The organism is Mobiluncus porci (genome assembly GCF_009695935.1).
GTDB classification, from domain to species: domain Bacteria; phylum Actinomycetota; class Actinomycetes; order Actinomycetales; family Actinomycetaceae; genus Mobiluncus; species Mobiluncus porci.
The window spans coordinates 1-86942 of sequence record NZ_VUMY01000012.1 but is presented as its reverse complement, the minus strand read 5'-3'; the positions used below and the strand labels follow the sequence as shown (position 1 = coordinate 86942).

The window sequence follows — 86942 nt, the reverse complement described above, 5'->3', positions numbered from 1 at the left end:
TAAACCTGACGGGCGCGGCGCCGCGGCAAAGCCGCACCAGCGCCGCGTCACAGCGCGAAGCCGTTAAAAAACGTTCCAGTGGAACGTTTTAGGCGAAGCACCTTGAAAGCCGCGCCAGCGGCTTAAATTGTCGAAGGACTAATTGCCAAGGTGAACGTAAACCTGACGGGCGCGGCGCCGCGGCAAAGCCGCACCAGCGCCGCGTCACAGCGCGAAGCCGTTAAAAAACGTTCCAGTGGAACGTTTTAGGCGAAGCACCTTGAAAGCCGCGCCAGCGGCTTAAAATGTCGAAGGACTAATTGCCAAGGTGAACGTAAACCTGACGGGCGCGGCGCCGCGGCAAAGCCGCACCAGCGCCGCGTCACAGCGCGAAGCCGTTAAAAAACGTTCCAGTGGAACGTTTTAGGCGAAGCACCTTGAAAGCCGCGCCAGCGGCTTAAAATGTCGAAGGACTAATTGCCAAGGTGAACGTAAACCTGACGGGAAGCCGCCAAATCCGGGGCGGGTTCGAGGGCATCGATGCCGAGCCCGTCGCCGAGATTCGTGGTGAGAACCTGGGTGACATAGAGTTCTGGAGCCTCCACGAGTCGCGCCACCTCGGCGGTCAGAGGAAGAACAATCGTGGTCCCCGCGTTCACAACGTGGGTTTCCCCGCCAACTTTGAATTCCTTGGTTTCTTCCGTGAGATTTGTCACCAAGAGTTGGCGCTCGATTGCTGCCGGACCCAACACCACTCCCCCGCCAGGTTCCAAGGCGGGAAGCCAGGCGTGATCCCGCACGAATTTCCCTTGATCCGTAGCGGATTCACCGCCGTGACGATACACCACGGCTCCAGCCACAATCGGAGCGTTGGCCTTCACGATAACGGCATAGTTGCCGGCTTGTAAACCGCCCAAAGTAAAGTCGAAAACCGCTTGCGGATCCAAAGTGACCTCGGTTCCTCCCGGAAGCGGGAAACGACCGTTTTCATTGACAACCTCAATAGAGGCGCGGGTCGGTTCCTCCCCCGGATTGAGAATCCGCACCGCTCCCAGATCCGCATTCATCGCCACTCCTGGAATCACCTGGGTTTGCGCCATTGGGGCGGAAACATGTACCAGGGAAACGCCTCCGGCAGTGAGGCCCTGAAGACTGTGGGTCATCAGCGAAGCCGCTACGCCGGCGCCCGAGGAAGTGACGTGTACCACGAGGCTTTGCACGTCGGGAGCTTGGGATTCCAGGGGGATAGAAACCTGGTCTTTCGGGCTGACAGTAATCTTTTCACCCCGCGGGAACTCCAGTTTTCCGGTGTCTCCCCAAATCTCTACTTTGGCATCAACCGAGTTCGCGGAGGGATTCATCAACTGCAAGACGGTGGAATTTCCCGGAGTGGTCGAACCGCCCACTAGCCAGCTATCGAGCCCCGCGGTTTGGCAGGTCGCGGTCGCTAAGCCGCGGTAGTCTCCGGAGGAAACCGACTGTTCAATGTCAGCCGCCGCTAAAGCCACCTGTTTTTCCCAAGGGGCGGCTCGCAAAAACCCAGACACCGGCTTGGGGAGTTCCGCCTGGAGCATGGCGGATTTGGGGCGCAGCTCCACGTCCGCGTTCGGATCCTCGCTGGGGCTTGGAGTCGTCGCGGCCTCGGGTGAAGCCGCAACCTCAGGCGAGGCCGCAGCCTCGGGTGACTGAGTCGGGGCAGTCTTTTTTCCGGTAGATCCCAGTGGAGCATAGACCGCATCCACCGGAACTTTGCCGGTTCTCGCTAAAACTGTGGCCGTCACGGAGCCAGCAATTTGCGGAGGAGGAAGCGGATTCCCCGCCCCATCAACCGCCGCGGGATTAACTGTGGGTGGCACTTGCGGGCACGCCAAAGTCACTTCTCCAGCCGGAACCGGAACGGGCTCACCGTAGCTAAATCCCTTCTTCAAAGCCGGATGTTGCAGCGCATAAAACACTAAAGCCGCTGCTAGAGCCAGCACCACCAGGGTCGAGAGCAGCCAGCGCAGCCCGATCCCCACAGTCTCCAAGCTCGCCCGCCGAGAAGCCGGTCTCTCCTGAGGAGCCGGTCTCGAGGTCTGACTAGCGATTTCTTGGGCGCGTTTGGCAGAAAAGTTCGCGCGCTCCCGAGAGCTCTCCGCTGACTCCTTGCCTTCCCCACGACGTTTCCGAGACGATTTCACAAACTCACCTCCGAGACTCTCCGTAGCGGCAGTGCTGCTGCGAAAGCAATAAAGAGGAACCCCAGGAGAACCCCTCCCCAAAGTTGATGCGGCAGGTAGGCATGGGAAACTGTAAGCTCCCCCTCACCGGCGGGAAGTTTATAGAGACCATTCCACTGTCCGTTTTCCACCACTTCCAAGGGTTTTCCACCAACCCGAATCGTGAAACTGGGATCCAGCCGCTCCGAAATCGCCAAAAGCCTTCCCGCATCTCCTGCCGGGAGCTTGGCCCTCCCTGCGGGCGAGATATCCAAAGCGATGGCCCTGGCATCGCGAGTCGGCCAGTTGGGGCGACCCCCGCTCCATTTAGCCTCAGCCACCCGAAGAAGCCCTGCCGGAACCGCCTCATCCGCTAAACGCCACACGGTTCCCGCCTTCGTTTTGGTAACTCTTTCCAATCCCTCGGCCGAATCCAAAGCGTTAATGAGGCTGGTGGTGGAGCCGTCTTTGGTGTTTTCTACCACCACATAGTTCACGTTCAGGCTCGCCAGTTGTTCCGTGAGATCCGGCGTAGAACCGCCCAGAAGCGCCGCCACCGCGCGGGCCAGTGCCGCATCGGCCGCGTCCGGGGAGCGAGTTCCGGCAACATTTTGATAGTTCTTCATCTTCACCCACGGCGAGGCCTCATAGACCGTGTCGCGCCACCCCCGCCACAAAGTGGCATCCACGAGAGTGGACTGATTCGGGGCCGGACGCACGGAGAGATTCAAGCCACGCCACTGTTTCGTTCCGGCCTGTCCATTAGCAATCGTGGCGGGAAGCATTTCTTCGCTAAACGCACGGGTTTGCTGGAAACTACTTTTTGTGGGGGCCACAATCTCGCTGGCAATCCCCGGAGCCACTCCCACCACCGGAATCAAGACTGCTACCGCTAGCAAAGCGTGGAGGGTTTTCTCGCTCCAGCTCGCGATTTCGAAGGGGTTTTCTACCTGGAATCTTGTCAGGAACATCACCGCGGCCACGAGGAGGCTCGCGTGGTACACGGCGAGTCCCGGACCGGCCCAAGCCGTCACGGGGGTCCCTTGCGCGATAGCGACCGGGGTGACGGAGGACAACCATGCGATAGCGAGGCCCAGGAGAGCCACGAAACCGGCTAAGTGGGGGGCGGTTTGCCGACTGGGGAGCACGATACTCGCCAAGACCAAGAGGAGGGTAAGCGTGACGGGAAGGATGGCGAGCCATTGCCAGGCGGGAATATGTAGTGGAAGCTGCATGGTTCGCATGGCCAGGGGCCATCCGGTGAGGAGATCCCACCAGTTCGGGGGGGTTCCATTTTGGGGCACTCCCAGGGTTGAGATCCACAAGGGCCACTGGGTCGGATGCCCCAATGTTCGAATCAAATTGGGAAGCACCAGCCACAATGAGGGCGCCACAATGATGAGGGCGTGGCGGATAGTGAGGCGGGTTTTGCGGGACAAACCGGTCGAGTCGAAATTCGAAGCGTCACGGTGGGAATCCTCGTTTTCGGGAGCAGTCACGGCGAACCCTTTGATGAGTCCCAAAGCCAACAGCACCAGCAGTGGCACTATCAAAATTTGGTTCGCTGCGACGGCGATAAATCCGGTGAGAGCGGCGACACCGGTTTGAATAATCGGCGCGGAATGGATGGTGATTGTCACCGGCTCGTTCCCGTCCCCCAGTACGGTGCGGGTCTGGTCTTTTCCGCAAGCACGAGCCAGGGAACCAGCAAAGAGGGGAATCGTCCAGGCGAGAATCCACACCGGAACCTGACCTGCCCCGAGGCTAGCCAGAAGATTCGGGGAGAGCGCCCAAGACAGCGCCACGGTGGCTCGCAGGGGGCGTGAGGAGGTGAGGGCTCCGCTTGCCCACCAGGCTGTCAGCCATGCTAGTGGCAGGGTCAAGAATCCGAGAACGCTTAGGACCAGCGGGGCTTTGAGCCCAAGAGCGCCGGTCGCTTGGCTGAGAATCCCCAGGAGTAGCCCCAGGGGATCCGCGGCTAGGATCTGGGAACCATAACCGAGACCGGAGGGGAGCCAGCCGGAAACGAGGGTATGCCAAAAAGTCGAGCCCGCAGCGGGGAGACTCGGGATGGCTCCGCCCATGACTCCGGAGATGGCAAAACGAGCGGTCAGGACGGAAATACCGCCCAGAACCAGGGCTATAGACGAGGCCAAAGCCAAATCGAGGTTCTTCTCCGCCGCGTAGTTAATCCGCGCGGTGTGGTCCCTAATCAAGGGTTTACGTTGGTCTTTCGCGATTTTTCGCTGGGTAGCTTTCGCCTGCCAGATACGGGAACCTTTGATTTGGAGAGGTTTCAGCGTTCGCGTGGGAACCTTTTGATGACGCAAGCGCTTCCGGCGGGCCTTCCACACGGAAAGCGGTTGGAAAACGGTCACCAACGTCGCTTTGATTTCTGCCCCCGCAAGTTTGGGCTCTTTGGTGACGATACGCCACAATACGCGAATGGCTCCCAAGAGAATCACCACCGCTGGCAGTAAGATAAACTGCCACCACGGGGCTGCGACCATCCAGTTGTGCAACTGGGAAATGCGACGTGCCGCAAAGGAACGCTTTGGTTCTGGACGCAAGGCCTCCCGGGCGCCGACCGAGCCGCGCGTCGAACCGGCTCCGCCAGCCAGGCGGGAAGCTCGCGTGGGACGTCCCCCATCTGGGCCTCGAAGACCGTAATATCCGGCCAGTTTGTGGTAAACCACGGCTTTCGGCGCTACTTGGACGCGGTAGCCGGCGAGATGTACGCGCCGCGAAAATTCCAGGCCGTCACCGAAGGGTCCAAGAGCCGGATTGAATCCCTCTAGTTCGAGGTAAGTGTCCCAATCGAGAAGCATCGCCGCGGTTCCCACCCCGAGGACATCAGTGCGGTTGTCGTATTGCCCCTGGTCAATCTCCCCCGCGTCCATTTCCTGGAGTCGCCGACCGGTGCCGGTAGCGCGAATTCCCACTTCGAGGAGTTGCGCCGCTTTGTCCCAGACCCGCTGTTTGGCGCCCACCACCTTGGTGTTTTCACTAGCGGAATACACCTTTACTTGCTCTTCGAGGCAAGTCGGGGCGGGAGCCGAATCATCGTGGAGGAGCCACACTGCCGCTTCACTTTCGAGTCGGGGGAAGTCCGGGGATTGCCGCGCGATTTCCAGGGCCGCTCCGAGGTTGGAGGCTCCGGGGGCGGTAAGGACCTCGGTGCCTTGCCGATGCGCGACTCCAGACCGCGATACGTCAATGACGAAAACCTCTTTGGGACGCAAGGTTTGTCGTGATACCGCCAGCAAAGTGGCCGCCAGGTAGGGAGTTTCCCCGGAGGTGACGACGAGAGCGGTAACTGTTAGTGGCACAAGGTTAAGGTTAACGTTTTAGTTCGCGAGTTTCTTGGGTGGCTGGCTGAATTCGGGAGGTTTGAAACAAATCACAGCAATACACGGGGTTTTCGGTGGCGGCGCAGACGGGATTGGCAGCCTTAGGAGACCCGACGCTTGTAGCGACGCCGCTCTCTTTCGGAAAGCCCGCCCCAGATTCCGAAGCGTTCGTCATTTTGGAGGGCGTATTCCAAGCATTCCGCGCGAACCTCGCATTGGGCACAAACTGCCTTGGCTTCGCGGGTGGAGCCACCCTTTTCGGGAAAGAAGGCTTCCGGGTCTGTCTGGGCGCAAAGCGCTTGGGCTTGCCAGGCTAGGGGCCCGTTGAGGATATCCTCCAAAGTTGAGGGGGTATCGGCGTAATCCAGTGATCCCTCACCAAAAAGATTCCACATACCTTTACACCTCACTCTTGCCAACTTTTGCTGATTTGTTTTCGGAAAACCGTTATTCCAAAGTTACACGTTTGTGATTCCGGTTCACAAGCGGTTTGGGCGAAAGATTCTGCCTGAATACGGGGAAAACCGCTCAATTTCCCAGTTGAAACAAGTTTGTGATTTACCTCACAGTTACTCGACACGCCTATGGAACGTTTGCCACAAAACCCGTTTTAGGTCTATACGCCCCCTAAGGAAGGCAACGCTTCGAGCACACTTCCGGTTTCCACACCCTGTGGATAATATCTGTGGAAAACGTGTGACTGCGGGTGGAAAAACAAATCTCAAGTTCCGAGATTGGCACGTCACCAAAGCTAGACAGAGTTTCGTTGCTGCACTTAAGCGCCCTCAGCCTTCAGGGAGTTTTCCACATGTCCCAGGATTTCGGAGTCGGGAGCGCCGAGCAACCGCGCCTTGCGGACATACTCCGTGGCGAGTTCACCAACCGCGACCCCCGCAAGGCGAGCATTCGCTACCCCGAGAGCCACCACCGAACCGCGACCACGCCTAGACTCCACCAGCCCGCTTTCCGAGAGCATTGCGTAAGCCCTCATCACTGTGCCGGGAGCCACTTCGAGGTCAGCGGCCAGTTGACGCACGGTGGGAAGTTTCGTCCCGCCTTCCAGGGCTCCGGAAATGATTGCCGCCTCGATCTGGGCGCGCAGTTGCTCATAAGGAGGAGCCGTGTCCTCCGGGTCAATCTTCAGGGCGACACTCATGGTTTCTCCCCGTCGGTTGTGTCAGGTTTCACCTCGTCAGGCAGCGCCCCGAACTCGGCACTCAGAGGGACGAGGTAACGCGTAATCCCAACTGCCGCGAGACTCAATCCCAGGAAGATCGCCGCGCCATAAACGGCAATCAACCACACGAAGTTATCGGCATCATTTACGCAATCAGCACCGACGGCTTGCACACCCATTGCGCTCAGAATAACCAGGTTCATCCCGAGTCCCACCGCCAGCGAACTCACCGCCCCCTCGGTTGCTACCCGACGCAGCGCATCGTCAATTTCGACCAGCCGCGCATCCGATCCGTTGCGAGGACGCTTGGCAATAAACCAAGTGACGAACGCGTAAGCCAGCAAGAGGGCAAACAGCCCGACCATAGAGGGGAGGGTGTAATACCAGCCGGGGAACGGACTGGCGAGAGTCGTTGTGCCGTCGGCGCAAACGCCACTTATTGCGCGACCAACTCGGCCCTGGTCGTCCTCCACCCCTTGCACATTACCAATACTGAACAAAACGAGCAGGGCAGTCACGCTGGTGAAAGTTGCCAAGGCGTAATAGATCGGGAGATACCGCCGCAATTCGCGACTTTCCAGACTCGCCACCCCTGGAGTTCGTGCAGCTTTGTAGTATCTGACTTCGACATAGAAGATATAGAGAAGCATGCACAATCCCAAGCCATACGGTGCCACCACCAGCCCACGACCCAGATTGTCGAAATTGGATATCGCCCAGGCAAGAAATATAGCAACCAAGAGGTTCCAGAAGCGCGAGCGATAGATTTTACGACTAAACTCACCAAGTTCGGGATAGGCATCGGCGGCGGCCTTGAGCTCGCGACGGGGAACGCGGGTCGAAAACCAGATGGCAAACAGGGCCATCAGCAGGGGGAAAACTGCAAATACGGCAACTGTTAGTGAAAACATCGCAACCACTCCTTGTATCAATGCCTTGATACAAGGTTAGCGCGAGTGCTGTTCTTGTGTCAAGGCCTTGACACAAGAACGATAAGGCCGCCCGCCGAACTACGGAATATCGGATTGCATAATCACTCCCGTGCCGGAGGCATAGAGCGGCATCTTATCCGCCCGCACGAACACGGCCTGACCTGGAGTAAGGCGCATCTGAGACGTTTCGCTGTCACTTAAGAAGGCCTCGCCTTCGATGCAGAGCACGATGCGCCCGCCGTGTCCCGGGATGGGTTGCGGGTCTCCCAAGCGCGTCACCGAGAGTTCAAAGTCATCCACCGGCGCGTAAAAGACCTGGGTGGCATCAGTGACCCATTCCGGCGCGATACGAACCGGCGGAGCCGCCACATAATCCAGACAGTTCAACAACTCCTGGCAATCCACATGTTTCTCGGTGAGCCCTGCCCGCAACACGTTATCCGAGGAAGCCATAATCTCCACGCCTAGCCCCGAAATATAGGCGTGAATCCCACCCGGCGGGGTAAATAGCACCTCTCCGGGGCGCAAAGTCACCGGATTCAACATGGCGGCAACCACCGCACCAGCATCCCCCGGATACATCCTCGCGAGGCTCGTCACAATCCGGTCCACCCTTACTGACGGCGAGATTCCGGCTTGAAGGCGATCGCTCATGGCCGCGGCCGTGGCCTCAACTTGGGCGGGTGCGGGAGTGGTTTGGGGGCTCAACAAACGGTCAACTACTTGACGAATCCCCTCCGGAGAAGGCTTAGCCCGCAGCATCGACACAATCTGGATCGCCAGTTCCGTGTCCAAATCCGAAAAAATCTCCACAATCCGCCGCGGAGCTCGGAAACCGCCCAAGGCCTCGAATTTCGTCAAAGCATAAATAATTTCCGGCTTATAGTTCGGGTCTTTATACATCCGTTCCGGCGCGTCTAAAGGAATCCCCGCCAGTTCCTCGGCCTCAAACATCACCTGCGCCCGATCCCGATCCGGATGCACCTGCAACGACAAGGGGCGCTTGGGAGCGATGAGTTTCATCAAGTAGGGCAGCCGCGGCCCAAAACGCTCCACTACCGAGGCTCCCAGGGTTCCTTCCGGATCGGCTGCAATCCAATCCTCCAAAGAAATCGGATCCTCGGATTCATCGGAAACTAGCCGCGAAGGAGAAAGGTGGTGGGCCCCAAACCAGACTTCCGCTAAGGTTTCACCTTCATCGCCAATCCCGAAATGCTCTTGAATCGCGGTGTCAGACCCCCAAACATAGGGTTTTTTCACTCCACTAATCAGTTCCATGAGGCCTCCTTAAACTGTTGTTCAATTTTATCTACAACCTGCCTTTAATGACGAGGTTTAGCCAAATAATTTGGTAGTTTACCTAACTACGCCCCGCAAGGATTGGTATGGTGGTAGCCATGCGTGGAATTATTCTCGCCGGCGGTTCCGGCACTCGTTTGCATCCCATCACCCAAGGCACCTCGAAGCAGCTCGTGCCCGTCTATGACAAACCTATGGTTTACTATCCGCTCACGACGCTGATTCTCGCGGGAATCAGGGACATTCTCGTCATCACTACCCCGCATGATGCTCCGGCCTTCCACCGGCTCCTCGGCGACGGTTCCCAGTTCGGAATCAATCTCGAATACGTGGTTCAAGAGGTCCCCAACGGGCTCGCCCAGGCTTTTGTCTTGGGCGCGGACTTCATCGGTAGCGAAGATGCCGCGCTCGTGCTCGGCGACAATATCTTCTACGGCCCCGGCATGGGCGACCAGCTCCAGCGTTTCAAAGGCATCAACGGCGGCGCGGTCTTCGCCTATCACGTCCACAATCCGAAGGCCTACGGCGTGGTGGAATTCGACGAGAACTTCAAAGCGCTCTCGATTGAAGAAAAACCGGAACACCCGAAGTCGAATTATGCTGTGCCGGGGTTGTACTTCTACGACAACAACGTGGTGGAGATCGCGAAGAACCTCCAGCCGAGCGCCCGCGGAGAGTATGAAATCACCGACGTCAACCGCCACTACCTGGAAGCCGGAAAACTCCAGGTCGAGGTGCTGCCCCGCGGAACGGCCTGGCTTGATACCGGCACTTTCGATTCGCTCGCGGACGCGACGGCCTTCGTGAGGACCGTGGAGAAACGCCAAGACTTGAAGGTCGGCTGTCCCGAAGAAGCGGCCTGGCGTCGCGGTTTCCTGACCGACGAAGACCTAGCAAGGGTCGCCGAGCCACTCGTGAAATCCGGCTACGGGAACTATCTGTTGGGATTGTTGGAGCCATAATGAGCAAGTTGCGAATCGTCGGGGCGTACGCGGCCTTGCCGGCGGAGGTCCCCTCCCAAGAAGAATTCTATCGGGAACTCGGCCAAGACGGCTGGGACGGCCTCGAGATCCCCTATGTTTTTGGTCTCCACTCGGATTTGCCGTGGTTGGCAACGCAGCTTGCTGACAACGGCCTGACCCAAAACGTCGTCACCGCCATCGGCACGATGATGCAAACCTGCGCGAAAGACCCCGTTTTCGGCCTCGCCAGCACTGACGAAGCGGGACGGAAACGCGCCCTCGAGACTTACACCCAGGTGCTAGCGGAGATTAGTGCGCTGAACAAGTTCGCTGGCAAGCCCCTGGTGAGTTTCCTGGAACTGCATTCCGCGCCGGTAGGAGCAGCGGGCCAGGAGGCCTTTGCTGAAAGCCTCCGGACGCTCGTCCCCCAGATCCGCGCGGTCGGGATTACTCCGGTAATCGAGCATTGCGACGCCGCTAACGATAAGTTTCCCGGCGAAAAACGGTTCTTGCCCCTAGAAGCCGAAATGGCGGTGGCGCAGGAAGTGGGAGTGAAGATTTCCTTGAACTGGGGGCGTAGCGTTGTCGAGACTCACGACCCCGCCACTCCCGAAGCGCACGTCAAGTCCCTGGTTGACGCAGGTCTTCTCGGGGGGCTGATGTTCTCCGGCGCGGGCGAGGGGGAAACTCAATATGGCCCGAACTGGGGAGATGCCCACCTGCCGCTCGACGTAGACGAACCTTTGAGCTGGATGAGCGCCGACCGGGTTCGCTCCTGCTACCGCGCGACTCAAGGGGAGGCACTTTATGCCGGAGTCAAAGTCCAAGCCCCGAAAGCTGCCAGCGTGACTCGCCGCTTGGAAATGATTAACCACGTCCGGGCCGCGATGGAGAGTTAGCATTACGTTTCGGTTGCGAGGCTAGCCCGCGGCATTAATCCTCTGCAGCAAGGGCAGCGAAAGAATCCGCTTGTCGGCAGTGACGAAGGGGATTTGTTCAAGATAGGCTTGGGCGACCAGCATCCGGTCAAAGGGGTCGCGGTTGTCCCATTCCAAAGTCCCGGCAGTAATTCCGTGATCATCGGTCAAAGGTAGTATCGTCACATTAAATCGTTCCAGCCACGATTCCCAATCCACCGGGAATCCCGGAATTTCCATTTTTTTATAGTGGGTCTTCTGGGAAATTTCATAAGCAGAAATTGCGCTCACGAGGCGCTCGTTATCTGGATCTTCCATCAAAGTTCGTGCCGTGTGAGAGAGTTTATCTGGTTGAGTCATCATCCAAATAAATACATTAGTATCAAGCAGCATCCTCATTCCCACAATGCCAACTCCTCTTCCGGAAGCGGGTCATCGAAATCATCAGCGACCCAACCCTCGACACCGCCAAACTTAATGGGCTCTTTTTTCGGTGGTTTTACGAGAGAAGTAAGTGATACCGTCGGTTTCCCGTCACGGGCAATAATGACTTCCTCCCCGGCAACGGCTGCGGCGACGAGCTTGGAGAGGTTCGTTTTGGCCTCTTGCATATTCATCTGAATCATAATCCTAGTCTACCTAGCCAAGCCAACCTGGTCAATAGGTTTAGAAATAATCGGCGAGGACCTCCGGGGTGGCCACTTCCCAGCGTTCCTCCCAAGCGCCAATCGGCTCCACTCCGATGGCTCGCAACCTGTCATGCCCCAAAACCGAGAAAGCCGGACGGGGCGCGGGGCGCGGGAACTCCGCGGTTGTGACCGGCGCGACCATCTTGGGATCCTTACCCAAAGACCGCACAATCGCCTGGGTGAAACCGTGCCAGTTGGTCTTGCCCTCTGAGGTCCCGTGGTAAATCCCTACCGGTGCCTTCGCCTCAACCAGTCGCCAAACCAGGTCGGCCAAATCGCGGGTCCAAGTTGGCTGTCCGAACTGGTCGGCAACCACGGTGAGCCGGTCGTGTTCACCGGCAAGACGCGCCATGGTCTTCGGGAAACAGTTGCCTTTCGCTCCGTAGAGCCAAGCAGTGCGCACAATCAGGTAATCCTCGCCCAAAGCCCGCAACGCCCATTCACCGGCGAGCTTGGTGCGCCCGTAGGCTCCGGCGGGCGCAGGTAGGTCGTCTTCGGCGCAAGGAGTCGGCCGGTCGGCTGGTTCATCAAAGATGTAATCGGTAGAAATATGTACCAAGCGCGCCCCAATTTCGCGGCAAACTACCGCAAGGTATTCGACGGCAGTGGCATTGACGTTGAAGGCGGCCCGTTCGTCTTCTTCTGCGGCATCGACCGCGGTGTAGGCCGCGCAGTTCACCACCACATCGGCGTCTTTGACGCGCTCGCGCACCGAAGCCTCCACGGTCAAATCGATCTCCGGCCGGTCATAGGTGCGCACCTCCTCGCCTTTCTTCTCGAGCATCTCCACCAAATCCTGGCCGAGCATCCCGTTCGCACCCACTACTATCCAACGCATTGTGGTTTTCCTTTCCGTCCTAAACTTTGCCGTCCCTAAAGACTCACCGGCAAGAATCCATAACCTAATCTTACCCACGGTCTATACCGACGAAAACATTGCCTAGCAAAGGGACGGTAAGATGGAACCCGATGAGTGAAATTCCCCCACAGCCACTGGCACCGCTACCGAATCGGCCTCGTCTCGGCGTGGCAATGACGACACACAATGGTTCCCGTTTTGTGAAGGCTCAAATCCGATCCATTCTTTCCCAAGACCTACCGGTCGATGAGATTGTGATCGGGGATGATGATTCCACCGACAACACGGTGGAGAGTGTGCAGCAACTTGTTGACGCGCACAATGCCGCCACAGACCACCCCGTAACTCTCGTGTGGCGCAAACACCGTCCCGCTTTAGGGATTCGCGATAATTTTTCGGATGCTATCAGCGCCACCAGCGCTGACGTGGTGTTTCTTTCCGACCAAGACGATGAGTGGGCACCTCACAAGACCACCGTGCTCACCGCTGAGCTCGCCGACACAGAGCTCGTCCACACGGACGCGATTTTGATTGATGCCGAGGGTGCTCCCCTGGGGAGCCCCGAGAGACCCCGAACACTTCTTGAGACTCTGAAGGCCTCGACCTGGGAAATCACGAATCTGACGGAGGGAAATGCTTTTCCGGTCTTGCTGAAACGCAATCTCATCACCGGCGCGACCGTGGCGATGCGCGGGGATTTTGCCCGTGAAAATATGCCGGTACCAGCGGGATTGTTGCACGACGAGTGGCTAGCGATGATGGCGGCCCTTGAGGGGAGGCTGCGTCTGGCCGGTCCCGAAACGGCTGAACTAACCCGCTACCGTCAGCATGGTGGCAATGCGATCGGGGCGAAGCGCATCAGTCTGCGCGATCGTTTCGACCAGCTCACCTCCGGTTCCGGAGAGGATAACCTGCGGCGACTCACCCGCGCGAAGTCTCTGGCCACGTCCGCCCAGAAGCGGGGTCTGGGAACTCCGGCGGCGCGACGCGATCTCCTAGCCGCACTGCGTCACCAAGAGGCGCGCGGCGGTCTTCCTCCCCATCGTCTCGCCCGAATCCCCAAAATTGCGAAAGAAATCCTCAATGGACACTACTTCCGCTATTCTCGCGGCTGGCTCACTGTGATTCGCGATTTATTCGCCGCCTGACCTGCCAGCCACCCGCCCCAAGGCTAAACGCAACAACAACCCCGAGATTACGTATCCCAAGACGGAGGCCACTACAAACCCAGCGGTACCTCGGGCGAGGGCGTCACCTGGTGTCACCAAGAGGGCAACTACTGTTCCCGCGAGGGTCGCGCCCCACGTCAGGACGGAAGACAGATATCTTTCGAGAGACACGAAGACGGCAGCCTGCAGCAAGGCGGCACCCAAAACCACTGTTGACGCCAGAATCAACGCCACCAGCCAGCCCGGAGCTACGTAGGAAGATCCGAAGAGAAGCCGCACTGCCCAGGGGCCTAGAGCCCAACCCGCCACGGCGCTCACGATCGCCACGCCGAGGGTCGCCGCCAGCACCTTGCCGAGTAAACCAAATAGGGACCTAGCGCGCCCTGCTGCTAGAATACGCGTGGTTTCGGGGATGACCAGAGCCTGAACCGGTGCCAGTAATACGAGAGGAATGCGGCACAGGGTGACAACGGCGAAAAACACCGCGAGGCCTTGGGAAGACCCCACCATTACCGTGACGAGAGCGGGATAACCGGTCAGCAACGCTGCTAGCAGTCCGTTTGCGGCCCCGAGTAAAACCACCCGACCTGTGACCCGACCCCAGGACTCGCTGGAATTAGGTTCAAAAGGGCGCAGCCGTACTCGCCGCCAGGCTACTACCCAGCCATAGGAACCCGCAGCCGTGGCGAGGAGAGCCCACAGCGGACTGGGATCCGCAGCCCAGAGCACGAAAGGGAGCAGCCCCAGGAGGCGCCACACAGGTTCTGCCACCAATATTGCGGCATATATGCCCTCTTGACGCCTTCCCAAAGCCAGTCCTCTGACCGAGAATTGGGCAACAAATCCGAGATAGGCCAAGGCCATGATTCCGACGGTGGAGATCCGCTGTCCCCCCTGGCTACCGGCAGAGGCAAACAGGGCACTTCCCGCGGGGGTGAAGCCCATCACCATCAGCAACAGCCAAGACAAGCCGAGGGCAACCAAGGCCAGCTGCGCTACCGAAATGGGGGTGGCCTTTCCCTCGGCATCGGCACGGGTGGATTGCCGAGCGGTTTCCTGTTCCACCAAAGAAAGCGCGGAACCGCCGGCAAAAAGTACCCCCCAAAGCGCAATGAAAGCCGCGTTTTCATCCGGGGACAGCCAGCGCGCCACCCCGACCAGCAAAACGATACCCAGCAGGCTCGCCGTCACCAGCGCGACCCCGATAATGCCGAGGCGTCTCATTGGTCAATCCCATCGAAATCGCCACCGTCTCGGTAGGTTTTCTCCCCGCCCAAGATTCGGTCTTCTCGAAGTTTTCCGCGCCACGCTATTGCTAGACCGCGCAGCAAGCCTCCGCCGAAAACCACCCCGAAAGGCGCGGCGAGTAATCCCACCGCCTGGGCCTCACGCGAGTTTCCACCACAGGCTTTCACGACTGCACCGGCAGACAAAGAACCTAGGAAGACCGTCCCCAAAGTCGCAAAAGGCTTGCGCCACAAGCAATACGCCCCACCAATCACGCCAAGTGACAAACCGGCAAACATGGTTCCCAGTTTTCCCCTACCAGACGCCCCCAGATAGGAATCCACGAAGGTAGTTCCGCGATAGAAACACTGCTTAATCCACTTTTGGACTCCCTCTTTACCGAAATAATCGGCCCCCACCGCGGGGTCAAGGTGGATGCCGGGGTCCTCTGCGAGGGCACGCAACAGGCCGGTATCGTCTGAAACCAGCTTCGGGTTATCGAAACTCGAGGTGAATCCGTCCATCGCAGAGGCTAAAAGCGAACGCGGCGCGAAGAAAGCACCGGTGCCCTTGGGGAAACGGTCAAAGTTTTCCCCGTCAATCGTGACTGGTCTCGGGTTACGCCAGTAGTCACGCCACCACACCTTCACCAGACCGGACCAGAAGGCGGCAGCAAGGGAGGACACGTTGGCCAAACGGACATGTAGGTTCCAGACTTCCCCGCGTCCTTGGGCCACCCGCCGACGCAACTCCACTAAAGCCTTTGCGTCCAGGTTCACCCGCGCATCTAGCAGCAACACGTAATCGGTTTCGCTGGCCGCGAGCCCTCGCGCTCGCGCCACGAAACGTCCCGAATTCGCCTGCCGCAACAAGACGATCTCGCCGTCTGCCGCCATCCGGTCGAGGACCTGGGCGGAAGGCGCATTCGAGCCATCGTCCACGACGATGAGACGCGTCGCCAAGTTGGCACGTTGTCCTGCCTCGCGCAAGTGGCGAGCGGCATCCGAGACGTGTTCGCCTTCATTAAAGGCGGGCATCACCACATCGAGGCGATCGAAGTCAGTCACGGCACATTCTCCCCGCTACTTGCGTCGCTCTCGGGCGGAACAATCGAGTGTGCGGTAGTGAGGCGTTCTTCTGAGAGATGTTTTGCGAGCAGAAGAAAAGCTAGAATCGCCACGAGAAACCCGAGCGACCCCATCCCCCACAGCACCATCGGCGAGGGTCCGAAGGACCACCACCACTCGGTGCGGTTCATCACATAGTCCAGGACATCATCGCCGGTGATGTAGCGACGAATCGTGCGATGCAACGCAAAAGCATTAGCCAAAGCGAGAGCGAGCGCGATGACAGTCAAAGTGAGCAGGTTCATCCGCTCACGCCAGGGCTTTCTCCCCACGATGACGGTGAAGACGCACAGCGCCAACAGTGGAAGGAGATAGCGCGGTTGGTAGCGTAGCTCATCGTCGTTTTGGAGGAAAGTGATTACCACCGGAATTCCCAAAAGAGCTCCGAACCCGAGCACCAGAGCCACAATTTTACCGAGCCACATTTCCGCCAGTCCGAAAGCCGCCAACACCCCCAGCACAAAGAAAGAACCGAAGAAAGTAATGGTGTCGAGACGCACATCGAGCCATCCCGGCCCAAAGTTCACCCCCCAAAAGCCCAGAAAATACTCGGGGAGTTGCATGATGAGATACAGGGCATGTTTGAAAAATCCCATCTCGGCCACCACTTCACTGTCGGGATTCACATAGCCGACCGCCTGGTTCTGACCGGAGGTTGCCAAGACCACCAGGCCAAGAAGCGAGGCCACGGCGGGGAAAACCAACAGCCTCCACTGCTTCAAAACCGTGGGGGTGAGGGCCAAAATCACCAGGGAAGCCACCAGGATATAGAAGGAAGCATCCGCTCGGGAACTAAACGCTAAAACCGCCCCGATTCCGCCAAGAATGGCTAGCCCCAGGCGCCTCCGTCCCGAAGACCGCAATAGTCCGAAAAGAGCGAAGGCATACGCGCTTACCCCCGAAATCGCCCAAGAACTCGGGTTATTTGAAGCCAGAAGATAGACGCCCATCGGGACCCAAGCCGCCGCGACAGCCAACGCGAAAGGAAGACGCGAATCCCGCGGTGCCAGGAAAATCACCGCCCCCAAGAGGAGAAATCCCAATAAAGCATTCACTGTTCGCATCACGAGGATGCTTCCGGTCACATTGTCGGAGGCGAAAAGATGTTGGATTTGGTAGTAGCCAAAGGGATAATCACCCTGGTCAACGCGGTCAGTCCACGCGAGACCGCCGGCAGCATCCGCTTGGCCCACGCAGGCCGCGGAGGTTTCCGGCTGGCGGGCAGCACAGGTGGAGGAGGGTATGACCGCGGGAACTCGCACCTCAACTGCTCCCTTAGTCTCGCGCACCTCACAACCGCTGAGATCCAGGGGTCGAGGGCACCAAATGCTGGCTAGGTGATAGTCGTCATCAGGCGACCCGCCGATTGGCGAGGCCGCAGCCCAAGTCAGCGCGGTCACAATGGACCCAAATACGGCCAAAACACCTAGCAACACACGCCATTTTTTCCCAGTGCCCGCGCGTTGCGGGATGAGTGGGTCTCTATTTGAATCCATTACCGACCTCGCTCTAGAACCTCGGCAATGGCCGCGGCCGGATGGAATGTGTCAAGCTGGGAAGGACGTCGATAGTCCTCAAAGTGAGCCAAAAAATCATCCAAGGCTTTCACATCCATGCCGGTCAAGACGATATTCTCCCCCAAGCCGTCCCGCCGCTCGGTGTGGGTACGATGCACCGCCGTTGGCACTCCCAAGGCGGCGCATTCCTCTTGTAGGCCGCCCGAGTCCGTAATAACGAGGGTGGCGCCAACAAGGACACGGATGAATTCGAGGTAGCGCATTTTGTCGAAGGTAAAAATTGGGGATTCCTCGAGGGCCGTCATCAAGCCGTATTGTTCCAGCAGCGCCCGATCGGATTGCCCAATCATCATCACCACCGGCAGCTGCACACTCAAACGCATGACCCGCCGCACGATATCGGTGTAGGCCACGCGGTTTTGCACCAGCTCGAAACGGTGCAGGGTCACGAGGGCGTAGTCCCGCGGCAGGTCGGCACGTGCTACTGCTGGTGCGGAGGCAAAACGCAGCGCATCCACTACCGTGTTGGCGCCGGTGACAACGATTTGGGAGCGTTTATCCGCTCCTTCTCGGCGGAGATTCGCGGCTTCGACTGCGGTGGGGCAAAAGTTGTCAGTCGCGAGCCGCGCCACAAGACGGCGGTTGATTTCTTCGGGGAAAGGGCTCACGAGAGATCCCGAGCGCAGACCGGCCTCGATGTGACCGACCCGACAGCCGAGCATTCTTCCGGCAATAGCGCCAAAGACCGTGGTAAAAGTGTCGCCGTGCACCAGCACTACCCCGCGCGCTGCCCGAGCGCGGAATTCTCGGCGAAAATGCCACAGGGTTCGTGCCAAGTCGAAAAACCAGGGCAGAACCTGGCTCATCCGCGAGATGGTGCGCCGACTTGTTGAGGGCACAAAGTGAGCCAACGGCACCCGCAGGTCGAAGTCCTCTAGCACTTCCGTGACCCCGTCAACGTGCTGGTCAGTGGCCCACACTTGGAAATCCATTCCACGGCGACGCAGCTCGCGTATCACGGGGGCAATCTTGATGAATTCGGCGGTGGTTCCGGCAACAAAGGTAATCACGAGTCCCCCTTCGGACCTAGAGTTTTCGCGGCGTGTTCCAGTTCGGCGACCCGCGTCTCCAAGAGCGCCAGATTTTCGGCCAGCACCCGTTTTTCCTCGTCAACGCGGGACAGGTCAATCGAAAATTGCAGCGAAATCAGCAACAGAACCACACCGGAGAGGAAGAAGCCGAGGTTCAAGGGGACCACTACCCCGATGAGCCGCGCCGCCCAGGTGAGGGTGTCGGGAAAAAGCGAAACCACGAGGACCACCACCCCGATGAGGACCCAGACGATGGCATATTTTTCTTTCATCCGAGAGTTGCGCATCCCCAGGAGAATCATGGCGAAGACAAAGACGGAAAACACCACACCTAAGATATAAGTCCCGCTCATTTATCGTCCCTTTCGCCGGCTTAAGGCTATCAGCAAAGCGATTAGGGCCCGAATCAGGTAAATCGCCGAGGATAGCGGTCCGTGCGAGGCCTCCCCGCCCGCCCGCGGACGCATCACTACCGGCACTTGCGCTACTCGCAGGCCCGCCTTTGCTGCCAACACCAGTGCCTCCACCGTATCCCCGAGATACTCGGCGGGAAGATTGTGGGCAAAAAGCTCGATTCCCCGAATGTTTACGAGTTTGAAACCACTGGTGGCATCGGTCAGTTTCGTGTGACAGACCCGTGAGAGAATCACCGAAAGGAACCCCATGGCCCAACGCCTGGGGCCTCGCGCCCGATAGTCGCCTTTTCCGGCAAAACGCGCGCCGACCACCAAATCCGCTTGCGTGGCGGCGGCAAGCATCTCGGGGACAAAGGCCGGATCGTGTTGACCATCGGCATCAACCTGTAGAGCGTATTCATATCCGTGCGACAAGGCGTAACGGTAACCGGTTCGCATGGCACCACCAACCCCGAGATTCAGTGATAAGTCGACAAGCTCTACCTCGGGTGTGGACCGCACGATGTTCGCAGTTCCATCCGTGGATCCGTCAGAGACCACGACGATATCGGCATCCGGTAGCGCGCTTTGCACATCGTTCAAAACCGCCCCAATGGTGGCTTCTTCGTTCCAAGCCGGAATAATCACCAATAGCCGCGGCGACTTTCCCGCCACAGGGCGGGGCGGATTTGCATCGGTCTGGCTCATCGGAGGGGTCTAGTGTCCCTGGGCGGCGTACTTCTTCTCAGTCTCTTCCTTCGCCGGGCGCCACCAGGCCTCGTTAGCCTGATACCACTCGATAGTGTCCTTGAGGCCCTTGTCGAGGTCGGTGAACTTCGGGGCCCAGCCGGTTTCCTCCATCAACTTGGTGGGGTCAATAGCGTAGCGGCGATCATGACCGGGGCGATCCTTGACCCAATCGAAGTCGTCTTCGTCAAAGCCCATCATCCGGTTCAAGGCCCGCACGATTTCGAGGTTGTTTTTCTCGCCGTTGGCGCCGATTAGGTATGTTTCACCAAGGCGGCCTTTTTCGATAATGGCCCACACGGCCATGTTGTGGTCGAGCACGTGGATCCAGTCGCGCACGTTCAAGCCGTCGCCGTACAGGCGCGGGCGCACCCCGTCCATGCGGTTGGTGATCATGCGGGGAATGAACTTTTCGACGTGCTGGTAAGGGCCGTAATTGTTGGAACAGTTGGAAATGGTCGCCTCAATCTCGAAGGAACGCACCCAGGCGCGCACCAGCATGTCCGAGCCCGCCTTGGACGCCGAATAAGGCGAGGACGGCCAGTAAGGCGACTCCGGAGTGAACTTGCGCGGATCGTCAAGGTCGAGGTCGCCGTAAACCTCATCGGTGGAGATGTGGTGGAGGCGCACGTGGTGCTTGCGGCAAGCCTCCAAGGTGTTGAAGGTGCCGACCAAGTTGGAGTAAATAAACGGCGAGGGGTCAACAAGGGAATTATCGTTGTGGGACTCGGCCGCAAAGTTCACGACCAAATCGGCCTCGCCAACCAAAGCGTCCATCAAGTCGCGATCCTCGGTCGAACCAACCACCAACTTCACGCGGTCAAGCCCTTCGATGGACTTCGGGTTGCCCGCATAACCAATCTTGTCGATAACGGTTACCGTCGCATCGGGATAGTCCTCCACCGTCGTGTGGACAAAGTTTGCGCCAATAAAGCCGGCCCCGCCGGTCACCAAAACATGCATGTCTTTCCTTCTTTCGTCTGCTTTCAAAGCATCTTTACCGCTAAATTCTACCGCAGTTTCCCCGAGACTATTCCTTTCCGACCTCGCTAAAAGGCTCCGACTCAGAAGCTTGTGCTCGAGGAATCGCCGGACCGAGTAACACGCTGGCTGTAAAAGCGAGAAAAGCCCCCCCTGCCAAGACTATGTTGAAAACCGGACCGGGAGCCCCGTCCCACCACCAGGTTTGTTCGCCGGATTGGAAATCCATGCCCTGCCAGTAGCGGCGCACCACCGTCCCGAAAGCCGCCAGGTGTGCCCCACTGGCGGCAATGAGGATCACGACCCGATGCACCAAGGGCAAGTGTTCTCGCGCGGAAAAATCGAACAGCGCCACCCCCGCGAACAGGGCAATCAGAGGGAGGAGATAGCGCGGTTGAACCCACACACCGACCGTGGCTTTGGTGTAAAACAGCATCAACAGGGGCATCAGGAACCCCAGGACGGCGAGGAAGACGAGAACCAGGTTAGTTTTCCAGGTTGTCCCCAACAGCGCCAGGGTCATCATTGCCAGGAAAATCCCGAAGAATACCGCCGGTACAAGACGTGGAAGTTGAATCTCGAGCAAACCCAAGGGCCAGAGCCCGAAAACTCCCATCAGGTAGTCGGGGATGTTCAAGAAGTTTTCGAAAATAACCTTGCGCGGCTGCACTCCTGCGGGAGGATCACCCTGCAGGGAAGCCGCGAGGTTCCCGATAACCGGAGCCTGCATGACCCGACCAGTTACCACCAGGATAATGACCCCCACGAGGAGCAAACTGCCAAGACCCAGACCGATTTTGACGGCATTGCGAAGATCGGAACGTTTAAAATCAAAGTGAAGGAAGAGGGCTGCCACCACTGCTAGAGCCACAAAAACCAACGCATCCGTTCGAGAGCTGGCCCCCAGAATCGCAGCAAGACCAGCCATGGCCCACAGCCCCAGGCGGCGTTTCCCCGAAGACAGTAACGCACCGCGCACCGCGAAAAAAGCCATTAGTGGCGCGGGAATCGACCAGGCGCTAGGGTTGATGGAACTCAGGATAGAAAGCCCCAGTGGCACGGAAGTCACCAGGAAAGCCAGCCATAAATTCATTCTTTGCCGCGGGGCAAGTAGCCCGCCCAAGACCCCGAGCAGTCCAGAGATTAAAACCACGTTCAAGATTCGCGTACTCATCACGGTGAGTGTTAAATCGGGACTGGCATGAAGAGAGTGAAACAGAAAATACCCGTTGGGGTACACCCCGTTGTAGTTCCACCGCTTTGTGACGGTGGTTTCAGGGTTCGCAGCGGCTCCCTCGTCGTAGCATAAAGGCGCATCTGCCACGTTTTTCGCGTGACAATAGAACAATTCGGTGTCGGCATTCACGCGCACTTCCGTGTCGCTGACATGTTCACAGAGTCCCGGCCGATCTCCTTGCACGCAAAGGATGGTGTTGAGGTGGAAATCTGAGTCGGGGGCACCCCCGAGCGGCGCCGCCACCGCCCACGGAATCAGAGTCAGGACCAGCATCAGGGGCACGAGAAGCCACCACACCCACTGCGGCACTTTGGCTTGCTGCCGTGAAGCCGCCACGTTGCCCAGGTGCTCCGGCGCTTTCGACTCCAATATGGTTCCTTCCCCTCCTGTTCGGGTACCTCTTCATCATAGAGGAGCCACCCGAATTCAAGGAGCCTCCCGCGCGTAACCTCACTAAATGACAGTGAGGGCGGGGAATCCCCCGCCCTCACCCTAACCGGTCTACTGGCAATCGTTCACATGTGGGTCACGTGCCACAAAGGGCAACGAGCCCAGTCGCGGAGTTTGCCACGCGGAACACCGCACTCCGAAAGTTTGGGCGTTGCCGAGCTGACCGTCGGGGTTGTAGCCCCAGCAGCGGGCTCCACCATCGGATGTCACGGCGCAGGCATGAGCCCAGCCAACTGAAATATCCTTCACAGTAGTTCCGATCGAGCCGACGATGCCCAAGCGATCTGAAGACGCATCGTTAGTGCCGGCAGCCATCGGGCGTCCGACCTGACCCGCGTCGTTCAATCCCCAGCAGTACACCTGCGAGTTAGGGCCGATCGCGCAAGAGCTGTTGCGCCCTAAGTCGAAGCCCTGGATAGTTCCCCATCCCGCGGCGGCATAGGTATCTGCTCGGCGAGAAACCGGATATGACCCGCCGGTGGGAATCATCGCGTTTCCATCGATGTCCTCGAAGAACTGCTCGCGAGAGTTGTATCCCCAACAGGTCATGGTCGCGCCTGTCTTGGCGCAAGCATAGTAGGAGCCGGCTTCCAGGTCGGTCGCGCCGGAAACCGAGGTGACCTGGCGGGCCGTCTTGGAATCCGCGTAAGGAGCTCCGGCAAGCCAGCCATAGCCGTGGGTGGCGGTGCCTTCATCAACCCCGTAGCCCCAGTCGTGGCGCCAAGTGCCCCAACAGTACACGTTGCCCGCGGCGCTCAAAGCACAGCTAGTGGTTTCACCCGTCACCACCTTGGTAGCCGGCTCGTTCATGCCTTGCACCCGTACCGGTGTGGGGGCGGAGGTGTTGGAGCCGTCTCCAAGTTGCCCCCACTTGTTGTCTCCCCAGCAAAAGACGCTGCCGTTCGCTACCGCGCAGGTGTGTCCGGTACCGGTGGGAATCCAGTCGGCACGATCCTGGCGAATAGACCACGGTCCGTTGGTCTCACCAGCGGCACTGATAGAAGTCACCCCTTGCAGTCCAGGAACCATCGTGGGAGTTGTCCGGCTGAAAGTGTCGCCTACCCCGAGTTGACCGGTGACGTTGGAACCCCAGCAGTGGGCATGACCCGCAGCGTCGTAGGCGCAGGTGTGGGTAAGACCCGAACTGACCTCCACCACGTTGCCTAGCGACAGCATCACCGGCTGGTTCACATTCGCATTGTGGCCAGTGAAGTTGGTGTAATTTTCCGGTAGCGGATCCACTTTGAGATCGAAACCGTAGTTGGGCGAAGCCGTGCCATTGCCGACTTGACCGAAACGGTTCGAGCCCCAGCACCACACGTTGCCGGAGTCTGCCACCGCACAGGTGTGGTCGCCACCGGCAGAGATGGATCGCAGTTGCGTCGGCAATCCGTTTCCGGTAATCGCGGACTTGGCTGGTTGAGGAATTATCTGGTCTTGACCATTGGAAAGACGCTGTGCGTTTTGCAATGCGGCATCCGGAATCGCCCCGTTACCGCCGAGTGCCACCACTGCTGCGGGACGGACCGTCTTGAGGAAATCAGCAACCTCAGTGGGAATGACATCGTTGCGGGCGATGAGGAGCACCGGCCCATCGGTTAAACATCCGGAGGCCACCGCGTCAGCAAAAACATCCCCGCGAGCTAGGTAAACTTTCGTGGGGTTCGGATTCCACGATTTAGCGATTTCAACCGAAGTGCCGTAGCGGGTTTTTCCTTGCAACGCCGAATTAAGCGGGAAATTGGCTGCCTGGAACGGGTTGAAAACACCTGCCCCGCCCAAACGTACCGGATTGCCGCCCAAACGTTTGATTTCTGCCTGAACCAGACTCACATCGTTGCCGGCTTGTCGGGGAGCCAACAAAATCGCTGCTCCGGGAATGGTTCCAGCCGCAACCGCATCTGGAGAACCCTGACCGTCCCGACCAATCCCGTCAGCCAACACGACTTTCGCACCCCCGTAGGGGAACGCGTGTTTCGAGATTTCTACCGCGGTAGCAAATCGCGTCTGACCGGCTAAACGTCCGGTTTCTTTACCCTGAGCGGCCTCATTCAAAACCTGGTCGCTGACCGCATTTGTCCCGCCCAAAGCCATTACTTTTTGGGGAGCTAACTGCTTGATGGCCGCAAGAACCTCGGCGGGAACCGTCCCCGATTTGGGAACAAGCAGGGTGGGGCCATCTTGTAAAGTACCCGAGGCTAAAGCGTCTGCGAACACGTCCTGGCGAGCCAGGTACACCGTTTTTTGGGGGGGGCTGTGCGGCGCCGCACAGTCCGGCGATCTTCGCCGCCGTGTCCATGCGGCTCATTCCCGCAACGCGGCTTATGGTGGCACCTGCGGCCCAGGACGGAGCCACTAAAGTCAGAGTACAGGCTAACGCCCCCAGCACCGCAATCGAGCGTTTGAACAAATTCATAGGAACCTCCTTGGAAAGCTATGGACGGCTGATGAGCCATCTGTGCTATAGATTTTAGCTTTCCCAAAAGATTCTGGAGTCACTTTGGAGACCGAAAAACTCTGTCACGAGACGCAGTCATCAATTTTGGGATCCCGCGGAATATACTCCAACGTCCCTAAACGGGGAACTTGCCAAGCCGTGCAGCGAGCCCCAAAGGCTTGACCGTTGCCGAGCTGCCCATCGGGGTTGTAGCCCCAGCAACGCGCTCCCCCATCTGAAGTCACCACGCAGGTATGCGCCCAACCGACAGAAATATCTTTCACGGTGGTTCCGACTGAATCCACGATACCGATCCGCACCGAGGAGTCGTCAGTGTCAGCCGCAGTTTGCTTTCGTCCCACCTGTCCGGTGTCGTTCAGGCCCCAACAGTAGGCATGACGGTTCGGCCCCACCGCGCAGGAACTGTTGCGTCCCACGCTGAAAGCCTGGATGTTTTCCCATCCCTTCGCGATATAGGACGAGGCGTGACGATGCACCGGATAAGCCGGCCCTGTGGGATACATCGTGGCGGGGTTGATGTCTTCAAAAAACTGTTCTCGAGAGTTGTATCCCCAGCAAGACATATCCGTTCCACTGTGGGCACAAGCATAGTAGTCGCCGGCTTCCACGTCCGTGGCCCGCGCCACCGAGGTCACCAAGCGAGCCGTCAAGGAATCAGCGTAGGCGGCATCCTTGAGCCACGGGTAGCCCTGTTTCGCCACCTCGTTGTTGGTCGGAAGACCCCAGTCGTGGCGGAAAGTCCCCCAACAAAACACGTTACCGGTCACGGTCAACGCACAGGAAAAGGTCTCCCCTACCACAACTTTCGTAGCGGGCTTGTCTATCCCCTGAACCGGAACCGGAGTTAGCGAAGAAACCTTGGTGCCGTCGCCGAGTTGTCCCCATTTATTGTCTCCCCAGCAGAGCACGGATCCATCCGCTACGGCGCAGGTATGGCCGGTTCCGGTGGGAATCCAATCGGCCAGATCTTTCCGGATTGACCAAGGGCCATTTGTCTCCCCACCGGCAGCAACAGAAGTCACCTTGGTCAGGTTCGGAACCAGTGTCGGCACGATTCTAGAGAAGGTGTCTCCCACCCCCATCTGACCGCTGGCATTGGCTCCCCAGCAGAAGAGATAACCGTCAGTATTGAACGCACAATTGTGGCTCAATCCCGCTGAAACATCCACGACCTTATCGAGATTAGGAATCAGGTAGGGGGTCTTCACATTGCTGTTGTTTCCCGTGAAATGGTTGTAATTTTCCGGCAAAGGATCTTGGTTCAAGTCGTATCCGTAATTCGGCCACGCTTCACCGTTACCGATTTGACCAAAACGGTTCGAACCCCAACAGTAGACCCTTCCCCCATCAGACACCGCACAGGTATGGTCCCCGCCTGCGGAGATAGAACGCAACTGGAAATTCTGGCGGTTTCCGGTGGAACCGGGGATTTGGTCGGCCGGAACATACTGCTCTTGGCCATTCGCTAGCAAGGAAGCATTCGATAAAACCGATGGCGACACCGCCTTTTCCCCGCCCAAAGCCACAATAGACTGGGGTTTCGTCTGTTTTAAGTATTCGGCTACCGGTGCCGGCACCGCATTGGTGTGATCCACCAGGAGCACCGGACCGTCAGAGAAAGAACCCGCAGCTACGGCGTCAGCAAAAGTGTCTCCGCGGGCCAGATAGACTTTGTTCGGGTTCGAAAATGAGTGCTTGGCGATTTCCACAGCGGTAGCGTAGCGATCCGAGCCTTGTAAAACCGTCTGGGAAGTGAAGTTGCTTCTTTGAAAATGGTTGAAGGTCTTGTCCCCACCAAGTCGATAGACTGCGCCGGTGAGTCTCGAAATTTCCCCTTTTACGATCCGTGAGGTTTGACCGTCTTGCCGCGGGATGAGCAGGAAGGCGGTTTCGGGCATAGTTCCCGCCGCCACCGCATCCGGAGAACCCAGGTTGTTCGATCCGTAGCCGTCGGCAATGGCGATTCGCTCGGTTCCCTCCGGATAGGCCCGCTGCGTAATCGCCACCGCGGTTTCAAAACGGTTATTTCCTTGGAGACGACCGGTGATCCGCCCTTGGCCTGCAGCGTTCAACACCGCATCGGGAACCGCATTCTTCCCGCCCAAAGCCACCACCTCTACGGGATTGAGCCTCCCGATTTCGCTGGAAACCGAACTCGGGAGTGGCCCCTTTTTGGGAACCAGCAGGGTCGGCCCGTCGCTCAGGGACCCTGAAGCCAAGGCGTCAGCCAGGACATCTTGACGAGCCAAATATACGCTTTTGGCCCCAGCGGGGAAGGCTTCTTGAGAGATTTTCACCGCGGTTTCGACACGGTCTTTGCTCGCAATGCGGGAGGTCGTAATGTCTGTCCAAGCCGGAACGGAGAAAGCGGGCAAAGCCAGACAAGTCAAAGTGGCGACAGTGGTCAAGATGCGAATTTTCACGAAACGTACTCCCCCTAAGATTACTTTCAATGGTAATTTATCTGTGAAATTGCCAGAATCCAAAAGATTTTTCTAGGAAAACCGGTCTGAGTATCATTGATATACTAGCCTAGCCCAATTCCACATTACGAAAGGTGCAAGATGTCCCTAGGAGACTCCGAGTTTCACGACGTGCGTGAAGCGAATCTCCTTTCCAAACGCTGGAATCTGATTCGTGCTTTCGGAACCCGCGATTTGAAGGCTCGGTACAAGGGTTCTGTTTTGGGTTGGGCTTGGTCCCTGTTGGTTCCCCTGGCGACCCTGGGTATCTACACGGTGGTGTTCTCCATCATTTTCCGCGGCGCTCCCCCACCCATGGGCAACGGCCAAACGATTTTTGTCCTGTGGCTGTTTGCGGGACTAACCACCTGGACTTTCTTTTCTTCCTCGGTCAACGGGGGAATGGCAGCCCTCACCAGTTCTGGCGGGATGCTCCAAAAGGTGTATTTTCCCGCCTGCGCTCCCGTGATGGGGGCAGGTCTCGCGGTAGGAGTCCAGTCCCTAATCGAGATGGGGATTTTCGCGGTCGTAATGATTGTCCTGAGCAATGTCAGTTGGACTTGGCTGTTGGTGCCGGTGTGGATGGTGCTTTTCGTGACGTCTTGTCAGGCCTTTGCGGTGCTGGTGTCGGTGTTGAACATCTACTACCGCGACCTAGCTCATCTCATCGCAATTGCCCTGCAGCTGCTGTTTTACGCTACTCCGATTATCTATCCCCTCTCGATGGTGAATGCCTCCTGGAATGGGATCAGTCTGGCTTTCATTATCAAACTCAACCCACTGACCGAATTTATTGAGCTGTACCGGAACCTCGTGTATTCCCTGCATCCGGGAACCGCGGCCCAGTGGGGTGTTTCTCTTGGTACCACAGTGATTTTGGTGGCACTGGCTTGGTGGATTCTAAAACGTAAGGGACGCGATTTGGGGGAGAGAATTTGAGCGACATTGCGGTATCCGTTTCCCACGTCACCAAAGAATTTATTCTGCAAAAGGAGCGTCGGGATTCATTAAAGGAACGTCTCGTCAAGGGCCGCGCTCGAGGGGGCCACACCTTCCGCGCCCTGGATGATGTGTCTTTCGAGATTCCTCGCGGAACTACCTTCGGGCTTATCGGCCACAATGGTTCGGGTAAATCCACGATGCTGAAAATTTTGGCGGGGGTGTATCGTCCCACCGCGGGTGCAGTGAAGGTGAGCGGTAAAGTTTCTGCCCTCTTGGAGCTCGGAGCGGGTTTTCACGGGGATTTGACGGGTCGGGAAAATATTTACTTGAACGGCGCGATTCTCGGCATGACCCACAAAGAAATCGAGTATTCCATTGATGAAATCATCGATTTCGCCGACATCGGGGAATTTATTGATGAACCGGTCAAAGTCTATTCCTCCGGAATGTATGTCCGTTTGGGCTTCGCGGTGGCTGTAACTCTCGATCCGGAAATCCTGATTGTGGATGAGATTATCGCGGTCGGGGACGAAGAATTCCAGAGGAAATGTTTCGACCACCTGCATCGTCTCCGTAAAGAAGGCTGCACGATTGCCTTCGTGACCCACTCGCTGGGTTTAGCGAAAGACCTTTGTGACGAAGCCATTTGGCTCGATCACGGAAAAACTCAAATGTTGGGTAAAACCGGAGATGTGATTGACGGCTACTTGAACGCGGTAAACGCCCAGGAGGCCGATAAATCTAAGGCGAAGAAAGTCAAGAAACCCCGCACGGTTCTCCCTCCGGTTCCCCGCCAGGGTTCGGGGGAAGTCCGGATGACAGATATCCAGATTCTGGATGGTGAAGGAAACACCGCTCCTTTCGCGATTTTTGGACAACCGTTTACTTTGCGTCTGTGGGCTCACGCCGTGGAACGAGTGGAGAATGTCGAGGTGGGGTTGGCTTTCGTCCATGAGGCCGGTATGACCTTGGCGGGACCCAATTCGGGAATGGACGGCATCAAATACGATTTCGAAGCGGGGGATTCATTTGTGGACTTTCACTACCCTGCCCTCATGATCCAGCCCGGCATCTACGGGGTGTCCACTTCATTTATCGACTCCGGCCACACCTATGACTATTCCGACCGCGAATTCCAGTTCATTATTCGCGCCGACACTGCCATTCCTGACCCAGGTTTGGTGCGGATGGGCGGAGAATGGAGCCCGAAGCTAGATGAGCCCCTGGTGGGAAAGGATGCCGAAATAAATTGAGTGAGGAACTTGAGGCGCTAAGAGAAGAAAACCGGCTGCTTAGAGCCACCTTGGATCAAACCAAGTTGGATTTAGCGCGCGCCGGAAAACAGGTGGAGAACCTGCAAGCCGAGTTGGAACACCAACGCATGTACGCGGCTACCGCCATCGGTCAGGTGCAAGACATGCGGGCTTCTAAATCGTGGCAGATTACGGCTCCATTGCGCGCCTTGTCGCGAAAGAAATACAAAGCCACCGTCCGGAAACAAAATCCGGAACCACCCATTGTCGAGCGTTTCCGCGACCAGGTGACCTGCGAACGAGGGGACGAATCCGGACTCGAATCCGCTGCAAAGGTGGCCCTGGTAGCGTCTTGGAGTAGGGGCACCACCCAGTCCAAGTCTGTTTCGACCTATCTCCAGGAGCTTGACCGCGGGGGTTACGCCACGGTGCTGATCTCCACCTGTGAGGCTCCCGGAAAACTCGAATTTCCTCATGGTCTCCCCGCGCAAACCGTAGTGTTGCGTCGCCCCAACATTGGCTATGACTTCGGGTCTTGGGCACTGGCGTTGGATCGGTATCCGTTTGTTCGTCGCGCCGAACAGGTGTTGATCACGAATGACTCAATGATTGGTCCTTTCGAACCGCTGACCGACTTGTTGCGACTCACGGAAGAACCCGGCACAGACATCACCGCCGCCACTCTCTCCTACCAGGTCAGCGGACATTTCCAGTCTTTCTTTGTGTGTTTCCACCACGGCGTGCTCGAGGCCGAACCGTGGCAGCGCTTCTTTGACTCCATCCAGGAAAAGAAAGACAAGATGGACGTGGTGTACGCCTACGAGCTCGGGATGCACGCGGTGTGCGTCAAGAACGGTTACACCCACCGCGAGCTGTTCCTTCCCACCGATGTGAACGCGGGGGGCGACAATCCGACCTTGGCCTCTTGGGCTGCTCTAGTCAACAAAGGTTTCCCCTTTATTAAGCGCACCATCTACACCGACCCCTCCACCGCTCCCGGCGGAGAGTCCATTGGCGAGTTTGTGCGCTACCGTTACAACGAGAACTTGGAAGACTGGGTTTAAAGAAAGAAGACCAAAGTGCGCCTAAAAGTCCCCACCCCTGCCCGTGTTCGCCGTACCCTGGCTCGCTATCGCCAGGCGGCTCGGGTTCGAATCTACAACGCCATGGAAGATGGCAGGCTCAGCCAATTGTGGAACCAGAAGCACGCTCCGGTTGATTACCTGGATTGGGTGGCACGCGGGGCCGGTCGGCGTGCCTCGGGGCATCCCGATGCTTGGCGGGTGGATCCCCAGTTTGAGTTTGAGACCAACTGTCGGCTCGGGGTGGTCATGCACGTGTACTATCCGGATTTGGCAGCCGAGATTATTGAGCGCCTGCAGAACCTGCCGGTAGATTTCGACCTGTTCATTACCGACGCCTCCAAATCGGGTCTGACTCTGTCTCGAGACGAAATTTCGGCGAGTCTCCCACGGTTGCAGCACCTGGTGATAGTGCCGGTGGAGAACCACGGTCGCGATATTTACCCGCTGATCCAGCTCGTGAACTTCGGAGCGCTTGACCCCTATCAGCTCGTGTTAAAGGTGCACACCAAGAAGTCCGCGTGGCGCGAGGCGCATACGGAGCTCGAAGGTACCGGCGCAGAGTGGAAAGACGAGTTCTTGGATGCCCTGCTCGGGTCAGAAGACGAGGTCAAACGCATCATGTCCGCTTTCGGGTCAGACCCGTGGCTCGGTCTCGTCACGGCTCCGGGCAATATTGTCGGACCGGAGTTTTGGGGCGGAGATAAGGCCATCACCGCGGAGCTGTTGCGCCGCTTGGAGATTCGTTTGCATCCCTCTCGGCTGAAGTTTGCTGCCGGTTCAATGTATTGGGTTAGGGGATTCGTCTTGCAAGGCCTGCGGTCTCTCGGTCTTTCGGAGGATGATTTTGATCCGGAAGCCGGCCAGATTGATGCCACCACTGCTCACGCTATTGAGCGCGCCATCGGGATTCTCACTACCGAAGCGGGTCTGAAGCTGCGTGAAACTGACGGTTTGACCGAGGTGAAGGACTCCGCAGCCGAATTGTGGAGCCGTTACTCCCCCGCGATCGAGATCACTCCCAGCGTGCGTTTTGTGCCGTTCTATCTTCCCCAATTCCATCCCACTGCGGAAAACGACCGCTGGTGGGGAACCGGATTTACTGAATGGACAAATGTAACCGGAGCCAAGCCGGTTTACCAAGGCCACGATCAGCCTAAACTGCCGGCGGATTTCGGGTTCTATGACCTGCGGCTAGATGAAGTCCGCGCGGCCCAAGCGGAAATGGCCTCGAAACATGGGGTTAACGGGTTCATGTACTACTACTACTGGTTTGCCGGCAAGCGCTTGTTGAATCTTCCCATCGAAAAGCTTCACGCGAGCGACCCCGCGGACGTAAACATGCCATTTTGCCTCATGTGGGCCAACGAGAACTGGACCCGCAGTTGGGACGGGCGCAATAAGGACATTCTAATTGGGCAAGAATATGACAAGGTGCCCGCCGAGGAATTCATCGATGACGTTGCGGAGTTTATGAAAGATCCGCGCTATATGCGCGTGGACGGGCGCGCCATATTGGCGGTGTACCGTCCGGCTCAGATTCCGAATTTTCCTCGCGTTGTGGCTCACTGGCGGGCTCGTGCGCGAGAACTCGGCGTGGGAGAACTCTGGCTTTTGAGTGTAGATGTGGCTACCGAGTTTGACGGCTTAGGAGCCTCCGCTCGGGAACTCGGACTCGAAGGCAGTCTCGGTTTTCCGCCTCACAATCTTCCCTGGGAGGGCGCTCCCGCCGGTTCTGTCAAGATGCGCCGCAAGATGCGGGGTTCTGTCTTGTCCTATCCGGCCTTGGTCCGCGTGGCCACCGAGCGGCTGCGGCGGCTGCCTCGCGATTTAGCCCCCGGAGTCATGGTGAATTTCGACAATACGGCCCGTCGCCAGTGGAAACCCGACGTGTGGTACGGGGCGAATCCCTATTTGTTCCGCCGCTGGCTGGCGGCTGCGGCTCGCGCGGTTATGGATCGTCCGGTGGAAGAACGCCTCGTGTTCATCAATGCTTGGAATGAATGGGCTGAGGGCGCTATTTTGGAACCAACTCAGCGTTTCGGTCGCAGTTATCTCCAGGCGGTACGAGACGTGGCCTTCGGGTGAGTTGCCTGAAGAAACAACAGGTGGTGCTCTCACCAGGGATTATGCAATTAACCATTGAAAACACAGCCTTTAGTCGGTAAAGTCACGGTTAAGTGTTCATTTTCGAGCGTTTAACTGATTGAGGTGATCGCAATGGCGCGACCAAAATTTCTGAAACTGGGTGTGGGGCTGGTTCTCGTGGGGGCGCTTGGCTTAACGGGCTGCGCTTCCATGGCTAAAAGTGGAGCCAGCACCCCAACAAACACGACCGCCAAGAGCGCGGCACCGAATGACGACCCCTTTGGGGACAAGCAGTTCCGAGAGCTTGGCGACCCCACGCCGGCACCAACTTACGGATACCAGCTTGATGCCAATGTGCCCGACGGAGACTACGAAAAATTTCTGCTAGCAAATGTGTCTCCAACCAAACTCATCACCGAGGAGAACACCGCGGGGATTGACTGGGTGTGGAATCACCTGTTCCGCTATGACGGCAAACATAAGATTCTCGTTGCGGCTTATGTTAAAGACGGCAACGTGCTGGTTTACGATGGGGATTTGGACAGGCTCGGCAAGGATTTGGCGCGTCCCGATGCGGAGCAAATCGTTACAGAAGGTTTCGGATGTCAACAATACTACGAGTATCATCCGCAGTTGTGGATTTTGACCGATGACGGGGCGATTTACCAGCCACGTTGGCCACGTGACAGGTGCGACCACAATCTCCCCGGCTCGGTTGATTACCCCTTCGTGCCGCTGAACTTCGGTTGGGAGCAGTCCTCGAAGGCTGCGAATCCGGAAGGTAAGTAAGCACTACTTGTTAAGGCTAGCGATAAAATCCAGGGTCGCTTGGTAATCCGGAAGAAGCCCTTGTTCGCGGGCCTCGGCGAGGCTCGGGGCGGCGGTGTCTTTCTCGGACAAGATAACCTCGAGCGGGTTGCCTTTGAGGTCCTTATCGGGCCACTTGAGCGCGATCTCAGGGTCAACCGGACTCACGCCGTGTTCGCGCCCCGGGTTGTAACCCGCCGAACACAGATAAACCACTGTGGAGTTGTCCTCGAGAGCCACGAAGCAGTGCCCGAGCCCCTCGCTCAAATAAATCGCGCGGCGGTTCTCGCCTTCAAGCAACACCGAATCCCAAGCTCCAAAAGTCGGGGATCCAACGCGAATGTCCACCGCGAAATCCAAAACCGCACCGGAAGGACACATCACATATTTGGCTTGCGAAGGTGGCACGTCAGCAAAGTGAATCCCGCGCACGACCCCAGCTTTGGAGACGGAACAGTTGGCTTGCACGAGATTGAGGGGGTGGCCCACGACTTCCGCGAATTCCTCCAACTTGTACATTTCCATAAAAGCCCCCCGCTCATCAGGGAAAATCTTCGGGGTAATCTCCCAAGCGCCAGCAATTTTGAGTTCGCGGTATTCCATCATTGTTCCTTTCAAAAAGCTCTTGTCCCAAGTCTAGTTGCTTTGTCGCACTATGCTAAAAATCGCTCTGGTGGCGAAAAGATGTGAATGGTATCATTTAGCTATGGCTATGACACTTCGGCTCACTCCGGAACAAGATGCCACGCTTTCGCGTCTTTCGCGCGAGCGCGGCGTCTCCAAGCAGCAAACCGTGGTTCGACTCATCGAAGAAGCCGCCGAGAAAAATCGACCGTTCAAGTTTTCCGATATCAAGAGAATCAAGCTTGACGTAAGCGTCCAAGAGATGATTGATGACGAGCGAGGTCGTCTTGAATCGTATGTACGTTGACACTTCCGCATTCACTAAGCTGATTGTGGAAGAAGCGGAATCGGTGTCGCTGGCTCATTTCTTTGACGAGACGAGGGCTGAATTAGTTATGAGCCGGCTGACCTATACCGAGTTTTACTGCATGATTAAACGCAGGGCTATTAAACCCGAAAACTGGGAATCTATGGCCAGGCAGTCATTCAACCAAATCAAGGTATTCCCGGTGCAGGAATCCGATTACCTCGAAGCCGCGGCTTCCGAGTGGCATCTGCGGGGAGCTGATGCCATTCATTTAGCAGCTGCGTTGCGTCTGGGGTGCGATGCTATGGCTGTTTTCGACGCGGAACTCGCCGAGGCCGCCCGCGCCCGTGGCCTCGAAGTTCCGAGTTTCTAAACCTCGAAACCGCTCATCTCCAAGGTTTCTTCGTAAACTTCGCTGTACTCTTTCGCGATGGCCTCAGGGGAGTACTTTTCACCAAGAGTGGCACTCACTTCCGCGGCGCTCATTCCTGCTGTCGCCTCTTGGAGCTCCAGACAGGCCGCCGCCCAAAACTTCGAGTTATTTTCTTTCACCACTTTGATGACTCCGGCGGTGTCCTGATTCACGTATTCCAAATCCGCGGCCCCCGCGCCAACCACTGCCGGGCGACCGGCGAGAATAGCCTGTGCCAAGGGCAGATAAAAGTTTTCCTCTTTGGTTGGGCCAATGAACAAGTCCGCCGCGTCCAGCGCCGCTTCCACTCCCCCGACTTCTTCCGAAGACACGAAACGGACGTATGCTTCGAGCCCAAAATCCTTGACTTTCTCCTGGGAGCGAATCTTCGCGGTTCCTTCGCCCACCCAAGTAAGAGTGGCATTCACCCCTTGAGCGCGCAGCGTCCGTACGGTACGAATCGCGACTTCGGGCTGGTGTTTCGCAGTCACTGACCCGACCGATACCAACCGCAACGCGCCTTGTACCCGCGGTCGCTCCACGAACTTAGTCGGTTTCGGGACGATGTACGGCACTGCCGCAGTATAGTTTCCGTAACGTTTGTCAGCAATACCGGTCAGCATTTTCCCCGCCGGAGCCGTGAGTCCATCGGGGAGCAACAAGATTTCCTCCACCGACATGATTTCGCTCGGCCAGCCTTGCGGGGTCGCAAGTTGCCAAGGTTCCGTATGAACCCAGGCACAAGCCAATTGTTCTTCTTGACGCTCGAGAACCCCGAAAGGAATCAGCGACCAGAGATTCATGGTGTGCATGACGTCAAAGCCGGGAGCGACCGAATAGACGATTTTGGCAGCGCGATCGAAATCCTCCGGAGTCTTCAAGGCGTTGGGGAAGGCTCGCACGTCAACGGCATCGTCACGGTAGTGGTTTTCCACCCCACCAGCAGCTTCGCTTCGCAAGTGGATGACGGTCACCTCGTGGACTGCCCCAATGGCTTGCGCGGTAATCCGCACAAACTGACCGACGTTCGGGGAGCTCTCGGTAGGATAATCATTCGTAACCACGGCAACCTTCATGACTCCATTATCACCCACGTCCGAGCAAGGCGCTGAGAAAATGAGTCAAAAAGCACGTCCCCATAACTCATTTTGCGCACGCGTCAAGGTTCACTTTGTAGAGGCGCTGTCCGACGAAGCCTCCTAAATCCTGCGGATTGGTGGGATTCTCCGCCACTTTAGTGAGCAGATTGTCAGGAAGGCGGAAACTCACGTTTTTTTCACGCCACAACCACGCGTAATCCCCTGATCGCGCCCCCGCGGCAGTCTTGTCTGTGTCAACAAAATAATGTGTAACCCCGATTTTTTTGAAGTAGTTGCAGGTTTGTTCACTGGCGATACCGTCGTGGAGATCCCTGATTACCTCGAGGTTTTCGCCTCCAGGCCAAGAAAGGCTTGGGAAAACTACATGTTTCCCCTCGAGAATCCACCAGAAAGGCGATCCGTTGTAAGGAGCCGCCCAGATGAGCGCATCATCGGGCAAAGTCTCGGCTTGACGGTGAATAAAATCCCGCTCGCTTCCGGTAAGCATCGTGCCGCGAATAATTTTTTGGGGGTTGTAAGCACCTTCCACAACCTCAAAGCGTCCCCAATTCGTTCCGCCGAGACTAGCTACGAGAAGTACCACCACTAACAAGGCTGTGAACCACTGAGGCCCGCGGATTCTATTTGAGGTGAGGTGTTTTATTTCCAGGCGCTCTAGCAGGAGCACAAAACCAAAACTCGCGAGCGGCAATTCGCACATAAGCACCAGTGGCGCCAGTCGGGAAAACTGCAAGTACCAGGGGGTTGTCAGGAAATAACCCGGCCACACCGGTCCCGCCGCGAGCAGGTAAAACACCCAGGAGACGATGAATCCGGAGGTCAACCAGCCAAGACGTCCCGCCCGCAAGAGCGTGACGAGACCGTAGAGCGCTGCCAGGGAGAACAGCGCGCCGCTTACCCCGAAACCTAGGTTGAAAGGTCCTTTGGGGTAATCAGCAAACATTCTCCAGGTGTTGGTCCAGAGGTTCTGATTTGGGTTGGCGAAGGAGGCCATCGCCCGAAGCCTCGGTATCAGCACCAACCAGCTCGCCCCTGCCACCGCTGCTATCACCGCAAGCGGCAGCAGAATCTTCACAGAGCGCGCTGCTTGCCATTCCCGCCAGCCACGCACGGTCAGAACCGCGACCGGCACCCCGAGCAGCAACACCAGATTGAACAAACTGGAAGGGTGGGTTGAAACCACCCCGGCGAGACCGACAAAAATCCCGAGAGCCAGCCAAGGCGCGAGTTGTGAAGATAACAGCGCAGAGGAAGCCCTCTTCTGGATTTGCTTGAGCGCCCCGCTCGTGGGGGAGTCTTCGGAGGGCGCGCTTTTGGAACTGCGCGGGTAGCGAACCGTGACGGGGCGCAGCCGGTGCATGCTCACCGCCAAAGCCACAAGCCCCGGGGTGGCAAGCAAGGACAGCGTGTAAGGCGGCGTGGCAAGGTTAGCGACATAGTTCGCAGGAAAATTCGCCCCCAGCGCCGCGCCCAGCATTGCGAGGCCACTCATAGTGAAGCTGGACTGAGACGCGCCCCGCAGGGTCACCATCGCCTGCAGGGTAAAGGCTCCTATGATGAGCGGCCACAAGACCAGCACCGCAATCATCATGGCTTCGAAAACCGCCACCGGTGAGACCGGCAGAAGCGCCACGATGTTGTGGAAAATATTGGGGTAATAGACTTGCCTGCCTCCGTTCAACTGAGTAAAAGCAATCCATGGCGAAGCGGATCCGGTTTCGCGGGTGTAACGGATTGCAGAAAGGTGAAAGACCACGTCCCAGGTTTGCGGCACGCGAGCCCCTAGGCGGGTGCCGATAAGGTAAGGCAGCACACTTATGGCCGCACATACTCCAGCCACCACCCACAGCCCGCGAGGAAGTGAAGTGCGCGGCACGCGCGGCCAAACAGCCTTCGAGCCGGATCGCAGGGTCAGCAGACGCCCGACTACAAAAGGAATTACAACCAGTGCCACCAGTGGCAACGCGAGCCAGACCCGCCACGGGAGCTGCAGACCAATCGCAATCCAGGTGGCGCCCGCCCAGATCCCGAGGCTCAGCGCAGGAGCCACCGCAGCCCGCAAAGCCCCTTGCAAACCGAGCCCCCAGGCCACGAGCCAGCCCGGAAGGGTTAGGGAAATCAAAACCAGAAGGATGGCTGCCAGTAAAGCAAATGGCTCCAAAGTGCCTCCCTTCCTCCCGATGAGTGTCTCTCCAAAGTGTACAAGATGAAGCCACTGGGAACCTCACCCCCACGAGTTCAGCGAAAGACTGACAAGACGGCTATTATTGACGGGAAGAAAGGACAAGTTATGACTGTGAAAAACGTGGAAGTAATCGGCTTGGGATATATCGGATTACCGACCGCAGTAGCGTTGGCCGGAGCAGGTCTCAAAGTGAAGGGCGTGGACACAAATCCGACCCACGTGGATGCCGTGAACGCCGGTAAAGTGCCGTTTTTGGAGCCGGGTCTTGATGAAGCCCTGCGTGCGGTTCACGAGAGGGGAATGATTTCCGCGTCTACCACGCCGAGCGAAGCCGAGGCATATATCATCTCGGTGCCCACTCCTTTCAAGAGCAATCATGAGGCGGACTTGTCTTACGTGTTGGCCGCCGCGGACGAGATTTCTCCCTACGTGGCAAAGGGCGCGCTGGTGATTTTGGAGTCCACCTCTCCCCCGGGAACGACCGAGTTAATGGCCGAGCGCATTGAGAAGAACCGCCCAGACCTGGCCGGTTCGCTACTTTTCGCGCACGCCCCGGAGCGCGTTTTGCCCGGACGAATCATGGTGGAAATTTTTGATAACGATCGGATTGTGGGCGGGTTGACGTCCGAGGCCAGTGAGGCGGCTCGTGACCTCTACGCCACTTTTTGTAAAGGCCAAATCCGCATGACGAATGCGAAAACCGCCGAGATGTCGAAGCTCGCGGAAAACTCTTTCCGCGACGTGAACATTGCTTATGCCAATGAGCTGGCGAAGATTTGTGAAAAGCTCGGCATCGACGTCTGGGAGTTAATTGAGCTCGCGAATCTACACCCGAGGGTAAATATTTTGCGTCCCGGGCCGGGTGTCGGCGGGCACTGCATCGCAGTAGACCCCTGGTTCATTGTGGATGCCGCACCGGAGCTCGCAAACTTGATCCGCACCGCTCGTGAAGTCAACGATTCGCGACCGGATGATGTGATGGCTGAGGTCCGCACGATTCTTTCCAGCCTCGGCTGGAAAGAAGGCGATCCGGTCACTCTGGCGGCTTTGGGACTTGCTTTCAAGCCGGATGTGGATGATTTGCGCGCTTCACCGGCGATTACGGTAGCCAAGAAACTCGCGGAACTGCCAGGAGCGAGCGTTCTCGTCGTGGAGCCGAATGTCGATGAGCTCCCCAGTGGCTTGGCGGGACTTCCAAATGTGTTGCTCGTCTCCTTGGAGGAAGCCCTGTCGGGGGCTGCCGCGGTGGTCGGACTCGTCGCCCACAAGCAGTTCAAAGCCCTAGACCGCAACTCCATCAAGGTGCCGGTTTTGGACACCTGCGGGATTTGGCGCTGAACCTTATCCCAGCGAAATCTCTCCGCAGGTCAATTGTTCAATTAGCCGCCCCCTAATCGTTCAAGAATTTGCAAATCTGCCAAACCTTGAACGATTAAGGGGGTTGTTAGACAGTAACTCGTTGATATCTCACGGAACGACCGCTTCCCGCGTGTCGCACCACCCCAACAGACTCCATATCTTGTAAACACTTCAATGCTGTTCCTCGGGAAACCCCCGACAAGGTCATCAAATCACCGGTTGTGATAGAACTAAAAGTTTCAATCCAAGCACTAGCGGTTTCAAACAAGGAATCCTGGTCGGTGGTGAGATATCGTCCAGGTGCGAAAATATCACCCTGGTGTGTCTTTAAAATCTTTCGGGCGCTGTCACCTAAAATCCACGCCTCTCGGTAGCGTTTAACAATCGGTTCTCCTTCAATGGTAGTCTGTGTGGCCGCGGCTAGGGCGTTCCAGGCACTTTCTTCCGTGGCCTGCAAATCTCTTGCCAAACTCTCTATAGTGATAAAAGGGGAGTGAAACAAGCCGTAAAAAATTATTGCAATGCGAACATCTCTCTGGCGAGGTTCAGGCACAATTTTCTTGACCAATTCCATGACTGGTAAAACAGGTTTGCCACCGACCAAAGTTGTTTGCACATAAGGCCCGCTAACCTCAATAATCTCTGGAGGACGATGACCTAGCGTAATCATCGCTTGATACATTCGATCAACGCCAATGCCCTGTTTATCTACCAGCCCGATTGCCCTAAATAAATCGGCCAAAGCCGGATATCTTGCTGCACGGTTACTAAGCACATTAGCTGAGGTGATAGTTCGGGGAAAACCACCAGGACTACGCACTATTAGGGTACTATCCCCCTCCAACCAGCGAACATCCAAAGGTTCCTGCCGATTCCAATCCCGATGAATCAGGCCATTCAGTATGGCTTCCCGAACTGCACTGGACGGAATCTGCGGTACAGCCAAGTGCGCATAGCCTTCCGTAAGTTTGTTGTTTTTATTCTGAATTTTGAGGGCTTGTTCGATTTCACCCAGTTGTTCTAGTAATGAAAAATTGGGATTCGACTCGATAAAAGTCAATACATCACCGCCCGGCACATCCAGAACCGTGAAATTAATGTGACTTTTACTGCTCGCAGTGAAAAGCAGCTCTCCTGCCTTGGTCAGCCTTCCTTCCGAATCCGCGGCCCCAATCCGGGTGAGAAGTTCTGAATTTGTCAAGTCGGAAAATCCCTGATTTTCCTGTTTTACCAAGTCAATCGCCTGCCCCCTCGCATTTGCCAAGTCATAATGCGAAGTTTGAGCCATCGGATCGATGTGTAGCAATTTTCGCTGGTATTCCCACCATTGCGCACGGTCAACAGGTTCGCAGGAACTTCCGATTCTCCACCGGATTCTTCCCTTGGTATCTTCGACAGGTTCGGAAGCTGGTGGAACAAAAAGCACCAGGAGACGCTGTCCCAAAACCCGCTGTTCCGTGATATCGGGAGCCACATCAATGGCCTGATAGATACGGTGTCGCAGCCACTGAGTATCGAGCTCAGTTCCAATCAGCTTGCCCGTTTTATCTTCTACACCGAGGATCAGCGCTCCTCCATGAGGAGTATTCGCCATACAAGCAACTTCATCTGCAAGTTTCGTGGCAGCTTCAGGATTTTCGGGCTGTCCTGGCTCGATATCCGAACCATTGCGCCTCCCTGCTTCCTCTTTGAAATCAATCGATTCCGTTTCACGAGTCTTGGTGATTCGCCCCAGTTTCACAGAAGACAAGATTTCGCGCACTTCTTCTTCGAGATGTGTCCGGGAATATTCTTGCGGGTTGGCAACCATGGGGAACTCCAAAACCAGTTGAAAACACTTATCTGGCTACAATTATACAATTAGCCACCCCCTAATCGTTCAAGAATTTGCAAATCTGCCAAACCTTGAACGATTGAGAGCGCCTATTTTAATCAAACCGCGGTGGCGCCAGGTTTTAGGCCGCAAAGTCCGGCAGGCGCTTACCCACCCCGAGGAGTTCTTCCAAGGCCGCCACCACACGCTCGGCCGCGTGACCATCCCCGTAGGGGTTTACGGCTCGCGACATGACCGCGCGGGCTTCTTGAGAAATCAACATGCCTTCCAAAGCGGAATGAACCGATTCGTAGGTCGTCCCCACCAGCCGCGCGGTTCCAGCCGCAATCGCTTCGGGTCGCTCGGTGGTATCGCGCATCACCAAGACCGGTTTCCCGAGGGCCGGAGCTTCTTCCTGGATTCCACCGGAATCGGTCAAAACCAGGTCCACGCCCTTGATGAGTCCGGCAAAGGCCGCATAGTCCTGCGGATCCCCAATCGTCACATTCGCAGCTCCCGCAAGCACCTCCGTCAATGTCTCGCGCACCTGCGGGTTCGCGTGGGCCGGCAAGAGGAATGTCACCTCCGGGTGGGCATCTGCCGAAGCTCGCACCGCCCGCGCCATCTCATGCAGGGGCTGCCCCCAAGACTCACGCCTATGTGCGGTGACGAGGACTTTCAGGCCATCACGCGCGAGTGCTGCGGCGAACTCCGGGGCGAGCCCCTGGCCGGCCTGTCCGGAATCCACCACGTAGTGCAGGGCATCAATCACCGTGTTTCCGGTGACAGCAATAAGTTTCGGATCCACATTTTCGCGGAGCAAATTCGCCCGCGAAGCGGGGGTGGGTGCCAAATGCAGGGACGCAACTTGGCCGGCGAGCCTGCGGTTGGCTTCCTCGGGGAAAGGCAGAAACAGGTTGCCCGAACGCAAACCGGCCTCCAGGTGAACTACTGGAATGTGGGAGTTGAAGGCAGCCAAGGCCGCGGCCATCACTGTCGTGGTGTCCCCCTCAACCATAATGGCATCGGGTTTGAGTTCTGCAAGTTTCTCATCAAGTCCTTCTAAAACCCTCGCTGCCAGCGCGTTCAACGACTGCCCGGGCCGCATCACGTCAATGGACGCGTCCGGGATAATCCCAAACACCTCGTTCACGGCGGCAACCATTTCGGGATGCTGACCGGTAGTCAGGGTTTTCACCGCAACTTTCGAGTCGCGCGCAGCCAAAATGACCGGCGCAACTTTGATGGCCTCGGGACGGGTCCCATAAATTACCAAGACAGTGGGTTCGCTCACCATCTCAGTTTACCTGTCATAGCTTAGCTAGAATAGTCAAGTGGCAAAGTTGAAAATGTTGTTGGTGTCGTATTCGCCGCTGGTGAGTGATGCGCGGATTTTGAAACAGATCACCCTTTTCAAGGATGATTTCGAGCTCACTACCTGCGGTTACGGACCGGCTCCGGAGGGTGTGGCTCATCATTTCCAGATTCCTGATGACTGCGTGTATTGGAAACGCAACCGCCTGTGGACAATTCTGAGGCTCTACACCAAGGCCTATTGGTCATCTTCGGCAAGCGCTTGGTGCCGTGAAAACGTGCCCCGAGACCATTACGATGTGACTTTTGCCGATGATATTGACTCGATCGGTTTCGGTCTATGGACCCGACCCAAGCTGGGCCTCCATGCCGACCTGCATGAATACTCTCCGCGGGAGAAAGAGGACGTGTGGCGCTGGCGGGTTTTTGTGAAACCCTATATGCAGTGGCAGGTACGACACTTTGTGGCTCGCGCCCAGACCTGTTCCACGACCGCAAGTTTCTTTGCTACCGAGTACCAGCGCAACTTCGGGATTAACCCGACCGTTGTCGTGAACGCCACGCCCTTCCATGAGCTACAGCCCACGCCTACCCCCGAATCCGATCCTATTCGTCTGGTTCACGCGGGAACCTGCCGCCCCGATCGATATACCGAAATCATGATTGATGCCGTCGCGGGACTCCCCGACCGCTATACGCTGGATTTATTTTTGGTGAAAAACGATGCGGCCTATTTTGAGAAGCTGCGGGAAAAATGCCGCGGCCTGCCGAATGTCACTTTGCATGAAGGCGCCCCCTATCGGGAACTCATCGACACTTTACACCGCTATGACCTCGGGATTCACAACCTGCCGCCGGTGAATTTCAACAATCAGTATGCTCTTCCGAACAAGTTTTTCGATTTCGTCCAGGCCCGTATCGGGATGGTGATTGGCCCCACTCCGGAGATGGTGTCGCGGCTGGAAAAATACCATCTCGGGAGGGTTGCCGCAGATTTCACCGCCGAGGCATTGCAAGAAGCTCTCGCCGCCACGACCCGCGAGGAAGTCGCGGCTTGGAAGAAAAATGCTCACGCGGTTGCCCGCGAGCTGTCGAGTGAAAACGTGGTCGGTTTGTGGAAAGACGCGGTTGCTGAAATCGTGGGGGCTCATTAAGCGTCTGCCCCGCGGTGTCACTCTCCCACGGCGGTTTGTCCGCGGTCGAATCCCGCCGCCACCCACAGCGCCAGGAAAATATAGACCACAAGCATCGCGGCCATCGCAGCGGAAACCGCCCCGATCGTCACGAGAATCGACCAGTTGACCACGCTGGAAAGAAAAATCAGCCCCAGCGGGACGGCCATGAACACCAAAGCAAACGGCAGTGCCACGCCTTGACGACCTGTAACGATGAACACCGTCGAAATCGGGGAAGTCGCGAGGTTAAGATACAGCCACGGGGTGAGAATCTGGGCGATAGTGCCCGCCAGACCCCAGTTCGACCCGAAAAGGAAGGGAAACAGCCACCAAGACAGGCCGGCCAGGAGACCGAAAGGCAGAAGGCCAATCAGCAAGGATCTTCCCGTGATGCGACCCACCGCGAGGCGCATCCCCCCGGGTTTTGTGCGGGAGAGTTCGCGAAAATACACTTGCGCCAAGGCCCCGTTGATGAGCGCCAGCGGGGCTTGGACGATCTGCCAGGCTAGGGAGAATTGTCCGAGAACCGCGGCCGAAAAATACCAGCCGAGCATGATGTTGATGCCGTTTATCCGCACCGCGTCAGCAATGGCGGCGGGAGCATTCAACAAGGGCATTTTGCGGTATTTCCTGAGGATTTGCCGCTGACTGCCCCGGTCTTCTTCGAAAGAAAAACGCGAGTCGCGGGCTCGCCACGCTAAGCCCAAGGCTCCCGTGATCATCCCCAGTAGACGCCCCAGCACCAGCGCGAAGGCGCTGGTCCACCCAGCGAGGCCGAAAAAGATGGGAGCAAGGGCGGAAACGGAGGAGCTTTGGACTCGGTTCAAAGAAATTGCCCGGTAGCGTCCTTTGCGGTTCAACCAGTAGGTCCACACGGAAGTGAGCGCTCCGGAAAGGACTACAAAAGCCAGCATCCACAGCAGAGGCGCGAAAACCGGAGCGGAAGAATGCGCGAGGAAGAAGGCCAGGGCCGCGATGACAAAAACCGCGAGGCTAAACCAGCCGAGGAGTTTAATGCAGGCCGCCACCAGTGTTTTTGCCTCCCGATCTTCCTCGGGGAGCATAATTGCCGGCTCATAGCGCGCCGCGGCGACAGTGGTCAGCAGGGTTCCGATAGAGAGCACCAAGGCTAGCATCCCGAAAGCCGTATCATCATAGATTCTTGCCAAGAAAAGATAAGCCAGCAAGGTAATGGCCTGGGCTGCGCCGGTCCCGCCGATGAGAGTCAGGGCGTCACGAGCTAGGGGATGACGGTTCACGAAATCGTGCCAAGCCGGAGTGGAGTTGTCCGGAGGCAGCGGGTTTCCGGCGTTGTTGGGCGGCGGGTTCGTCATAAATCCCAGTATAACCCGCGGCCTGCCGATAGGCTTCCGCGAGGCTCGGAATATAGGAATCTGCTTGATGGTGAGCCAACACCCAGTCGCGTCCATGAAGCGCCTGGGAGACCGCCCGTGGGTCTTTCAAAGCCTCGCTCACTGCCTCCATGACTTCCGGCACGCTGCCCTCCAGGACGGGAGGAGTGGAGCCGTCATCAAGGCGCGGAATCCGGCTACCGAGGGCCGCCACGGGAAGACCAATCGCCATCGCCTCGAACTCGGAGATGGCGAGGATTCTATTGGCTTGTCCCACGGCTAAATCCGCACCAGCAAGCCAGTTTAGGAAGTTTGGATGGGACATTTTGGGACGAAGCTTCACGCCGAGTTCTCTCGCTGCTGCAGCCGCGGGCCCCCAGTCCAGGCCTTCGAGGGTAACTTTCGGGAAGGCTCGCCTAAGCGCTGCTACCAGTTCCAATTGTTTCTCGGCGCCTTTGTCTTCGTCCCAGCGGGAGGCGAACACGATGGTTTGTCCGCTTGGCGGGGTTCCGGGCGCACCGGCCTGCCACTGGGGCAACAGTGCGGGCTCCACAAAGGCCGGCATATATTCCGCATCCGCGCGGGCTTCAAGAGCTTCCGCGATAGTGTCAAGATTCGTGAAAAAAACTTTTTCGGCTCCGTCGATGGCTCTTTGCACGAGGTCATGGGAGTCCGGTTCCTTCCAGCGGCGGCGAATATCGCTACCGTGCAGGTGAAGGAAGTAAGGCCGTCTAGGTACGGGACGCTGCCACAGCAAAGGCACCGAAGTCGCGTAGTGCACATGAACAACCTCGGCTCGAGAAACATGAGCCGCACGATTCGCCAGATAGGGTAGCCACTTGATGCGCCCCCAACCGCGACCAGGGTCACGTGCGGGACGCACCTGGGAGGGAGACAAATAGTCCCAGTGGAGACCAGCTCTAGCGGCGGAGCGCACCAAGAACCAGCCCACATTGGCACAGTCATTAAAATGCAACACTTTGACGTCCGCTAGTTTTGCGCTCATCGCGGATTCCCTTGCCCCTTGGTCTAGACTGAATCTTGGCTTTTAAGTATAGGTGTCGCGCCGCGGCCTCGCTGAGCCAACTAGGGAAAGGAACCTGGAGATGGCGGATTCTACCGTGGTTATTGCCTGTCATGATCCTGCTAGGCCGCTAAAGCGCGCAGTGGCTTCTGTGTTACGCTGCAAGGCTGCCTTGCCTTTGGTGGTCGCCCATAATCTTAACAGCGCAGTTTTACGTAAAGAACTTGGGAAGTTAGCGAAACACTGCCGGATTATTGAGTGTCGGGATGGGATTCATTCTCCCGCGGGGCCGTTCAATGCTGGGCTGGCCGCGGCCGAAACCGAGTTTGTGGCGATTCAAGGTTCCGATGACGTGTTGGAAGCCGGAGCTGTGGAGGCGTGGGAACGTCTCGCCACGCGGTTCTCGGCAGATATGGTTTTGACCCGACTGCATCGCGGGTCTAAGCGGCGTCCTATCCACGCTCCACCGGTTCGCCCCTGGCTTTGCGGGCCGGCGGATTTTGTGCGTGACCGGCTTTATTACCGCTCTGCTCCGCTGGGATTAATGCGCACGAAAACCCTAAGAGACCTTGGCCTCAAGATGACGGCGAGGCTTGCTGTCGGGGAAGATATCGCTTTTTCCATGCGACTGTACAGCGAGGGACGGGTCGCAGTGCAGCGACGGGGGCCGGGATACCTCATTGGTGAAGACGGTCCCGCGCGAGTCACCATGGATCCTCGCCCCTTAGAAAACGAGCTGGCCCATATTCCCGACCTCTTGTCCCGGCCCTGGATTCACCAGTGGAGTCCTGTCGCGTCACAAGGCGTCGCAATCAAAACCTTGCGGATTCATATTTTCGGCTGTTTAGATACCCGCCCACAGAGTTGGTGGGACGATTCGGCTCACGAAGGACAGCGCGAAAAACTAGCCGGTTTGGCTCGCGAAGTCCTAGACTTCGCTCCCGACTGCGTTCGTGCCTTCTCGCGGGCCGACACGGCACTGCTGGGAGCCATCCTTGATCCGACGGTTCCGACCGCGCGCATGTTGGAACTCGCCCAAGCACGGCGGCATTTCCTCAGCCCCGCAGCACTCTTACCAGCACATTTGGGCGGACTCACCCACCGCGAAGGCACCCTGCGTTTTAGCACGGCAAGCTTCTTGGTGCGCTAACTAGAAATTCCCCTTACCAGCCCCGCCAAGAGGGGAGCGCGGCAAGGAGTGCGTTACTCTCTTCAAGAGAGGATTCGAGGACAGCCTCATAGACGCGCCGATAGGACATGCCCACAGTCGCGCTGGAAAAGGCCTGGCCGATGCTTCCGGCAATTGCCTCGGCGCTCGGTTCATTCGGTTTTGCATTCAGCAAGTGCTCCACCGCATCGGCATATTCCCCCACATCGTGGTGCTCCAGGGCAATCCCGACAAAATCGCGCATGTAGTCGGGGTGCCCCCCGGCGGCCCCAACCGCGACTGGTCGCCCGTTCAAGATGGCTTCGGCGCAAGACACAAAGAAGTTATCCCCGTGGGTGGGTCCGATAAATAAATCCGCGGACTGCAGCTCCCGATAGACATCTTCAGGAGGAAGCGGGCCGGTCAGTCGCAGCGTAACACCGTGGCTGGCGGCATAGTTGCGAGAGGCCTCTTCTAAGGGGCCAGACCCCACCCAGGTGAGTTCCGCACTACGACCTCGCTTGAGAAGTTCCGCCACCACTTTCAGCGCGAAAATCGGATCTTTTCGCTCCACCAAGCCGCCAACCGACACGAGCCTCCACGGCTCGGTTTTGGCGGTGTCGCGGCGTGGGGTGAGAGTCGAAGCGGGTTCGACCACGCACGGCACTTCCACAGTCGGTTTTTGCGAGCTTTCCCCGCGTGCTCGCCGAATCGGGGCGGAGAGGTAAGGACACACGGAAGTCACTACATCGGGCAGTTTTTCGAGCGCCAACACCCCCGGACGAGCCACGCGCAGCGCCACTCCCAAGGTATCGGGATTGGTGAGCCCCGACCAGTGTTCGGTGTGCACCCAAGGAATTTTCTGTGCCTCTAGGGAACCCGCTCGCGCAGCCGCTACTGGCGCCAGCGCGCTCATCGCCATGGAATGCACCACGTCGGAGCCCTGAAGATAAGTCGGCAGCACGCGGCCAACCCGTGCCACCCCAACTGGTGAAAACGTGCGGAAGGGAATCCGGCGAATCTTTATGCCTTCATATTCTAGTTCTCGAGTGCCATCATCAACCTGCGGCGCCACGAGATGCACCAACCGCACCTCCACGCCCGCCTCGGCAATCGCATGGAGATCCTTGACGATGAACGCTCCGGAAGCGGGGGCTTTCTCGGTGGGAAACCAGGTGGAAACAGCGGTGACTTTCATTCCCCTATTGTTTCACACTCCCATGGCCGCAATGCTTAGAGTTTCGCCGTTTCGAGAACAACCTTGGCGGCGCGGGATCCCGTGTTGGCTAGGGAGTGATTGTTCAAAACCCACTCCCGAAGACCACTGAACTGGCGCGTGCCACTGAGAACTGTGCGCATTGCCTCCGCGACTGCCGTGGCCTCCCAGTCACAGGCCAGTCCCAGCCCAGATTTCCTGATATCGTCCGCGGCGGGCCCGGAACCGGCATAGATGACTGGTGTTCCACAGGCCAAGGCGGAAAACACCTTGGTCGGATAGGCCTCCTCATACCCCTGAGAGGGTCGAATCGAGACTAAGCAGGCTTTCGCCGCGCGTTGCCAGGCAGCAGCTTGCTCGGCTCCGACTTGGCCAAAAAATACCTTGTCGGGCGCTAAACGCGCGGTGGCATTTTGCAAAGACTCCCACGCCGCACCTTGACCAATAAACAGCAACCGTGCGCGCGGAAACTCCTCCACGATCTTTCCGAATGCCTCTACGAAAACTTCTGCCCCCTGCCATTCCGAGGCAGTTCCGGCATATACCAGCCACTCACCGTCCTCGGGATTTGCACCCAGAACCGCTTGGGCTTCAGGGGCAGCACCTGTGTCGGTGAACACCTCCGTGTCAATCCCGTTGCGAACCACGGCGACCCGAAGAGCCCCGAGTTCTTTACAGCGCTTAGCGAACTGCGGTGTGACCGTGAGAACTCGCGACGCTCCGCGAAGCGCGAACTGTTCCACTGTCCGCAAAGTCCAAACCACCCAGCGCGGCACATCCATCCCCGCAGCCGCATCAGACCAAATGTCGGCGGCGTAATAGACATAGGGACGACGTTTTAGCGCGGCCACTAGGCGCAGAACTGCCCCGGTCGTGGGTGGAGGCTCATTGACATACACCCGCGGGGCGGGAGCCAGCAGGAGGCGAAAAAAAGCAGGAATATCGAAACTCAGATATGATAAATACCCGCGAATATAACCCGTTTTGTCACGTTTTGCCTGTACCCGGCGCACCCGCAGTAAACTCCGCCGGTACGCGTCTGCTTCCAGAAGCTCCTCCGCTCGCGAGCGACCTCGGCGGTCAGTGCCGGGGGCGGGAATAGTGGTCAAAACGTCCACCTTCGTTCCCGCATCGGCGAGTGCCTTTACAAGAGCCTCCAGACGAAAAGATGCCGCCGCCGATTCCGGAGCAAAAATCCTCGAGACCAGGGTCACATCGGGATGCATTCGGTAACCCATATTTAGAGTTTCACTGTTTTGCCGCAAGCCGCGGATTCGAGCATGGCATCAAGCACTCTCAGCGTCTCTAACGCCTCAGCAATAGGGACGATTCGCGAGACATCGCCGTTGATCGCAGCCACGAAGTTCTCGTGCTCCACCCGAAGCGGTTCACGCTGGTCAAGAGCATATTGGCGGACCTCCCCGACGCTAACCCCGCGCACGTTCGCGACTTGATCCCATTCGACGACTTTGGTGCCGTTTTCGTAGAAAGTCAAAGTCGAGTTCATGGTGTCAGCCACCAAGGCGCCTTTCTCGCCGGTCACTGTCGTCACGCGCTCTTTGTAGGGGCTGAACCAGTTGACGATATGGTTGACCAACACCCCGTTTTCCAACACCCCTGTCGCCACCACGAGGTCTTCATTGGGGCGCCCGGACTTGCGGGCGGTGCGCGCGGCTATCTCCTGGTAATGCGAGCCGGCAATCCACGCGGTTAAGTCCACGTCGTGGGTTGCGAGGTCTTTAATGACCCCGACGTCAGCAATCCGAATGGGGAAGGGCCCTTGGCGTCGGGTAGCGATTTGGAAAATTTCTCCGAGATCTCCGGCCTGTACTCGTTTCGAGAGCTCCATAAGCGCCGGATTGCACCGTTCCACATAGCCGGTGGCTCCGATAAGATTCGCGTCGCGGTAGGCCGCGACGATGGCTTCGCCGTCCTCGAGGGTGCTAGCCAGGGGTTTTTCAATGAGCGCATGTACACCTGCGGCGGCTAGCTGCAAAGCAATATCCTTGTGGAATTCGGTAGGCACGGCAACAATGGCCGCTTCTATTCCCGCCGCGATCAGCGCCTCAACGTCAGGCAGAACTTCCATGTCCCCCGCCACCCCGAACTTGTCTCCCGCCGGATCCGCTAGAGCCACGAGGGTCTCGCCAGGGGTTTCTCGCACGTTACGGACGTGGTGGCGCCCCATACTTCCGATGCCGATTACACCAACTTTAATGTCTTCCATGTTTACGCACCAGCTCCTGCGAGTCTATTCACGGCTTCAACAATCCGCTCCAAGTCCTCCTGGTCCAGCGACGGATGCACCGGCAGGGAAATCACCTCGCGGGCCGCCGCTTCGGTAGCCGGCAAATCGAGGCCCGGCGCGAAATGTGTCAGCGACGGCAAGCGGTGGTTTGGAATCGGGTAATAAACCCCGGAACCGACCTGGTATTCGTCCTTCAGCGCCGCCACGAAACCATCGCGATCCTCCGGAACCCGAATCGTGTACTGGTGGAAGACATGGGTCGCCTCCGGTGCGATTGGTGGCACCTTTACGCCCTTGAGGTTCGCACTCAAGAAAGCCGCGTTCTCTTGGCGCCGCTTGGTCCAGCCCCCAACCTTCTTTAACTGCTCGCGCCCAATCGCGGCGTGGATATTTGTCATGCGCAGATTAAAGCCCACGACCTCGTTTTGGTATTGCTTTTCCATGCCCTGGTTGCGGAAAAGGCGAGCCACCCGCGCGAGCTCGTCAGTCTCACAGGTAATCATCCCACCTTCACCGGAGGTCATGTTCTTGGTCGGGTAAAGCGAAAATGCCCCGAAAGTCCCGAAAGTCCCGACCTGAGCCCCATTCCAGGTTGCGCCGTGCGCCTGGCAGGCGTCTTCAAAAATCTTCAAGTCGTGCTTCACGGCGATCTCTCCCAAAGCAGTCATATTCGCGGGGTGTCCGTAAAGGTGTACCGGCAAAATCCCCTTGGTTTTCGGGGTAATCGCCGCTTCCACGGCGTTCGGATCCAAACAGAAGTAATCGCCTTCGATGTCTGCAAAAACCGGCGTCGCGCCGGTCAAAGCCACCGAGTTGGCGGTGGCAGCAAAGGTGAAGGAAGGCACGATGACTTCGTCGCCAGACCCGATTCCGGCGGCCAACAAGCCGCACAACAGCGCAGATGTCCCCGAATTCACCGCCACGGTCGGTCTCCCGCCACCGAGCAAGCCCGAAAACTCGGATTCAAAATCGGCCACGACCGAGCCCTGAGCAAGCATCCCAGTCTGTAATACCTCGTCCACCGCGCGGCGTTCTTCAACTCCAATAATCGGCTTGGCTGCGGGGATAAAATCTTTACTCATCGTGTTCCTTCCGTTATGTGGGTCTTCCACAGTCAGTTATTTTCGTCTAACGTCAAAGTTTCGTTTGTTTCCGTGTAAGTTTCGCCGGTCATCGGGCAGCGCCATTTGTTGGGCTCACCTTCCACAGCCTCTAGACGCACCCCGGCACGCCCCACCCAGCCAATTCGCTTTGCTGGCACGCCTACCATTAATGCAAAGTCCGGCACGTCGCGTGTCACGACCGCGCCGGACCCAACCGTGGCCCACTGACCGACAACGCAAGGCGCTACGCACACGGCGCGCGCCCCAATCGCCGCGCCGCGTTTCACGGTCACTCCCACCGCGTCCCAGTCCGAGGCAGATTTTAGGGAACCGTCAGGGTTGACCGCGCGCGGCCACTCGTCGTTGGTTAAAACCGCCGCCGGGCCAATGAACACCCCGTCTTCCAACTCGGCGGGTTCATAAACCAAGGCATAGTTTTGGATCTTGCAGTTGTCTCCCACCCGAACGCCCGCATCAATGTAGGCTCCGCGCCCGAGAATACAGTTTTCGCCCAGCCGCGCCCCCTCGCGAACCTGGGCATAGTCCCATATGGAACAGCCCTCGCCAACCGTTGCGTCTGGGGAAACTTGGGCAGTATCGACTATGCGGGTCATATTTTCCTCTCGAATTGCGCAACCCGGTCGGGTCCTCGAATAACGCCACGACCTATCTTAGTCACTTAAAAGCAGTGGGAGGAGCGACCTAAGTCGCACCCCGCCACGTGTGTTGACATTTACATCAGTGAATAGACCACCGCCTGGTGAACTTGGGTCATAGCCACGGCCGCATCCCCACCCAGCGAGGTAACAAACTTGGCTCCGAGACGATTGATTTCTCCGCCCGCGTTGCCGTCCAGAGTCGCGCCAGCCGAGTTCGGCAACAACAGAATCGGGCCGTCGGTCAAGACCCCACCAGCCACGGCATCAACCGGATTGGAGCCGGAAGCCAGATAGACCCTAGCGGCCCCCTCCGGATAACGGTATTGGCTGATGGCGCGCGCCGTCCCATAACGGTCGGCTCCAGCAATCCGACTGGAGGAACGACCCGCCGCGGCTTGATTCAAGATTTCATCCGAAACCGCGCCGGTTCCACCCAAGGCAATCACAGTCGATGGGGCAATCTTGCGAATAGCGGAGCTCACCGCAGCCGGCAGCTTGCCGGAACTCGGCACCAGCAGCACTGGCCCATCAATCAGTGAACCAGCAGCTAAGGCATCGACTCCCTTGCTTTGCTCCGCAAGGTAAACCGCACTCATTCCGGGATTGGTTTGCGTCACCTGCACTGCGATTTGGGCGGCAGTTTCCGCGCGATTTCCACCGGCAAGACGTGAGGTCGAAGCTGATCCGGCAACCGCCCGCAGGGTGGATTCGTTTACCGCTCCGTAACCACCCAAGGCGACCACGCGCTTTGCACCGGTTGATGCGATATAGGACTTTACTTTGTAAACAGTATCTTGACCCGAGTTCACCAGCACAATCGGACCGTCAGTCAAGGCTCCTCCAGCCAGCGCGTCCGCGGTGTTATCAGAACGGGCTAAATAGACTGTGTTTGTTCCACTCGGGAAGGCATGTTTAGCAATCTCGATAGAGGTATCAATCCGGTTGGCTCCAGCCAGTTGCAACGGGATACCACCGGCAGTCTGTTCTCGCTCAGCAGTTACATAGTTGGGTTCTTTCACGGTGTACCACGGAACCGCGATGTAATCCGCCACCAGCTTCCGCACTGTCGGAAGATAGTCATAGAAGGCCTGACCGGGGCAAGCAGTCGCGCCCACATCGCGGTGACCGGAAACGACCGGAACATGAATCACGGTTCCATTCGCCTTGGTCACCGGAGTTGACATATTAAACGGATCCATTCCGACCGGAAGCTTGTAGGTAATCACCTTGGCGACCGTGGCAACAGCCGCATCGGAGGGCCTAAAATTGGAGTAGTTGCCAAGGACGGAGATTCCGAAAGTCGATTGGTTCACACCCGAAGCATGTGCTCCAATCGTGTTATAAGACCAAAAGTCGCCGTCGCGCCCCTGCCAGGCACGCCCGTAGTTATCGACCAAAACGTTGTAGCCGATATCTCCCCATTTGAGGCTCAGCGCGTGGTAGCGATAAATGGCGCGCAAGATTCCCGGCACCGCTTCTGCGGAATAATCATTTTGGCTAGCAGTGTGGTGAACCACCGCCGCCTGCACTTTTCCGGCTCGTGGGGTCCAGGTTCGCCAGCTCGGATCGGCTCCCCAAGCATCGCGGGTCAGCAATTCTACGGGCCCATCCGTTGCGGGAACATTAGTCCAAGCATTGGCGGGGGGCTGCGGCTGCACTTGTTGACCGGAATCGTCCGTGGAAGGATCGTTGTTCGGAGTTCCCCCATCTTTCCCACCGGCTTGAGCCGGAACCGGTCCCGCTAGAGTCGAGCCCGTTTCCGGAAGCGCAAATTTGTTGTCTTCCACGCGAGTGCCGGGGTCAATCACCTCCAGTTGCGGTTGGATGTTGGCGGTCGAATCCGACATCACCAAGGCGATCTCGACTTTAGCCGCATTCACCACAATCCAAGCTTCAGTGGCTTTGGTCTGGCCATCCGCGCTGGTTTCAAACTCTTCGCCAACGGTTTCCCAATCGGTCCAAGCGCCGCCTTTCAAGGTGCGCCCGAGAACTGCTAGCGGTTGGGGACCCGAGGCCGGCCATTTCGCGGCCACCAAAGCCACTACGGAATCAATCTCTGCGGTGGCAGTGAGCTTCACCGTCTGGTCCGGAGTCGCGAGGCCCGAGGTGAATTTTTGGGTCAAAGTGCGACCGTTTTCATCTTGGGCAGAAAGAGGTGAAGCCGCGCTGAATTCTCTGATTTTTTCGTTCAGGGTCGTTTCCGGAAGATTCGGCAAAGTCTCGACCTCGCGAAAATCCGAGCTCAGGGTGTCACTCCCCGACTGGTTCATCATTGTCGACGGAACCGCTCCAATCGCAGGGACACCTCCCCACAAGCTAATGGCGGCAACGGTTGCGAGCGCTCCGGTCCAGAAGTTGGCTCCCCCAAGGTGATTCTTTCCCATGTTTCCTCCTAAACATCCGGAAATAAGCTTTCCCGATTTTTCCACCAATCGCAACCTATGCTCTGGTATTCCCACCAGCGAGGTTGTGTTTGGTTATGTTTAGCATTCAATTTTAACAATGTTAACATTAGTAACATACCTGATTTGAGGTTTGCTGTCTAGGCATGGCACGCCGTGTTTCTAAAATGAGTTGCCGTCATGACACAATGAGAGACGTGAACGAAACCGAGAAAACACGTAGGGCCGGAGAAGAAGTTGCTCTTATCGTGCCGATTTATAATGAAGGCTCGGTGGTGAAAGAGGTCATTAAAAATGCCCTCCAGACGTTTCCAAATGTCATCGCAATTGATGATGGTTCTACCGATGATTCCGCTCAACTCGCCCACGAAGCCGGAGCCACCGTCCTGCGTCACGCCATAAACCTTGGCCAAGGCGCGGCGCTGCAAACCGGAATCTCCTTTTTTCTGCAAGCCAGCGACCTGCCATACCTGGCGACCTTTGACTCCGATGGTCAACATTCCACTGCCGATGTGGAAGCCATGTGGGAAAAGGCACGAACGGAAGGTCTCGATATCGTCTTTGGCTCGCGTTTCTTGTCCACTCATCAAGAGATGGGCCTCGCCAAACGCGTGGTCTTGAAAACCGCGGCTTGGGCCACCGCGAAAACTACGCGGATGCGGTTGACCGATGCCCATAATGGTTTGCGGCTACTCTCTCGCCGCGCCGCCTCAACCCTGCATTTACAGCAAAACCGGATGGCGCACGCCTCGGAGATTGTGGCCCAACTCGGACGTTCCGGACTTCCTTGGGCCGAAGCACCAGTCAATATTCGCTACACGGATTATTCGCGCGCTAAGGGCCAGTCTCTATGGAACTCAATTAATATCGTCGCCGATTTGATTATGGGGGTGCGCTGATGGCTTTGGTTTCGGGGAATGTTTTCGGGATCTTAGTGCCTGTTCCCGCAGTGAGCTGGGCGGAGGCATCGCATCTGGGGATTAAAATCGTCCTGCTTTTGGCGGTGGTTTTCGGGCTCATCTATGTCTCGCGGCTCAAGGGAGCTCGCAACTTGGCGATGCGCCGAATCCTCGCCCTCCTGTTTGCAATCGGTGCCGCGATTGCCATTATCTATCCGCCGGTGATTTCCGCCGTGGCGCGGTTTCTCGGGGTTGGGCGCGGGACTGATTTGCTGCTCTATGCGCTGGTGGTGGTGGTATTGGCGACTTGGCTCGTCCAGTGGCGTTACAATATCGCCGTCCAGGCTCGCCTCACCGAGCTCACCCGTCAGGTCGCCCTTGCCAACCCCGAAAAGCCCTCCGAAGACTAGCTTCCTTGGACGTCACCTCTGCGCGGTAGGTTTTCTGTTCTGTTAGTGGGTTTCTGAGCCTCTTGGGGACAACCGCTCGGCATTGTGCTCGACGTGCACTTGGGTGAGGCACTGGTGGTTCTTTTGGTCGGGCTCTTCGGAGCGGACGCGAACCCTAGCGGGACGGAAGGGGAAGTATCCCCTCGAAACTGCTACTGTGTAGCAGTTTCTCACCCTTCAGTCCCGCTGCGGGTTTCGCATTACCGCTCCTTGAGCCCTACTGAGTGGTCACGTTACGTAACCCGCGCACGAGTGCTACGCAAGCACGAACTACCACGCCGAGACCCAAGCGGCTCCGAAGCACATAAAAAACCGAGAGGGACGTTCTAGTTATGGCGAAGGAGCAGGTAGAGGCGGAGTTGCAGGCCGAGGTTGATGAGGGCAAGGATGGGTCGCCAGTGGGGTTGGGGATAGAGATGGCGGAGGAATAGAGAAGCGGATTCGTGGTGAGCCCGCAGGACGCGGGTATTCAGTTTGGAGCCAGCGGAGGCGGAGGTGCCAGCGGGGGCGGCGGTGCCGGCGGTGAGGTTTCCCGTGGAGGCACCTTGTTGATGAATCACCTCGACACCTGCGACCAGAAGCGAAGTCTTCCCGAGTTTCCGCCGCGCTTTCAGCCCCAAGTCGGCGTCCTCAAAATACATAAAGAAGCGCTCATCGAAACCGCCCATCGCTTCCCAGTCCTCGCGCCGCACCACGAGGCAGGCCCCGGAAAGCCAGTCCACTTCTGTGTCTCCTTGTCCTCTCCAGGCACTCCCCCAATAGCGTGCTGTCCAGGGATTCTCCGGCCAAATCCGGGCGAAGAGTGCGTGGCCGATACCGATTGAAAAATAGGGGAAGGAACGTCCCGTCGGATAGCGATTTCCGCTGCCGTCAACCAGCGCCGGCCCCACTATCGCCGCCTGAGGATGAGTCTCGGCCGCGTCAATCAGCGCGTCCAGGGAAGCGGGCGTGAACTGTAAATCCGGATTCGCCATCACCACCCAAGGCTCCGCCCCTCGCGCCCCCAGATTAGAAGACACCCCGAATCCGGGGTTATCGGGTCTAGAAATGTAGTCCGCGCCGTGTTTCTCACAAATCTTTTGTAACGCTACGTCTGGAGCCTCCGCGTTATCAACCACTACGGCTTGCAAAGGGCGATTCGTAGCCCCGCGCAGACTCTCCAGCAACTGCCGCACCCCATCGGAAGATTGATAAGACACCGTCACCACGCGAATCTGGGGAGGGGCAGCGCTTTCAGTCATGGGCTATCCGTCTCCGTTCCCCTACTTGTGGGCTAAAAAAATTCAGCAAATGCGCCGTGTCAGGTCACCCCAACCGGCAATTGGCACTCAATAAGTTTACAATGACGAAGTGATTATGAACCGACATCCTCTCGCCAGCCACGCAGCGAGTCTACCTCGCCGCCACCGCGCCGGGAGGATTATCGCCACAATCGTGGTTTTTCTCGCAGTTTTCGGAGTATCTTTTGCTTCCTTGGTGATCGCAGACGTGTCGTCTTGGACAAATAAGACCGACATTTCTGCCCTGCTCGGAGGAAAACACCAGGAAAAACCGAAGAATCCCGAAGACAGTTTTGCTAATCGAGATCTCAATATTCTCGTCATCGGTTCGGATTATCGCGCGAAAAAGGAATACGACGAAACCGGTCAACTCGTCACCGGAATGCGCGCTGATACGACGCTCCTGGCCCATATCAGCGCCGACCGTAAACGCATTGAAGTCATGTCGATTCCTCGAGACCTGATGGTGGATCGCCCCGAATGCACCCGTCAAAACGGCACTGACGAGCCCGCTTCTCGGGGAAAAATCCAGTTCAACTCCGTTTTCGCTCTTTTGAGCGAGGACAAGTATGTTGCTCCCGCCACCGCCTGCACCCTGAAAACGGTTGAAGACCTTACGGGGATTTACATCGACGAGTTCGTGGTGGTGGACTTTGATGGATTCCAAGACATGGTGGCGGCACTCGGCGGGGTGCCGATGTGTTTCGATGAACCGGTAAAGGATGTTACCGCCGGACTCTATCTCGATGCGGGCTGCCAAAACCTTGACCCCACTCAGGCCTTGGCCTACGCTCGCGCCCGCAAGAGTCTCGGCGATGGCTCAGATATTTCTCGCATCGGACGTCAGCAACAGCTCATTGGCGCCATGATGAAAGAAGCCAAGAGCCGCAACTTTCTCACGGATTTGCCTTCTCTCTATGCCTTTTTGAAAGCCGGAATGAAGTCTTTGACAACTTCCCAGACCTTTGGTTCAGCCACGAACATCGGCGGGCTTGCGCTCTCCCTTTCCAAATTGGAGCCTTCCCATATCCGGTTCTACACCCTCCCCTTCGAGGAATACGCCCCCGATCCAGCTCGAGTGGCAGTGGCGGACAATGCCTCTGAACTGTTTGATGCCCTGCGACTTGATGAACCGATTCCGACGACTTTCCCGTACCAGGATTTAGACGGCAACAAGGTTGAGCCGACTCCGGAAACTACCAATACGGCGAATCCCGATAGCGTCGGCAACGTGGGCAGCGGTTCCACCGGAGAATTGAACGGCTCCAACAGCACCTCGAGCAATCTGCCAACTAGAAACGGGAGCGTTGGCTAATGGGTTTGCCCCCGTCTTTTCCTCCTGCTTCTGCTTCGCCACGCGAGGCCGAGGGGGCACGCCCGGGGGCAAAAACGGCTATCACCGTTGGGAATGCTCAGCAAAGGCCCGCCGGTGAGACCAAGTACCTGCCGGTGACGCCGGTTGGCGGCTCCTCACCAGAGGCCTCCCTCCCGCCGACGTACCCTCACCAAAGCGCCACCCCACCGGCGTATTCTCCCCACCAGAACACCACCCCACCGGCGCACCCCCAAGAAGTAAACCCCTCGATTCCCCCCGCCAAGCTTGGGCGGATTCGAACCCGTCATCCGGTACGCCGATTTTTCCTGATTTTGCTGTTCGTCATCCTGGTCGCAGCGCTGGTCATTGTGTTTTGGGGACTGTTCTTGGTGGCCAGGGTCGATAACCAAATCGGACGGGTTGATGCCCTCAGCGGCGCAGCCAACACCCCGGGAACCACTTGGCTTATTGCCGGTTCCGATTCCCGCGAGGGCCTCGTAAATGATGGCACCGAGGGCCAGCGATCGGATTCGATTATTCTGGTTCACCAAGCCGCAAACGGGAAAGCCGCAGTGGTGTCGCTCCCCCGCGACACCTACACCCAGATTCCCGGCAAAGGAGCCGCGAAATTAAACGCAGCCTTCTCTTGGGGCGGCCCCACGCTTCTAGTCCAGAGTGTGGAGGGACTGACGGGTCTCACGGTGGATCACTACGTGCAAGTCGGCATGAGCGGTGTTTCCGAGATTGTAGACGGTTTGGGTGGTATTAATCTCTGCTGGGACCAGACTTTCCACGACCGGATGACCGGTTTCGGCTGGGAGGCCGGTTGCCATGACGTTGATGGCAACGCCGCGCTGCTGTTTTCGCGGATGCGCTACGCTGATCCACGCGGCGACATCGGCCGCACCGACCGCCAGCGCCTGGTGATTTCCCAGGTCCTCCGCAAGTCCCTCAGCCCCGATGTCATCCTGTCTCCGCCGAAGCAGGTGGCGCTGGCCGACGCCGGTTCGAGTGCTCTAACGGTGGACCGAGATATGAAAGCATTAGACATCGCAAAGTTGGTTTTGGCGATGCGCCAGGCCTCCTCCGACGGGCTCCAGGGGGTACCCCCGATTTCTTCGCTGGGCTACAATCCCGGCCACGGGGTGGGATCCACGGTGCTTTTGGATCCCGACAAAATTGAGGGCTTTTTCGCCGCTCTCCGCGAAGGAACTCTCACTCCCTCGGATTTCCAGACTCAACCGAGCTAATTTTTGAGTTGTTGTCGACATAAAAACTACTTTTTTTGAATTTATTGCCTTATAAGGCAATAAATTCAAAAAAAGTATGAGTTAGGCGCAAGACTCAAGATGCCCTCTCGCGATATTTGCGGATTTCTCCTTGGCCGCTCGTCCCGTCGATAGCATAAACCGACAGCCAGCCGTCCTTTTCGACCCCTGATTCCAGGTCAATCACCCCGGGCAGGACGAAATTCTCCCGTCCCTCGTTGCGGTGTCCGTGAAGCTGTACCAACTCCGAATCCCCCATCTCCTCGAAATTCCGGAACTCATAGCGACGCCGATAGGTGTTTGCTCTGGTCCCCACCCCAAAAATAAAGTAATCATCGGGCAAGTCACAGCGTCCGGTTTCGCGAATCTCACGAATTGTGGAGGGCAGAACCCCACCGTGGGAGACAAAAAATTCTTTACCCGCGGTCTTGAAGTCATAGAAAGGCACTGTCGATCGATACCAGTCTTCTAGCTGGGGGCGGGTCGCTCCGGCGGTGAGGAGCTGTTTCATAGTGACATCGGTGGCGGTTTTGGTGCCGCGACCCTTTAGCGCATTCAACAAGGACTTCTCGTGGTTTCCGGTCACAACCACGGCGTCAAGGGTTTTGAGCAAGCGCCACACTTTTCCGGCGTCGGGTCCGCGGTCAAAGAGATCGCCGACAAAGACCCACTTCGTGTCGGGAGTCCCCAGCTCCTCCACGGCCTTCCCCAAGGCCTCCCCACAAGACTGGACGTCACCCACAACCACCACCGGACGATTCCCGAGGTCAATCTGGAAAGTTTTGAAACAATCCAACATCTGAGATGGAGTGATGGTTTGCGGCGGAGGTACAGAAGCGAAACGGTCCAAGAATGACTCAATGTCGGGGATTTTATCCCCGCCGCGCCTGTCGTTTCGAGAAATGAGTTCCTCACGGCTGACCTGGGTAAAATCCACTGCGAGGACGTCGTAGCCGTGAGAATCAGCCAAGGCATGCCACCCCGCGCGGGACCGTTCCGAGGCGTTGACCGCATCGATGATAACGGGTGAGCCCAAAAACATGAGGTTATCGGCCTGTTCGGAAACGATGCGGCGAGCCAGACGCTGCAAGTGTTCTCCAGCAATCAAAACCTGCCCGCCATCGGTAGCGGGAATATAGCGGGAAAAGAGGCGCCGAATTTCGTCGGCGCTGACTGAGAACTCCGCGAGCTGGTTTTCTTGCACAAAGGTGGTTTTCCCGGATCCTTGCGGGCCGTAAAGTATAAACATTTTGCGCATTCTTCCGCCACTTTCGCGTGTTTTCAGCCTGAATCTCTCAGGGAATCCGGGCCTTCTCACTCTCTTTATAAAAACCCAGTCAGGCTCCCCTTACCCTTCCGTTTTATCAAATCCAGGTAAATTTCCCCAAACTTAGCGGTGGACCAGGCAACTCAGACGAGCCCGTTAAAGACCTCCGTCGAAGCGGGGTGGGTCCAGATTCCGTCGCGCAAACTAGACCAAGTTCCTCCCAATCTCATGGTTTGGGCCACCAGGTTAATGAGTTCTTGGGAGTCCACGCAGTAAAGCGCGGCGCCGAGAATTTCATCGCTCGTGGCGTCAACAATGACTTTCGCCATCCCCTGCGGTTTGCCGAGAATCTTTGGCCGTGGCATCACCGGAATCTCCGCGATTTTCTTGGCGAGGACGCGAATCTCCCTTCCGGTTTCTCGGGCTTGTGCCTCGGTCAAACCGACCATTGCCAGCGGCGGGTCGAGGAAAGTCGTGTTCGGCACCGCCACGCGGTCAGCAGTCGTGCGGTTGCCTTTCTTGAGCAGGGTGCTTTCCAAGACGCGGTTGTCATCAAAGGAGATATAGGTAAACTGCGGCCCGCCGTTGATGTCTCCAACCGCATAGATTCCCTCCACGCTGGTACGGAGTTTCTCATCCACTTTGATGAATCCTCGGTCATCCAGTTCCACCCCCGCAGCCTCGAGGCCGAGCCCGGCGGTGGCAGGAGTACGACCAGCAGCCACCAATACCGCATCCGCGAAGACCTCGTCCGCTCCGACCTGAACTGCGAGTTCACTCCCTTTCCGAGTGATTGACTTGGTGTCTTGCCCCATCAGGAAACGCACGCCCTGTGATTCCATGACTTCCTGGACCAAGCCAGCCACGTCCTCATCCACTCGCGGCAGGAATCTCTCCGAACGGTTCACCACCGTCACTTCCGAGCCGAAGCCGGAGAACATGGCGGCGAATTCGAGGCCCACGAAACTGGCTCCAACAATGAGCAGGCTCTGCGGGAGGGGATCGACGTGCTGGATGGTAGTGGAATCGTAGACTCCTTCGAGATCGATCCCGGGGATCTCCGGCTTTGCCGGAGTCGTGCCGGTGTTGACAATTATCGTGTCCGCGGTGATTCCAAATTCCTCGCCCTTTGCGCCGTCGACTCCCTCAAGGGTGACATCGTTAGGTCGTCCCGCTGACGGGGTGACTGCGAGAGTGTGGGGCGCGGTGAAACGGGCGAATCCATCGATCAAAGTGATTTTTCCCTCTAGCATCCCATAGTTGACGGAGTTCAATTTGGCAATAAACTCGTCGCGGCACCTGACGGCTTGGCGGAAATACTCCGCGGCCGGGTTCTCTTCGTGACGACGCAGCGCGCTGGTGATGAGGGTCTTGGTCGGGATGCAGGCAATGTTGATGCAAGACCCGCCATACATCTTGGCGGAGCGTTCAATCAAGACAACCTTCTGACCAGTGGCCGCCAGCTTCAGCACCAGAGACTTTCCGCTTTTGCCTCAACCAATAATTGCCGTATCAAAATGAGCCATTTTGTCCCTTTCCTTTTGAAAACTTAGTCGTTAAATCGAAATCGCTTTGCGCGATGTAACCGCCGTTCATGTGACTTTTCTCGAGGAAATCGCCCCCGGATTTGTCAGCGTTTTGTTCTCCCGACACTAGCCCCCAGCCAGTTCATCTCTTATACTTAAACCATGACTAACTTCCACAATGATGTTCAAGATTTAGCCTCAAAGTTGGCTTTTCCCGCAAGTTTTGTTTTCGGCACCTCTACGGCGTCCTATCAGATTGAGGGGGGTGCCGGCGAGGGAGGGCGCGGCTCGAGCATCTGGGACACTTTCGCCCACACCCCGGGAACCATCATCGATGGCACCACCGGCGACGTGACATCCGACCACTATCATCACTGGCAAGAAGATATAGCCTTGATGAGTGAAGCCGGCTTGAAAGACTACCGCCTGTCGCTGTCTTGGACGCGTCTTTTCCCGGATGGAACCTTGGCAAGTGGGCCGAATCCGCAAGGTGTGGAGTTCTATAACCGAATCTTCGACGGGCTCGTAGAGGCGGGAATCCGACCGATGGTGACGCTCTACCACTGGGATTTGCCCCAGGCGCTCCAAGATGCGGGCGGATGGCTTAATCCAGACACGGTGGTGCGGTTTGTGGAATACAGTGTAGCTGCCTTCGAACTCTTTGGAGACCGCGTCACTCACTGGGTTCCGATTAATGAACCCAATGTTCACACCCTGCTCGGCCACGCTATCGGAACCCACGCTCCAGGTCTAACACTGGGCTACGAGGCGCTCGGGGTGGGCCACGCTCTCAATCTCGCCCACGGTGCGGCAGTAAGGGCCCTGCGGGAAGCCGGCGCGAAGTCGATTGGGACGGCAACAAACCACTGTCCGGTGATGCCGAGCGACCCGAACAATCCGATGGATATCCAGATGGCGGGGCTGTATCACGCCATCTACAATCTCTTCTTCTCCGATGCGATGCTGCGCGGGGCCTATCCCGAAGAATTACTCGCTTTGGTAGAGAGCGAGGCCGGTTCGGAGGTTGCCGCCCAGATGCGCGCGGAGGTCGTGGGAGCCCAAGCGCCCCTGGATTTCTACGGAGTGAACTACTATGAGCCCGCCGTGGTGCGCTCGCGGATAAACCCCGACGGCAGTCCCATCCCCGAGGTAGCTCCTCCCACGGAGCCTCGCAAGCACGTTGACGGGGCGGGGCTTTACGATATGCCCGCGGAGATTCCTTTCCTGATTGAATCCCTGCCGACCAAAGAGCGCACCGGCTTTGACTGGGCGATCTACCCCGAGGGTTTGACAGAAATCATGGTGGATATGTTGGCGCGGTACGGGCAGGAACTTCCCCCGCTCGTCGTGACCGAAGGTGGGGTGTCCTTCCCCGATGAGGTGGTGGGAGGTGCGGTGCATGACACGGCACGAATTGACTATCTCGCTAGACATCTGCTGGCCGTGTCCGCAGCGTGCGCAAAAGGCGTTGACGTGCGCGGATACTACGTGTGGTCCTATCTGGATAACTGGGAGTGGGCCGATGGGATTGGCCAACGTTTCGGGCTGGTATATGTTGACTTCGATGACCCGAGCCGCCGACGTCTCCCCAAGGATTCTTTCCACTGGTTTTCCGAGCTCGTCCGGATGGTTAAGGCGGTGGCCCCGTGAGTACAGAATCGTCCCTCGAATCAGAGCCGTTGGGCTTCTACGGTCGCAGTGGCGGGCGGTTTACGGCGCGAATTCCCGCCGACGCGCCCTTAGAAAAACCGCGGAAAACATGGCGTTTCTCAGTGACGCTGGCGAATCTCGGGGTCTACACGGCCTGGTTCGGGCCGATTCAAGTTCTCCTCGGACTCCAGGCGGCCGCGATCGCGCCCGACCATAAGGAATACGTGTTATCCCTGGTGACAGGCGTGGGGGCTTTTGTCTCCGCCATCGGCAACCCGGTTTTCGGAGCTCTGTCGGACCGGACAACCTCACGTTTCGGAAGGCGCCTCCCCTGGGTGTTTTGGGGGACGGCTATCGGCGCTCTCGGGCTGGTGGGACTGGCTTTTGCAGGGAGCGTCTGGGCGATGGTAGTGGCTTGGGCTCTGGTCCAGGCGTCCCTAAACGCCATGTACGCCGCCATCACAGCTACGATCAATGACCAGGTCAAAATCGAGTACCGCGGCCAGATGGGCGGCTGGCTCGGGATTGGCCAAACCGTTGGCGTGGTCGCGGGAACCGGCGTCGCGGCGGCGGTGAGCGGAATCACCGCCGGCTACTTGGTTTGTGCCGCACTTTTGGTGGCGTTCGTACTGCCGTATCTTTTCACCAGTCGCGACCGGTTTTTACGCCGTAAACCCGGGGATTTTCATCTCTTGGCGTTCCTGCAGCGCTTTTGGGTTTCACCAAAGAAATACCCGGATTTCGCCTGGACCTGGGCGAGCCGCTTCCTGATTAACCTCTCCAACGCGCTTTGTACTCTCTACCTGCTGTTCTACCTGATGGATGCGGTGAAATACCAAGACGCGGAGATTGGGGTGTTCATTCTCTCGGGGCTCTATGCGCTTTTCACCGTGGCTTCGACTCTGCTTGCCGGCATGGCCTCGGACAGAATGGGCCAGCGCAAGCCCCTCGTGATAGCTTCGGGAATCGTGATGGCAATCTCCGCTGCGGTTTTGGCGGGACTCCAAACTTGGCCGGGCGCGATTGTGGGAGCGATTTTGCTCGGCATCGGCTACGGAATCTACGTTTCGGTGGACTTCGCTTTGACGACCCAGGTGTTACCGCCGACCAATGATGCTGCTCGCGATCTTGGAGTCATCAATATTGCCGCTGCGCTCCCCCAGGCTCTCGCCCCGGTTTTGGCCGCCCCCTTGGTGAAGGCATTTAGCGACTACACCGCCGGATATGCCGCGCTCTATGTCTTCGCTGCCGTCGTCGCCGTCTTGGGCGCGCTGCTCGTTACCCGCGTAAAATCCGTGCGCTAGGGCCTCCGTGAGACAATCGGTGGGTCGCGCTCTCTTAGCGCCGAAGGCAGCGCGGTCTTATCCGTAAAAATTCCTGTCGCCATGAAACGAGCCATTGCCGAGGAGGCAAAGAAAGAAAACGTCACCACCAGCGAGCTAGTTCGCGCCCTCCTGACAAAATCTCTCATCGAAGTCTAAGCGTTCGGGTGGCGATCCAAGACCGCCACCCGAATCCACACCTAGTGTCTCTTGACGGAGAATTCTAGTGTAGTCAGCGGGTCAGACCTCTACGGCATAATGACCGAAGGGAATGCAGCCGGAAGGGTCTGACCCTAGATGGCGTAGCGAAACAAACCTACACCTTTCTAGTGTTTCTTGACCTCGATGGCCAATTCCGCGGCTGGGTTGACGTTTACCGACAGCGACAGCGTCTCGGAGGCAATCAGTTCTTGGAACTGACCCACCGCTTCGATTCCATCAGCGGGAACCCCCAGCGACAAATCAATCCGATCGGCGACGTCGAGCCCGGCGTTCTTGCGGGCATCTTGCACCGCGCGAATCACATCGCGGGCATAGCCTTCCGCTTCGAGCTCCGGAGTGACATCCGTGTCCAAAACTACGAAAGTTCCGCTCGGAAGCACGTCCGCTGCCGTTCCCGGCTCGGCCTCCACCTTGGTGGTAAGCGAATATTGCTCCCCGGTCAAACGCACCGGCGCACCGTCGACTAAGACCGGCTCGCACACTACCGCATCCCCATCCACGTGCCACTCACCGGCTTTTTGCGCCTTGAACAGCGCGGAAGTGAGCTTGCGCACCTCGGGGTCAAAAGCCTTCGGGTTGAGCGCGAGCTCTTGGGTTGATTTCAAGCCTGAGCCCTCGATGCCGATGACCTCAACTTGCTTGACGTTAACCTCCGAGGCAATCAAGTCCGCATAAGGCGCGAGCGCTTCCGGATGGGCCGCGACGACCTTCAAGCGCGCCAAAGGCAGGCGCACGCGGAGCTTCTCGGCCTTTCGCAAAGCGTGAGCCGCCGAAACAATATCGCGCACCTCGTTCATGGATTCCACCAGTTCGCTGTCGTGCGGGGCGGCATCCCAATCCGGATAATCCGTCAAATGCACGGAGCGCTCACCGGTGAGCCCGCGCCAAATCTCTTCGGCAACTAGCGGCAGAAGCGGCGCAATCGCCCGCATGAGCGCCTCGAGAACCGTATAGAGCACATCAAAGGCTTGGCTGTCTTCGTCCCAGAAACGCTCCCGTGAAATCCGGATATACCAGTTATTCAAGAGCTCCATGAAGAGCCTCACCTGTTCACAAGCCTCCGGGATATGGAAATGATCCAGATCCTCGCGCATCTCGTGGAATAGCTTTCGGGCCGCCGAAAGCAGATAGCGATCCATCATCGGGAGCTTTTCGATGGTCGCCCGGTCAAACACGTCCACAAGCTTCGCGTCATAGCCCGCGCCCTGGTTAGAGGTTCCAGCATAGAGCGTAAAGAAGTAATACGCATTCCACACCGGCAGCAACATTTGCCGCACGGTGTCGTGGATGCCCTTGTCGGTCACAATCAAGTTACCGCCGCTTACGACCGGAGAACTCATCAAGAACCAGCGCATCGCGTCCGCACCGTATTTGTCGAAAACCTCGTTGACGTCGGGGTAATTCCGCAAAGATTTGCTCATCTTGCGCCCATCGTCGCCCAAAACAATCCCGTGGGAGATACAGTTGGTGAAGGCCGGGCGGTCAAACAGGGCTGTCGCCAAGACGTGCAAAGTGTAGAACCACCCGCGGGTCTGGCCGATGTATTCCACAATGAAATCCCCCGGGTAATGCGTCTCGAACCAGTCGCGGTTCTCGAAAGGATAATGCACCTGGGCATAGGGCATCGACCCGGATTCAAACCAGCAATCCAGCACCTCCGGGACGCGCCGCATCATCGAGCGTCCACTCGGGTCATCTGGGTTCGGGCGCACGAGTTCATCGATGTAAGGCCGATGCAGGTTATCGACCTTCACCCCGAAATCGCGCTCCAATTCCTCAAAAGACCCATAGACGTCGAGGCGCGGAAACTCGGGGTTATCCGACTTCCACACGGGAATCGGCGCCCCCCAGAAGCGGTTACGAGAAATAGACCAGTCGCGGGCCCCCGCGAGCCAGTTTCCGAAAATCCCGTCCTTCGTGTGGGCCGGAGTCCAAGTAATCTGCTGGTTCAACTCCACCATCCGGTCGCGAAAATCGGTGACTTTCACGAACCAAGACGACACGGCCTTGTAGATGAGCGGCTTCCGGCACCTCCAACAGTGCGGATAGGAGTGCTCATAGGACGCGACTTTCACGAGTCGCGCGCGTTTGGACTCGTCGCGGGCGGCCATCGGCCCCGTGATATCGCGCATATCGGCGATAATGTAGCGATTCGCCTCGAAAACGTTCTTCCCGGCATAGTCAGGCACTTCCGCGGTCAGGTTCCCGTCTCCATCAACGGGCATGACGATGCCAATCTTGTTCGGCAGACACACGTTCATATCGTCTTCACCAAATGCCGGCGCCATGTGAACCAAGCCGGTGCCGTCCTCGGTAGAAACGAAATCGGCGGCAATAATCGACCAGGCGTTTGACCCCGGCCCCACGTGGCCGGCGCGGTCGGCGCTCCCGTCGGCCATTCCGGCCTCTCTCGCAGCCTCGAAGTAATCGAAAATCGGCCAATAGCGTTTGCCAACCAGCTCCTTGCCCTTGAAGGGCTGGGAGACCTTCGCGCCTTCGCCGAGTTCCTTGGAGTAAGCCTCCAGGCGCGCCGCCGCCAAGATGAGTTTTTCTCCGACGAAATCGCCTTCCACCGGCTCGACCGTGACATAGTCGATGTCTTCACCCACCGCGACGGCGAGGTTGGACGGCAAAGTCCACGGTGTCGTCGTCCAGATGAGTGCCAACTCGCCGGTGTCCACGAGCCGCAACCCGACCGTCACCGTCTGATCCGTGCGGTTTTGATAGATGTCATCATCCATCTTCAACTCATGGTTCGACAAGGGCGTCCCGTCATGCCAGCAATACGGCAGCACCTTGAAGCCCTCGTAAATCAGCCCCTTGTCATAAAGCGTCTTGAACGCCCAAATCACCGACTCCATGAAAGTCGGGTCGAGCGTCTTGTAGTCGTTTCCGAAATCAACCCAACGCGCCTGGCGGGTAACATAGTCCTCCCACTCCTTGGTGTATTTCAAGACCGAGTCGCGACAGGCCTGGTTGAAGGCTTCGATGCCCATGCCGTTCGGGCCCTCGATTTGTTCCTTGTCTTCAATCCCGAGGATGCGCTCAGCCTCGAGTTCGGCCGGCAAACCGTGGGTGTCCCAGCCGAAACGCCGCTCGACACGCTTGCCGCGCTGGGTTTGGTAGCGCCCCACAATGTCTTTGACGTAGCCGGTCAGCAGATGCCCATAGTGGGGCAGGCCGTTAGCGAAAGGCGGCCCGTCATAGAACACGAATTCGTTATCCCCGTCACGGCCCTTAGAACGGCCCTCCACGGAGGCCTGGAAGGTGTTGTCTTCCTTCCAATAGGCCAAAGTCTCGGTTTCCTGTTTCGGGAAATCTGGGCTGGATACTACCGACGTAGGTCGATGTTTGGGGTAAAACCCGCGCTTGGTTTCGCTCATTTCATCCTCGCAATCGTCACTGACACGAGGACGCTTTACCCAATTGGGTATCGCGCGGTACCACCTCGCTTGCTCGCTTTTGCTGGATTCTCAGCGCTTGCGAGCCGCTCGTTTTTGGCTATTTCGGGCTCCCCGTCGGATTCTAATAAGCGGATTCCCGCCGTTCTTTCCGATGCTCCCCGGTGATTCCCGCGGGCCCTTGCTGAATCGTTTACTGATTCTGAAACCGCGGCCGGATTAACGCAACTCAACTTTAACCCGAAAACCCTCCCGCTTCAAACGCAGATGCAAACGCAGACCCGCCACGCCAACGCCTCCTGGGCAAAGACGTGACCCCGCCAGGCCGAGACCAGCGGGGTCACTTCGAGTGCTAGCGAGGCGCCAGTAGCACCTAGCTCACGGTGAAGGGGTTAGAAACGCCCTGGTAGGGGCTCACTGCCCGCGTCCAGCCATTCTTCCAATCGCCTTCTTGCACCAGGCGGTAGGTTCCTGCGGGAACTTCTTCCCCAATCCGCCATTCCACCGTGGTCCGAGAGTAGCTCGCACCCTCGCGTTCCCAGCGATAGGACGTGTCCCAATCACGGTCGGTCAAGTAGTCTTCCCAGGTTCCGTCCGGCAGTTGGCGCTGGACCCGAAGGAAAGTTCCTCCCACTCGCAAGTTGTTCTTCGGGTGCCCCCCGCGGAAAACGGCCCGCGCGGTTTGCCCTTGGTGATACTGTGCCGAGGGCTGGGTGAGTACCTGGCCGAACTGTTGGCTCGGGGGTTTGTCATCAAAAACCACCCCCGGACGATTCGTCTTCCAGCGGGTTGACACATTCGGCAACGCATCATCAGCAACCGGTGTGCCGCTCACCATGGCTTCGGCAAGCCTGTCCAATTCCTGTTGCAACGCGCCGAGCTCGTGGGGGCCGAACTCGGTGGAGGCGCCCTCGTAGTGTTGGGCCGCGTATTCTTCGCGGGTGGAAACATAGCCGGCATAGTCATTGGTAGCGCCGGAGAAAATCACCGTATCCACTCCTAGCGGAGCCAGCTTCTTTTCCACCGACTCCCTAAGGTGGCGAATTCCCATCGTGCCGGTCTCGGTCGGAACCCCAATAATCGCCACATTGCCAATCCGAAGCAGTTGCACCGGCTCCACGGTTGAAGCCCAACCCCACTGCCCATCCGGCAACAGCACCATTTTCTCTGCCTGGCAAGGATCTTGACCGGTGACTGAAATCGCCGCGAAAGCGAAACGAACCAGACCACCGAGATCGGATTGGTCGACTTTGTTAACCACGTCACGAACCCGGAAAGTGTCCTTAGTCATGCCCTCATAGATACCGGGAATCCCCGATGGGCCGTTCTCCCCACCAGCGGCGAAAGAGAAACCGCGCGCCGGCACACAGAGCGTCTTATCGCCCTCACCTTCCGTGTATTTGGCGTTCACCACGTAGTTCTTGAACTGGACGTAGCGCCCGCGAGAGTCAACCGCACCCGCAACTTGCCGCCCTGGTCGGTTGAACAGTTGCCAGGAGGCATCGAACTGTTCCTGGCCGTGTTTTTCCACGTTGTAGTAGTCATCGGGAGTGCCCTGGAACTCGGGGAGGGAAGACGAATTCCCCGCGGCCGGAACCATGTCGCCGGTTCCAGAAGTCGGGAAAGCGGCAACAAAGGTTTTCTCGAGATTCGGGTTGGTGCCGAATTTTTCTTCATAGAGATACTCCGCATAGCCCTTGGTGTCCCCGGAATAGAGATCCCAGTGCATCGGGAAAGAAGTCGCGTGGGTGGAGAACCAGTTGAAAACTCCGAGTTTCTCGCCGGTTTCAGAGGTGAACTCGAGCTGGTCCATGGTGGTTTCGGTCGTGTCCTGGTATTTAGCCACGTCGTCGTTCTTGAGGTATGCCGCCAGGGAGCGGTTGCGGGTGATTCCCCGAACCTGGCTTCGCTTCGCCTCGATAGTCCCGGGCTCCAAGTTATTGTGGGCTCGCACAATCGAGTTCACGATACCGTCCACAGTAATGTCGAAGACCTGCTGGCTAAATCCGTGCAGGCTCTCGTCTTCGGCAGCAATCTCATAGAGTTTGTCCGAGGAGGTTCCGGCAGGCGCCACGTGGGAGTGGGTAATGCCAATCATGACGTTGTTGCCGTTGTAGAGTCCCCGATAGAGTCCCTGAAGTCTTTCTAAAACCTTCATCCGCACGGCATTGAATACGCCACCGGTGTCCACGCTGACATACACGGCACGCTGTCCGGTGGCCTGGTCAACCACGATGAAAGCTCGCGAGTAGAGGCGCTGTTGCAGGCCTTTCATTTCCTGGTGCGAGGCGTAGCCGAAGGCTCCGTTTTCCGCCACGGCGCCGGTAACGTCGTACATGCCGGTGCCGACAAGGTATCCACCCTCCGTGGCTTGCGCAGCGGGGGCGAGCGCCGGAGCCACCAGGGTGGAGCCCAGCAGAGCTAAAGAGGCCGCTCCCGCAATGGCGAATCGCTTGAACCGTTGTAATTTATGCATTGTCGTTTACCTTCTCTCCTTTGAGAATCCTGGCGGGGACGCCCCGCGTGATAGCATCAAGGCTACACCAGATTCTTTTCGTATTCATTCAGCTATTTTTCATAGTCATTGAAGCTATCCCCGTTTCACCTGCGGTTTAGTGCTCATCGAGGGGTGTTTCTGAGTTTGAGGTTTGACTCGAAATTGACCCTTTTGTCTATCCAAACGTCCTCGCGGGGGCGGGGTTTACGGTCGCAGCGAGGGCGGCAGTGTCGCGGTGGTGTTCAGCAAAGGCCTTCCGGATTTTCGTCACCGTCTCGGGAGCGCCGCCGACGAAAACATATTCGAGGTTGCGAAGGTGCGTGGGTTGGCTCACACGTCGGCCTTCCGGGTTATAGACCCCAATCTGGGCTCCGACATAGCGCTTCGAGTCAAAGGCCAGCGCAGTCGCGGAGGGGAAACGGGCGGCAACCAGGTCGAAGAGTTCCTCGAAAGCGACCCAGGATTCGTTGTTGTAGGAGAGCACCAGCGTCTCGCAGGGTACGGTGTTTACGAGGTCAGCAAGGGCCAGGGGCATCTCGCGGCGCCGGTTATAGGCCGAATGCGTCTCGGGATCCCGGGCATCAATGCGCTTCTGAGCCACGCCGTAGGACTCGGGTTTATCCCAGCGGATAAGGGTTTCCCAAATGTGGTAGTTCGTGAAGTAACGATGCTGGTTATAGGGAGGATCGAGATAAACCAGGTCAAACTGCGGGGCATCGGGTTTGGCGAGGTCACGGGCGAGTCTATTCGCGTCCGCATTCCAGGTCCAGCCTGTGCCATCCAGAAGTTCGGGGGTTCTAAGTTCCAAGTCGTGGTAGGCGCGGGGCGCCCAGGATTTCAGGTAGGCCATTTGCTGACCCGTAGTGGAATCGACCCGATCGGCGGCCTCCATCAGCGAGGTGAGCAAAACCGGACGCAAGGGATGGTTGGCGAATTCATGCTCGATGCGGTCGCGGATGGCGTCAATGCGGGCGCCGTTCTTGGGCTGGAAGAATCTGGATTCAACACAGAAAGTTTCGGTGAAATATCCCGGGGCCGGCGGGGTCGCCGCGAGATCTTTGATGATTTCTCGGAGTTCTCGGAAGTCCACAGTGCGGGCGTCAGTGGCGATATAGCAGTCTGCCAGGACTTTCGCGTAAGTCGCCACGTCATTCGCGCCAGTCACAATGCCCTGGTCCTTGAAAGCGCCCGCGACACGGGTGGTGCCGGTGAACATGTCGAGCGCGGTAGTCGCCCCGGACAGTCCCGCGATTTCGGCCAGCACAGGCACGAGGGTTCGCTTCGATCCGAGGTATTTAATCACGCGCGCTCCTTCCCCGCTGTTCCGGTCGGTTTATCGCCTCCACCAGGCACATTGCAACTTTAAGGCATAAATCCGCCAAAATGCGGCTTCGACACTCGCGAGTGCTGAGTTCTATGTGGGGCAATGGGGCTGAGATTGCGTCCTGGGTGGCCACAATGGATGGGTTTTTGACCCGATTCTGGATTACTCGAATTGTAAAGTAGCTGTTCAGGGCAATTTGACTGATTTTCGGTCACACGAAAACCCATTGAAAGTGGTCACCCAGGAAGGTATCCCCGTAGGACTCAGCTATTGGCCCCGAAGAAAGGCGAGTGCGGAGTCGTGGGAAAGCAAGTCCGCGGGCGCTCCCTGCTCAATGATTCGCCCGAGATCTAGGACGGCAGCGTGCGAGGCTTGCTCGATATGGTCGAGATTGTGGGTGATTTCAAGCACGGTGATGCCGGTCTGAACCTGGAGTGCGCGAAGGTTCGCCGCTATCCGCGCCGCGAGTTCGGGGTTCAAGTTCGCGGTGTGCTCGTCCAAGATGAGGATTCTCGACCGTCGTAACAAGGCTTGTGCCAAGGCAATTCGTTGCTGCTGTCCGCCGCTAAGCGCCGCGCCCCGTGAGCCAACACGTCGCGTGAGCCCTCCCATCTCACGGATTTCTTGGTCCACCGCTGCCAGCCGCAGCGCCTCCCACAGCTCATCGTCTAAGGCATCGGGGGCGGCGAGACGGAGATTCTCGGCAACAGTCAGATCAAAGAGGGTCGAGTTGGCGCTGACAAGGGAGATTTCACGGCGGAGTTCCGCAAGCTGATAGTCGCGAAGGTCTCGCCCTGCGAGGCGAACCGAGCCGGAATCAGGATCGAAAAACCTCAGCGCGAGACGTGCCAGCGTAGATTTGCCGGAACCGGTGGCTCCCACCACCGCAGTCCACGACCCGGCCTTCACCTCGAGGCTCACCCCTGCCACCCCGCGTGAAAGGATGGGGGTGTGCTGTTTCATTCCGCCGTTTGAAACGAAAAAGCATGACTCCATCGTTTCATAGGCGAAATTCACACCTCGAAATTCGAGGCCGAGCGCGCCCTCCGGTAGGTTTTCCTTTCCGTCTACAAGTTCCATCCCCGCATGAACTAGCCGGTAAACCCGCGCTGCGGCCGCGAAAGACACGTTCAGATCCACCCCGAAATTAGCCACTGCTTTCAAAACATCCCAACTTCGCAAGACCGCAAAGATGACCGGGAGCCATACTGCGAGACTTAATTTGCCTTGGGCAAACCAGTCCCCGCCGACTCCGAGCAAAATCAGCAGCGCCACCAGACGCCAAGCCAACAGGAATGATTCCCGAAAGGCCGCGATTTTAGTCCCGTGGACGCTGGCTTTCAAGAGTTGGCTGTTGATATTGTCAAGTTCTCGCAGCCGTTGTTTTTCGAGGCCGTAGCCAATAACTTCTGCCACTCCCCCAAGGGAATCTGTCACGTTAACGCTCAAATCCCCGCGGATCGCGAGTTTGTCCCGTGCCGCGCGGTGTCCCGCCCCAATCCCAATCCACGGTATCGCGAGGCCGACAGTGAAAATTGCCGCGACAGCCACCCCGAGAGGCCACGGTGCCACCGCGAAAGTCACCACGCTCACGATTCCCGGCACTACCGCCGCCGAGATTGCCGGAGCGAGGGTGTGGGCGAAGAAAACTTCAATCCGGTCGATATCTTTAGTCAGGCGAGCGAGAAGCTCCCCGCTGTGAGTTTTCACCTCGATGGCGGGCGCCTGGGGATAGATGGCACGAAAGGCCTTTCCGCGGAGAATTTCGAGGGCACGGAAGGCGACGAGGTGTCCGAGATACTGTTCAAAGTAGCGCAACGTGCCCTTGAGGAAGGTCAAGAAAATCATCGCCACCAGCAGTCCCGCCACGCTGTCGTTCACCCCGAGGGTGCAACCGCAATCAGCAGCCGAAAAGGCGTTGGCAATAAAGACCACCGGCAAGACGAACAGAGCGATACCGGCTAGTTGGTCCAGGATTCGCGCCACGGTCGAGCCCGCAAGCGGACCCAGTACTTCTTTCGTGGACTCCACCAGCCATTTAGTCAACTCCCACAACGATGGCGACGCCGCAGGGCCAGACCTCTCCAACACAGCCGCGGAATCAGCCCCCTCCGGCGAAGCCACAGGGTCAGACCTCTCCGGAGTAGTGACCGAAGGGAACAGAGCCGGAAGGGTCTGACCCTCCAGCGCAGCTGAATCATCATCTTTACTCAATCCCCCTCACCTCCCCATTCGACACTTCAACTACCCGATCGGCCAGCTCGCACACCCTCCCGCGGTGCGTCACCATCAAAAGCGTGTATTCCCGACCAAGTTCCGCTAGCGCCGCCAGAATCTCTCGTTCCGAAGCGAGATCTACCTGCGAAGTGGCCTCATCCAACAACAAAATCTTTCGCCCACTAACGAGCGCCCGAGCCAAGCTCAACCGTTGCTTTTGCCCCGAAGACAGCCCCGCACCGTTTTCCCCCAGGCGCGCATCGAGCCCGTCCGGAAGGGCGCGAATCTCCGCGTCGAGATGCGCCTCTCGCAGCGCTTTCCACAACTCACCTTCACTCGCCCCAGGAGCCACCGCAGCGAGGTTTTCCCGCACCGTTCCGGTAAACAGCCAGGTGTTTTGACTCACCAAAGCGGATTCGTCCAAAAGCTTGCCACTACGCCCCTTGACCCTAACCTGCCCTTGAGTGGGGGCAATAAAGCCTTTAATCAAGTTCAGCAAAGTGCTTTTCCCTTGTCCAGAGGCACCCACTACCGCCACGCGTTCCCCCTCTCGGAGCGCCAAGTTCACACCTGTAAGCACGTCCCTATCTCCGTATCCGCTACTCACGTCCTCGAGTTGCACCATGGAATCATCGGAGGTCGAAAAATGGGCCGCACCGGCTGCCGCTCCGCCAGCAGCTTGTTGAAGCCTCCTCTGACCGGGAACGGAACCTAAAAATTCGAGAATCCCGCGCCCGGCACCGCGCCCGCCCATGGCAATATAGAAAAACGATCCGAAGTGGTCAATGGGTTCGAGGAGCAATAGCCCGAGGCCGAGACCGGTGAGAGTCTGACCCGGGGTGACGTCCCCATTCATAGCGAGGAACATCAGCAAAACTGCCGCCGAAGTTACTGCGAAAAGGGAAAACACTGTATCCAACACGAAGATTACAACTTGGTTGGAGCGCAGCAACTGCATCGTCGCCCTCCGGTTTTCCTCTCCCACTGCCTCGAGCTGGTTACTAACACGATTCCCCGCGCCCAGCAGCTGTAAAGTCGTCAATCCACCCAAGGCATCAAGGTAGGCGGCAGCCAGGGCAGAGCGCGCGCGGGTGGATCCAGAGCTCGAGCGACGAAATAATTTCAGGAAAACCACTATTCCGAGTGGAATCACCGGCAGACAAACAGTCATCAAGACTGCCAGCAGGGGATGGACGAAAACAGCCATCGCCGCCACCAACAATATGGGCGCGGAAAAAGACCCTTTGACCTGGGGGAGGAAGGATTGGAGATAGACGGTAAATTTTTCGGAGGAATCCGTAGCGAGGTTCACGAGGCGACCGAGTTGCGCACGTTTTACCCGTGCCGGACCGAGCCGGAATACTCCCGTGATGAGCATTTCTCGAATCCGGTTTTCCTCGCGGATTTGCGAGGTGGTTTCGAGGTGGGCTTCTCCAAATTTGCCAAGGAAAACCAAGAGAGTCGCCACCGCGCCGGCAATCCACAAGGTGAGGTTTGCAGGCGCGGGGAAAAGCCCAGAGAAGGTTGGGACTGTTGCTGAAGTCTCTCCCGCGCCAGACTCTGTCGTTGTGGCAGCTTCTGACACAACATCCGAAACCTCGCCGCCGGACGCAGCCAGCAAAAAGCCGTCGAGAATCTTACCACCGGCAACAAATACCGCCGCCATTGCGAGCATTGTCAGCCAAAAGCATGCCACAATCCCCCATCCGGCGCGCCGCCCCGCCGGGGATTGCAACGTACCCAACTTAGGCTTGCCTGAATTCCTCACGCTTTGATGATACCGATTCTCAATAGGCGTGAAAAATTAGTAACCGATTACGACCCCGACACGCTGGAGCTCCTTGACATCGGTGTAACCGGTGGTCGCCATGGTGCGGCGCAATGCCCCCATCAGGTTCAAGGTCCCCTCCGCGTTGTCGGCCGGTCCAAACAGCACCTGTTCCAAGGTTCCGACCGTCCCGACTTCAACCCGCGAGCCGCGCGGCAGGGTCGAATGGTGTGCCTCACTCCCCCAGTGCCAGCCATTACCGGGGGCCTCAGACGCACGCGCCAAAGCGGTACCGAGCATAACCGCATCGGCCCCGCAAGCAATCGCTTTCACAATATCCCCCGAAAGCCCAATGCCCCCATCAGCAATAACGTGGACATAGCGCCCGCCAGACTCATCCATGAAGTCGCGCCGAGCCGCCGCCACGTCGGCCACCGCGGTCGCCATCGGGACGTGAATACCCATGGTGCGTCGCGTGGTGGAAGCCGCCCCGCCGCCAAAACCGACCAAAACACCGGCCGCGCCGGTGCGCATCAGGTGCAGGGCGCCGGTATAGGTAGCAACCCCGCCGACGATGACTGGGATATCGAGGTGGTGGATGAATTGCTTCAAGTTCAAGGGCTCGGCCTGGGAAGAGACGTGGTCAGCGGAAACGGTGGAACCGCGCACGACGAATACGTCCAGGGGCGCCTCCGCAACGGCTTCCCACAGTTTTTGGGTTCCCGCAGGGCTCATCGCGCCGGCCACGATAACGTCAGCGGCCTTAATCTCCTCTAGGCGCGCGGCCATGAGATCGGGTTTCACCGGCTCGGCGTAGATTTCTTGGAGTTTCGCGGTGACGTTCGCTGAGGTTTGATCCAAGCGAGTGAGTTCCTCATAGAACGGCAGAGGGTCTTCATAGCGCGTCCACAGCCCCTCAAGGTCTAGCACCCCAATCCCGCCGAGTTTGCCGAGTTTGATAGCATTCTCTGGGCTCATCACGGAGTCCATCGGTGCGCCCATCACCGGAATCTTCATGTAGTACGCATCAAACTGCCAGCTCAAAGATACATCTCTGGGGTCGCGAGTTCGCCGAGTTGGCACTACCGCTACTTCATCAAAAGAATATGCCCGTCGCCCGCGTTTGCCGCGCCCAATCTCCACTTCATCGTTCATGACTTAACCCTAGCCGAGATTTATTCCCCCGTAAGGATTCTCAACACGGCTTCAAAAGACGCCTTGGTGTAATTACATGTTGGTTTTCCTTCGTAATCGGATTGAACAATCCCGATTGCCAGCCCTTTTTCCGTCGGCACCCAACCGCCCTTCCAAGAGATATATCCCTTGGCTTTCAGCAATTGATTGACAGTTTTTGTGTCTTTAAACTCCTCAGGAACTCCACCGAAAGAAGTGCAAGCCTTCCCCCACGACAGGGCCATATCGTCGCCAACCGCAGCAACAGCCGGTGCGGGCCGTTCGACGGATTTGGTGAGTTTCGTTTCCATATTCAAGTCCGGTATAACGTGACTTTTGGGCTCGGGTGTCTCGGTCGGTTGCTCTTTCGCTTCCCGGGCATCAGTCGACTCAACAACCTTTGGGATTACAACGGAAACATCTTCATCAATCAACTCGTGATGATCTCTGGCATATTCCTGAATAGTGGCATGGGTTTGGGACGCCACAGGCCCGAGCCCCAAATAGAGCTGTTTATCGCCAATGACATAGAACTCTTTCTTGGCTCGTGTTGCCGCCACATTCATCATATTTGGCTCTCCCACAGCCCAGCCGGCGGCACCTTTGCTTGAGTTATCGGCGCCGAGCACCATGAAAACGATTGGGGCTTCTTTGCCTTGGAATGTGTGAATCGTTCCCACATTCGTTGCCTTTTCACTATCCCCGACAGACCGAGTGAAACCTATGTTACTAAGCTTCTTCGCGAGCTGCACGGCCACGTTGGCAAAAGGCGAGATGACATAGATCACGTCCTTCTCGTTTTTATCAGCAATTGCAGGATTATCCTTCATCATTGCCTGAATTTTTTGCGCCAGAAACTCGCCCTGTTCCTCCACATACTTATTGATGGCTTTTCCGGAAATATCAAACCATCCAGTTTTCCCATAGCCAGGATTGCCTTGAACCATCAGACCGCCATATGAAATCCGGTTGGAGATGGTAAACATCGGATACTGGCAGCGCCGATGCACCCACAGCGGAATCCCGATCCAAGACTCCGAGCTCTTGTCACTCTCCCGGTAAAACCCGTACTGGCTGGCGGAGTCAACGAGGGTCTGAACCGATGCGGAATCGGAAAGATACTTTTCAGTGATTCCGTAATGTTTGCAAAGCATCCCGAGCACTTTCGAGTCTAGAGTCAGCACGGGCTTAATCTGGGAAGGATCCCCCACCACCATCACGTGTTTGGAACGCATTATCGCCCCCACACCGGCTTGTGGCGGTGCCTGTCCAGCCTCGTCAACGAACAGGTGACCCAGGGAGTTTTCGCCCAGGTATTTGCACATCCGCGCGAAGCTCGCGAAAGTGGAGCTGATAACCGGAACCGCGAAGTTAATCCATTCAAAAGCGATTCGAGGGAGTTGCTGATTCTTCTCGAAGTAATCCCCCGGTTTCGACGTAATTATCGCGGCCTTCTTGAGGTTCTCGCGGTTTTCATACAGGAATTGCTTGCGCACTTTAAGTGCCGCAATGAAAAGCCGAGATTGCGCAATCCTGAATTGTTCATCGAACCATGGATTAGACTGTTGCAATTCTTCATAAGAAAGATTCCAGTCCACGGGTCCGCGGGAGGGGCCGCGACGCAACGACGCAACTTCTTGGTATTGCTTAAGGAAATCCTTATAGACCTCGGGGCTCGATACATATACCCGGTTGAGATATTTCACCACGTGTTTCACGTTGGCGAGGATATTCTTTACATTGCCTGAGCGTCCGCCTTCCAGAGAGAACAATCCCCAATATTTTTCCTCCCCGTTGGGTGAAGATTTAGGAACCTTTTGTTTCTTACCATCTTCACCTTCTTGCCGTTCTGCCTCTAGCTTGGAATTGGCGATTACCCGGAAATAATCAGCAGTTTTGAGTTCCTCAACCAGTTTCTCATCGATATCTTTTATCAGCGGAATTTCATTAACGATGTTTTGCACCGCACCATTGTTTAAGCTCGCAACAATTATGTTGTTTTCGGCGACTTTGGGAAGAAGATTGCCGATAGTTGCCTTCTCCCGGTAAGCGTTTTCCGGTCCGCCTTTTATCTCACCGCCCCCGGTTTTCGCCACTTCATAGGCCTGTTGCACCACAAGTTCAGCAAAAATGTCTTTCAGCAGGGTGGTTTTACCGGTTCCCGGCGGACCGTTGACACTGCGCATCTGTTGGTTGTCGTATCCGATTGACAAGTTCACCGCAACCTGCTGCATCAAAGACAGTGCATACTTAGTGTTACTCGGGTAACGCCCCAAAGGATAGTTGGCCGGTTCGAGGATTGCTTGGAACAGATTGGGGTTGAAGTCTGGCGAATCGCTACGAGCCTCCAGGTTATATTGCGCACCCCCGCCGCTAAGGTATCGGTTAAGGTTATCGGTATTGAGCTTACGAGCCTTGTCGAGATCGTCGAGGAAGAACGAGTGCAGGTTAGTCGCATCGGTTTCAAGATCCTTTACCGCCTGCACCCTACAGTCCTCAACAGTGGTTCCCGTGTCCTTCAAGAGCCCACCAAAAGCCACGTTGAACTTGCCGGGATCTTCGGCGGTGTCTTCGAAACGCTGCTTGAGCTTCTCATTCTCGCTTTTTTCGTATGTTTCGAACTCCTCGCGTTTCGGGATGCCGTTGCTCTGAATCATATAGCCACTTTCAGTAAAGAAAGTTTGACCATCACTAAGATTCAAATCCTTGTCAAAGTACAGCGCCAAGGTAAATTTTTTCCCCGTGACAATTTCTTCATCCGTGGGATCCGTTCCAAATACCGCACGAAGTTTTTCAATCACTTGTTCTGAGCGGAAAATCCCCAGATAAACCACGATTCCATAATTTGTTTTGTCATTTTTTTCTTTTTCCAGAAGCTCCCTGAATAAAGAGTGGTAATCATCGTCTTGGAGTTCCTGAAAGGTGAGGATTTCAACATTTTTTGTGTTGAAATCCCCCTCAGAAAGTCGCTCCACCAAGGACCAGGCATCAAGAATGGCTGACTTGTCCAACGAACCTGCTTGGAGAACAGATAATGGGGTATGCGCAGTTGCCGTTCGTGGCGCGCCGCCCGTCACGCTCACAATCCCGCCGCGTAATGTATCAAAAAGCCCCAAGAGTCACTCCTTTGTTAATCGACCAAGCCTCCCCAAGACTTCATCTTTAAAATCCCGATAGGCATCTTCTCCTTCAATCATAGCCGCGCGAATGTCAGCGACGAGTTTCACCGTGTAGTACTCATTGTGAATGGTCAAAAGCGTCGAGGCGAGGATTTCTTTAGCCTTCAACAAGTGGTGAATATAGGCCCGCGAATAGTGCTGGCAGGTGTAGCAGCCGCAGCCCTCTTGTAGCGGGCCAAAATCCTCCTTGAAAGCCGCCCGTGACATGTTGGTTCTGCCGTTAGCCAAGTACGCAGCGCCGGTGCGCGCGACACGGCTCGGCGAAACACAGTCGAAAGTGTCCGCGCCCGACTCAATGCCGGCGAAAAAGTCTTCCGGCTCGGAAATCCCCAGGAGGTGGCGGGGCCGGTCTTCGGGGAGTTCCTCGCTCACCCAGGCGCAAATCTTCCCGAGATTCTCTTTTTCGAGCGCCCCGCCAATCCCGAAACCGTCGAAAACCTGTCCGTCAATCGACATAGAGCCGAGGTCGCGGGCCGCCTTGCGTCGCAAATCCTCCCACTGCGCGCCCTGAATCACCCCGAAAAGCATCTGGTAGGGCTTTCCCGCCCGCTCCTCCGTTAGTCGCCGATGTTCCGCAAGGCAGCGCTCCGCCCATTTCCGGGTCCGCTCCAGGGACTCGACTTGGTAGTCGTAGGGGTGCAACAAAGAGGTGAGTTCATCAAAGGCGAACATGATATCCGCGCCGAGCTGGTGCTGGATTTGCATGGAAATCTCGGGAGAAAAGCGGTGTTTAGTGCCGTCCAAGTGAGAACGGAAATTCACCCCGTCATCATCCACGCGAGCCAATCCCGGGTGATTGTTGTGCTTGGTCGGCGCGCCAATCTTTGCGCTTTCTTCGGTTTCTTCGAGAATCCCTCGCTTATCCCCAGAATGCGAGTGCTTGTCGCCGGAGTCGGCTACACCACTGGTGACGGGCTTTGCTGACTCCGTTGCTGACGCGACTACACCGTCGGTCCCCATGCCCGCCTGTTCAACCACTGGCGTAGCCTTACCGGCAAACTCTTGGGACAGCACTTTCTTATACCCCGCCCCGAGGCTCAAAACCTGAAACCCGCCGGAGTCAGTAAAGGTCGGCCCATCCCAGTGCATAAAGGCACCGAGCCCTCCAGCGCGGTCCAAAATCTCGGGACCCGGCTGGAGATAGAGGTGATACGCATTTGCCAAAACTGCTTTCGCTCCCAAGTCGCGCACCTGCTCCGGCACTAAAGACTTCACGGTCGCCTTTGTACCGACAGGTACAAAGGCTGGGGTAGGGATATCGCCGTGCGGGGTGCGAATGATGCCAGCTCGGGCCAATTTCCCTAGTCGGGCCACAATTTCAAAGTTTTGGCTCATCGGTACAATCCAGTCCTTTCTCGGCGCACCTTATCGAATATCCCCTTCAACAAGACCCGTATCAATCGGTGCATAATTCCTTTCCTGGAGCTTCACCAAGCCGATAACCTGGACACTAATAGGCGACATGATAATCTCGACCGCACACTTATAGACATACCCCGTCACGACGTATTTCAGGAAGTCCGCCCCGCTGACAAGCCCCGCGAAGGCAATCGTGCAAAAGACCACCGTGTCAACAAGTTCCCCCACCAATGTTGAGGCAATCATGCGTGCCCACAGGAACCGCTCTCCCGTCCGGCCTTTCATCCGCACCAGAACAAAAGCATTCAAGAGCTGACCCAAGACGTAACCGACTAGCGAGGCCGCCACAATCCGCGGGACAAAACCGAAAATCGCCTTGAATGCTGCATCATTAATGTCCCCGGGCCCAGCCGGAGCGAGCGCCACCAGGTAAAACAGCACCGAGGCTAGAATCGAGACGGCGAAACCCATGAAAACGGCGCGCCATGCTCCCTTAAATCCGTAGACTTCCGACAAGATGTCGCCAAGAATATAGGTTAGCGGGAACATAATCGCGCCCCCGTCAAAGACGAGAGACAGGGGTCCTGCCTCTACGCCGATTAACTTCGTGGCCGAGATATTACTCATCAAGAGCAAAGCCACGAATAGTGCCAAAAACAGGTCATAGAATCGAGCTTTTCCAGATCCAACGAATTTCACTACCGGCGTGGATTTCGCGGCGGTGGCCTCGAAATCCACATTCATTGTCGTATTCATCTCCAAAACCTTTCCGAAATCACGACTGAATGTGTGCGAGTCTGCCACCCTCGCAGGAAATTTTCCTTACCCAGCATAACGGCTTGGCAGCCATTTTGCTATTTTCGCCCCCTTCAGGGAACCGGCCAGGTCACGGGGGCAGGGTGAAAATTCCCGTGTTTCTGTTTCATGAATTCGTTGAAACTTTCCGCCCAGATGCGGTGGCTGTCACGCTGGAACTGCTGGAGTTCAGTAAGCGTCATCGCACGCAACTCCTCAAAGCGATCCACCATTGCGGAAAGTAAATCCAAAGTCGCGGCCACGTCCGCCTCCGCGTGGTGGAAATCACGGTCTTCCCCCAGTCCATAGACGGCACAAACCGCAGCCAAGCGGCGCTTTCCGCGGCGGTATCTATCTAGGGCGCGGTCCAAAACGAGAGGATCGATAATCGGAGCCAAGGCTCCCCCCAAACGTTCCTGGACTGTAGGTAGGCCGTTTCGAGCCAGCTCCGCTTCCAGAATCTGGAAATCGAAGGAGACATTGAAACCCACAGCCGGAATCCCCCGAGACATTGCGGAAGCGAGCTCAGAGGCAATTTTTTCCAAAGCCCCCGCGGGCTGCTCACCGTTTTGAGCCAGGTAGTCATCGGTAAGACCGTTGACCGCGCTCGCTTGCGGGGGCATCGGCACGCCCGGATTAATTATCCAGTTGTGAACCCGATTGTCACCGCCCTCTCTCCAGATGAGCGAAGCGGTCGCTATCCGGTCGCGTTTCACCCACACCCCAGTGGTTTCCGTATCAAAGCCTAGCCAGGCGCCTTCATACCAAGGCACTGTCGAATTAATCATGGAAACAACTCTACCCGTACCCCTCAGGGCGAAAAATTTGCTTCCACGAAAATTTTAGTGGCGCTGGTAGTTCGGGGCCTCCACCGTGACTTGGACATCGTGGGGGTGAGATTCCCGCAATCCAGCGGAGGTAATCCGAATAAACCGACCGCGATGCCGGAGCTCCTCAATCGAACGCGCCCCGATATAGAACATCGACTGGTGCAAACCGCCAACGAGCTGGTAAATAACCGAGGCGAGCGTCCCCTGGTAAGGCACTTGCCCCTCGATTCCCTCGGGAACAATCTTGTCATCCGAAGATACATCGGCCTGGAAATAGCGGTCTTTCGAGTATGACTTGCGACCCCGCGAGCTCATGGCGCCGAGGGAGCCCATCCCGCGGTAATGCTTCCACTGTTTTCCGTTCATAAAGACCAATTCACCAGGGGATTCCTCACATCCGGCCAGTAAGGACCCCAACATGACTGTTTTCGCGCCCGCCACCAAAGCCTTCGCGATATCACCGGAATATTGCAGGCCACCGTCAGCAATCAACGGCACTCCAGCGTCTTCGCAAGCGCGAGCCGCCATGGTGATGGCGGTAATCTGGGGCACCCCGACACCAGCCACGACACGAGTCGTACAAATCGAGCCCGGACCCACCCCGACTTTCACTCCGTCAACTCCCGCATCAATAAGCGCCCTCGCTCCTTCATAGGTCGCAACATTGCCACCGATGACATCTACGCCCGCAAATCCGGAGTCTCCCTTGATGCGCTGAATCATTTCCAAAGCCAACTTTGCACCGCCGTTAGCCGTATCGACCACGAGAACATCCACCCCAGCCGCAGCCAGAGCCTCCGCGCGCTCCCAGGCGTCCCCCCAATAGCCAATCGCCGCTCCGACCATCAAGCGTCCCTTAGAATCCTTGGTGGAGTTCGGGAATTTTTCGGTTTTAACGAAGTCCTTGACCGTAATCAGGCCGGTCAACTTGCCGTTGTCATCAATAAGCGGCAGTTTCTCGATCCGGTTCTTTGCCAAGAGCACCAGGGCTTCCTCGCGCGAAATTCCGGTTCTTCCGGTAATGAGAGGCATCGGCGTCATGCTTTCCCGAACCGTCCGCGTCCCCCACTCACTTGTCGGGATAAAACGCAGGTCACGGTTGGTGATAATCCCGATTAGCTTGTTGTCGTCTTCCACCACCGGCAGTCCCGACACGCGATATTTCCCACACAATTCATCAAGTTGCTCGATAGTGGCGTCGGGGAAAATCGTGACCGGATCGGTGACCATTCCGGATTCGGAACGCTTGACTTGGCGAACCTGCTGAGCCTGGTCTTCGATGGACAAATTGCGGTGCATGATCCCGATACCACCTTGCCGCGCCATCGCCACGGCCATACGCGACTCCGTTACCGTGTCCATTGCTGCGGAAATCAGGGGAATCTTCAAGGTGATATTGCGGGTCAGCGGCGTGGAAGTATCTACCTCGGCGGGAATCACATCAGTTTCTTCCGGCAGCAACAACACGTCATCATAAGTCAATCCGAGAGCGTCATAGGGATCCTCGCCCTTAGCCAATGCCTCCAACGGGTTCACGGGGAATTTCGTCATTCTTACCTCTATCTGTGGGTTCCACGGGAATAATTCTCAATCTGTTGGTGTTCATTCTAACGCTGAAAGGCTTTTACTGCTGAGCGGAATTGCTGAGGTTCACTGGGAGCTTAGCCGAGGGGTAATCCTACTAGCGGACAGGTGCAGCGAGGCAAATCGTCCTGTGGTAGGACGCGGTTTCACCGAGTGGACGCATAGTCTTTAAGTGTTGAAAACAAGGGAAAGGAAGAACAAATGAGTAACGTAACGTACCTCCCCGCTCCGACGATTGAATCTTGGCAGTGGCAAGATGACGCTGCTTGTAAAGATATGGGAACGGCTCCGTTCTTCCATCCTGACGGTGAACGTGGCGGAACCCGTCGTCGCCGTGCTGCTGCTGCCAAAGCGATTTGCGCCAACTGCCCGGTTTTGGAGCAGTGCCGCACCTACGCTTTGAACGCGCACGAGCCCTATGGAATTTGGGGCGGGATGACCGAAGAGGAACGCGCCGCGTACTGGAAACAACAGGAGGCAATATCGGCGTAAACCATTCTGTTTTCTGTAGAAAACCTTGGCGGGGGTTAATCCGCTAGAGATTGCATTTACTTGTTGGGCTGGGTCTTCGGACCCGGCCCAACAAGTATTTCAGACCTCGTAGGGGCGCGCTGGGGTTAAAGGACAAATTGTGTGTCTGGGGGGTTAGTCCCATGTGTTGTTGTAGGGGGTGGTGTGGTGGAGTTCGTTCCAGATGATTCCGTCGCCCCATCCGGGGAGGCTTCGCCTGGTGATGTGCTGGTTTTCTTGGTTTAGGTAGTATTCCTCGAGTTGCGCGTCTG

At 57.3% G+C, this 86942-nt stretch carries 67 protein-coding genes; 21 read left to right on the top strand and 46 right to left on the bottom strand.

The genetic code is table 11. The features are described 5' to 3' along the window. Positions 1 to 452: 452 nt before the first annotated feature. The 6 genes from FYJ63_RS07550 to manA form a co-directional block, all read right to left on the bottom strand. Positions 453 to 2159: a DUF5719 family protein gene (locus tag FYJ63_RS07550; protein WP_338106877.1), complete on the bottom strand. Its 1707-nt coding sequence runs from the start codon at positions 2157 to 2159 to the stop codon at positions 453 to 455. Then, positions 2156 to 5506 carry a glycosyltransferase gene (locus FYJ63_RS07545; protein WP_338106876.1) on the bottom strand — a complete coding sequence of 1117 codons (3351 nt, stop codon included), beginning with the start codon at positions 5504 to 5506 and terminating at the stop codon, positions 2156 to 2158. The genes FYJ63_RS07550 and FYJ63_RS07545 overlap by 4 nt, the downstream gene beginning before the upstream one ends. Before the next feature lie 122 nt (positions 5507 to 5628). After that, entirely contained in the window at positions 5629 to 5922 is a 294-nt protein-coding gene (locus tag FYJ63_RS07540; protein ID WP_154545343.1) for a WhiB family transcriptional regulator, read from the bottom strand. A 380-nt stretch (positions 5923 to 6302) separates the two neighbouring features. Continuing rightward, entirely contained in the window at positions 6303 to 6683 is a 381-nt protein-coding gene (locus tag FYJ63_RS07535; protein WP_154545341.1) for a GntR family transcriptional regulator, read from the bottom strand. Beyond that, entirely contained in the window at positions 6680 to 7615 is a 936-nt protein-coding gene (locus tag FYJ63_RS07530; RefSeq protein ID WP_154545339.1) for a hypothetical protein, read from the bottom strand. The genes FYJ63_RS07535 and FYJ63_RS07530 overlap by 4 nt, the downstream gene beginning before the upstream one ends. A gap of 99 nt (positions 7616 to 7714) precedes the next feature. After that, complete coding sequence (gene manA / locus FYJ63_RS07525) at positions 7715 to 8914, bottom strand: mannose-6-phosphate isomerase, class I (RefSeq protein WP_154545337.1); 1200 nt, start codon at positions 8912 to 8914, stop codon at positions 7715 to 7717. A gap of 119 nt (positions 8915 to 9033) precedes the next feature. Here manA and rfbA point away from each other — a divergent pair, with 119 nt between their 5' ends. Further along, positions 9034 to 9897, top strand: a complete 864-nt coding sequence (rfbA, locus tag FYJ63_RS07520; RefSeq protein WP_154545335.1) for a glucose-1-phosphate thymidylyltransferase RfbA — start codon at positions 9034 to 9036, stop codon at positions 9895 to 9897. Next, positions 9897 to 10796, top strand: coding sequence for a DUF4862 family protein (locus tag FYJ63_RS07515; protein WP_154545333.1), 900 nt, complete (start codon positions 9897 to 9899; stop codon positions 10794 to 10796). The genes rfbA and FYJ63_RS07515 overlap by 1 nt, the downstream gene beginning before the upstream one ends. 21 nt (positions 10797 to 10817) lie before the next feature. On the opposite strand, the gene FYJ63_RS07510 is transcribed toward FYJ63_RS07515, so the two are convergent. Genes FYJ63_RS07510 through rfbD form a run of 3 tightly spaced genes read right to left on the bottom strand, consistent with a single transcriptional unit; the run spans position 10818 to position 12341 of the window. Continuing rightward, positions 10818 to 11207 (bottom strand): type II toxin-antitoxin system VapC family toxin, encoded by a 390-nt coding sequence (locus tag FYJ63_RS07510; RefSeq protein WP_229770058.1) that lies wholly within the window; start codon positions 11205 to 11207, stop codon positions 10818 to 10820. Positions 11208 to 11209: 2 nt separating this feature from the next. After that, positions 11210 to 11440, bottom strand: coding sequence for a type II toxin-antitoxin system Phd/YefM family antitoxin (locus tag FYJ63_RS07505; RefSeq protein WP_154545329.1), 231 nt, complete (start codon positions 11438 to 11440; stop codon positions 11210 to 11212). A 40-nt stretch (positions 11441 to 11480) separates the two neighbouring features. After that, positions 11481 to 12341 (bottom strand): dTDP-4-dehydrorhamnose reductase, encoded by an 861-nt coding sequence (gene rfbD, locus FYJ63_RS07500; protein WP_154545327.1) that lies wholly within the window; start codon positions 12339 to 12341, stop codon positions 11481 to 11483. 131 nt (positions 12342 to 12472) lie between these two features. Here rfbD and FYJ63_RS07495 point away from each other — a divergent pair, with 131 nt between their 5' ends. After that, positions 12473 to 13510: a glycosyltransferase gene (locus FYJ63_RS07495; protein WP_154545325.1), complete on the top strand. Its 1038-nt coding sequence runs from the start codon at positions 12473 to 12475 to the stop codon at positions 13508 to 13510. On the opposite strand, the gene FYJ63_RS07490 is transcribed toward FYJ63_RS07495, so the two are convergent. The 10 genes from FYJ63_RS07490 to FYJ63_RS07445 all read right to left on the bottom strand — a co-directional run bounded on the left by FYJ63_RS07490 (position 13496) and on the right by FYJ63_RS07445 (position 27214). Continuing rightward, positions 13496 to 14755 (bottom strand): polysaccharide biosynthesis protein, encoded by a 1260-nt coding sequence (locus FYJ63_RS07490; protein WP_154545322.1) that lies wholly within the window; start codon positions 14753 to 14755, stop codon positions 13496 to 13498. The genes FYJ63_RS07495 and FYJ63_RS07490 overlap by 15 nt on opposite strands. Next, positions 14752 to 15825: a glycosyltransferase gene (locus tag FYJ63_RS07485; protein ID WP_338106875.1), complete on the bottom strand. Its 1074-nt coding sequence runs from the start codon at positions 15823 to 15825 to the stop codon at positions 14752 to 14754. Before FYJ63_RS07485 ends, FYJ63_RS07490 begins: the two co-directional genes overlap by 4 nt. Then, positions 15822 to 17321 (bottom strand): DUF2142 domain-containing protein, encoded by a 1500-nt coding sequence (locus FYJ63_RS07480; RefSeq protein ID WP_195839362.1) that lies wholly within the window; start codon positions 17319 to 17321, stop codon positions 15822 to 15824. The genes FYJ63_RS07485 and FYJ63_RS07480 overlap by 4 nt, the downstream gene beginning before the upstream one ends. Before the next feature lie 59 nt (positions 17322 to 17380). Next, positions 17381 to 18472 (bottom strand): UDP-N-acetylglucosamine 2-epimerase, encoded by a 1092-nt coding sequence (locus FYJ63_RS07475; RefSeq protein WP_338106874.1) that lies wholly within the window; start codon positions 18470 to 18472, stop codon positions 17381 to 17383. After that, entirely contained in the window at positions 18469 to 18846 is a 378-nt protein-coding gene (locus FYJ63_RS07470) for a DUF2304 domain-containing protein (protein WP_154545318.1), read from the bottom strand. Before FYJ63_RS07470 ends, FYJ63_RS07475 begins: the two co-directional genes overlap by 4 nt. Next, entirely contained in the window at positions 18847 to 19596 is a 750-nt protein-coding gene (locus FYJ63_RS07465; protein ID WP_154545316.1) for a glycosyltransferase family 2 protein, read from the bottom strand. Positions 19597 to 19605: 9 nt separating this feature from the next. After that, entirely contained in the window at positions 19606 to 20598 is a 993-nt protein-coding gene (gene rfbB, locus FYJ63_RS07460) for a dTDP-glucose 4,6-dehydratase (protein WP_154545314.1), read from the bottom strand. Positions 20599 to 20665: 67 nt separating this feature from the next. Beyond that, positions 20666 to 22222 (bottom strand): DUF2142 domain-containing protein, encoded by a 1557-nt coding sequence (locus FYJ63_RS07455; RefSeq protein WP_154545312.1) that lies wholly within the window; start codon positions 22220 to 22222, stop codon positions 20666 to 20668. A 132-nt stretch (positions 22223 to 22354) separates the two neighbouring features. Beyond that, positions 22355 to 24541, bottom strand: coding sequence for a cell wall-binding repeat-containing protein (locus FYJ63_RS07450; RefSeq protein WP_338106873.1), 2187 nt, complete (start codon positions 24539 to 24541; stop codon positions 22355 to 22357). Between the two features lie 282 nt (positions 24542 to 24823). After that, the gene (locus FYJ63_RS07445) at positions 24824 to 27214 is read right to left on the bottom strand and encodes a cell wall-binding repeat-containing protein (RefSeq protein ID WP_229770057.1); all 2391 of its coding nucleotides are present in this window, start codon (positions 27212 to 27214) and stop codon (positions 24824 to 24826) included. A gap of 111 nt (positions 27215 to 27325) precedes the next feature. Here FYJ63_RS07445 and FYJ63_RS07440 point away from each other — a divergent pair, with 111 nt between their 5' ends. The 5 genes from FYJ63_RS07440 (at position 27326) to FYJ63_RS07420 (ending at position 33377) form a co-directional block, all read left to right on the top strand. After that, positions 27326 to 28162 carry an ABC transporter permease gene (locus tag FYJ63_RS07440; RefSeq protein WP_154545310.1) on the top strand — a complete coding sequence of 279 codons (837 nt, stop codon included), beginning with the start codon at positions 27326 to 27328 and terminating at the stop codon, positions 28160 to 28162. Continuing rightward, a complete protein-coding gene (locus tag FYJ63_RS07435; RefSeq protein ID WP_154545308.1) occupies positions 28159 to 29418 on the top strand; it encodes an ABC transporter ATP-binding protein in 1260 nt (419 codons plus the stop codon). The genes FYJ63_RS07440 and FYJ63_RS07435 overlap by 4 nt, the downstream gene beginning before the upstream one ends. Then, positions 29415 to 30482, top strand: coding sequence for a rhamnan synthesis F family protein (locus FYJ63_RS07430; RefSeq protein ID WP_154545306.1), 1068 nt, complete (start codon positions 29415 to 29417; stop codon positions 30480 to 30482). Before FYJ63_RS07435 ends, FYJ63_RS07430 begins: the two co-directional genes overlap by 4 nt. A 15-nt stretch (positions 30483 to 30497) precedes the next feature. After that, on the top strand, positions 30498 to 32588 hold the full coding sequence (locus FYJ63_RS07425; protein WP_338106872.1) for a glycoside hydrolase family 99-like domain-containing protein: 2091 nt from the start codon (positions 30498 to 30500) through the stop codon (positions 32586 to 32588). A gap of 132 nt (positions 32589 to 32720) precedes the next feature. Continuing rightward, a complete protein-coding gene (locus tag FYJ63_RS07420; protein ID WP_154545304.1) occupies positions 32721 to 33377 on the top strand; it encodes a hypothetical protein in 657 nt (218 codons plus the stop codon). Positions 33378 to 33380: 3 nt separating this feature from the next. On the opposite strand, the gene rfbC is transcribed toward FYJ63_RS07420, so the two are convergent. Beyond that, positions 33381 to 33998 carry a dTDP-4-dehydrorhamnose 3,5-epimerase gene (gene rfbC, locus FYJ63_RS07415; RefSeq protein WP_154545302.1) on the bottom strand — a complete coding sequence of 206 codons (618 nt, stop codon included), beginning with the start codon at positions 33996 to 33998 and terminating at the stop codon, positions 33381 to 33383. Positions 33999 to 34101: 103 nt separating this feature from the next. Between rfbC and FYJ63_RS07410 the strand changes: the two genes are divergently transcribed. Together FYJ63_RS07410 and FYJ63_RS07405 are read left to right on the top strand one after the other, a co-directional pair. Next, positions 34102 to 34326 (top strand): hypothetical protein, encoded by a 225-nt coding sequence (locus FYJ63_RS07410; protein WP_154545301.1) that lies wholly within the window; start codon positions 34102 to 34104, stop codon positions 34324 to 34326. Then, positions 34289 to 34699, top strand: a complete 411-nt coding sequence (locus FYJ63_RS07405) for a type II toxin-antitoxin system VapC family toxin (protein WP_229770056.1) — start codon at positions 34289 to 34291, stop codon at positions 34697 to 34699. The genes FYJ63_RS07410 and FYJ63_RS07405 overlap by 38 nt, the downstream gene beginning before the upstream one ends. Here FYJ63_RS07405 and FYJ63_RS07400 read toward each other — a convergent pair. Together FYJ63_RS07400 and FYJ63_RS07395 are read right to left on the bottom strand one after the other, a co-directional pair. Next, positions 34696 to 35814, bottom strand: coding sequence for a glycosyltransferase family 4 protein (locus FYJ63_RS07400; RefSeq protein WP_154545299.1), 1119 nt, complete (start codon positions 35812 to 35814; stop codon positions 34696 to 34698). The genes FYJ63_RS07405 and FYJ63_RS07400 overlap by 4 nt on opposite strands. A 67-nt stretch (positions 35815 to 35881) precedes the next feature. Further along, positions 35882 to 37999, bottom strand: a complete 2118-nt coding sequence (locus FYJ63_RS07395) for a DUF6541 family protein (protein WP_154545297.1) — start codon at positions 37997 to 37999, stop codon at positions 35882 to 35884. 129 nt (positions 38000 to 38128) lie between these two features. On the opposite strand from FYJ63_RS07395, the gene wecC reads away from it, so the two are divergent. Continuing rightward, positions 38129 to 39361, top strand: coding sequence for a UDP-N-acetyl-D-mannosamine dehydrogenase (gene wecC / locus FYJ63_RS07390; RefSeq protein ID WP_154545295.1), 1233 nt, complete (start codon positions 38129 to 38131; stop codon positions 39359 to 39361). Between the two features lie 106 nt (positions 39362 to 39467). On the opposite strand, the gene FYJ63_RS07385 is transcribed toward wecC, so the two are convergent. After that, positions 39468 to 41192: a DUF5635 domain-containing protein gene (locus tag FYJ63_RS07385; RefSeq protein WP_154545293.1), complete on the bottom strand. Its 1725-nt coding sequence runs from the start codon at positions 41190 to 41192 to the stop codon at positions 39468 to 39470. A 145-nt stretch (positions 41193 to 41337) separates the two neighbouring features. Beyond that, entirely contained in the window at positions 41338 to 42492 is a 1155-nt protein-coding gene (gene wecB / locus FYJ63_RS07380; protein WP_154545291.1) for a non-hydrolyzing UDP-N-acetylglucosamine 2-epimerase, read from the bottom strand. Between the two features lie 52 nt (positions 42493 to 42544). Between wecB and FYJ63_RS07375 the strand changes: the two genes are divergently transcribed. After that, positions 42545 to 43663, top strand: coding sequence for a glycosyltransferase family protein (locus tag FYJ63_RS07375; RefSeq protein ID WP_154545357.1), 1119 nt, complete (start codon positions 42545 to 42547; stop codon positions 43661 to 43663). Positions 43664 to 43680: 17 nt separating this feature from the next. On the opposite strand, the gene FYJ63_RS07370 is transcribed toward FYJ63_RS07375, so the two are convergent. Continuing rightward, the gene (locus FYJ63_RS07370) at positions 43681 to 45018 is read right to left on the bottom strand and encodes an oligosaccharide flippase family protein (RefSeq protein ID WP_195839361.1); all 1338 of its coding nucleotides are present in this window, start codon (positions 45016 to 45018) and stop codon (positions 43681 to 43683) included. Further along, positions 44918 to 46042, bottom strand: a complete 1125-nt coding sequence (locus FYJ63_RS07365) for a glycosyltransferase family protein (RefSeq protein WP_229770055.1) — start codon at positions 46040 to 46042, stop codon at positions 44918 to 44920. The genes FYJ63_RS07370 and FYJ63_RS07365 overlap by 101 nt, the downstream gene beginning before the upstream one ends. 100 nt (positions 46043 to 46142) lie before the next feature. Between FYJ63_RS07365 and FYJ63_RS07360 the strand changes: the two genes are divergently transcribed. Further along, the gene (locus FYJ63_RS07360) at positions 46143 to 47210 is read left to right on the top strand and encodes a glycosyltransferase family A protein (protein WP_154545287.1); all 1068 of its coding nucleotides are present in this window, start codon (positions 46143 to 46145) and stop codon (positions 47208 to 47210) included. Between the two features lie 13 nt (positions 47211 to 47223). On the opposite strand, the gene FYJ63_RS07355 is transcribed toward FYJ63_RS07360, so the two are convergent. From FYJ63_RS07355 to FYJ63_RS07330, 6 genes are all read right to left on the bottom strand, one after another. Beyond that, positions 47224 to 48405, bottom strand: a complete 1182-nt coding sequence (locus tag FYJ63_RS07355) for a glycosyltransferase family 4 protein (protein ID WP_154545285.1) — start codon at positions 48403 to 48405, stop codon at positions 47224 to 47226. A gap of 35 nt (positions 48406 to 48440) precedes the next feature. Beyond that, positions 48441 to 49661 carry a glycosyltransferase family 4 protein gene (locus FYJ63_RS07350; protein WP_154545283.1) on the bottom strand — a complete coding sequence of 407 codons (1221 nt, stop codon included), beginning with the start codon at positions 49659 to 49661 and terminating at the stop codon, positions 48441 to 48443. Between the two features lie 2 nt (positions 49662 to 49663). After that, entirely contained in the window at positions 49664 to 50650 is a 987-nt protein-coding gene (locus FYJ63_RS07345; protein WP_154545281.1) for a Gfo/Idh/MocA family protein, read from the bottom strand. A 2-nt stretch (positions 50651 to 50652) separates the two neighbouring features. Further along, a complete protein-coding gene (locus FYJ63_RS07340; RefSeq protein WP_154545279.1) occupies positions 50653 to 51753 on the bottom strand; it encodes a DegT/DnrJ/EryC1/StrS family aminotransferase in 1101 nt (366 codons plus the stop codon). Positions 51754 to 51785: 32 nt separating this feature from the next. Next, positions 51786 to 52388, bottom strand: coding sequence for an acyltransferase (locus FYJ63_RS07335; protein WP_154545277.1), 603 nt, complete (start codon positions 52386 to 52388; stop codon positions 51786 to 51788). A 119-nt stretch (positions 52389 to 52507) separates the two neighbouring features. After that, positions 52508 to 54817, bottom strand: a complete 2310-nt coding sequence (locus tag FYJ63_RS07330) for a cell wall-binding repeat-containing protein (RefSeq protein WP_154545275.1) — start codon at positions 54815 to 54817, stop codon at positions 52508 to 52510. Positions 54818 to 55032: 215 nt separating this feature from the next. Between FYJ63_RS07330 and FYJ63_RS07325 the strand changes: the two genes are divergently transcribed. Both FYJ63_RS07325 and FYJ63_RS07320 read left to right on the top strand, forming a co-directional pair. Then, complete coding sequence (locus FYJ63_RS07325) at positions 55033 to 55734, top strand: glycosyltransferase family 2 protein (protein WP_277028605.1); 702 nt, start codon at positions 55033 to 55035, stop codon at positions 55732 to 55734. Further along, positions 55734 to 56144, top strand: a complete 411-nt coding sequence (locus FYJ63_RS07320) for a DUF2304 domain-containing protein (protein ID WP_154545271.1) — start codon at positions 55734 to 55736, stop codon at positions 56142 to 56144. Before FYJ63_RS07325 ends, FYJ63_RS07320 begins: the two co-directional genes overlap by 1 nt. Positions 56145 to 56509: 365 nt before the next feature. On the opposite strand, the gene FYJ63_RS07315 is transcribed toward FYJ63_RS07320, so the two are convergent. Then, positions 56510 to 57424 carry a glycosyltransferase family 2 protein gene (locus FYJ63_RS07315; protein WP_154545269.1) on the bottom strand — a complete coding sequence of 305 codons (915 nt, stop codon included), beginning with the start codon at positions 57422 to 57424 and terminating at the stop codon, positions 56510 to 56512. A gap of 109 nt (positions 57425 to 57533) precedes the next feature. On the opposite strand from FYJ63_RS07315, the gene FYJ63_RS07310 reads away from it, so the two are divergent. Continuing rightward, positions 57534 to 58778: an LCP family protein gene (locus FYJ63_RS07310; protein ID WP_420846021.1), complete on the top strand. Its 1245-nt coding sequence runs from the start codon at positions 57534 to 57536 to the stop codon at positions 58776 to 58778. Continuing rightward, positions 58778 to 60028, top strand: coding sequence for an LCP family protein (locus FYJ63_RS07305; RefSeq protein WP_154545267.1), 1251 nt, complete (start codon positions 58778 to 58780; stop codon positions 60026 to 60028). The genes FYJ63_RS07310 and FYJ63_RS07305 overlap by 1 nt, the downstream gene beginning before the upstream one ends. A 94-nt stretch (positions 60029 to 60122) precedes the next feature. Here FYJ63_RS07305 and FYJ63_RS07300 read toward each other — a convergent pair whose 3' ends face one another. Beyond that, on the bottom strand, positions 60123 to 61295 hold the full coding sequence (locus FYJ63_RS07300) for an AAA family ATPase (protein WP_229770054.1): 1173 nt from the start codon (positions 61293 to 61295) through the stop codon (positions 60123 to 60125). Positions 61296 to 61456: 161 nt separating this feature from the next. Further along, the gene (locus FYJ63_RS07295) at positions 61457 to 62785 is read right to left on the bottom strand and encodes a dihydrolipoyl dehydrogenase family protein (protein ID WP_338106871.1); all 1329 of its coding nucleotides are present in this window, start codon (positions 62783 to 62785) and stop codon (positions 61457 to 61459) included. A 216-nt stretch (positions 62786 to 63001) separates the two neighbouring features. Between FYJ63_RS07295 and FYJ63_RS07290 the strand changes: the two genes are divergently transcribed. From FYJ63_RS07290 to FYJ63_RS11210, 3 genes are read left to right on the top strand one after another with little or no spacing between them, the layout of a single operon-like run. Continuing rightward, positions 63002 to 64489: a glycoside hydrolase family 1 protein gene (locus FYJ63_RS07290; RefSeq protein WP_154545263.1), complete on the top strand. Its 1488-nt coding sequence runs from the start codon at positions 63002 to 63004 to the stop codon at positions 64487 to 64489. Then, on the top strand, positions 64486 to 65793 hold the full coding sequence (locus FYJ63_RS07285) for an MFS transporter (protein WP_338106870.1): 1308 nt from the start codon (positions 64486 to 64488) through the stop codon (positions 65791 to 65793). Before FYJ63_RS07290 ends, FYJ63_RS07285 begins: the two co-directional genes overlap by 4 nt. A 15-nt stretch (positions 65794 to 65808) precedes the next feature. Further along, positions 65809 to 65970, top strand: coding sequence for a ribbon-helix-helix protein, CopG family (locus FYJ63_RS11210; protein ID WP_338106878.1), 162 nt, complete (start codon positions 65809 to 65811; stop codon positions 65968 to 65970). Between the two features lie 167 nt (positions 65971 to 66137). On the opposite strand, the gene ileS is transcribed toward FYJ63_RS11210, so the two are convergent. The 11 genes from ileS to guaB form a co-directional block, all read right to left on the bottom strand. Then, entirely contained in the window at positions 66138 to 69416 is a 3279-nt protein-coding gene (ileS, locus tag FYJ63_RS07275; RefSeq protein ID WP_154545261.1) for an isoleucine--tRNA ligase, read from the bottom strand. 391 nt (positions 69417 to 69807) lie between these two features. After that, complete coding sequence (locus tag FYJ63_RS07270) at positions 69808 to 71910, bottom strand: neutral/alkaline non-lysosomal ceramidase N-terminal domain-containing protein (RefSeq protein ID WP_154545259.1); 2103 nt, start codon at positions 71908 to 71910, stop codon at positions 69808 to 69810. A gap of 196 nt (positions 71911 to 72106) precedes the next feature. After that, complete coding sequence (locus FYJ63_RS07265) at positions 72107 to 73234, bottom strand: DNA adenine methylase (protein WP_277028622.1); 1128 nt, start codon at positions 73232 to 73234, stop codon at positions 72107 to 72109. 288 nt (positions 73235 to 73522) lie between these two features. Next, complete coding sequence (locus tag FYJ63_RS07260; RefSeq protein WP_229770052.1) at positions 73523 to 75469, bottom strand: ABC transporter ATP-binding protein; 1947 nt, start codon at positions 75467 to 75469, stop codon at positions 73523 to 73525. Next, positions 75462 to 77138, bottom strand: coding sequence for an ATP-binding cassette domain-containing protein (locus FYJ63_RS07255; protein ID WP_229770051.1), 1677 nt, complete (start codon positions 77136 to 77138; stop codon positions 75462 to 75464). The genes FYJ63_RS07260 and FYJ63_RS07255 overlap by 8 nt, the downstream gene beginning before the upstream one ends. 138 nt (positions 77139 to 77276) lie before the next feature. After that, entirely contained in the window at positions 77277 to 78395 is a 1119-nt protein-coding gene (locus tag FYJ63_RS07250; RefSeq protein WP_154545257.1) for a GuaB3 family IMP dehydrogenase-related protein, read from the bottom strand. 20 nt (positions 78396 to 78415) lie between these two features. Further along, positions 78416 to 81529, bottom strand: coding sequence for a DEAD/DEAH box helicase (locus FYJ63_RS07245; protein WP_229770050.1), 3114 nt, complete (start codon positions 81527 to 81529; stop codon positions 78416 to 78418). Positions 81530 to 81532: 3 nt separating this feature from the next. Then, entirely contained in the window at positions 81533 to 82927 is a 1395-nt protein-coding gene (gene tgt / locus FYJ63_RS07240) for a tRNA guanosine(34) transglycosylase Tgt (RefSeq protein WP_154545255.1), read from the bottom strand. Between the two features lie 30 nt (positions 82928 to 82957). Beyond that, positions 82958 to 83707: a queuosine precursor transporter gene (locus FYJ63_RS07235; protein WP_154545253.1), complete on the bottom strand. Its 750-nt coding sequence runs from the start codon at positions 83705 to 83707 to the stop codon at positions 82958 to 82960. Positions 83708 to 83820: 113 nt separating this feature from the next. Then, positions 83821 to 84534, bottom strand: a complete 714-nt coding sequence (locus tag FYJ63_RS07230) for an exonuclease domain-containing protein (protein ID WP_154545251.1) — start codon at positions 84532 to 84534, stop codon at positions 83821 to 83823. A gap of 54 nt (positions 84535 to 84588) precedes the next feature. Next, positions 84589 to 86127, bottom strand: a complete 1539-nt coding sequence (guaB, locus tag FYJ63_RS07225) for an IMP dehydrogenase (protein ID WP_154545249.1) — start codon at positions 86125 to 86127, stop codon at positions 84589 to 84591. Positions 86128 to 86361: 234 nt separating this feature from the next. On the opposite strand from guaB, the gene FYJ63_RS07220 reads away from it, so the two are divergent. Continuing rightward, positions 86362 to 86652 carry a WhiB family transcriptional regulator gene (locus FYJ63_RS07220; protein ID WP_154545247.1) on the top strand — a complete coding sequence of 97 codons (291 nt, stop codon included), beginning with the start codon at positions 86362 to 86364 and terminating at the stop codon, positions 86650 to 86652. Positions 86653 to 86942: the final 290 nt, after the last annotated feature.

Excerpts from the sequence above, each read along its gene's own strand:
- FYJ63_RS07540 (WP_154545343.1), bottom strand. The coding sequence starts at position 5,922 with ATGTGGAATCTTTTTGGTGAGGGATCACTGGATTACGCCGATACCCCC.
- FYJ63_RS07535 (WP_154545341.1), bottom strand. The coding sequence starts at position 6,683 with ATGAGTGTCGCCCTGAAGATTGACCCGGAGGACACGGCTCCTCCTTAT.
- FYJ63_RS07530 (WP_154545339.1), bottom strand. The coding sequence starts at position 7,615 with ATGTTTTCACTAACAGTTGCCGTATTTGCAGTTTTCCCCCTGCTGATG.
- manA (WP_154545337.1), bottom strand. The coding sequence starts at position 8,914 with ATGGAACTGATTAGTGGAGTGAAAAAACCCTATGTTTGGGGGTCTGAC.
- rfbA (WP_154545335.1), top strand. The coding sequence starts at position 9,034 with ATGCGTGGAATTATTCTCGCCGGCGGTTCCGGCACTCGTTTGCATCCC.
- FYJ63_RS07515 (WP_154545333.1), top strand. The coding sequence starts at position 9,897 with ATGAGCAAGTTGCGAATCGTCGGGGCGTACGCGGCCTTGCCGGCGGAG.
- FYJ63_RS07510 (WP_229770058.1), bottom strand. The coding sequence starts at position 11,207 with ATGCTGCTTGATACTAATGTATTTATTTGGATGATGACTCAACCAGAT.
- FYJ63_RS07505 (WP_154545329.1), bottom strand. The coding sequence starts at position 11,440 with ATGATTCAGATGAATATGCAAGAGGCCAAAACGAACCTCTCCAAGCTC.
- rfbD (WP_154545327.1), bottom strand. The coding sequence starts at position 12,341 with ATGCGTTGGATAGTAGTGGGTGCGAACGGGATGCTCGGCCAGGATTTG.
- FYJ63_RS07495 (WP_154545325.1), top strand. The coding sequence starts at position 12,473 with ATGAGTGAAATTCCCCCACAGCCACTGGCACCGCTACCGAATCGGCCT.
- FYJ63_RS07490 (WP_154545322.1), bottom strand. The coding sequence starts at position 14,755 with ATGAGACGCCTCGGCATTATCGGGGTCGCGCTGGTGACGGCGAGCCTG.
- FYJ63_RS07470 (WP_154545318.1), bottom strand. The coding sequence starts at position 18,846 with ATGAGCGGGACTTATATCTTAGGTGTGGTGTTTTCCGTCTTTGTCTTC.
- FYJ63_RS07465 (WP_154545316.1), bottom strand. The coding sequence starts at position 19,596 with ATGAGCCAGACCGATGCAAATCCGCCCCGCCCTGTGGCGGGAAAGTCG.
- rfbB (WP_154545314.1), bottom strand. The coding sequence starts at position 20,598 with ATGCATGTTTTGGTGACCGGCGGGGCCGGCTTTATTGGCGCAAACTTT.
- FYJ63_RS07440 (WP_154545310.1), top strand. The coding sequence starts at position 27,326 with ATGTCCCTAGGAGACTCCGAGTTTCACGACGTGCGTGAAGCGAATCTC.
- FYJ63_RS07420 (WP_154545304.1), top strand. The coding sequence starts at position 32,721 with ATGGCGCGACCAAAATTTCTGAAACTGGGTGTGGGGCTGGTTCTCGTG.
- rfbC (WP_154545302.1), bottom strand. The coding sequence starts at position 33,998 with ATGGAATACCGCGAACTCAAAATTGCTGGCGCTTGGGAGATTACCCCG.
- FYJ63_RS07410 (WP_154545301.1), top strand. The coding sequence starts at position 34,102 with ATGGCTATGACACTTCGGCTCACTCCGGAACAAGATGCCACGCTTTCG.
- FYJ63_RS07405 (WP_229770056.1), top strand. The coding sequence starts at position 34,289 with ATGACGAGCGAGGTCGTCTTGAATCGTATGTACGTTGACACTTCCGCA.
- FYJ63_RS07400 (WP_154545299.1), bottom strand. The coding sequence starts at position 35,814 with ATGAAGGTTGCCGTGGTTACGAATGATTATCCTACCGAGAGCTCCCCG.
- wecC (WP_154545295.1), top strand. The coding sequence starts at position 38,129 with ATGACTGTGAAAAACGTGGAAGTAATCGGCTTGGGATATATCGGATTA.
- FYJ63_RS07385 (WP_154545293.1), bottom strand. The coding sequence starts at position 41,192 with ATGGTTGCCAACCCGCAAGAATATTCCCGGACACATCTCGAAGAAGAA.
- wecB (WP_154545291.1), bottom strand. The coding sequence starts at position 42,492 with ATGGTGAGCGAACCCACTGTCTTGGTAATTTATGGGACCCGTCCCGAG.
- FYJ63_RS07375 (WP_154545357.1), top strand. The coding sequence starts at position 42,545 with ATGTTGTTGGTGTCGTATTCGCCGCTGGTGAGTGATGCGCGGATTTTG.
- FYJ63_RS07370 (WP_195839361.1), bottom strand. The coding sequence starts at position 45,018 with ATGACGAACCCGCCGCCCAACAACGCCGGAAACCCGCTGCCTCCGGAC.
- FYJ63_RS07365 (WP_229770055.1), bottom strand. The coding sequence starts at position 46,042 with ATGAGCGCAAAACTAGCGGACGTCAAAGTGTTGCATTTTAATGACTGT.
- FYJ63_RS07360 (WP_154545287.1), top strand. The coding sequence starts at position 46,143 with ATGGCGGATTCTACCGTGGTTATTGCCTGTCATGATCCTGCTAGGCCG.
- FYJ63_RS07355 (WP_154545285.1), bottom strand. The coding sequence starts at position 48,405 with ATGAAAGTCACCGCTGTTTCCACCTGGTTTCCCACCGAGAAAGCCCCC.
- FYJ63_RS07350 (WP_154545283.1), bottom strand. The coding sequence starts at position 49,661 with ATGGGTTACCGAATGCATCCCGATGTGACCCTGGTCTCGAGGATTTTT.
- FYJ63_RS07345 (WP_154545281.1), bottom strand. The coding sequence starts at position 50,650 with ATGGAAGACATTAAAGTTGGTGTAATCGGCATCGGAAGTATGGGGCGC.
- FYJ63_RS07340 (WP_154545279.1), bottom strand. The coding sequence starts at position 51,753 with ATGAGTAAAGATTTTATCCCCGCAGCCAAGCCGATTATTGGAGTTGAA.
- FYJ63_RS07335 (WP_154545277.1), bottom strand. The coding sequence starts at position 52,388 with ATGACCCGCATAGTCGATACTGCCCAAGTTTCCCCAGACGCAACGGTT.
- FYJ63_RS07330 (WP_154545275.1), bottom strand. The coding sequence starts at position 54,817 with ATGGGAAAGAATCACCTTGGGGGAGCCAACTTCTGGACCGGAGCGCTC.
- FYJ63_RS07320 (WP_154545271.1), top strand. The coding sequence starts at position 55,734 with ATGGCTTTGGTTTCGGGGAATGTTTTCGGGATCTTAGTGCCTGTTCCC.
- FYJ63_RS07315 (WP_154545269.1), bottom strand. The coding sequence starts at position 57,424 with ATGACTGAAAGCGCTGCCCCTCCCCAGATTCGCGTGGTGACGGTGTCT.
- FYJ63_RS07305 (WP_154545267.1), top strand. The coding sequence starts at position 58,778 with ATGGGTTTGCCCCCGTCTTTTCCTCCTGCTTCTGCTTCGCCACGCGAG.
- FYJ63_RS07300 (WP_229770054.1), bottom strand. The coding sequence starts at position 61,295 with ATGTTTATACTTTACGGCCCGCAAGGATCCGGGAAAACCACCTTTGTG.
- FYJ63_RS07290 (WP_154545263.1), top strand. The coding sequence starts at position 63,002 with ATGACTAACTTCCACAATGATGTTCAAGATTTAGCCTCAAAGTTGGCT.
- ileS (WP_154545261.1), bottom strand. The coding sequence starts at position 69,416 with ATGAGCGAAACCAAGCGCGGGTTTTACCCCAAACATCGACCTACGTCG.
- FYJ63_RS07270 (WP_154545259.1), bottom strand. The coding sequence starts at position 71,910 with ATGCATAAATTACAACGGTTCAAGCGATTCGCCATTGCGGGAGCGGCC.
- FYJ63_RS07255 (WP_229770051.1), bottom strand. The coding sequence starts at position 77,138 with ATGGCGGCGGTATTTGTTGCCGGTGGTAAGATTCTCGACGGCTTTTTG.
- FYJ63_RS07250 (WP_154545257.1), bottom strand. The coding sequence starts at position 78,395 with ATGAACGATGAAGTGGAGATTGGGCGCGGCAAACGCGGGCGACGGGCA.
- tgt (WP_154545255.1), bottom strand. The coding sequence starts at position 82,927 with ATGAGCCAAAACTTTGAAATTGTGGCCCGACTAGGGAAATTGGCCCGA.
- FYJ63_RS07235 (WP_154545253.1), bottom strand. The coding sequence starts at position 83,707 with ATGAATACGACAATGAATGTGGATTTCGAGGCCACCGCCGCGAAATCC.
- FYJ63_RS07230 (WP_154545251.1), bottom strand. The coding sequence starts at position 84,534 with ATGATTAATTCGACAGTGCCTTGGTATGAAGGCGCCTGGCTAGGCTTT.
- guaB (WP_154545249.1), bottom strand. The coding sequence starts at position 86,127 with ATGACGAAATTCCCCGTGAACCCGTTGGAGGCATTGGCTAAGGGCGAG.
- FYJ63_RS07220 (WP_154545247.1), top strand. The coding sequence starts at position 86,362 with ATGAGTAACGTAACGTACCTCCCCGCTCCGACGATTGAATCTTGGCAG.